This window comes from Arsenicicoccus piscis (genome assembly GCF_022568835.1).
In the GTDB taxonomy this organism is placed as follows: Bacteria; Actinomycetota; Actinomycetes; order Actinomycetales; family Dermatophilaceae; genus Arsenicicoccus; species Arsenicicoccus piscis.
The window spans coordinates 170,417-284,912 of sequence record NZ_JAKZHV010000004.1 but is presented as its reverse complement, the minus strand read 5'-3'; the positions used below and the strand labels follow the sequence as shown (position 1 = coordinate 284,912).

The 114,496-nt window shown below is 72.0% G+C and carries 101 protein-coding genes, 2 tRNA genes and 5 pseudogenes (2 of these 108 cut by a window edge); 43 read left to right on the top strand and 65 right to left on the bottom strand.

Translation table 11 applies throughout. The features are described from left to right. The 5 genes from guaB to MM440_RS10095 all read right to left on the bottom strand — a co-directional run. On the bottom strand, positions 1 to 234 hold the start of the coding sequence (guaB, locus tag MM440_RS10115) for an IMP dehydrogenase (protein ID WP_241444171.1). The gene continues 1,287 nt to the left of window position 1, outside the view; only the first 234 of its 1,521 coding nucleotides appear in the window; the start codon lies at positions 232 to 234; its stop codon lies off the left edge, out of view. A 194-nt stretch (positions 235 to 428) separates the two neighbouring features. Beyond that, positions 429 to 2,054, bottom strand: coding sequence for a hypothetical protein (locus MM440_RS10110; protein WP_241444170.1), 1,626 nt, complete (start codon positions 2,052 to 2,054; stop codon positions 429 to 431). Continuing rightward, the gene (shbA, locus tag MM440_RS10105; RefSeq protein WP_241444169.1) at positions 2,051 to 2,602 is read right to left on the bottom strand and encodes an RNA polymerase sigma factor ShbA; all 552 of its coding nucleotides are present in this window, start codon (positions 2,600 to 2,602) and stop codon (positions 2,051 to 2,053) included. Before shbA ends, MM440_RS10110 begins: the two co-directional genes overlap by 4 nt. Before the next feature lie 244 nt (positions 2,603 to 2,846). Continuing rightward, positions 2,847 to 3,449, bottom strand: coding sequence for a response regulator transcription factor (locus MM440_RS10100; RefSeq protein ID WP_241444168.1), 603 nt, complete (start codon positions 3,447 to 3,449; stop codon positions 2,847 to 2,849). 225 nt (positions 3,450 to 3,674) lie between these two features. Then, positions 3,675 to 4,742, bottom strand: coding sequence for a MerR family transcriptional regulator (locus tag MM440_RS10095; RefSeq protein ID WP_241444167.1), 1,068 nt, complete (start codon positions 4,740 to 4,742; stop codon positions 3,675 to 3,677). A 297-nt stretch (positions 4,743 to 5,039) separates the two neighbouring features. Here MM440_RS10095 and MM440_RS10090 point away from each other — a divergent pair, with 297 nt between their 5' ends. Beyond that, a complete protein-coding gene (locus MM440_RS10090; RefSeq protein WP_241444166.1) occupies positions 5,040 to 5,342 on the top strand; it encodes a WhiB family transcriptional regulator in 303 nt (100 codons plus the stop codon). 230 nt (positions 5,343 to 5,572) lie between these two features. Here MM440_RS10090 and groL read toward each other — a convergent pair whose 3' ends face one another. The 3 genes from groL to MM440_RS10075 form a co-directional block, all read right to left on the bottom strand. Continuing rightward, positions 5,573 to 7,189: a chaperonin GroEL gene (gene groL, locus MM440_RS10085; protein WP_241444165.1), complete on the bottom strand. Its 1,617-nt coding sequence runs from the start codon at positions 7,187 to 7,189 to the stop codon at positions 5,573 to 5,575. Positions 7,190 to 7,191: 2 nt separating this feature from the next. Further along, positions 7,192 to 7,485, bottom strand: coding sequence for a co-chaperone GroES (groES, locus tag MM440_RS10080; RefSeq protein ID WP_241444164.1), 294 nt, complete (start codon positions 7,483 to 7,485; stop codon positions 7,192 to 7,194). Between the two features lie 114 nt (positions 7,486 to 7,599). Next, positions 7,600 to 9,636 carry a helix-turn-helix domain-containing protein gene (locus tag MM440_RS10075; protein ID WP_241444163.1) on the bottom strand — a complete coding sequence of 679 codons (2,037 nt, stop codon included), beginning with the start codon at positions 9,634 to 9,636 and terminating at the stop codon, positions 7,600 to 7,602. A gap of 62 nt (positions 9,637 to 9,698) precedes the next feature. Between MM440_RS10075 and MM440_RS10070 the strand changes: the two genes are divergently transcribed. From MM440_RS10070 to MM440_RS10045, 6 genes are all read left to right on the top strand, one after another. Next, a complete protein-coding gene (locus tag MM440_RS10070; protein ID WP_241444162.1) occupies positions 9,699 to 10,478 on the top strand; it encodes a 3-hydroxybutyrate dehydrogenase in 780 nt (259 codons plus the stop codon). 89 nt (positions 10,479 to 10,567) lie between these two features. Beyond that, the gene (locus MM440_RS10065) at positions 10,568 to 11,947 is read left to right on the top strand and encodes an MFS transporter (RefSeq protein ID WP_241444161.1); all 1,380 of its coding nucleotides are present in this window, start codon (positions 10,568 to 10,570) and stop codon (positions 11,945 to 11,947) included. A gap of 81 nt (positions 11,948 to 12,028) precedes the next feature. After that, on the top strand, positions 12,029 to 13,282 hold the full coding sequence (locus MM440_RS10060; RefSeq protein ID WP_241444160.1) for a class I SAM-dependent methyltransferase: 1,254 nt from the start codon (positions 12,029 to 12,031) through the stop codon (positions 13,280 to 13,282). A gap of 19 nt (positions 13,283 to 13,301) precedes the next feature. Continuing rightward, the gene (locus tag MM440_RS10055) at positions 13,302 to 13,874 is read left to right on the top strand and encodes a GNAT family N-acetyltransferase (protein WP_241444159.1); all 573 of its coding nucleotides are present in this window, start codon (positions 13,302 to 13,304) and stop codon (positions 13,872 to 13,874) included. Between the two features lie 77 nt (positions 13,875 to 13,951). Further along, positions 13,952 to 14,791, top strand: coding sequence for a PfkB family carbohydrate kinase (locus MM440_RS10050; protein ID WP_241444158.1), 840 nt, complete (start codon positions 13,952 to 13,954; stop codon positions 14,789 to 14,791). Between the two features lie 597 nt (positions 14,792 to 15,388). Beyond that, a complete protein-coding gene (locus tag MM440_RS10045) occupies positions 15,389 to 16,435 on the top strand; it encodes a glycoside hydrolase family 3 N-terminal domain-containing protein (RefSeq protein ID WP_241444157.1) in 1,047 nt (348 codons plus the stop codon). Positions 16,436 to 16,585: 150 nt separating this feature from the next. Here the strand turns inward: MM440_RS10045 and tsaD are convergent, their stop codons facing one another. The 8 genes from tsaD to glmS all read right to left on the bottom strand — a co-directional run bounded on the left by tsaD (position 16,586) and on the right by glmS (position 24,627). Further along, positions 16,586 to 17,638, bottom strand: a complete 1,053-nt coding sequence (gene tsaD / locus MM440_RS10040; RefSeq protein ID WP_241444156.1) for a tRNA (adenosine(37)-N6)-threonylcarbamoyltransferase complex transferase subunit TsaD — start codon at positions 17,636 to 17,638, stop codon at positions 16,586 to 16,588. Then, entirely contained in the window at positions 17,628 to 18,098 is a 471-nt protein-coding gene (gene rimI / locus MM440_RS10035) for a ribosomal protein S18-alanine N-acetyltransferase (protein ID WP_241444155.1), read from the bottom strand. Before rimI ends, tsaD begins: the two co-directional genes overlap by 11 nt. Beyond that, entirely contained in the window at positions 18,095 to 18,853 is a 759-nt protein-coding gene (gene tsaB, locus MM440_RS10030) for a tRNA (adenosine(37)-N6)-threonylcarbamoyltransferase complex dimerization subunit type 1 TsaB (RefSeq protein WP_241444154.1), read from the bottom strand. The genes rimI and tsaB overlap by 4 nt, the downstream gene beginning before the upstream one ends. Before the next feature lie 10 nt (positions 18,854 to 18,863). Next, positions 18,864 to 19,349, bottom strand: coding sequence for a tRNA (adenosine(37)-N6)-threonylcarbamoyltransferase complex ATPase subunit type 1 TsaE (gene tsaE / locus MM440_RS10025; protein ID WP_241444153.1), 486 nt, complete (start codon positions 19,347 to 19,349; stop codon positions 18,864 to 18,866). Continuing rightward, complete coding sequence (locus MM440_RS10020; RefSeq protein ID WP_241444152.1) at positions 19,346 to 20,695, bottom strand: alpha/beta fold hydrolase; 1,350 nt, start codon at positions 20,693 to 20,695, stop codon at positions 19,346 to 19,348. The genes tsaE and MM440_RS10020 overlap by 4 nt, the downstream gene beginning before the upstream one ends. Positions 20,696 to 20,755: 60 nt before the next feature. Continuing rightward, a complete protein-coding gene (locus MM440_RS10015) occupies positions 20,756 to 22,327 on the bottom strand; it encodes a bifunctional ADP-dependent NAD(P)H-hydrate dehydratase/NAD(P)H-hydrate epimerase (RefSeq protein ID WP_241444151.1) in 1,572 nt (523 codons plus the stop codon). An 82-nt stretch (positions 22,328 to 22,409) separates the two neighbouring features. Continuing rightward, the gene (locus MM440_RS10010; protein WP_241444150.1) at positions 22,410 to 22,760 is read right to left on the bottom strand and encodes a holo-ACP synthase; all 351 of its coding nucleotides are present in this window, start codon (positions 22,758 to 22,760) and stop codon (positions 22,410 to 22,412) included. A gap of 7 nt (positions 22,761 to 22,767) precedes the next feature. Beyond that, positions 22,768 to 24,627, bottom strand: coding sequence for a glutamine--fructose-6-phosphate transaminase (isomerizing) (glmS, locus tag MM440_RS10005; RefSeq protein ID WP_241444149.1), 1,860 nt, complete (start codon positions 24,625 to 24,627; stop codon positions 22,768 to 22,770). Positions 24,628 to 24,676: 49 nt separating this feature from the next. Here glmS and coaA point away from each other — a divergent pair, with 49 nt between their 5' ends. Further along, positions 24,677 to 25,636 carry a type I pantothenate kinase gene (gene coaA / locus MM440_RS10000; RefSeq protein WP_338155639.1) on the top strand — a complete coding sequence of 320 codons (960 nt, stop codon included), beginning with the start codon at positions 24,677 to 24,679 and terminating at the stop codon, positions 25,634 to 25,636. A 648-nt stretch (positions 25,637 to 26,284) separates the two neighbouring features. Then, positions 26,285 to 27,094, top strand: coding sequence for a hypothetical protein (locus MM440_RS09995; protein ID WP_241444148.1), 810 nt, complete (start codon positions 26,285 to 26,287; stop codon positions 27,092 to 27,094). A gap of 200 nt (positions 27,095 to 27,294) precedes the next feature. Here MM440_RS09995 and MM440_RS09990 read toward each other — a convergent pair whose 3' ends face one another. From MM440_RS09990 to MM440_RS09980, 3 genes are read right to left on the bottom strand one after another with little or no spacing between them, the layout of a single operon-like run. Next, complete coding sequence (locus tag MM440_RS09990; RefSeq protein ID WP_241444147.1) at positions 27,295 to 27,588, bottom strand: FeoC-like transcriptional regulator; 294 nt, start codon at positions 27,586 to 27,588, stop codon at positions 27,295 to 27,297. Beyond that, a complete protein-coding gene (feoB, locus tag MM440_RS09985) occupies positions 27,585 to 29,588 on the bottom strand; it encodes a ferrous iron transport protein B (RefSeq protein WP_241444146.1) in 2,004 nt (667 codons plus the stop codon). The genes MM440_RS09990 and feoB overlap by 4 nt, the downstream gene beginning before the upstream one ends. Then, on the bottom strand, positions 29,585 to 29,878 hold the full coding sequence (locus MM440_RS09980) for a FeoA domain-containing protein (RefSeq protein ID WP_241444145.1): 294 nt from the start codon (positions 29,876 to 29,878) through the stop codon (positions 29,585 to 29,587). Before MM440_RS09980 ends, feoB begins: the two co-directional genes overlap by 4 nt. Positions 29,879 to 30,241: 363 nt before the next feature. Here MM440_RS09980 and MM440_RS09975 point away from each other — a divergent pair, with 363 nt between their 5' ends. Further along, positions 30,242 to 31,522: an Nramp family divalent metal transporter gene (locus tag MM440_RS09975; RefSeq protein ID WP_241444144.1), complete on the top strand. Its 1,281-nt coding sequence runs from the start codon at positions 30,242 to 30,244 to the stop codon at positions 31,520 to 31,522. Between the two features lie 16 nt (positions 31,523 to 31,538). On the opposite strand, the pseudogene MM440_RS09970 reads toward MM440_RS09975, so the two are convergent. Beyond that, positions 31,539 to 32,956: pseudogene (locus tag MM440_RS09970) on the bottom strand (PhoH family protein). Between the two features lie 263 nt (positions 32,957 to 33,219). Beyond that, positions 33,220 to 33,990 (bottom strand): isoprenyl transferase, encoded by a 771-nt coding sequence (locus MM440_RS09965; RefSeq protein ID WP_241444143.1) that lies wholly within the window; start codon positions 33,988 to 33,990, stop codon positions 33,220 to 33,222. Between the two features lie 203 nt (positions 33,991 to 34,193). On the opposite strand from MM440_RS09965, the gene trhA reads away from it, so the two are divergent. Further along, complete coding sequence (trhA, locus tag MM440_RS09960; protein WP_241444142.1) at positions 34,194 to 34,859, top strand: PAQR family membrane homeostasis protein TrhA; 666 nt, start codon at positions 34,194 to 34,196, stop codon at positions 34,857 to 34,859. A gap of 13 nt (positions 34,860 to 34,872) precedes the next feature. Here trhA and MM440_RS09955 read toward each other — a convergent pair whose 3' ends face one another. Together MM440_RS09955 and mca are read right to left on the bottom strand one after the other, a co-directional pair. Beyond that, entirely contained in the window at positions 34,873 to 35,091 is a 219-nt protein-coding gene (locus MM440_RS09955; protein WP_241444141.1) for a hypothetical protein, read from the bottom strand. Continuing rightward, positions 35,088 to 36,131 (bottom strand): mycothiol conjugate amidase Mca, encoded by a 1,044-nt coding sequence (mca, locus tag MM440_RS09950; protein ID WP_241444140.1) that lies wholly within the window; start codon positions 36,129 to 36,131, stop codon positions 35,088 to 35,090. The genes MM440_RS09955 and mca overlap by 4 nt, the downstream gene beginning before the upstream one ends. A 247-nt stretch (positions 36,132 to 36,378) precedes the next feature. Between mca and MM440_RS09945 the strand changes: the two genes are divergently transcribed. After that, complete coding sequence (locus MM440_RS09945) at positions 36,379 to 36,849, top strand: DUF4307 domain-containing protein (protein ID WP_241444139.1); 471 nt, start codon at positions 36,379 to 36,381, stop codon at positions 36,847 to 36,849. 144 nt (positions 36,850 to 36,993) lie between these two features. Continuing rightward, complete coding sequence (greA, locus tag MM440_RS09940; RefSeq protein ID WP_241444138.1) at positions 36,994 to 37,485, top strand: transcription elongation factor GreA; 492 nt, start codon at positions 36,994 to 36,996, stop codon at positions 37,483 to 37,485. A 165-nt stretch (positions 37,486 to 37,650) separates the two neighbouring features. On the opposite strand, the gene MM440_RS09935 is transcribed toward greA, so the two are convergent. Continuing rightward, positions 37,651 to 38,985, bottom strand: a complete 1,335-nt coding sequence (locus MM440_RS09935) for a glutamate mutase L (RefSeq protein ID WP_241444137.1) — start codon at positions 38,983 to 38,985, stop codon at positions 37,651 to 37,653. A gap of 50 nt (positions 38,986 to 39,035) precedes the next feature. Between MM440_RS09935 and MM440_RS09930 the strand changes: the two genes are divergently transcribed. The 3 genes from MM440_RS09930 to MM440_RS09920 all read left to right on the top strand — a co-directional run bounded on the left by MM440_RS09930 (position 39,036) and on the right by MM440_RS09920 (position 41,852). Then, a complete protein-coding gene (locus MM440_RS09930; RefSeq protein WP_241444136.1) occupies positions 39,036 to 40,049 on the top strand; it encodes an acyl-CoA thioesterase in 1,014 nt (337 codons plus the stop codon). 49 nt (positions 40,050 to 40,098) lie between these two features. Further along, entirely contained in the window at positions 40,099 to 40,770 is a 672-nt protein-coding gene (gene msrA / locus MM440_RS09925; RefSeq protein ID WP_241444233.1) for a peptide-methionine (S)-S-oxide reductase MsrA, read from the top strand. 278 nt (positions 40,771 to 41,048) lie between these two features. Then, positions 41,049 to 41,852: a L,D-transpeptidase family protein gene (locus tag MM440_RS09920; protein ID WP_241444135.1), complete on the top strand. Its 804-nt coding sequence runs from the start codon at positions 41,049 to 41,051 to the stop codon at positions 41,850 to 41,852. 47 nt (positions 41,853 to 41,899) lie between these two features. On the opposite strand, the gene MM440_RS09915 is transcribed toward MM440_RS09920, so the two are convergent. From MM440_RS09915 to pgi, 5 genes are all read right to left on the bottom strand, one after another. Beyond that, on the bottom strand, positions 41,900 to 42,706 hold the full coding sequence (locus MM440_RS09915) for a hypothetical protein (RefSeq protein ID WP_241444134.1): 807 nt from the start codon (positions 42,704 to 42,706) through the stop codon (positions 41,900 to 41,902). 300 nt (positions 42,707 to 43,006) lie between these two features. Beyond that, complete coding sequence (locus tag MM440_RS09910; protein ID WP_241444133.1) at positions 43,007 to 43,312, bottom strand: hypothetical protein; 306 nt, start codon at positions 43,310 to 43,312, stop codon at positions 43,007 to 43,009. A gap of 109 nt (positions 43,313 to 43,421) precedes the next feature. Then, on the bottom strand, positions 43,422 to 44,249 hold the full coding sequence (locus MM440_RS09905; RefSeq protein ID WP_241444132.1) for a Bax inhibitor-1/YccA family protein: 828 nt from the start codon (positions 44,247 to 44,249) through the stop codon (positions 43,422 to 43,424). Between the two features lie 354 nt (positions 44,250 to 44,603). Then, positions 44,604 to 44,677: transfer RNA gene (locus MM440_RS09900), tRNA-Leu, on the bottom strand. A gap of 79 nt (positions 44,678 to 44,756) precedes the next feature. Beyond that, entirely contained in the window at positions 44,757 to 46,433 is a 1,677-nt protein-coding gene (gene pgi, locus MM440_RS09895) for a glucose-6-phosphate isomerase (RefSeq protein ID WP_241444131.1), read from the bottom strand. A gap of 187 nt (positions 46,434 to 46,620) precedes the next feature. Between pgi and MM440_RS09890 the strand changes: the two genes are divergently transcribed. Then, positions 46,621 to 47,196, top strand: a complete 576-nt coding sequence (locus tag MM440_RS09890) for a GNAT family N-acetyltransferase (RefSeq protein ID WP_241444130.1) — start codon at positions 46,621 to 46,623, stop codon at positions 47,194 to 47,196. On the opposite strand, the gene MM440_RS09885 is transcribed toward MM440_RS09890, so the two are convergent. The 12 genes and pseudogenes from MM440_RS09885 to MM440_RS09830 all read right to left on the bottom strand — a co-directional run bounded on the left by MM440_RS09885 (position 47,156) and on the right by MM440_RS09830 (position 57,336). Further along, positions 47,156 to 48,130, bottom strand: a complete 975-nt coding sequence (locus MM440_RS09885) for a hypothetical protein (RefSeq protein ID WP_241444129.1) — start codon at positions 48,128 to 48,130, stop codon at positions 47,156 to 47,158. The genes MM440_RS09890 and MM440_RS09885 overlap by 41 nt on opposite strands. After that, entirely contained in the window at positions 48,127 to 48,459 is a 333-nt protein-coding gene (locus MM440_RS09880) for a PadR family transcriptional regulator (protein ID WP_241444128.1), read from the bottom strand. The genes MM440_RS09885 and MM440_RS09880 overlap by 4 nt, the downstream gene beginning before the upstream one ends. Positions 48,460 to 48,589: 130 nt before the next feature. Then, entirely contained in the window at positions 48,590 to 49,366 is a 777-nt protein-coding gene (locus MM440_RS09875; RefSeq protein WP_241444127.1) for an MOSC domain-containing protein, read from the bottom strand. Positions 49,367 to 49,428: 62 nt separating this feature from the next. Then, on the bottom strand, positions 49,429 to 50,517 hold the full coding sequence (locus tag MM440_RS09870; RefSeq protein ID WP_241444126.1) for an alpha/beta hydrolase: 1,089 nt from the start codon (positions 50,515 to 50,517) through the stop codon (positions 49,429 to 49,431). Between the two features lie 196 nt (positions 50,518 to 50,713). Beyond that, entirely contained in the window at positions 50,714 to 51,715 is a 1,002-nt protein-coding gene (locus MM440_RS09865) for a Ppx/GppA phosphatase family protein (RefSeq protein WP_241444125.1), read from the bottom strand. Further along, positions 51,712 to 52,242 carry a DUF501 domain-containing protein gene (locus tag MM440_RS09860; RefSeq protein ID WP_241444124.1) on the bottom strand — a complete coding sequence of 177 codons (531 nt, stop codon included), beginning with the start codon at positions 52,240 to 52,242 and terminating at the stop codon, positions 51,712 to 51,714. The genes MM440_RS09865 and MM440_RS09860 overlap by 4 nt, the downstream gene beginning before the upstream one ends. After that, a complete protein-coding gene (locus MM440_RS09855) occupies positions 52,239 to 53,018 on the bottom strand; it encodes an FtsB family cell division protein (protein WP_241444123.1) in 780 nt (259 codons plus the stop codon). Before MM440_RS09855 ends, MM440_RS09860 begins: the two co-directional genes overlap by 4 nt. A 22-nt stretch (positions 53,019 to 53,040) precedes the next feature. After that, positions 53,041 to 54,322: pseudogene (eno, locus tag MM440_RS09850) on the bottom strand (phosphopyruvate hydratase). Positions 54,323 to 54,426: 104 nt separating this feature from the next. Continuing rightward, positions 54,427 to 55,125, bottom strand: coding sequence for a MazG family protein (locus MM440_RS09845; protein ID WP_241444122.1), 699 nt, complete (start codon positions 55,123 to 55,125; stop codon positions 54,427 to 54,429). Further along, entirely contained in the window at positions 55,122 to 55,682 is a 561-nt protein-coding gene (locus MM440_RS09840; protein ID WP_241444121.1) for a hypothetical protein, read from the bottom strand. Before MM440_RS09840 ends, MM440_RS09845 begins: the two co-directional genes overlap by 4 nt. A gap of 159 nt (positions 55,683 to 55,841) precedes the next feature. Continuing rightward, on the bottom strand, positions 55,842 to 56,309 hold the full coding sequence (locus MM440_RS09835) for a GNAT family N-acetyltransferase (RefSeq protein WP_241444120.1): 468 nt from the start codon (positions 56,307 to 56,309) through the stop codon (positions 55,842 to 55,844). A 133-nt stretch (positions 56,310 to 56,442) separates the two neighbouring features. Next, positions 56,443 to 57,336, bottom strand: coding sequence for a LysR family transcriptional regulator (locus MM440_RS09830; protein ID WP_241444119.1), 894 nt, complete (start codon positions 57,334 to 57,336; stop codon positions 56,443 to 56,445). A gap of 141 nt (positions 57,337 to 57,477) precedes the next feature. Between MM440_RS09830 and MM440_RS09825 the strand changes: the two genes are divergently transcribed. Together MM440_RS09825 and MM440_RS09820 are read left to right on the top strand one after the other, a co-directional pair. After that, entirely contained in the window at positions 57,478 to 58,389 is a 912-nt protein-coding gene (locus tag MM440_RS09825; protein WP_241444232.1) for an EamA family transporter, read from the top strand. A gap of 217 nt (positions 58,390 to 58,606) precedes the next feature. Further along, positions 58,607 to 59,137 (top strand): annotated as a pseudogene (locus tag MM440_RS09820) (glycosyltransferase family 4 protein); the annotation flags it as partial. A gap of 299 nt (positions 59,138 to 59,436) precedes the next feature. Here MM440_RS09820 and mfd read toward each other — a convergent pair. Continuing rightward, positions 59,437 to 63,042 carry a transcription-repair coupling factor gene (mfd, locus tag MM440_RS09815; RefSeq protein ID WP_241444118.1) on the bottom strand — a complete coding sequence of 1,202 codons (3,606 nt, stop codon included), beginning with the start codon at positions 63,040 to 63,042 and terminating at the stop codon, positions 59,437 to 59,439. 345 nt (positions 63,043 to 63,387) lie between these two features. Here mfd and MM440_RS09810 point away from each other — a divergent pair, with 345 nt between their 5' ends. From MM440_RS09810 to MM440_RS09785, 6 genes are read left to right on the top strand one after another with little or no spacing between them, the layout of a single operon-like run. Continuing rightward, positions 63,388 to 63,636, top strand: coding sequence for an acyl carrier protein (locus tag MM440_RS09810; protein WP_241444117.1), 249 nt, complete (start codon positions 63,388 to 63,390; stop codon positions 63,634 to 63,636). Next, on the top strand, positions 63,636 to 64,793 hold the full coding sequence (locus MM440_RS09805; protein ID WP_241444116.1) for an acyl-CoA dehydrogenase family protein: 1,158 nt from the start codon (positions 63,636 to 63,638) through the stop codon (positions 64,791 to 64,793). The genes MM440_RS09810 and MM440_RS09805 overlap by 1 nt, the downstream gene beginning before the upstream one ends. A gap of 3 nt (positions 64,794 to 64,796) precedes the next feature. After that, positions 64,797 to 65,732, top strand: coding sequence for a class-II aminoacyl-tRNA synthetase family protein (locus MM440_RS09800; RefSeq protein WP_241444115.1), 936 nt, complete (start codon positions 64,797 to 64,799; stop codon positions 65,730 to 65,732). 34 nt (positions 65,733 to 65,766) lie between these two features. Then, positions 65,767 to 66,756 carry a DUF1839 family protein gene (locus MM440_RS09795; protein WP_241444114.1) on the top strand — a complete coding sequence of 330 codons (990 nt, stop codon included), beginning with the start codon at positions 65,767 to 65,769 and terminating at the stop codon, positions 66,754 to 66,756. After that, positions 66,756 to 69,236 (top strand): glycosyl hydrolase 2 galactose-binding domain-containing protein, encoded by a 2,481-nt coding sequence (locus tag MM440_RS09790; protein ID WP_241444113.1) that lies wholly within the window; start codon positions 66,756 to 66,758, stop codon positions 69,234 to 69,236. Before MM440_RS09795 ends, MM440_RS09790 begins: the two co-directional genes overlap by 1 nt. Positions 69,237 to 69,238: 2 nt before the next feature. Next, positions 69,239 to 71,158, top strand: a complete 1,920-nt coding sequence (locus MM440_RS09785; protein WP_241444112.1) for a condensation domain-containing protein — start codon at positions 69,239 to 69,241, stop codon at positions 71,156 to 71,158. 15 nt (positions 71,159 to 71,173) lie between these two features. On the opposite strand, the gene pth is transcribed toward MM440_RS09785, so the two are convergent. Further along, positions 71,174 to 71,770, bottom strand: a complete 597-nt coding sequence (gene pth / locus MM440_RS09780; RefSeq protein WP_241444231.1) for an aminoacyl-tRNA hydrolase — start codon at positions 71,768 to 71,770, stop codon at positions 71,174 to 71,176. A gap of 110 nt (positions 71,771 to 71,880) precedes the next feature. Between pth and MM440_RS09775 the strand changes: the two genes are divergently transcribed. Together MM440_RS09775 and MM440_RS09770 are read left to right on the top strand one after the other, a co-directional pair. Further along, a complete protein-coding gene (locus MM440_RS09775; protein WP_241444111.1) occupies positions 71,881 to 73,683 on the top strand; it encodes a hypothetical protein in 1,803 nt (600 codons plus the stop codon). A gap of 70 nt (positions 73,684 to 73,753) precedes the next feature. Continuing rightward, positions 73,754 to 74,365 (top strand): YveK family protein, encoded by a 612-nt coding sequence (locus tag MM440_RS09770; protein ID WP_241444110.1) that lies wholly within the window; start codon positions 73,754 to 73,756, stop codon positions 74,363 to 74,365. A 98-nt stretch (positions 74,366 to 74,463) separates the two neighbouring features. On the opposite strand, the gene MM440_RS17350 is transcribed toward MM440_RS09770, so the two are convergent. Beyond that, on the bottom strand, positions 74,464 to 76,062 hold the full coding sequence (locus tag MM440_RS17350; protein ID WP_241444109.1) for a lipopolysaccharide biosynthesis protein: 1,599 nt from the start codon (positions 76,060 to 76,062) through the stop codon (positions 74,464 to 74,466). A 35-nt stretch (positions 76,063 to 76,097) separates the two neighbouring features. On the opposite strand from MM440_RS17350, the gene MM440_RS09760 reads away from it, so the two are divergent. Continuing rightward, positions 76,098 to 77,147: a glycosyltransferase family 4 protein gene (locus tag MM440_RS09760; RefSeq protein WP_241444108.1), complete on the top strand. Its 1,050-nt coding sequence runs from the start codon at positions 76,098 to 76,100 to the stop codon at positions 77,145 to 77,147. An 11-nt stretch (positions 77,148 to 77,158) separates the two neighbouring features. Here the strand turns inward: MM440_RS09760 and MM440_RS09755 are convergent, their stop codons facing one another. Then, the gene (locus MM440_RS09755) at positions 77,159 to 78,361 is read right to left on the bottom strand and encodes an O-antigen ligase family protein (protein WP_241444107.1); all 1,203 of its coding nucleotides are present in this window, start codon (positions 78,359 to 78,361) and stop codon (positions 77,159 to 77,161) included. 207 nt (positions 78,362 to 78,568) lie between these two features. On the opposite strand from MM440_RS09755, the gene MM440_RS09750 reads away from it, so the two are divergent. After that, positions 78,569 to 79,720 (top strand): glycosyltransferase, encoded by a 1,152-nt coding sequence (locus MM440_RS09750; protein WP_241444106.1) that lies wholly within the window; start codon positions 78,569 to 78,571, stop codon positions 79,718 to 79,720. Continuing rightward, positions 79,717 to 80,685 (top strand): glycosyltransferase family 2 protein, encoded by a 969-nt coding sequence (locus MM440_RS09745; RefSeq protein ID WP_241444105.1) that lies wholly within the window; start codon positions 79,717 to 79,719, stop codon positions 80,683 to 80,685. Before MM440_RS09750 ends, MM440_RS09745 begins: the two co-directional genes overlap by 4 nt. Positions 80,686 to 80,694: 9 nt before the next feature. Here MM440_RS09745 and MM440_RS09740 read toward each other — a convergent pair whose 3' ends face one another. The 4 genes from MM440_RS09740 to MM440_RS17345 are packed head-to-tail and all read right to left on the bottom strand — an operon-like array spanning position 80,695 to position 82,445. Next, positions 80,695 to 81,267 carry a class-II aminoacyl-tRNA synthetase family protein gene (locus MM440_RS09740; RefSeq protein WP_241444104.1) on the bottom strand — a complete coding sequence of 191 codons (573 nt, stop codon included), beginning with the start codon at positions 81,265 to 81,267 and terminating at the stop codon, positions 80,695 to 80,697. Between the two features lie 24 nt (positions 81,268 to 81,291). Then, positions 81,292 to 81,678: a class-II aminoacyl-tRNA synthetase family protein gene (locus MM440_RS09735; protein WP_241444103.1), complete on the bottom strand. Its 387-nt coding sequence runs from the start codon at positions 81,676 to 81,678 to the stop codon at positions 81,292 to 81,294. A 3-nt stretch (positions 81,679 to 81,681) separates the two neighbouring features. Beyond that, positions 81,682 to 81,921 (bottom strand): acyl carrier protein, encoded by a 240-nt coding sequence (locus MM440_RS09730; RefSeq protein ID WP_241444102.1) that lies wholly within the window; start codon positions 81,919 to 81,921, stop codon positions 81,682 to 81,684. Continuing rightward, positions 81,918 to 82,445: a holo-ACP synthase gene (locus MM440_RS17345; RefSeq protein WP_241444101.1), complete on the bottom strand. Its 528-nt coding sequence runs from the start codon at positions 82,443 to 82,445 to the stop codon at positions 81,918 to 81,920. The genes MM440_RS09730 and MM440_RS17345 overlap by 4 nt, the downstream gene beginning before the upstream one ends. A 337-nt stretch (positions 82,446 to 82,782) precedes the next feature. Here MM440_RS17345 and MM440_RS09720 point away from each other — a divergent pair, with 337 nt between their 5' ends. Next, positions 82,783 to 83,451: a 50S ribosomal protein L25/general stress protein Ctc gene (locus MM440_RS09720; protein ID WP_241444100.1), complete on the top strand. Its 669-nt coding sequence runs from the start codon at positions 82,783 to 82,785 to the stop codon at positions 83,449 to 83,451. Between the two features lie 83 nt (positions 83,452 to 83,534). Here MM440_RS09720 and MM440_RS09715 read toward each other — a convergent pair whose 3' ends face one another. From MM440_RS09715 to MM440_RS09700, 4 genes are all read right to left on the bottom strand, one after another. Beyond that, positions 83,535 to 84,512, bottom strand: a complete 978-nt coding sequence (locus MM440_RS09715) for a ribose-phosphate diphosphokinase (protein WP_241444099.1) — start codon at positions 84,510 to 84,512, stop codon at positions 83,535 to 83,537. Positions 84,513 to 84,600: 88 nt separating this feature from the next. Then, positions 84,601 to 85,785 (bottom strand): UDP-N-acetylglucosamine pyrophosphorylase, encoded by a 1,185-nt coding sequence (locus tag MM440_RS09710; protein ID WP_241444098.1) that lies wholly within the window; start codon positions 85,783 to 85,785, stop codon positions 84,601 to 84,603. Between the two features lie 48 nt (positions 85,786 to 85,833). Beyond that, positions 85,834 to 85,915, bottom strand: a tRNA-Gln gene (locus MM440_RS09705). A 71-nt stretch (positions 85,916 to 85,986) separates the two neighbouring features. Beyond that, a complete protein-coding gene (locus MM440_RS09700; RefSeq protein ID WP_241444097.1) occupies positions 85,987 to 86,604 on the bottom strand; it encodes a TetR/AcrR family transcriptional regulator in 618 nt (205 codons plus the stop codon). 222 nt (positions 86,605 to 86,826) lie between these two features. On the opposite strand from MM440_RS09700, the gene MM440_RS09695 reads away from it, so the two are divergent. From MM440_RS09695 to MM440_RS09640, 11 genes and pseudogenes are all read left to right on the top strand, one after another. After that, complete coding sequence (locus MM440_RS09695; protein WP_241444096.1) at positions 86,827 to 87,705, top strand: shikimate dehydrogenase; 879 nt, start codon at positions 86,827 to 86,829, stop codon at positions 87,703 to 87,705. 4 nt (positions 87,706 to 87,709) lie between these two features. Continuing rightward, positions 87,710 to 89,587, top strand: a complete 1,878-nt coding sequence (locus MM440_RS09690) for a bifunctional sugar phosphate isomerase/epimerase/4-hydroxyphenylpyruvate dioxygenase family protein (RefSeq protein ID WP_338155637.1) — start codon at positions 87,710 to 87,712, stop codon at positions 89,585 to 89,587. 41 nt (positions 89,588 to 89,628) lie between these two features. Then, entirely contained in the window at positions 89,629 to 90,456 is an 828-nt protein-coding gene (pcaH, locus tag MM440_RS09685; protein ID WP_420914153.1) for a protocatechuate 3,4-dioxygenase subunit beta, read from the top strand. After that, positions 90,456 to 91,025, top strand: coding sequence for a protocatechuate 3,4-dioxygenase subunit alpha (gene pcaG, locus MM440_RS09680; RefSeq protein ID WP_241444094.1), 570 nt, complete (start codon positions 90,456 to 90,458; stop codon positions 91,023 to 91,025). The genes pcaH and pcaG overlap by 1 nt, the downstream gene beginning before the upstream one ends. 99 nt (positions 91,026 to 91,124) lie before the next feature. Beyond that, positions 91,125 to 92,591 carry a lyase family protein gene (locus MM440_RS09675; protein ID WP_241444093.1) on the top strand — a complete coding sequence of 489 codons (1,467 nt, stop codon included), beginning with the start codon at positions 91,125 to 91,127 and terminating at the stop codon, positions 92,589 to 92,591. Beyond that, a pseudogene (gene pcaDC, locus MM440_RS17705) lies at positions 92,588 to 93,907 on the top strand (bifunctional 3-oxoadipate enol-lactonase/4-carboxymuconolactone decarboxylase PcaDC); the annotation flags it as partial. The gene MM440_RS09675 and the pseudogene pcaDC, both read left to right, overlap by 4 nt. Positions 93,908 to 94,008: 101 nt before the next feature. Then, positions 94,009 to 95,267, top strand: a pseudogene (locus MM440_RS09660) (thiolase family protein). Beyond that, positions 95,267 to 95,974: a 3-oxoacid CoA-transferase subunit A gene (locus MM440_RS09655; protein WP_241444092.1), complete on the top strand. Its 708-nt coding sequence runs from the start codon at positions 95,267 to 95,269 to the stop codon at positions 95,972 to 95,974. The pseudogene MM440_RS09660 and the gene MM440_RS09655 overlap by 1 nt, the downstream one beginning before the upstream one ends. Then, positions 95,971 to 96,612 carry a 3-oxoacid CoA-transferase subunit B gene (locus MM440_RS09650; RefSeq protein WP_241444091.1) on the top strand — a complete coding sequence of 214 codons (642 nt, stop codon included), beginning with the start codon at positions 95,971 to 95,973 and terminating at the stop codon, positions 96,610 to 96,612. Before MM440_RS09655 ends, MM440_RS09650 begins: the two co-directional genes overlap by 4 nt. Before the next feature lie 11 nt (positions 96,613 to 96,623). Beyond that, the gene (locus MM440_RS09645) at positions 96,624 to 97,418 is read left to right on the top strand and encodes an IclR family transcriptional regulator domain-containing protein (protein ID WP_241444090.1); all 795 of its coding nucleotides are present in this window, start codon (positions 96,624 to 96,626) and stop codon (positions 97,416 to 97,418) included. A 97-nt stretch (positions 97,419 to 97,515) separates the two neighbouring features. After that, positions 97,516 to 98,013, top strand: coding sequence for a MarR family winged helix-turn-helix transcriptional regulator (locus tag MM440_RS09640; protein ID WP_241444089.1), 498 nt, complete (start codon positions 97,516 to 97,518; stop codon positions 98,011 to 98,013). Between the two features lie 52 nt (positions 98,014 to 98,065). Here MM440_RS09640 and MM440_RS09635 read toward each other — a convergent pair whose 3' ends face one another. The 11 genes from MM440_RS09635 to MM440_RS09580 form a co-directional block, all read right to left on the bottom strand. Then, positions 98,066 to 99,961: an ABC-F family ATP-binding cassette domain-containing protein gene (locus tag MM440_RS09635; RefSeq protein WP_241444088.1), complete on the bottom strand. Its 1,896-nt coding sequence runs from the start codon at positions 99,959 to 99,961 to the stop codon at positions 98,066 to 98,068. Then, complete coding sequence (locus MM440_RS09630; protein ID WP_241444087.1) at positions 99,961 to 100,908, bottom strand: 4-(cytidine 5'-diphospho)-2-C-methyl-D-erythritol kinase; 948 nt, start codon at positions 100,906 to 100,908, stop codon at positions 99,961 to 99,963. The genes MM440_RS09635 and MM440_RS09630 overlap by 1 nt, the downstream gene beginning before the upstream one ends. 13 nt (positions 100,909 to 100,921) lie before the next feature. After that, positions 100,922 to 101,812, bottom strand: coding sequence for a 16S rRNA (adenine(1518)-N(6)/adenine(1519)-N(6))-dimethyltransferase RsmA (gene rsmA, locus MM440_RS09625; RefSeq protein WP_241444086.1), 891 nt, complete (start codon positions 101,810 to 101,812; stop codon positions 100,922 to 100,924). 173 nt (positions 101,813 to 101,985) lie between these two features. Next, the gene (locus MM440_RS16990; RefSeq protein WP_284284647.1) at positions 101,986 to 103,131 is read right to left on the bottom strand and encodes a resuscitation-promoting factor; all 1,146 of its coding nucleotides are present in this window, start codon (positions 103,129 to 103,131) and stop codon (positions 101,986 to 101,988) included. Between the two features lie 463 nt (positions 103,132 to 103,594). Continuing rightward, positions 103,595 to 104,458 carry a TatD family hydrolase gene (locus tag MM440_RS09610; protein ID WP_241444085.1) on the bottom strand — a complete coding sequence of 288 codons (864 nt, stop codon included), beginning with the start codon at positions 104,456 to 104,458 and terminating at the stop codon, positions 103,595 to 103,597. Continuing rightward, a complete protein-coding gene (metG, locus tag MM440_RS09605) occupies positions 104,455 to 106,311 on the bottom strand; it encodes a methionine--tRNA ligase (protein WP_241444084.1) in 1,857 nt (618 codons plus the stop codon). The genes MM440_RS09610 and metG overlap by 4 nt, the downstream gene beginning before the upstream one ends. A 130-nt stretch (positions 106,312 to 106,441) precedes the next feature. Next, positions 106,442 to 107,188 (bottom strand): succinate dehydrogenase/fumarate reductase iron-sulfur subunit, encoded by a 747-nt coding sequence (locus MM440_RS09600; RefSeq protein WP_241444083.1) that lies wholly within the window; start codon positions 107,186 to 107,188, stop codon positions 106,442 to 106,444. Further along, positions 107,185 to 109,182 (bottom strand): fumarate reductase/succinate dehydrogenase flavoprotein subunit, encoded by a 1,998-nt coding sequence (locus tag MM440_RS09595; RefSeq protein WP_241444082.1) that lies wholly within the window; start codon positions 109,180 to 109,182, stop codon positions 107,185 to 107,187. Before MM440_RS09595 ends, MM440_RS09600 begins: the two co-directional genes overlap by 4 nt. 15 nt (positions 109,183 to 109,197) lie before the next feature. Next, positions 109,198 to 109,944 carry a succinate dehydrogenase cytochrome b subunit gene (locus tag MM440_RS09590; RefSeq protein ID WP_277626525.1) on the bottom strand — a complete coding sequence of 249 codons (747 nt, stop codon included), beginning with the start codon at positions 109,942 to 109,944 and terminating at the stop codon, positions 109,198 to 109,200. Positions 109,945 to 110,075: 131 nt separating this feature from the next. Continuing rightward, positions 110,076 to 110,927: a 16S rRNA (cytidine(1402)-2'-O)-methyltransferase gene (gene rsmI / locus MM440_RS09585; protein WP_241444081.1), complete on the bottom strand. Its 852-nt coding sequence runs from the start codon at positions 110,925 to 110,927 to the stop codon at positions 110,076 to 110,078. Then, positions 110,924 to 111,859 carry a cation diffusion facilitator family transporter gene (locus tag MM440_RS09580; RefSeq protein ID WP_241444080.1) on the bottom strand — a complete coding sequence of 312 codons (936 nt, stop codon included), beginning with the start codon at positions 111,857 to 111,859 and terminating at the stop codon, positions 110,924 to 110,926. The genes rsmI and MM440_RS09580 overlap by 4 nt, the downstream gene beginning before the upstream one ends. 32 nt (positions 111,860 to 111,891) lie before the next feature. On the opposite strand from MM440_RS09580, the gene MM440_RS09575 reads away from it, so the two are divergent. Next, the gene (locus MM440_RS09575) at positions 111,892 to 113,451 is read left to right on the top strand and encodes a dolichyl-phosphate-mannose--protein mannosyltransferase (protein ID WP_241444079.1); all 1,560 of its coding nucleotides are present in this window, start codon (positions 111,892 to 111,894) and stop codon (positions 113,449 to 113,451) included. Here MM440_RS09575 and MM440_RS09570 read toward each other — a convergent pair. Further along, positions 113,435 to 114,496, bottom strand: partial view of a PH domain-containing protein gene (locus MM440_RS09570; protein WP_338155636.1) — the 3' portion only. It continues 426 nt past the right edge of the window; only the last 1,062 of its 1,488 coding nucleotides appear in the window; its start codon lies off the right edge, out of view; it ends in the stop codon at positions 113,435 to 113,437. The two genes, MM440_RS09575 and MM440_RS09570, sit on opposite strands and share 17 nt — an antisense overlap.

The window sequence follows — 114,496 nt, the reverse complement described above, 5'->3', positions numbered from 1 at the left end:
GATGCCGAGGCCACCCTGGCGGGCCATGGCGATCGCCATCCGCGCCTCGGTGACGGTGTCCATCGCCGCCGAGATCAGCGGCATCCGCACCGAGATCCCCCGCGTGAGCCGGGTCGTGGTGTCGACCTCGCTCGGGATGACGTCCGTCTCGCCGGGCAGCAGCAGGACGTCGTCGTAGGTCAGCCCCAGGGGAGCGAACTTGGGAGGGAGAGCCGCAGGTGCCTCGTGCGTCATGGTCCAATCCTACCGGCCCGTAGACCTCCTCCCTGACGGTCCGTGACCGCCTCGGGCGCTCGCCCGGTGCCCTCTCGGGGTGGGCTGCGGGCTCGGCGAGGGGTGGCTGTGACGGGGGCTGCGACGGGTGCTGTGGCGGAGGCTGCGACCTCGTGGATCAGGGCTGACCGGCGCTGGTGTCGGCGGGTGCGCGACTACCGGGAGGCGGTGGTCGACGCTGCCGGTGCGGCGTTCGTGCTGGTGGTGGCCTTGGTCGTGGCCTTGATGCTGGACGTGGCCTTCGTCGTGGGGTTGGTGCTCGCCCGGCCGGCCTTGACCGCGGTGGCGGTCGAGGCCGCGGTGGTGGTCTTGGCGGTGGTCTTGGCGGCGGTGGTCTTGGTGGCCGTGGTCTTGGCGGCGGTGACGCTGGTCGCCTTGGTGGCGGCCGCCGTGCTGCTGGTAGCGGCCTTGGCGGCGGCGGTTGGCGGCGCAGCCGCCGGAGCGGTGGAGCGGCTGGGGGCCTGCGTGGAGAGAGTCCGCGGGGCGGGCGTCTGCGGGCGGGGCGACGCGTCGACCGACCGGTGCGCCGAGGCGGCCTCGCTCGGCGACTGCGCGGGCGCCGGCGGCGTGACGAGCGGGCCGCTGTCGGCGGTGCCGGGCGCCCCGAAGACGGTGGCTGGTGCCGGCTGCAGCACGAGCTGGTCGGTCCCGGGCGGCCCCACCATGAAGCGCGCACTGCTGTCCGTGGGCAGCGTGACGGCCTGGTCGGTGGGGCGCGGCTGGGTCGGGTTGGGGCTGGTCGCACCGAAGCGCACACCCCCGCCGGTCGACGCGAACCCCGTAGGCGCACCGCCCGGCGCGAGCGCGCCCGAGCCGGCAGCACCGGTGCCGGGCTGACCAGGGCGCGAGGCGCTCGCACCAGCACCGGCGGCAGTACCAGCGGCGCCGCTGGAGGCGCTCGACCCCGGGACGGTCTTGGTCGAGGTGGCGGCGCTCTTGGAGGCCGTACCCGAGGCGCCACTGGTACCTCCGGTGCCACTGGAGGCACCGGTGCCACCCACGCGACCGGCGGAGCCGACTCCACCGATCGAGCCGGCACCGGCACCTGAGGTGCTGCCACCACGCCACCGTGCGCGCGACCCCTGGTCCACACCAGCGCCGTCCACACCCGCGCCGCGGGCGAGCTCACCGAGGTCCGCGCCTGAGCGGGGGCCGGTGGCCACCGACCCCGAGAGGTCGTGCAGACGCTCCGACACGGCAGGGTCGGCCCCCGGCCGCTCGGCGAGCGCGGCGGCAGCCTCCCGCAGGAGCTCGCTGGCAGCGGCGAGGTCGCCACGGTCTACGGCCTGCTGGGCGGCGACGAGCGTGGCCGCGACGGTGGGGTCGTCCGGCGTGGCCGCGCCGGTGGTGCGGGGACGCGTCAGGTCGAGCGCGCCGGGGCCGGCCGCGAGCGAGCTGCCGCGCATGAACTCCGAGAAGCGCCCGCTCGCGGCCGCGGCGACGGTGGCGCCACCGACCAGGCTGGCGGCGAGACCGACGGCGACGCCCACCCGCGAGACCTGCACGATAGTGCCGCTGCGCAGGGCGCCGGGCCGCCGGGCACCGACAGCGCGCGCGCCGGCACCCGAGCCGACACGCGACGGACCGACACGCGACGAACCGGCACCCACCCCCACCTCGGGGCTGGGCTCGAGGCCTACGTCGAGGTCGTCGGTCCAGGCACCGAGCAGCTGGGCGAGCGGGTCGGGGTCGTCGATGGGACGCCGGGCCGCGAGATCGTCGAGCAGGAGCTCGTCGTCGCGCAGCCGGTCGAGGGAGGAGATGTCGAGGGGAGGCGTCACGACGCACCCCCCGGGTGGGTGAGGTCACCGGCGTCGACGGCGGCGCGCAGCCGGGCGAGCGCGCGGTGCTGGGCGACCCGCACGGCACCGGCGGTCATGCCGAGCACCCCGGCTGCCTCGTCGGCGCTCATCCCGACGCCGACGCGCAGGGCGAGGACCTCACGCTGCTGCTCGGGCAGGGACTCCAGCAACCGCCAGGTGGCGGTGGTGCGCTCGTCCGCGAGCACGGACGCGAGCGGGTCGTGACCGTCCACGGCGTCGGGGACCTCGTCGGTCGCGACCGGTCCGCGCAGGGCCGAGCGCTGCACGTCCGCCACCTTGCGCGCGGCGATGGCGTAGACGAAGGCCTCGAAGGGCGCGCCTCGGTCGACGTAGCGGGGCAGGGCTTGGAGCACGGCGAGACACACCTCCTGGGCAGCATCGTCGGAGGCGTGGATCCCCGCGGGGAGACCACCGAGTCGGGCACGGCAGTAGCGATAGGCCAAGGGGCGGATGTCCGTCATCAGCTGGTGCACCGCTTGCGCGTCCGAGCGCGCGGCGCGGGCCACCACCCCAGTGGTCAGACCACTATCACTGGGTGACATCGGCGCCGAGGCATGGTTCGTTACCGATGATGGTTCGGTCACGTCGTAGCACCCCCGGCCGGCGATGGTTCGAGGGTCCGGGGCGCACCGGTCCACCTCGAGCTGGTCTGCCCCCACGGTAGCGCGCGGGTCTGAGCGGCCGGCAAGTCCCGCGCACAGATCCCCCGCGCGCGTCGACGATCGGGCCCCGGATGCGACGCAGCGTGAGCTAGCTGATCAGGCCGGAGCGGTAGGCGAGGGCCACGGCGTGCGCGCGGTCGGAGGCGTCGAGCTTGCGGAACAGCCGCCGCGCGTGGGTCTTGATCGTGTCCTCGGTGAGGTAGAGCTCAGCGCCGATCTCGGCGTTGCTCTTGCCCTGGCTCATCCCGCGCAGCACCTCCAGCTCACGGGTCGTGAGGTTGGCGACGACCCCGCCGTGGTGCAGACCGATGGCGCCGCGCGGCATCGCCTCGCCGATGAACGGAGCGAGGGCCACGGCCAGCTCCTCGCGGGTGGAGTCCTTCATCACGTAGCCCTTGGCGCCGTAGGTGAGCGCGCGGGCGATCCCGTCCACGTCCTCGGCCAGCGTCATCATCATGACCTGGGCGTTCGGACGCAGCGCCAGCAGCCGACGGACGGCCTCCAGGCCTCCGATGCCGGGCATCCGCAGGTCGGTCAGCGTGAGCGCAGGCGTCTCGGCCGCGAACTTGGCCAAGAGCTCCTCGCCGGAGGCGGCGCCGGTGACCCGGGTCACCCCCGGGAGGGTGCCGATGCGCCGCATCATCACCTCGCGGGTGAGCGGCGCGTCGTCGCAGACCATCACCGTGGTCATCAAGGCCCTCCAGTCGCTCTCCATCACCTACATTGCGTACCGCAATATTACGCGGAGTAGTCAAACGACGTCACTCATTGCTCCAAGTTTCCCCAGGTGGATGACAAACCTCCTGGCAGACGTCCCGATCCCCCATCGTCGCGGCTGACCTCCCAGACTACGCTGAGTCGTCACGATAGATGACAGATCGGCACGAATCGTCACAACCGGGTGACCGGCGAGCGGCTACCCCTCTCCCGGGACGGCTCGGGACTCGACCGCGCGGACCACGTCCGTGAGCGTGGCCTCCTGCCCGGGCCAGTGCACCCACCCCTCCCCCCAGTAGACCTGGTCGACCCCCATGACCGCCTGGCGGACGCGCGGGGCGAGCTGGCTCGGGAGCGGACCTTCGGCGACGAACACGGCGAGCACGCCGGAGCCCAGCGCCGAGAAGGTCCCCACCGCGGCGGCTACGGTCGCCTCGGTGGGCAGGCTGCGCGACTCGATGCTGCGCTCGCACAGGGCCGCCTCGAGCAGGCGCAGCGCAGCGTGGTCCAGGTGGCCGGGCAGGCACGCGAGATGGACCGGCACCGGGTTGCGCGGGGCCCGGCGGTTGCGCAGCTCTCCCACCGCGGCCCCGACGGCGTGGTCGAGCAGCCCGAGCGCGCGTGGCCGCTGGCTGTCCGGGAGGCCCCAGAGGACGGTGCGCGCCGCCAGCACGTGCTCGTCCCAGGTCCGGGCGGCGCCGATGTCGCGCACGGCCAGACGCAGCAGGGCCGTGGAGCCCTGGGCGTCGCCGTTGCCGATGGTGCGCACCAGCGTGCCGACCGCCGCACTCACCTCCCCACCGGGCCGCGGCCGCGGGGGGTAGGTGGGACGGGGCAGGCCCGGCGCACCAGCGAGGGGCACCCGGTCTACCCCTGGACGGAGCGGGATTACCGTCAGGGCCGGGTCCTCGGCACCCGCGGCGAGAGGGCGCGCCGACCCGCCGGCGGTCGACGAGGACGCGTCGTGCAGCGGGTGCGCGAGGGTCGCGCTCACGAGCTGCTCCTCGGTCGCGTCCAGGGCACGGGCCGCCGCCTGCTTGGACGACAGGCCGGTCTGGGTGAGCATCCGCATGAACTGCAGTCGGGCCACATCGCTCTCGGCGTAGCGCCGGTGCAGACCCGAGCGGTGCCCCGACGGCTCCAACCCGTAGCGCCGAGCCCAGGTCCGCAGGGTCGACGGAGCCACCCCCACCACTTGGGCGACGGCGGCGACGGTCAGGCTGTCGCTCATCGCGGGGACAGACGTCCTCGTCCGGCCGGTAGTCATCGAGCCATTGTGACGCCCGTCGCACGCGCGCGCCACGCCGGGCCGCGGGCGCCGGCCGAGGCCCGCCGTCATCGTCTGGGCCAATCGCGTGAAAAAAGCATTCGGCCGGGGCCTTGTGACTCGTCAAATCCCTAGGTAGGTTGCAGTCAGTCGGGTTAATAGGCCGCTCTCACACCCCCTGAGGGCTGGTCGTATCCCGCCTTCCGTGCTTGCTTCGGCCGCGCATGGTGACCTCGACCCGAACAGTCACCATTCGTCGCCGGGCGTAGGCATCGACGTTGATGCAAGGAGAGCTCAATGGCAGAGATCAGCCGCCTCCCCGGTCCCATGGCTTCGGTGTGGGAGTGGCAGCTGGAGGGCTCCTGTCGGCGGGAGAACCCGGACGTCTTCTTCCACCCGGAGGGCGAGCGTGGCCCCGCGCGGCGCAACCGTGACGGCGCAGCCAAGGCGGTGTGCATCGCCTGCCCCGTCCTGGTCGAGTGTCGCGAGCACGCACTCAAGGTGCGAGAGCCCTACGGCGTGTGGGGCGGGATGACCGAGGACGAGCGCGAGGCGGCCTACGCAGGTCGCGAGGGTTCCTCGCTCGAGGTCGCCAGCTGACCGGTCGCCCCCGCGTGTGGTGGATTGTTGCGCCGCGTGCCACTGGATGATCGCGACAAATCATTACTTTGCGCAATGATCGGTCACAATGTGCAATTAGTGCCCGAGAACTGATCCCGGAGCGAGCCCGCGGATCACCCATGGATCACGATGCGGAAGGCCCCCGATCTTCCTGAGTCTCAGGTAGATCGGGGGCCTTCCCGTGCCGCTGGCAGCGGCTTACGGGTCGATCAGTGACCGTGCCCGTGGCCGTGACCCGCCGCGGGAGCGGGCTCGTCCTCGGGCTTGTCGACGACCAGGGTGTCGGTCGTCAGCACCATCGAGGCGATCGACGCGGCGTTGCGCAGCGCCGAGCGGGTCACCTTCACCGGGTCGATGACCCCAGCCTTGACGAGGTCGATGTACTCCCCCGTCGCGGCGTCGAGGCCGTGGCCCAGCTCGAGGTCGCGCACCTTGGAGACAGCGACGTAGCCCTCCATGCCGGCGTTCTCGGCGATCCAGCGCAGCGGCTCGGCGGCCGCCTTGCGGACGATCGCGGCGCCGGTGGCCTCGTCGCCCTCGAGCGCGAGTTCGTCGAGCGCGGTCGTCGCGTGGACGAGAGCGGAGCCGCCACCGGCGACGATGCCCTCCTCGATCGCGGCGCGCGTCGCAGAGATGGCGTCCTCGATGCGGTGCTTCTTCTCCTTGAGCTCCACCTCGGTGTGCGCGCCGACCTTGATGACGCAGACGCCACCGGCGAGCTTGGCGAGACGCTCCTGGAGCTTCTCGCGGTCCCAGTCGGAGTCGGTGCGCTCGATCTCGGACTTGAGCTCCTTGACCCGGCCCTCGACGGCGTCGCGGTCGCCCGCGCCGTCGATGATCGTCGTCGTGTCCTTGGTGACCACGACGCGGCGGGCCTGACCGAGGTCGTCGAGCCCGGCCTGGTCGAGCTTGAGGCCGACCTCCTCGGCGATGACCGTGCCACCGGTGAGGATGGCGATGTCCTGCATCATCGCCTTGCGGCGGTCACCGAACCCGGGGGCCTTCACCGCGACGACGTTGAACGTGCCGCGGATCTTGTTGACCACCAGGGTCGACAGCGCCTCGCCGTCGACGTCCTCGGCGATGACCAGCAGCGGCTTGCCCGCCTGGACGACCTTCTCCAGGACCGGCAGGACGTCGGCGATGGCCGAGATCTTGCCCTGGTTGAGCAGGATGTAGCAGTCCTCGAGGACAGCCTCCATCCGCTCGGGGTCCGAGACGAAGTAGGGCGAGATGTAGCCCTTGTCGAACTGCATGCCCTCGGTGAACTCCAGCTCGGTGCTGGCGGTCGAGGACTCCTCGACGGTGATGACGCCGTCCTTGCCGACCTTGTCGAACGCGTCGGCGATCAGCTCGCCGACCTCGTCGTTCTGCGCGGACAGGGCGGCGACCTGGGCGATCTCCTCCTTGCCCTCGATCTCGCGGGCGTTCTTGAGGAGGCGGTCGTTGACCGCGGCGACGGCCTTGTCGATGCCGCGCTTGAGCCCGGAGGGGGCGGCGCCGGCCGCGACGTTGCGCAGGCCCTCCTTGACCAGGGCCTGGGCCAGGACGGTCGCGGTGGTCGTGCCGTCACCCGCGACGTCGTTGGTCTTGGTGGCGACCTCCTTGGCCAGCTGGGCCCCGAGGTTCTCGTAGGGGTCCTCCAGCTCGACCTCGCGCGCGATGGTCACGCCGTCGTTGGTGATGGTCGGCGCGCCCCACTTCTTGTCGATGACCACGTTGCGGCCCTTGGGGCCGAGCGTGACCTTGACGGTGTTGGCGAGCGCGTCGACGCCCCGCTCCAGCGACTTGCGTGCCTCGTCGTTGAACTCGAGAGACTTGGCCATGATCAGCCGACGATCGCGAGGATGTCGCGGGCCGAGAGGATGAGGAGCTCCTCGCCGCCGTACTTCACCTCGGTGCCGCCGTACTTGGAGTAGATGACCTTGTCACCGACGGAGACGTCGAGGGGCACGCGGTTGCCCTTGTCATCGATGCGGCCCGGGCCGACGGCGATGACCTCGCCCTCCTGGGGCTTCTCCTTGGCGGTGTCCGGGATGACGAGGCCCGAGGCCGTGGTCTGCTCGGCCTCGACGGCCTTGACGACGATGCGGTCCTCAAGCGGCTTGATGCTAACCGACACGGTTGATCTCCCCTTCGTTTCCCCCGCTGACGGGGAATGGAAAGTAGCTGATGGGTCCCACTGCCCGGCCCGTCGTGCCCGTGCGGGCGTCCGGAGCGGGCGACCCCGCCGCGGTTAGCACTTCAAGGCCGAGAGTGCTAAAGCCAATCTAGGAGCGGCCTGGCACTCGGTCAAGTCGAGTGCCAACGGGTCGTGGCAGCGGTTGTGGGGGGCCTGGCGGGGGTGGTCGTGGGGGGTGCTGGCGGGGGTGGTCCGAGCGCCGGTTGCTCCGGTGCTTCGCGGGGTGGACGGGGCGGCCGGGAGCAGGCGACGCATCCGTAGCGCGAGCTGCACCTCGAGCGCGACCTCGGGTCGGGTCCACCCGGCTCCCAGCAGCGTGGCGACCCGCGCGAGCCGCTGGCCGACGGTGTTGGGGTGGACGTGCAGGCGTCGCGACGCCTCGCGCGGGCTCGCGCCGGCGGCGAAGTAGGCGTCGAGCGTCCCGACCAGGTCGGTGCCGTGCTCGGCGTCGTAGCGCAGCACCGGACCGAGCATGCCGTCGACGAAGGCCCCCACGTCGGGCTGGTCCGCCACGACCAGCCCGGCGAAGCCGAGCCCCTCGGCGGCCCCGTGCTCCCCCGCTCGCCCGAGGGCCTCGAGCGCGATCGCGGTGCGACGGGCCGAGGCGTAGAGCGTGCCGGGCGCCTCCACCCCGCGTCCCGGCCCGGCGGTCCCGATCGTGACCGGCCGCACGCCGCGCACGAGGCGCGCCAGGCGCTCGGCAGCCTTGGCCGCGTCCTCCGCGGGCAGGAGCACCACCACGTCGTCGTCGATGCGGCCGACGAGCCCGCGGTCCCCGACCGCGCCGTCCACGGAACGGGCCAGACCCTGGCCATCAGCAGGGTCTACGGGACGAATGACGGCCAGGCAGAACGGCTCTCGTAGATCGATCCCCTCGGCGAGCGCTCCCTGCCGGCGCCCGGTCGCTCGGCCCCGGCCCTGCACGAGGTCGGTGACCAGGCCGCCGCGCAGGCGACGCCGCCCGTCCGCGGCGTACCGCTCGAAGGTCAGCACCAGGGCCGTGACGACCGCGGCACGCTCTACGGTCCGCCGGTCTGCGTCGTCGAGGGGTCGCGGCCCACCGACCACGAGCGCGCCCAGCAGCTCCGAGGCGGCTGCGACCGGCGCCACCCAGGTGCGCCCGTGCGGCGTCGCCCTGGTGGCGGCCCGCGCAGCCTCGAGGACCGCGTCGGGCTCGACGACGCTCTCGGTGGGAGCCGGGTCGCCGGCCGCGCTCCGGGTCTGGCCGCCGACGTCGACGAGGACGGCCCAGCCGCCGAGCGACTGCACGAGCGCGTCGGTGATGTCGTCCACCCCGCCCCCGCGCAGGACCAGCTCGGTGAAGCGGTCGTGCGCGGCCGCCGCGCGCTCGACCCCCTCCGTGTGCCGCCGCACCGTCTCGTGCGCCTCGGACAGCGCCGCCAGGGCGGCCGCGCTGTCGGTCACCGACCGGGTCTTGACCAGGGCGGCGGCGGCCAGCGCGGCGAACGAGCCGAGCAGCACCACCTCGTCGCGGTCGAACGGTCGCGGGCTGCGGTTCGAGGCGAAGAGCACCCCGACGAACTCTTCGTCGACCAGCAGCGGCGTGCCACAGATCGCCACGATGCCCTCCTCACCGACGGCGTCGTCGATGGCGCGCGTGTGCGTGAACCGGTCGTCGTGGGGGTAGTCCGCCGTCCAGTAGGGCTTGCGGGTCTTCGCCACGAGCCCGCCGAGCCCGTCACCCAGCCGGACCCGCAGCGACTGGAAGGCCGCGGACACCGAGCCGTCGGTCGCCTCCATGTAGGTGTCACCGCGCTCCCGGTCGTAGAGCAGGATGTAGGCCACGTCGGTGCGCAGCAGGGCGCGGGCCCGGCGCACGATGGCGTGCAGCGTCTGCGCCTGGGTGTCGGAGGTGGCCAGGTCGCGCGCCGAGTCCGCGAGGGCGACCAGCGCCTGCTCCCTGCGCCGCAGGGCGTCGATCCGCGTCCGGACCGTCAGGGCCAGGTCCACCAGCTCCGTCGGCGCGTCCACGGCGGACAGCTCGCGGGCCGGGCGGTCCTCGGCCAGCAGGCGCAGCAGGTCGTGCTCAGCACGCGGGTGGCGCGGCTGTGTGGTGGCGTCACTGGTCACGCGCACAATCGTAGCTTCGGGACACATAGGCGCACGGTCTACGGGCACCTAGAGTCACGGTCATGCCACAGACTGAACCCTCCCCGGGCGCACCGCCGCGTCATGCTCTCGTCACCGGCGCCGCGAGCGGGATCGGCGCCGCCACCGTGCACCGGCTCGCGGCCGACGGGCTGCGCGTGACCGCCGTCGATCGGGACGAGGACGGGCTCGCCGCCCTGGTCGGCCAGACGTCGGGCGCGCCGGGGCAGGTGACGCCGCGCGTGGCCGACCTCGCCGACCTCGCCGCGATCGTCGACCTGCCGCACGACGTGGACGTGCTGGTCAACAACGCCGGGATCCAGCACGTCAGCCCGATCGTGGACTTCCCGCTCGACCGGTTCGACCTCATCCTCGACCTGATGCTGCGCTCGCCGTTCCGGCTCGTCCGGCACGTGCTGCCGCACATGTACGAGCGCGGCGAGGGCCGGGTCGTGAACATCTCCAGCGTCCACGGGCTGCGCGCCAGCGCCTTCAAGTCCGCCTACGTCACGGCCAAGCACGGCCTCGAGGGGCTCTCCAAGGTCATCGCCCTGGAGGGTGCCGAGCACGGGGTGACGAGCAACTGCGTCAACCCGGGCTACGTGCGAACTCCGTTGGTGGAGAAGCAGATCGCCGACCAGGCGCGCACGCACGGCATCGCCGAGGAGGAGGTCGTGTCGACGATCATGCTCGCGCCGGCGGCCGTGAAGCGGCTCGTCGAGCCGAGCGAGGTGGCCGAGCTGGTGGCCTTCCTCGTGTCCCCAGCCGCCGCCTCGGTCACCGGTTCGTCCTACCTCATGGACGGAGGCTGGACGGCGCACTGACCCTTCCACGACCTCCGGTCACGTGGGCCGCCCCGCCCACCGCCCTACCCGCCATCGCTTCGAAACTGGTTCACCACCAAGGAGATCCCATGTCCACCAGTCGGGTCAGCACCACCCCACCCAACGACTCGAGAAGGCCCGGCAACATCGTCCGGGTCGTCGGCGCCTCCCTGATGGGCACCACCGTCGAGTGGTACGACTTCTTCCTCTACGGCGTGGCCGCGGCCGCCGTCTTCCCGCACGTCTTCTTCCCCAACGCCACGGACCCGCTGCAGGCGACCCTGCTCAGCTTCGCCACCTACTGGGTCGGCTTCTTCTTCCGCCCGCTCGGCGGCCTGGTGTTCGGCCACTACGGCGACAAGCTGGGGCGCAAGCAGCTGCTCGTGTTCTCGCTGCTGATGATGGGCGTCGCGACCATCGCCATCGGCCTGCTCCCCTCCTACGCCGGGGTCGGGGTGCTCGCGCCGATCCTGCTCACCGTCCTGCGCTGCGTGCAGGGTTTCGCCCTCGGTGGTGAGTGGGGTGGCGCGGTGCTCATCGTCTCCGAGCACGGTGACGCCAGGAGCCGCGGCTTCTGGGCGTCCTGGCCGCAGGCGGGCGCGCCGCTCGGGCAGCTCATCGCCAACGGCCTGCTCGCCGTCATGGCGCTCGTCCAGGACGACGCGGCGTTCCTCGCGTGGGGCTGGCGCATCCCGTTCCTGCTGTCGGCCGTCCTCGTCATCATCGGCCTGTGGGTGCGCCTGCAGGTCGAGGAGTCGCCGGTCTTCAAGGCGGCCCAGCAGCACGCGGCCGAGCGGGCGGCAGCCGCCGGCGCGGCCGAGCCCGTCGCCGCGGCCAAGGAGCGCATGCCGATCCTCGACGTCATCCGCCACTACCCCCGCGAGGTCATCACCGCCATGGCCGCGCGGATGGCCGAGAACGTGTCCTACTACATCTTCACCATCGTCATCACGACCTACGTCACCACCTCGCTGAAGCTGCCGAAGACGTTCGCGCTCAACGCGGTCCTGATCGCGGCGGCCATCCACTTCCTCACGATCCCGGCATGGGGTGGGCTGTCGGACCGGGTCGGTCGCAAGCCGGTCTACCTGCTCGGCGCCGCAGGCGTCGGGGTGTGGTCGTTCGCGTTCATCGCGCTGCTCAACACCAAGAACTTCGCGCTGGCGACGATCGCCGTCATCCTCGGACTGATCTTCCACGGCGCGATGTACGGCCCGCAGTCGGCGTTCTTCTCCGAGCTGTTCGGCACCAAGGTGCGCTACAGCGGCGTGTCCATCGGCTACCAACTGGCCTCCATCTTCGCGGGCGGGCTGGCGCCGATCATCGCCGTCGAGCTGCTCAAGCGGTCGGGCGGCTCCGGCTACCCGATCGCGTGGTACGTGCTCGCCTGCTCGGTCATCACCATCGTCGCGGTCCTCGCCTACCACGAGACCTCCGACCGGGACCTCGCCGCCATCGACCGCAGCTGAACTCGATCGGCCCACCGGTCGGAATATCTGTCGACACATGGGTCGGCACATGGGTCGGACCGCCCCGGGCACAATGGGCCCATGGACCCCCAGACCGTAGAGCAGCTCGCGTCCCCCGAGGGGCGCGAGCTGCTCGCGTCGCTCCCCGACTACGACGAGGGTGCGGTGCTGGGGCTGACGAGCACGCTACGGGCGCAAGGGGTCTCACCCGAGCTGACGGCCGCGCTGCTCACCCAGTCGCGGCTGCGGCACCGGGCGCGAGGCAAGCTGGGTGCTCTCGCGGGTCGGCTGCTGCTGACCGCGGACGGGCTGGAGCAGGCCACCCGGCCGCAGGTCGCCGCGTTGCACGCCGCTCGCCTCACCCACTCCGGTGTAGACCGTGTGCTGGACCTCGGCTGCGGGATCGGTTCGGACGCACTGGCTTTCGCGGACGCCGGCCTGGCGGTCGAGGCGGTGGACGGCGACCCGGTGACCGCCGCCGTCGCCGCGGCCAACCTGAGCGGCGTGCCACGCGCCCACGTGTCGGTGGGGCTGGCCGAGACGGCGCTCGACGGTCGGCCCGCCGACGAGATCGCCCGCACCGCAGCGTGGTTCGACCCGGCGCGCCGCACGCCGGGGATCGCGGACATCCGCGGACGCACCAAGCGCGTCTTCCGCCTCGAGGACATGTCGCCCACGTGGGAGGTGGTGCAGCAGGTCGCCGCCGCGGTGCCGGCAGCCGGTGCCAAGCTCTCCCCGTCGTTCCCCCACCAGGCCGTGCCGCCGGGTGCCGAGGCGCAGTGGGTCTCCGTCGACGGCGAGGTCGTCGAGTGCGTCGTCTGGTGGGGAGCGGCCGTGCGTCGGCCCGGCCGCTGCGCCACGGTGCTGCGCGGCGACCAGGCGTGGACCGTTGCGGAGGAAGATGCCGCGGTGGGCGCGGCCGCTCCACCCACCGAGGTGAGCGATGGGGTCTACCTGCGCGAGGGGGTCTACCTGCACGAGGCGGACAAGGCCGTGGTGCGCGCCGGGCTCGTCGCCGCGCTGGAGCGCGCGGTCGACGGGACCGAGGTGGAGCCAGGGGTCGGCTACGTGCTGACGGCGGGTGAGGGTGCGGTGCCGTGGGCGCGGCGCTACCGGGTGCTGGAGGTGCTGGACGCGGGTCCGAAGGCGCTGCGCCGCTGGGCCCGACGACGCGACGTGGGGGCACTGACCATCAAGAAGCGAGGCGTTCCTGGTGACTCAGAAGCGTTGCGGCGCAAGCTGATCGGCAAGACCGGCGTCGAACGCATCCTGGTGCTGACGCGCCATCACGGCCGGCAGATTGCCCTCGAGGTGGAGGCCTGCGCGTCCGACTGAGGCTGTGCTTGACTGAGTCATGGCCTGGACGACGCACGCCGTGACCGAGGACCGGTTCGACGATCTGGCGGACGTGATCAACCCGAACCGCCGCGCCACGCACTGCTGGTGCCTGTCGCACCGGCTGCGCGCCGCCGACATCGAGGAGCTGGGCCACGGCTCGCGCGAGCAGGCGATGCGCGCGCTGTGCTCGCGCGAGCTGCCGCCGGGAGTCGTGGTCTACCAGGACGGCGTGCCCGTCGGCTGGTGCCACGTCTCGCCGAGGTCGGAGATCCCCCGGCTGGTCGCCTCGAAGCTCATCACGCCGATCGACGAGGTGCCGGTCTGGAGCATCATCTGCGTCGTCGTGCGCGGTGGGCACCGCAAGCAGGGCGTGACGACGCCGCTCATCGAGGGGGCGGTGGCGCACGCGAAGAAGCACGGCGCACCCGCGGTCGAGGCCTACCCCGTCGACCCGGCGGGGCGGATGGACACGACCATGGCGTTCGTCGGGACGCGCTCGATGTTCGAGAAGGTGGGCTTCGAGGTGGTCGGGACGACCGATGCCGTGGCGTCGAAGATGCCGCGTATCGTCATGCGTCGAACGCTGTAGACCCCTCGCCTCGCGCTCGGTGGAAGGCACCGCAGCTCGAGAGCCCGCAACCCCCAGATCCCCGCGAAGGAGCCCCGATGGGCCGCCTGTTCGTCCTCGGCTCGCTCACCGTCGAGACCGTCACCCGGGTGGAGCGCACCCCCCGCCCCGGTGATCTGGTGCTCGCCGACGCCCTGGAGCGGCGCGCCGCCGGCCGTGGCGGCAACCAGGCCGTGGCGGCTGCCACCTCCGGTCTGGCCCCGGTGACCCTGGTGGGTGCGGTGGGCGCGGATGCCGCTGGGGAGGTCTACCGGGAGCGACTGGTGGGGCTGGGCGTGGACGTGCGCGGGGTGGCGACGGTGCCGGAGGCCACCGGGATGGCGCTCGTGACGGTCGACGCCGACGGCGAGCGCGCCGGTGTGCTCGTGCCCGGCGCCAACGCGCTGCTCGGGCCCGAGCACCTCGACGTCCTGGACCAGGCTCAGGCCGGCGACGTACTGCTGGTGTCGCTCGAGGTGCCGCGCCGCTCGGTGGCCATGGCGGTGCGCATGGTAGCGGCCAAGGACGTGCGGGTGATCGTCAACGCGGCGCCCTTCGCCGAGCTGCCGGCCGAGGTGATGGCCGAGGCCGACCCGCTCGTGGTCAACGAGCACGAGGCCCGACAGCTCGCCGACACCGGAGCCCTGCCCGCGTCGCTGCTCGTGACGTTCGGGGCGCACGGCGTCTCCTGGAACGGCGTCGAGCACCCGGCGCACCCGGTCGACCCGGACGAGGTGGTCGATGCCGCCGGCGCCGGTGATGCGTTCTGCGGCGTGCTCGCGGCCGGCCTCGCCGGCGGTCTCCCCCAGGACGAGGCGCTCACTCAGGCCCTCGCCGCCGGCGCCGCCGCGGTGCGACACGTCGGCGCCCAGGCGTCCGGTCTGCTGGCCGAGCTCTGACCCGGCGGCTCGGCGGAGAGAGGCGGCAGTGTGCGCTTCGGACTGATTCACGAGCTTTTGAACGTTCGAAATGGCGGTGCAAGGCTATGGATCCGTCCGAACGGCACGCACCCCGCCCGAACGCCACCCGCGGACCTGCCCCCACAACGACCCAGTAGCCCGTGTGACCGGGCGGCTAGCAGCTCCGCCCGGCAGCAACCCAGTGCATCGGGAGCACGTCGGGAGCGCCGTGGCGGCGGGTTCGGCGGCGAATCAGAGGCACGGGCGCGGGCGGCTGGGCTACCGTCGCACTGTGGCCGCCCCAGCTCTCCCGCCTCGTGCTCGAACCCCGCGTGATCGCACCCCGCGGGCGCTCGCGGGCCGAGCCATCGGGGTGGGCACGGCGTTGGCTGCCGTAGCCCTGGTGGCCACCGGCTGCAGCGTCCAGCCGAGCGAGCCGTCGGGCACCGCCGGCGGGCCTTCGACCAGCCCGGCCGCGCCGACGCCTACCGAGGCCTCGCCCACCACGGGGACGTCCACCACATCGTCCGCCGCCGGCACCCCACCAGCCAGCACCTCGCCAGCGGCCACCTCGCCCGCGGGCACGGCGGCGGGCTCGTGCGAGCAGAAGGTGGTCGAGGCGATGAGTCCCGCGCCGAGCGCGCGGGCCAGCTGCTCATGGTGGCCGAGCCAGCGGGTGGTTCGGGCGGCGCGCTCGACGCGGCGATCCGCAACCAGCACGTCGGCAACGTGTTCTTCCTGGGCGGATGGACCGGGCGCGCCCAGGTGTCGGCGACCGCCAAGCGCCTGGCGGCCGCGGCAGGTCCGAGCACCGGTGAGGTGGGCCTGCTGGTGGCCGCCGACCAGGAGGGCGGCGCGGTCCAGCAGCTCAAGGGCGAGGGTTTCACCCGGATCCCGTCCGCCCGGGTCCAGGCCAACGGCTCGCCGGCCGCGGTGACCCAGACCTTCCGCACCGTCGGCGCCGAGCTGAAGGCCACCGGCGTCAACGTAGACCTCGCGCCGGTCGCGGACGCCGTCCCCGCCTCGCTCGGGAAGGCCAACAAGCCGATCGGCTACTGGGGTCGGGAGTACGCCAGCACGCCCGCGCAGGCAGCACCGTTCGTCGCGGCCGCCACGCGCGGGCTCCGGTCCGCCGGCGTCGCCGCCACGGTCAAGCACTTCCCTGGCCTCGGCCGGATCACCGGCAACACCGACCTCACGACCGAGGGCATCACGGACTCGGTCACGACCGGGTCGGCCGCCGATCTCGCGGCCTTCAAGGCCGGGATCGACGCGGGCGCCCAGCTCGTCATGGTGTCCTCGGCCCGTTATCCCAAGATCGACCCGGACAACCAGGCAGTGTTCTCTCCCAAGGTGATTCAAGGTGCGCTGCGCCAAGGTCTCGGCTACGACGGCGTGGTCACCACCGACGACGTGGCCGCCGTTGCGCTGCAAGGGACTCCGGCGGGGCAGCGAGCCACCCGTTTCGTAGCGTCCGGTGGCGACCTGCTCGTCGTCGGTCAGGTCGGCCTCGCGCGACCCATGGCGTCCGCGCTCGTCGCCAAGGCGGCTGCCGACCCGGCCTTCGCTGCCAAGGTCACCGCCTCGGCCACGCGGATCGTCACGCTGAAGACCACGCTCGGTCTCACCCCCTGCAAGCGCTGAGCCGGCTGGACCAGGTGGGCTGGATCGTTGGGTGGGCTGGATCGGCACACCGGTCACTCAGCGCCGACCGCGACGCTACGCCCGGCGCCCATCCTTCGACGCCCTGAAGCACTGCGACCCGCGACGATCGGCCGCGGCCGCAACGACCGCCTACGCAGACAGTACGGTCGTCACCGGCATGGAGGAGTCGGCCGGGAGGTCCAGCGGCGAGGGCGCACGCCCACGCAGCACCATCTGCGCGCCGAGGGCGGCGACCATCGCGCCGTTGTCGGTGCACAGGCCAGGCCGCGGCACCCGCAGGCGCAGCCCCGCGTCGTCGCACCGCGCCTGAGCCATGGCCCGGAGCCGGGAGTTCGCGGCGACTCCCCCGCCGATGAGCAGGTCGTCGACGCCGTTGTCCTGGCAGGCGAGCACGGCCTTGCGGGTGAGCACGTCGACGACCGCCTCCTGGAAGCTCGCGGCCACGTCGGCGACCGGCACCGACTCGCCGGCTCGCTCCTTGGCCTGCACCCAGCGCGCCACCGCCGTCTTGAGCCCGGAGAACGAGAAGTCGAAGCGGTGCCGCTCCAGGTCCTTGCCCGAGCTCAGCCCCCGCGGGAAGTCGATGGCGATCGAGCTCCCCTCTCGCGCAGCACGATCCACGTGCGGACCGCCGGGGAACGGAAGGCCGAGCACCCGGGCTACCTTGTCGAAGGCCTCGCCCGCGGCGTCGTCGATCGTCGAGCCCAGCGGGCGCACGTCGTCGGTGACGTCCGGGACAAGCAGCAGCGAGGAGTGCCCCCCGGAGACGAGCAGCGCCATGGTCGGCTCGGGCAGCGGACCGTGCTGGACGATATCGACGGCCACGTGCGACGCGAGGTGGTTGACGCCGTAGAGCGGCTTGTCCAGCGCCACGGCCAGGGCCTTGGCGGAGGCCACGCCCACGAGCAGCGCACCGGCGAGGCCCGGCCCCGACGTGACGGCGATGGCGTCCAGGTCGGCGAGGCGCACCCCGGACTGCTCGCACGCGCGCTGGATCGTCGGGACCATCGCGTCGAGGTGGGCGCGCGACGCGACCTCGGGCACCACCCCGCCGAACCGCGCGTGCTCGTCGACGGAGCTCGCGACGGCGTCGACGAGCAGCTCCTCGCCCCGCACGATCCCGACGCCGGTCTCGTCGCAGGACGTCTCGATGCCGAGGACGATCGGTCGGTCAGCAGCCACGGGTGGCCTCTCCTTCTGCGAGGTGCCGACGCATGATGACGGCGTCGACCCCCTCGGGCTGGTAGTAGCGGCGGCGCACCGAGATCACCTCAAAACCGTTGCGTTCGTAGAGCGCTCGCGCACGATCGTTGTCGGCGCGGACCTCCAGCAGGAGGGCTTCGGCGCCCTGGGAGCCCGCTCGGTGCACGAGCTCGTCCAGCAGCACCCGCCCGACTCCGCTGCCCTGGGCGGCGGGGTCGACGGCGATCGTCATGACGTCGGCGACACCGCCGCCGTGGTCCAGCCCGGCGTAGCCGACGACGCGCTCGGGCTCCGACTCGACCACGACGTAGGCGCGACGGGGTCGAGCCGCCAGCTCGGCCCACCAGGTGGGAGCGGTCCACGCGTGCGCGCCGAACGCCGCCTGCTCGAGCTCGACGAGCCGGTCGATGTCGGTCCAGCGCAGGGCGCGAAGGTTCATCGGGCAGCCTTGTCGGCGGCCCTCGCGAGGCGCTCGGCGGTGGTCAGGGCGTCGGGGCGGCGCAGATAGAGCGCGGTGGTGTCGCTCAGGTCCTCGCCGGCGTCCAGTCGCAGCGTGGCGAGCCGACCGAGCGCGGCGGCGCTCACGTCGAGCGGCCCGACCGTCGGCCCGAGCAGGTCGGGATAGAGCTCGGCGCCCCGCCCGACGACCGGGCGACCGGCCCGCACCTCGGCGAGATCCGCAGGCGTGGACACGGCCGGTGCGGTGAGGGCCTCGACGACGCGCTCGTCACCCGTCGCCCGGTAGCTCGCGACGTAGACCTCCTTGCGCCGGGCGTCGGTCGCGACCAGGAACTCCACCGGCTCCGCGGCAGCATCGGCGCCGTCAGCACCAGCGCCAGCGCCGTCAGCACCAGCGCCAGCGCCCCCACCGACCCGCCCGTCGACCACCGCGGCAAAGGCCAGGGCGTCCAGGCTGCACAGGCCATGGAGCGGCAACGACCGGGCCAGCGCGAACACCCGGGCGGTGACGAGCCCGACGCGCAGCCCGGTGAACGGCCCCGGACCGCGGCCGGCGACCACGGCGGTGACGTCCTGCGCCGTGACCCCGGCCTGATCGAGGACGGCCGCGATGCCGGGCGCGACCAGCTCGCCGTGCGCCCTGGCGTCGACGACGGAGGACTCGGCGAGCACCTGGCCCTGGTCGAGAAGGGCGACGGTGATCGCGCTGGTGGAGGTGTCGATGGCGAGCAGCACGGCGTCTACCTTAGGTGAGCAGCGCAGCGAGCTCGCTCGCCGCGTCAGGGTCGGCCCAGCGGGGGCCGACGGGGATGAGCCGGACGGTGCGGGCGTCGTCGCCGGAGAGCTCCACTTCGAGGTGGTCCTGAGACAGCAGCTCGGCGACCCCGTGGCCCCACTCGACGACCGTCACGGACTCCTCGACCGAGGCGTCCAGGTCCAGGTCGTCGAAGTCGAGCGCGCCACCGAGGCGGTACGCGTCGACGTGCACGAGCGGCGGGCCACCGACCAGCGACGGGTGCACCCGAGCGATGACGAAGGTCGGCGAGGTGATCGGGCCGCGCACGCCGAGGCCCGAGGCGAGCCCCTGGGTCAACGTGGTCTTGCCCGCGCCGAGCTCACCGGTCAGCACGACGACGTCACCGGCCCGCAGCAGCTGCCCCAGCCGCGCGCCGAAGGCCTGGGTGTCGTCGACCGTCTCGAGCGGCCGCGGAGAAAGGGTCGGCCCGGTCATGACGTGCCATCGGTGCCGGTCCGACCGCTGCGCCCACGTCGGCTGCCCTGGCTGGTGGGGGGCCCACCCTTGCCGCGGCGCACGGCCCGCTGGCTCGGGGTGGCGTCGGACGGCCGTTTGGGGGCACCCGCCGACGAGTGCCGACGCAGCGGCTGACCGGCACGAGGCAGCCGCTCGACGGCGATGGCGGCGGTGGACTTGCGGCGGTCGGCCCGCGCGTGCTCGGTGCGCACACCGTGCGGGGACGCCGTCTGCTCGCGACCGTGGCGGGCCGCCCGGGCCAGCATGGCGAGCAGCTGGCTGGAGACCAGCTCTGGGTACTCGAGCATGATCAGGTGGCCGGCGTCCTCGACCACGACGTGCTCGGCGCCCGGCAGCGAGCGGACCAGCTCGAGGCTGTGCTTCGGCGGGGTCATCAGGTCGCCGGTGCCGTTGATGACCAGCGTCTCGATGCCGTCGAACTGGGCGAGCCCGGCGTGCTCGTCGTGCGACGACAGCGACTTGAGGAAGCCGTGGATGACCTCGATCGGGGTGCCCATGATGATGCCCGCGGCGTAGCGGACCAGGCTGAGCGGCACCGGCGAGGCGAACGAGTAGTGGTAGGTGAAGAAGTCCTCGGCGTCGCGAGCGACCTTGCGGGCGGTCTCGACCAGGGTCTGACGCCCCGTCAGCGGTGCCAGGGCGAACGGTCCGAGCCGCTGGACGGAGCGCCCGAAGGCGTCCCCGAGTTCTACGCGCAGCTCACCCTCGCCGCCGACGCTCGTGGCGACGAACGCGACCGCGACCACCCGGTCGCGCACGAGCTGGGGGAACTGGCGGGCCAGGCTCATCAGGGACATGCCGCCCATCGAGTGGCCGACGAGCACGATCGGCCCCTCGGGCACGACGGTGTCGATGATCAGCCGCAGGTCCCTGGCGAGCTGCTCGATGCGGTAGGAGTCGCGCATGCCCACGCCGGACAATCCGTGCCCGCGGTGATCGTGGGTGACCACCCGATAACCGGCCGCGGTCAGCGCCCGGCGCACGAAGATCCACGCCTTCATCGACAGGGTGTAGCCGTGCGAGAGCACGATCGTCGGGACCGGCCCGGCCCAGTCGGCCTGCTCCGCCGTCGGCCCGAGGGGCGACGCGGACTGGTCGGCGGCCGGCTCGTCGATCTCGACGTGCAGGACGACCCCGTCGTCGGCGACGACGATCTGCTCCGAGCTCGCAGTCCAGGCGTAGTCCTCCCCGGTCTCGGGAGCAAGCGCTATAGCGCGAGCGGCCACCCCGGCGAGAGCGCCGACGCCGAGCGCCGCCGCACCGACACCGATGCCACCGAGGACCCCCAGGGGGCTCTTCGCCATGTCGCACCCATCCTTTCGTCCCTCGTGAGGCCAACAGTAGATTCTCCCACTGACAGACCCCTACGGACGACGAGTCAGCAGGTGCGCCACCGTCCGGGGGATCTGCTGGGCCACCCGGGTCGCGCGGACGGGGCCGTGCGGATTCGCGTCGTGGCCGGCCACACCGTGCACGAGCGCCGCGAGCGAGCCGGCGTCCAACGGGTCGAGCCCGGCCGCCAGCAGGGCGCCGCAGAGACCGGCGAGCACGTCACCGGAGCCAGCGGTCCCGAGCCAGGCCGGCGCATCGGACTGGGCCCGGACCGGCAGCCCGCTGCGCGGCGGCGGCACGACGTAGGTCGTCGCCCCCTTGAGCAGCACCGTGGCGTGCAGCAGCTCCGCGGCGCGGCGCGCGCTCTGGACCGGCCGGGCCTTGACCTCCTCGATCGTCACCTCACCGTCGAGCCGAGCCAGCAGGGTCGCGAGCTCGCCGGCGTGCGGCGTGAGCAGGGTGCGGGCGCCGGCCTGGGAGCGCGGCCCGTCGAGCAGGCTCAACGCGCCCGCGTCCACCACGCACGGCTCGGCCGAGTCGAGCGCGTCGCGAGCGGCCTGCACCTGGGCGCGGCCGGGCTCGCTGTCGTCGTCGACGTCCAGGCCTGGGCCGACGACGTGCGCCTGCACCCGCCCGGTGCCGTAGACGGCCTCGGGGACGAAGCCGCGCACCTGGTCGGCGGCGTGATCGGGACCCACGTAGCGCACCATGCCCACGCCCGACTCGACCGCCGACAGGGTGCTGAGCACGGCCGCGCCGGTGTACGTCTGGCCGCCGGCGACCACGCCCAGCACGCCCCGGGTGTACTTGTCGTCCTCCGGCCCGGGCATCGGCCACAGGTGCGGCACGTCGTCGAACTCCAGGCTCTGCGCCACCGGCTGCTCGTCGGGGTCCAGCTCGACGCCGATGTCGACGACCGTCAGCAGCCCGCACGAGGCCGCGCCGGCCAGCACGTGCACCGGCTTGGGCGCGATGAAGGTCACCGTCTCGTCCGCGTAGACCTGACTGTCGGGGATGGTCTCGCCGCTCGGGTCCGCGCCGCTCGGGAGGTCGACGGCGACGACGTAGGCCTGCGGGCCGATCGCGTCGACCAGGTCCACCGTCGCGGGGTCGAGGCCGGGTCGGCTGCCGAGGCCGGCGATCCCGTCGAGCACCAGGTCGGCGTCGGCCAGGGCCTGCTCGGCCGGGGCGGCAGCGGAGTCGCCGCCCTGATCGCTCTCTTCGCCCTCTTCGCCGTGCGAGCTGGCGACCAGCACGGTCGCACCGGCCTGGCGCGCGGCCTCCAGGCCCGCGGGGTGGGCGACGTCGGCGACCTGGACGACGGTCAGCTGCAGGTCGCCGTCCCACAGCTCGGCCAGGTGGGCCAGCGCCCACAGGGCGTCACCGCCGTTGTTGCCGCGGCCGACCAGCGCCACCACCCGCGGGGCCCGAGAGGCCTCACCCGGCTGTCCGTCGGACCGCTCGTCGCGCTCCTCCTCCAGGCGGGCGGCGACGACGTCGGCGAGCGCTCGGCTCGCCCGGTCCATCAGCTCCTCGTCCCCGACCTGCTCCATGGCGGCGGCCTCGGCCGCTCGCACCTGCTCGACCGACCATGCGTGGATCACGCCCTAGACGCTACCCCGTCCGGGCACGCACCGAGCAACGACCCCGCCGTCAGCCAGCGGTCAGTCGCCCGTCAGCAACCCGTTAGCCCTCGGCAATCACGAACGCGCTGGCCACGCCGGCGTCGTGGGACAGGGACAGGTGCAGCCGGGCTACGCCGAGCTCGGCCGCACGAGCGGCGACCGACCCCTGGATCTCCCAGTGGGGTCTACCGTGCTCACCGCGCACGACGGTGGCGTCGTGCCAGGCGAGCGTGCCAGGAGCGCCCAGCGCCTTCGCGAGGGCCTCCTTCGCGGCGAACCGGGCCGCCATCGACTGCGGCGCCAGCCCCTGCTCGGACGCCGTGAAGAGGCGTTCGAGCAGTCGCGGCGTGCGCTCGACGGTGGCCCAGAAGCGGTCGATGTCGCAGACGTCGATGCCGACGCCGATGATCACGACCTGCTCACTCGACCGTGACGGACTTCGCGAGGTTGCGGGGCTGGTCGACGTCCAGGCCCTTGGCGGTGGCGAGCTCGCAGGCGAAGACCTGCAGCGGGATGATCGACAGCATCGGCATCATCATCATCGATGTCTTCGGGACCTCGATGACCTCGTCGGCGAACGGACGGACCGCCTCGTCGCCCTCCTCGGTGATGACCAGCGTGCGCGCGCCACGGGCCCGGATCTCCTGGATGTTGGAGACGACCTTCGCGTGCAGGTCGTGGGGCGTGTCGTGCGACGGCATGATGATGAAGACCGGCTGGCCGGGTTCGATCAGCGCGATCGGGCCGTGCTTGAGCTCGCCGGCGGCGAAGCCCTCGGCGTGGATGTAGGCGATCTCCTTGAGCTTGAGGGCACCCTCGAGCGCGATCGGGAACTGCACGTGCCGACCGAGGAAGAGCACCGAGCGCGAGTCGGCCATGAAGCGGGCGATCTCGCGCACACGGTCCATGCCGTCGAGCACCGTCTGGACGTGCGCGGGCACCTCGGAGAGCTCGGTCATGATCGACCGCGCGTCGTCGGCGTAGGTGCCGCCGCGCAGCTGCGAGAGGTAGAGCCCGAGCAGGTAGCAGGCCGCGATCTGGGAGGTGAACGCCTTGGTCGAGGCCACCGCGATCTCCGGGCCCGCGTGCGTGTAGAGCGCACCGTCGGACTCGCGCGGGATGGTCGCGCCGTAGGTGTTGCAGATCGCGATGGTGAGGGCGCCGAGCTCCTTGGCGTGCTTGACCGCCATCAGGGTGTCCATCGTCTCGCCGGACTGGGACATGGAGACGACCAGGGTGTTGGGGCCGATCACCGGGTCGCGGTAGCGGAACTCGTGCGCGAGCTCTACCTCGGTCTGGATGCGGGTCCAGTGCTCGATGGCGTACTTCGCGGTGAGGCCGGAGTAGTAGGCGGTGCCGCAGGCGACGATGATGATCTTGTCGATCGCCTTGAGCCGCTCGGGGTCGATGTTGAGCTCGTCGAGGATCAGCGCGCCGTCGGAGTCGGTGCGGCCGAGCAGCGTGTCGGCGATGGCGTGCGGCTGCTCCAAGATCTCCTTCTCCATGAACGAGCTGTGGCCGCCCTTCTCGGCCTGGGCGGCGTCCCAGGTGACCTCGAAGCGCTTGCCCTGCGCGGGCGTGCCGTCGAACCCGACGACGTCGACCGAGTCCTTGGTGATGGTGACGACCTGGTCCTGGTCGACCTCCATCGCGTCCTTGGTGTAGCCGATGAACGCGGCCACGTCGGAGCCGAGGAAGTTCTCGCCCTCGCCGAGGCCGATGACGAGCGGGCTGTTGCGGCGCGCCGCCACGACCTTGCCGGGCTCGTCCGCGTCCACGGCGAGCAGGGTGAACGCACCCTCGAGGCGGTTGACGAGGTTGATCATCGCCTGGGTGAGGTCACCCGCCTCGTCGTAGGCGCGGGACAGCAGCTGGGCCGCGACCTCGGTGTCGGTCTCGGAGGTGAACTCGACACCCTGCTCGAGCAGCTCCTGCTTCAGCGGGTGGAAGTTCTCGATGATGCCGTTGTGGATCAGCGCCAGCTTGCCGCTGTCGCCACCGCGGTGCGGGTGGGCGTTGGCGTCGGTGGGGCCACCGTGCGTCGCCCACCGGGTGTGCCCGATGCCCGTGCTGGACGCGTCCAGCGGGTGCGCCTCGAGCTCGCCGGCCAGGTTGGCCAGCTTGCCGGCCTTCTTCGCGACCTCGACGTGGTCGTTGCACACCAGCGCGATACCGGCGGAGTCGTAGCCCCGGTACTCAAGCCTGGCGAGGCCTTCCATCACGACTTGCTGGGCCTTGCCATCGACCTGGGACCCTACGTATCCGACGATTCCACACATGGTTCAAGCCTAGCCTGCACGGGGGTCCCAGGTAGGCCAGAATGTCGACGTGAGTCAAGCGACCTCGACGGCCTACGCCTCCCCCTTCATCGAGATGGATCGTGCCGCGTGGTCCCGGCTGCGAGACCGCCACCACATCCCCCTCACCGAGGCCGACCTCGAGCGGATCTCCGGCGTCGGCGCCGAGATCAACCTGCGCGAGGTCGAGGACGTCTACCTCCCCCTGTCCCGGCTGCTCAGCTTCTACGTCGACGCCACCCAGGGACTGCACCAGGTCACCAGCCAGTTCCTGATGGAGGCCACCCCGCGCGGCACGCCGTTCATCATCGGCGTCGCCGGCTCGGTCGCCGTCGGCAAGTCCACCACCGCCCGACTGCTCCGCGAGCTGTTGCGCCGCTGGCCCTCGACCCCTCGCGTCGAGCTGGTCACCACCGACGGCTTCCTGCACCCCAACGCCGAGCTCGAGAAGCGTGGCCTGATGGGCCGCAAGGGTTTCCCCGAGTCCTACGACCGGCGGGCGCTGCTCCGATTCGTCCAGGAGGTGAAGGCCGGGGCACCCGAGGTGCGGGCTCCGGTCTACTCCCACCTGGTCTACGACATCGTGCCGGACGAGTACGTCACGGTCCGCAGCCCCGACGTCCTGATCGTCGAGGGCCTCAACGTCCTGCAGGCCCCCGAGGTCCGCAAGGACGGGCGGCTCGGGCTGGCGGTCTCGGACTTCTTCGACTTCAGCGTCTACGTCGACGCCCGTGAGGACTTCGTCAAGAAGTGGTACGTCGACCGCTTCCTCGTCCTGCGTCAGACCGCCTTCGCCGACCCGAGCTCGTTCTTCCACCGCTTCGCCTCGCTCAGCGACGCCGACGCCGTCCGCCAGGCCCTCGACGTCTGGGACGCCATCAACGGCCCCAACCTGCGCGACAACGTCCTCCCCACCCGCGGTCGCGCCACCTGCGTGCTCACCAAGGGCGAGGACCACGAGGTGCGGCGGATCCTGCTCCGCAAGCTGTAGACCCGTCCGCCTCCTGGGTGGGTCGGTCGGCGCCCGCCCGGCCCCTCATGCCCCTCGTGTCCCACACCCCGGACCCGCCGACGACACCCCGGTGAATCCGCGCACGAACCCGTGACACGCCCACGAACCCGTGACACGCCGCCCCCCCGACCCTGCGCACCCCACGCCAACCTGCGCGGGCTACGGGATCCTGCGCACATTCACACCCACGCAGGCAACAGCCCGGCCGGGCGGGCGCGTTACCGCCACGCCCCACGTCCCCGGGCTCGCCGACCGACACCCTGGCGAATCCGCGCACGAACCCGAGACACGCCCACGAACCCGAGACACGCCGCCCTCCCGACCCTGCGCACCCCACGCCAACCTGCGCGGACTACCGGACACAGCGCACCAGTCGGTCCGTGGTTATCCACAGCCTGCGAAGTTTGACGCCATTTCCCTACGTTTGCGCTCGATGATGGCCCAATGACACATAGACCCACCGAGAACGACTGCGAACTCATGGATGCCTTGGCGCACCGTCATGGCGGTGTCTTTTCCGTCGTCGAGGCCGACCAGGTCGGCTTGGACGACTGGGGGCGGCGAGGACTCGTCCGAAGCGGCCTGCTGCTGCGGCTCCGGCGCGGGTGGCACGCCACGGAGGCAGCCTTGACCGCCGGCTCGGCCCCTGACCCGCCGGAGCTGGAAGTGCCGGAGCCGATCCGGCGGGCCGAAGCTCTGCACCGACTCATGGTCCGCTCCTACCAGGTCGAGTACGCCCGCAGAGCTGTGGTGACGGGTCACTCGGCCCTGCTGATGATGGGGCTGCCCGCGCACGGCGCCCGCCTGGGCCAGGTGAGTCTCGCGCGCACGCGCCCAGGGAGGACCCGGGCTGCCAAGACGCTGCTTCTCGGTCCCCACGACCCGGGCGCTACCGTGTCCGAGGCCGGAGTCGTCGACGCCGCGACCGCCGTGGTCGAGCACGGACTCCGCGCGGGGATGCGGTCAGCGCTGGCATCGTCCGACCAGGCACTCCGGGCAGGTTCGACCGACGTGGCGGCCCTGCGGGAGGCGATCGCGCGTGCCAGGAACCGCACCGGGGTCCCAGCACTGCACGCGCTTCCCAGCCTGGTAGATCCGGTGGCCGAGTCGGTCGGTGAGAGTCTGCTGCGCTTCGACCTGATGATGGCCGGTTTCGCGGTGGAGTCCCAGGTGCGGCTCACCACCCGCAGCGGCGCCCGCCGGGTCGACTTCGTGATCAAGGGGACGCGCGTGATCGTGGAGTTCGACGGGCTGAAGAAGTTCGCCGGCCCTCGCAGCTCCGGTGCCGTCCCAGCGACCTTCGCCCGCGACGCCGAGCTAATCGAGCTGGGCTACCAGGTCGTGCATGTCTTCTGGAACGAGCTGGGCGACATCAAGCTCCTGCAGCGGCGCGTCATGAGCGCACATCGCGCGTCGGCCCGAGCCGTCGGAGCCTGACGGGTCCCGCCGCCGGGCGTCCTCGGAGTCCCGGGCCTGGGGGGTTGACCCGCATGCCACCACGCCGGTCCGTCGGCTTGGGAATCCGCGCACGAACCCGAGACACACCCACGAACCCGTGACACGCCGCCCTCCCGACCCTGCGCGCCCCACGCCGACCTGCGCGGACTACCGGAGCCTGCGCACCGCTCACGAAAGGGCTACCGGCGTGGGATGGAGAGCGCCACGAGGACGGGACCGCTGCGGCGGGGTGACGGGGTGGAGCCGCAACCGGCCTCGCCGGTCTCGGTGCCGGACGCGCAGGAGCCGCAGCCGCCCGTCGGGCAGCCCACCGCGAGGTCGCTGGCCTCGATGCGGCCCAGCCGGACCAGGTGGTCCACGGCGGCGGAGACGGTGTCGCGGGCGAGACCGGTGCCCCGGGCTACCTCGTCGAGCGACGTAGCCCCCTCGCGCAGGGCGGCGAGCACGGCCGAGAGCGGCCCCGGCGTGCTCACCAGAACACCCGCCCGACCTGGAACACGAGCACGGCGAGCGTCCACGCCATGGCGAGCTGGACGGCGATGCCGAACAGGGTCCAGCGCAGACCGATCTCGCGACGCTGGGTGGCGACGGTGGCTACGCACGGGGTGTAGGCCAGCAGGAAGACCATGAAGGCGACCGCTGCGACGGCGCCGTGCCCACCCGACGAACGCTCGAAGTCGGCCCGGACGAGCTCACCCAGACGCCCAGGCTGGTCGGAGGACGACGGCTCGCTCACCGCGAACGTCTGCGCCCACGAGGAGATCACCGCCTCCTTGGCGACGAAGCCGACGACCAGCGCCGACGAGGTGCGCCACTCGCCGAAGCCGGCCGGCTCGAAGACCGGAGCGACGGCCATGGCGGTGGCGGCGTACGCGGAGTCCTCGGCCGGCACGTCACCGAACGAGCCGTGGCCCGGGCCGGCGGGCGTGGCCTGCAGCAGCCAGACGATGGTGACGGTGGCGACGATGATCCCGCCCGCCGTCTGCAGGAAGGTGCGCAGCCGCACCCAGGTCTGGTCGGCCATCAGCCGCAGGTGCGGACGCTGGTATGGCGGCAGGTCGAGGATGAGCGGCTCGTCGCCGACCCGACGCCACAGGGTCGCGCGCAGAGCGAGGCCGAGGAGGATGACGAGGGCGATCGACAGGACGTACATCAAGAACACGACCGTGCCCGCCTGGCGCGGGAAGAAGGTCGTCGCCATCAGCACGTAGACCGTGAGCCGGGCCGAGCACGACGTCAACGGCACCAGCAGGGCCGTCATGATCCGATGGCGGGCGTTCGGCAGGGTGCGGGTGGCACTGATGGCGGGCACGTTGCAGCCGAACCCGACGACGAGCGGCAGGAACGCCCGCCCCGGCAGGCCGATCGAGCGCATCAGCCGGTCGGTGACGACGGCCGCCCGCGCCAGGTAGCCGGAGTCCTCGAGGAGGGCGAGCAGCAGGAACATCAGCGCCATCAGCGGCGCGAAGGTCAGCAGCATCCCGACGCCGGCGATCAACCCGTTGACCACGAAGCCCTCGACGGGCGTGCCGCCGAGCCCGACCAGGCCGAGCAGCCGCCGCGCACCCTCCGACACCGGGCCGGTGAACAAGGTGTCGAGCGCGTCCTGCAGCGGAGCCGCCACGGTGGTCGTCACCTGGAACACCAGCCACATCGCACCCAGGAACACCAGCGGTCCCCACAGCCGCGACGTGACCACGGCGTCGATCCGGTCCGACCAGGTAGACCTCCCGGTCGCCTCCGTGCGCGAGGCGGCCCGCACCGCTTCGTCGACCCAGGCGAACCGCGAGTCGGCGAGCGCCAGGTCGGCGTCCAAGGCGTCGAGATCGGCGCCCATATCAGCGCCCAGGTCCATCTCGGGCAACGGCCGCGGCACGGGGACGGGCTGGTGCAGAGTCTCGGCGACGACCTCGCCGAGGGACGCGCGGCCGGACCGGTGGCGCGGGTCGACGTCGACGGCCGGCGCGCCGAGGTGGGCGCCGAGGGCGTGGGCGTCGACGTGGATGCCGCGCCGGGCGGCGATGTCCGCCATGGTGAGCGCAACCACGACGCGCAGGGCGTGCTCGCGGACCTGCGCCACGAGGTAGAGGCTGCGAGCCAGGTGCGCCGCGTCGACGGTGACGATGACCAGGTCAGGGCGCTCGTCCGGCGGTGCGCCGATCAACAGGTCGCGGGTGAGCTCCTCGTCGGGCGAGGCCGGGTCGAGGCTGTAGGCACCCGGCAGGTCGATCAGGGCGACCTCCGGCACGCGCGCGTCGCCGAGCGCCCACGAGCCACGGCCGACCTCGACACTCGTGCCGGGCCAGTTGCCCATCTGGCGGCGTGCCCCGGTGAGGGCGTTGAACAGGGTGGACTTCCCCACGTTGGGCGACCCGGCGAGCGCCACGACCGGGGCACCGGGCGCCGCCGACCGGCCGCCGGCGTCGCTGTGACAGCTCGGGACAGCCGTGCGGGCAGCCAGCTGATCGGTCATCGGGCCGAGCCCTCGACGTCCGTCAGCTCGACGTCCGCCAGCTCGGCATCCGCCAGCTCGACGATCAACCCGCTCACCGTGGCCCGGTCCAGGGCGATCCGGGACCCGTCGACGGCGACCACTCGCCCGCCGCCGGACGTCCGGGAGCGCGCCTGCACGACAGCGCCCGGACGCAGCCCCAGCTCGGCCAGCCGACGTCGGGGCGCCGCAGCGGCGACCACCTCGACCACCCGCGCGGGGGCACGCAACGGCGCGGAACCCAGCGGGACACGGTCTTCGAGGGAAGGCATGCGATCACGATACGCGCTGAGGTTAGGCAACCCTCAGCGGGGTCGCCCTGGGGACCGCGCCATGAAGGGTGTCGCGCTCAGCCCCACCTCAGGTGCACCCCTGGGCAGCACGAGTCCCGCTGCCGCACCCACCGCGCGAAGAGAGCAAGAACACAGCTCGTAGAACCTGACCGTGCCGCGGCCCGGGTCCACCGGTGCAGCGGTCTGCGCTCGGCACCGCCCAGACGCCGAGTGTTAACCTCAGCACGCTTTCAGCCTGCACCACGAGCGCCGCCAGGCCCCCGCAGCCCCGAGCACACCAACTCCAAGCACGCCAGCCCCAACCCCGAGCCCCCACCCGACAGCCAGCACAAGGGAGTGCCCATGCCGCCCAGCTCAGCCCACCCCGCACCGAGCGACACGTCGGCCGCCGACGGCACCGGCAAGGCCCCAGGCTGGAAGCTCATCGGCCCCGGCCTCGTGGTGGCCGCCACCGGTGTCGGCGCGGCCGACCTTGTGGCCACGCTGATCGCCGGTCAGAAGTACGGCTACGCGCTGCTGTGGTGCGTCCTGCTCGGCTGCGTCATGAAGATCGTGCTGGTCGAAGGCGCGGGCCGCTACTCGCTCGCGACGGGCAACACGATCTACGAGGGCTGGTCGACGCTCGGCCGCTGGACGCACTGGTACTTCGGGCCCTACATCGTGATCTGGGGCTTCGTCTACGGCGCTGCGGCGATGGCGGGCACGGGCCTGCCGCTGCACTCGCTCTTCCCATTCCTCTCGGTGCCGACCTGGGGCATCCTCTCGGGGTTGATCGGTCTGGCCCTGGTGTGGTGGGGGCACTACGCGCTCTTCGAGAAGATCTGCGCCGCCCTGGTCGGCCTGATGTTCATCTCGATGGTGGGCGCCGCCCTGCTGACGCTGCCCAACCTTCCCGACCTGCTGACCGGCCTGGTGCCGACGGTGCCGCCCGGGTCGCTCGTCAACGTGCTCTCGGTCGCCGGCGGCGTCGGCGGCACGATCACGCTGGCGGCCTACGGCTACTGGATCCGCGAGAAGGGCTGGGACTCCCCCCGCCACATGCGCGTCATGCGCCTGGACAACACGGTGGCCTACGTCGTGACCGGCATCTTCGTCGTGGCCACGCTGATCGTCGGCGCCGAGCTGCTGCACAGCGCCAAGATCGCCGTCAGCACCGGCGACAAGGGCCTGCTCGACCTCGGCAACGTGCTCGCGGACCGCTACGGCAGCTGGGCCGGCAAGGTCTTCCTCGTCGGGTTCTGGGCTGCCGCGATGAGCTCGCTCGTCGGCGTCTGGAACGGCGTCTCGATGATGTTCGCGGACTTCGTCGGCCACATCCGCGGCAAGGACAAGGACGACCCGGACAGCCGGATCGGCGGCAAGTGGTACCGCGTCTACATCCTCTGGCTCACCTTCCCGCCGATGGTGATGATGTTCCTCGGCCGGCCGATCTACCTGATCCTCGCCTACGGCGTGCTGGGCGCGTGCTTCATGCCCTTCCTCGCGGTCACGCTGCTGTGGATCCTCAACACCGACCGGGTCCCGCGCCAGTGGCGCAACCGGCTCGGCTCCAACGTGCTGATGGGCCTGTGCGCGCTCGTCTTCGTCGCGCTCGCGGTCACCGAGCTCCAGAAGCTCGTGTAGATCGCGCGCCTCCGGTCTACGCCGGCTCGCCGTCCAGCATCTCGGAGACGAGCGCGGCGATGGGCGAGCGCTCGGAGCGGGTCAGCGTCACGTGCGCGAACAGGTTGTGCCCCTTCAGCGTCTCGATGACGGCCGCGATGCCGTCGTGCCGCCCGACCCGCAGGTTGTCGCGCTGGGCGACGTCGTGGGTGAGCACGACGCGGGAGTTCTGGCCGATGCGCGACAGCACGGTGAGCAGCACGTTGCGCTCCAGCTGCTGGGCCTCGTCGACGATCACGAACGCGTCGTGCAGGGACCGGCCGCGGATGTGGGTGAGCGGGAGCACCTCGATCATGCCGCGGTCGAGCACCTCCTCGACGACCTCGGTCGACACTATGGCGCCCAGGGTGTCGAAGACCGCCTACCCCACGGGTTCATCTTCTCGGCCTCGCTGCCGGGCAGGTAGCCGAGCTCCTGGCCGCCGACGGCGTAGAGCGGCCGGAACACCATCACCTTGCGGTGCTGGCGACGCTCCATGACCGCCTCGAGCCCGGCGCACAGGGCGAGCGCCGACTTGCCGGTGCCGGCGCGGCCGCCGAGCGACACGATGCCCACGTCGGGGTCGAGCAGCAGGTCCAGGGCGATCCGCTGCTCGGCGGACCGGCCGTGCAGCCCGAACGCGTCCCGGTCGCCGCGCACCTGGCGGATCTGGTGGTCCGGCGTGACCCGGCCGAGCCCCGAGCCGCGGGGGCTGTGCAGCACCAGACCGGTGTGCACGGGCAGCTCGGCCACCCCCTCGTGCGGCGTCCGCCCCGACTCGTAGAGCGCGTCGAGCTGCTCGGTGGTGACGTCCAGGTCGACGACGCCGGTCCAGCCGGAGTCGACCCGCCACTCGTGGCGGTACTCCTCGGCGTCCAGGCCGACGGCCGACGCCTTGACCCGCATCGGCAGGTCCTTGGACACCACGCACACGTCGCGTCCGGTCGTGGCCAGGTGCTTGGCGACGGCGAGGATGCGCGTGTCGTTGTCGCCGAGCCGGAAGCCGTCGGGCAGCACCGACGGGTCGGTGTGGTTGAGCTCGACGCGCAGCGTGCCGCCGCCCTCGTTGAGGCTCAGCTCCTCGTCGAGGCGCCCGGCGTTGACCCGCAGGTCGTCGAGCATCCGCAGCGCCGACCGGGCGAAGTACCCGAGCTCGGGGTGGTGCCGCTTGCCCTCGAGCTCGGTGATGACGACGACCGGCAGCACGACCTCGTGCTCGGCGAACCGCAGCAGCGCCTTGGGGTCCGACAGGAGCACCGAGGTGTCGACGACGTAGGTGCGCCGGGGACCCTCCCGCTGCGCCAGCGCCACGGGTTCGACCTGCTCGAGGTGGTCGAGCGGAGCCTCACCGACGTGCTCGGCGCGGGAGTCGTGCGGGTGCGTGCTGGTCTCGACGTGGGTGGTCGTGGGCGTCATAGGCACGGAGGTCTCCCTACCCGCAGCGCTGGCGCTGCGTCTGCTCGCGGGTCTGACCGGGACCGGACCCCATGGGCTGGGGCCGGTGCCGGCCCTCCCGGAGCACGTGTTGCTCCGCCACTGGGCCTCCCGAACGTGGCGCTGGGTGCGCCACGTGCGGCTCACGTTACGTCGCGGGTCCGACATTGACCCGGTAGCCCACCCCGCGCGCCGCGAGTGTTCACCCTGGCGCCGCCCGCTGGTCGCGTTGCGTCGCGCGCGGCTCAGGTGCCGTAGCGGCGGTTGCGCTCGCTGTAGGCGCGCAGCGCGCGCAGGAAGTCGACCCGCCGGAAGTCGGGCCAGTACGCCTCGCAGAAGTAGAACTCTGAGTGGATCGACTGCCACAGCAAGAAGCCGCCGATCCGCTGCTCGCCGGACGTGCGGATCACCAGGTCGGGGTCGGGCTGGCCCTTGGTGTAGAGGTGGTCGGCGATCTGGTCGACGTCGAGGCTCTCGATGATCTCCTCGATCGACTTGCCCTTGTCGGCCTCGGCCCGCAGCAGCTGCTTGACGGCGTCGGCGATCTCGCGGCGCCCGCCGTAGCCGACGGCGATGTTGACGACCAGCCCCGTCACGCCTGCGGTGCGCGCCGCAGCCTCGCGCAGGACGGCCGCCGTGTCGGGCGGCAGCAGCTCCAGGGCACCCACCGGGTTGATCCGCCACCGGTCCTGCTCGGCGAGGGAGCGGACCGCGCCCTCGATGATGCCGAGCAGCGGGCTCAGCTCTGCCGCAGGGCGATTCAGGTTGTCGGTCGACAGCAGCCAGAGCGTGGCGTACTCGATACCGACCTCGTCGCACCACTCCAGCAGGTGCTCGATGCGGTCCGCGCCGGCCTGGTGGCCCTCGGCCGTGCCGGCGCCCTTCGCCTTGGCCCAGCGTCTGTTCCCGTCGAGCATCACCCCGACGTGGCGGGGCAGTCGGTCGGCGTCGAGCTGGGACAGCAGCAACCGCTCGTACGCCGTGTAGAGCGGGTTGTGGATCGTGAGCGGAACCACCGCGCTCCCTTCCGACTGGTCTGCTGCTCGTTGACTGATGGTCTGCTGCTGCCGAACGGCGCTAACGCTACTCCGGACGCCGGGTGAATCGACGACGGCCAGCACGGATCCGCGACACATCCGGGTCACGAACTCTCGACGGCGCCCACCGACTCCCGGCGCACTAGCCAGTAACCTACGGTTGCGTAGGTTATGGTGGAGGCATGTCCGCAGATCTCGTAGCCGCTGTGAAGCCCCACCTTCGGGGCTGGATCCACACCGTCACGGCACCGCTGGCGCTGATCGCCGGCGCGGTCCTCATCTGGGTCGCCCCGAGCGACAAGGCCAAGATCGCCGCGCTGATCTTCGTCCTGACCGCCGTCCAGCTCTTCGGGACGTCCGCGATCTACCACCGCGGGCACTGGAGCCCCCGGGTCCATCAGGTGCTCAAGCGGCTGGACCACGCCAACATCTTCTTGATCATCGCGGGGTCCTACACGCCGTTCGCCGCGCTGCTGCTCGAGGAGGGCACCGCCCGGACGCTGCTGTGGATCGTCTGGGCGGGCGCGCTCGCCGGCATGGCCTTCCGCGTCTTCTGGGTGCACGCGCCGCGCTGGCTCTACACCCCGATGTATGTCGCCCTCGGCTGGGTGGCCGTGTTCTACTTCGCGCCCCTGGCCAAGACCGGTGGCCCGCTCGTGATGACCCTGCTCACCGTCGGCGGGGTGCTCTACACGCTCGGGGCCGTGGTCTACGGGCTGCGCCGACCCGACCCCGCGCCGAAGTGGTTCGGCTTCCACGAGATCTTCCACGTGTTCACGGTGCTCGCGTTCCTCGCGCACTTCACCGCGGTGTCGCTGATCGTCGTCGGCTCACCCGCCCTGGCCTGACGGGCCGCGCCCGCTACGACCGGGGCTGCCGCTGCTCCTCGGTCGTGCCCGCCTCGAGCGCGGCCTGCGCCTCCTCCTCCGCGCGCTGCTGCCAGGCGACGCGACGCAGGTGTCCGTTCATCGAGCGGACCAGGAAGTACAGCGCGATGGCGAGCACGAAGAAGGCCACGAAGGCCGCGAAGCCAGGGCCGATCAGGGAGTACTCGGTGTTGGTAGGTCCTCCGGGATTCACGACGCCTCCTGGGAGTCGGTGGGGCGCTCGGACGTGTCGTCCGAGTCGATGGAGTCGCGGGCAGCGCTGCTGGCGCTGGGGGTGCTGCTGGCGGTGGTGCTGCGCCGGGTGAACACCGCGGCCGGGTCCTCGGCCGGCTCGACCCGACCGTCGTAGGCCACCTCGAGGTCGGTGCGCCGGGCCAGGGCCGAGGCGTCGATGTCCCGCAGACCGGCGAACAGGTCGTCCTCGCCGGGCTCGACCGGCACGTAGGACAGGGCCGCCTCGAAGTCGTCGGTCGGCCAGATCTGCTCCTGGATCGCGAGCGGCACCTTGAACCAGGTGCCCTCGGGGTCGACCTGGGTCGCATGCGCGAGCAGCGCCCGGTCGCGGGTCGGGAAGTACTCGGCGCAAGGCACCCGGGTCGTGATCGTGCGCTCGGGGCGGTCGCGCCAGCGGTCCAGCCAGTCAGCGTAGGGCGACTCGAGCCCGGCCGCGATCATCGCCTCGTGGAACGCCACGATACGGGCGTGCGTGAAGGTCTGGTTGTAGTAGATCTTGAGCGGCTGCCAGTGCTCGCCCGCGTGCGGGAAGCGCTCGGGGTCGCCGGCCGCGTCGAACGCCGCCATGGACACCACGTGACACTGGATGTGGTCCGGGTGGGGGTAGCCGCCGAGCTCGTCGTAGGTCGTCATCACGTGCGGGCGGAACTCGCGCACCACACGCACCAAGGCTTCGGTAGACACCTCGAGCGGCTCCAGCGCGAAGCACCCGTCCGGGAGCGGCGGCAGCGGGTCGCCCTCGGGCAGCCCCGAGTCGACGAAGCCCAGCCACTGGTGCTCGATCCCGAGGATCTCCTTGGCGCGGGCCATCTCCTCGCGACGCACCTGCGGGAGGTTGCGCTGGATGTGCACGTCGTCCTTCAACGCCTCGTTGAGCACGTCGCCGCGCTCGCCCCCGGTGCACGACACGACGAGCACCTCGACCCCCTCGGCGACGTACTTGGCCATCATGGCCGCACCCTTGCTCGACTCGTCGTCGGGGTGAGCGTGCACACACATCAGCCGGAGCGTCTCGCCCACGGAACCACCCATCCTTGCGTCCGTCACCGGGACTTGCCCGGGACCGTGCCGATGTCCTCGTGACATCGGCTGAATCGTCTGTCGACCGTGCGGTCGGTCCGCCCCCACCCGTCGATGGTGTGCCGCCGCGGGGTGCACCCACGGGGCAGGCACCCACACGAGATACGGTGGGAGGGCACTGCCGTTCATTGTGCCCCTGCAGACCCGCCCACGTCGAAAGACCCCCGTGACCACGCCGAGCGCTCCCCCGCCTTCCACGTCGCACCCCTCCGACGAGGAGGGCCTGTCGATCGACGAGCAGGAGGCGCTGGTCGAGGACGCCGAGCGTCGGTCGCTGTTCACCCGCGCCAACCGCAAGTGGTGGGTGATTGGCGGGATCCTGATCGGGGCGTTCGTGGCGCTCTGCATCGTGTGGGGCTACTCGATGGCCAAGGACAACATCGACTACAACACCGTGGGCTACACCATCGACTCGGACTCCCAGGTGACCATCCAGTACCAGGTGGAGCGCCCCGTCGGCCGCGCCGTGACCTGTCAGCTGCGCGCCATGAACGGCGGCTTCCTCACCGTGGGCTCGCTCGACATCACGGTGCCCGCGGACGCACCGGCCCAGGTGCAGTCCAAGGCGGTGCTGCGCACGACCTCCCGCGCCGTGACCGGCACGGTGAAGGTGTGCTCCTACGCCGACGCCGGCTGACCCGCGGGCGAGCGCCCGGCGACGGCTGGGTGGGACGACGAGGTACACTGGTGGTTTATTCGCTGTGCGGGTCCAGATGGTGACGTGAGGTTCACCGCCTGGACCTGCTTGTTTGGTACTGACCACGTCAGCAAGGAGAAGACCGTGACCGAGACGACCGCTTCGGCGAGCTTCCTGACCCAGGAGGCCTACGACCGCCTCAAGGCAGAGCTCGAAGAGCTCTCCGGCCCGGGCCGCACCGACATCGCCAAGCGCATCGAGGCCGCTCGCGAAGAGGGCGATCTGAAGGAGAACGGCGGCTACCACGCCGCCAAGGAGGAGCAGGGCAAGATGGAGGCCCGCATCCGCCAGCTCACCCAGCTGCTCGAGAGTGCCAAGGTGGGCGAGAAGCCGGCGGACGACGGCATCGTCGAGCCCGGCATGGTCGTGACCGTCGACCTGCTCGGCGACGACCTGACCTTCCTGCTCGGCTCCCGCGAGATCGCCGGTGACGCCGACCTCGAGGTCTACTCCGAGAAGTCCCCGCTCGGTGCCGCCATCAACGGCAAGAAGAAGGGCGACTCGGCCTCCTACGAGGCCCCCAACGGCAAGACGATCACGGTGAAGATCAAGGACGCCAAGCCGTACAACGGCTGAGCGACAGCCCGGTGAGGACACGACCGAGCGCCAGCGAGGGAGGCCCGGAGCCGGGCGCGGAGCTCAGCCCGAGAACGCGCTGAGCGACAGGCCAAACAGTGGCAGTCTGCTCGTCAGATGTGACGTGCAGACTGCCACTGTCTTTGCGTGCACCCCGATCGGCGGCTACCCGAGCAGGCCGGCGGCGACGCGGCGGGCGGCGGCCGCGTCCACGTCGGCCAGCAGACCGACGGCCGCCAACCGGTAGTCCCGATCGACCACCGCCCGGGCAGCTCGCGGCAGGCGCCAGCCACCGGCGGTGTCGGACAGCACCGCGCCGAGCACCGCCTCGCCCAACCCGTCCGGTCCGTGCCGCAGCGCACCCCCGGAGCCCACCACGAGCCCCACGTCGGCGAGCGGCCGATCCGGGCGGGCATGTCGCCGCACGGCCACCACCGCGCAGGCGCGGGCGAGCTCCCGGTCGCACGCCCGCTCGTCGGCGGACGCCGGCAGCCGGCCTGGTTCGGCGGCCACCTGCTCCGCCCAGTCAGCCAGCGCCCAGGCACCCACCCCTGGAGCCGCCAGCTCTACGGCCTCGGCCCGGGCCGCGTCGAGGACGGTCGCGGCCGACCAGCGCAGGCCGAGATCACCCTCGACGGTGCGCATCGACCACAGCGGCGCGACGACCTCCTTGCGCAAGGTGGCGTCCTCGCCGCTCGGCTCGATCACGGAGTAGACATCGGTGGTCGCGCCTCCGACGTCGACGACCAGCACGTCGCACCCGGCGACCTCGGCGAGCACCTGCACCCCGCGCAGCACCGCGTCAGGGGTGGCCGCGCGCACCAGCTGCCCGAAGCGCCGGCCCCGCGACAGCCCCTTGCCACCGATGACGTGCTGCACGAACGCCTCGCGGATGGCTTCGCGGGCGGGCTCCGCGGCGATCACCCCGATGCGGGGCAGCACGTTCGCCACCACCTGGTAGACCCTGCCGGTCGCCGCGAGCGCCTCCCCCACCTGCCGCGCTGCGTGGGCGTTGCCGGCGACGACCACCGGGGCCGTGATGCGTGCCCGAGCCAGAGCAAAGGCGTTGTGCAGCAACACTTCTGAGTTGCTGCCGTCCGTGCCGCCGACCAGCAGCACGATGTCGGGACGGGTTGCCCGAAGCTCTCGGACGCCGGCCGGGTCGAGGGGGCCACCGGTCACCGAGACGACCTTGGCGCCCGAGCAGAGACCGACCCGGCGGCCCGCCTCGGCGGTCACCAGCGGCTCGTGCCCGACCACCGCCAGCCGCAGCCCGCCCCCGGCGCTCGAGCACACCAGCGGGTCCGCGATCGACGTGTCCCCAGAGGCGCCGCCACCCGCGGCACCCGCCGACGCCACCACCGCGTCGAGCCCCTCGAGCACGTCGGTGGCCGACGTGGTCGGCTCGCTGACGCAGGCGAGGACGGCGCCGGTGGACGGGTCGACGAGGACGCCCTTGGTCCAGGTCGAGCCGACGTCGACGGCGAGCACCCGTTGCACGCAGGCGAGACTACAAGTCGCGTGCCGGCCGGGCGCTCTACGATCGGCGCATGCCCGGGACCCAGCGCAGCGTGACCTTGCGGTTCATGGCCGCGCCGACCGACGGCAACGTCCGCGGCCGGGTGGGCGGCGGCAAGATGCTGGAGTGGATCGACAAGGCCGGCTACGCGTGCGCGGCGGGGTGGTCGGGGACCTACTGCGTGACCGCGTACGTCGGCAACATCCACTTCACCCGCCCGGTCGAGGTGGGCGACATCGTCGAGGTCGAGGCCCGGGTGGTGCACACCGGCCGCACGTCGATGCACGTCGTGTGCACCGTCTCCAGCGGCGACCCGCGCGACGGTGAGCTGACGCCGAGCACCCAGTGCCTGCTGATCTTCGTGTCGGTGGGCGAGGACGGTCGCCCCATCCCGGTGGCACCCTGGTCGCCCCAGGACGACTGGGAGCGCACCGAGCAGGAGCGCGCGATCCGGCTGATGGGGGTGCGCCAGGACATCGAGGCCGACATGGAGCGCCAGCACTACACGGACGCCACCGAGTCGTGCCGCGAGACGCTGCGGTTCATGGCGGCGCCGACCGACGTCAACTGGGGCGGCAAGGTCCACGGCGGCATCGTGATGCGCTGGATCGACGAGGCCGCCTCCCTGGTCGCCTCGCGCTGGCACGGCGGTCCGTCGGTCGCGGTCTACGCCGGCGGGGTGCGGTTCTACCGGCCGTTGCTGATCGGGCACCTGGTCGAGGTCGAGGCGCGGCTGATCTACACGGGCCACTCGTCGATGCACATCTCAGTGCACGTGCGCTCCGGCGACCCCAAGACCGGCGAGATGGCCGCCACCACGCACTGCACGATGGTGCTCGTGGCCCTCGACGACGACTGGCACAAGGTCCACGTCCGCTCCTGGAACCCCCGGCTCGAGGAGGACCTCGCCCTGCAGGAGCACGCGAAGAAGCAGATCGACATCCGTGAGAGCCTGCGGCGCCCCTTGCCGGTAGCCCGTCCGCACGCCGACGGGGAGTCCCCCACCTCTGCGCCGGCGGAATCCTCGACCGCCTCGAGGCGTTGACGAGGGCGTGAACCTCGACCAGATCTTCGGCCTCCGCCCCACCCCGCGCATGGTGAGCCGTGAGGAGGCACTGCCCGGTCAGTCCCACCCCGTCCCGGTCGCCGAGCGACACCTGGTGCTCGACGCGCCGCTCGCCGGGCCGTTCCCCGAGGGGAGCGAGACGCTCTACCTCGCCGGTGGGTGCTTCTGGGGGCTGGAGCGGATCATGTGGAAGGTCCCCGGCGTGATCTCGACCGCCGTGGGCTACACGGGCGGCTACACCCCGAACCCGACCTACGAGCAGACCTGCACCGGCCGGACCGGGCACACCGAGAGTGTCCAGGTGGTCTACGACCCGCAGCAGGTGAGCGCCGAGCGGCTGATCGCCACCCTGTTCGAGAACCACGACCCCACGACGGCCAACCGCCAGGGCAACGACGTCGGCACGCAGTACCGCTCGGCGATCTACTGGACCACGGACGCCCAGGGCGAGGCGGCTCGCCGGACCCGCGACGCCTTCCAGCAGGTGCTCGACGACCGCAACCTCGGCACCATCACCACCGAGCTGCGCCCGATGTCCGAGGCCGGGCCGTTCTACTACGCCGAGGACTACCACCAGCAGTACCTCGCCAAGAACCCGGGTGGCTACTGCAACCATGGCCCCAACGGCCTGACCTGCCCCGTCGGCATCGTCCGGCAGGACGAGCTGCCCGCCCAGACCGACGTCGAGCCGCCCCGGTAGCCGAGGGGTTGCGCTCGGCCGCTGAGCCGAGTCTGGACTCCCGCCGAGTCGCCGCCCGGGGCTGGACCCCTTCGAGACTGCAGATGTCGGACACGACACGCCGATGTGGCGTCCGACATCTGCAGTCTCGATGCCTGGGGGCTGGGGTGTGGCGGGCGGCCCTGGTCCGTGACCGTTCGGAGCCATTGAGGGCAACAACTAGTCACAGTATGTAGCCATTTGCGCGATCAGCCGGTTACGCTACGTGAGTCTTTGTCACTCTACGTAGAGGATTTGCCGTGGCTTCCCCCGCCCACCGCACCAGCTCGACGTCCACCGTCACGTTCAGCAGCTCCCCACCCGTCACGCCCTTCAAGGCCCAGACCGACGGGGTCCACCAGGCCCCACAGCCCAGCACCCGCCGCGGCCGGGCAACGGTCGGCCTCGCCCTGGCCGCGACACTGGTGCCGGCGGCCACCGTCGCAGCGGCGCCCAGCGCCCAGGCCGCGCCGAGCCGGTACGCCCCGGGCACGAGCATCTCGGCCAGCCAGTCCCAGCAGGTGCTGGTCGCCGACCGGACCTCGGGCACCCGCGGCACGTGGGCGCGCTACGAGTGGCGCGGCAACGCGACCGGCTGGGTGCGCGTCAACGGGACCTCGGCCGCCGTGTTCGGCAAGGGCGGCGTGGTGTCCGGCACGATCCGCAAGCAGGGCACCAACACGACGCCCGCGGGCACGTACTCGCTGAAGTACGCGTTCGGCGCGGGCAACCCGGGCACGAAGATGGGCTACCGCACCATCGGCGGCTGCTCGTACTGGGTGCAGTCGAACGAGCCCGACTACAACCGCTGGCGGGAGAGCTGCGCCACGCCGCCGCGCTCGGGCGAGCGGCTCGCGAGCTACGTCGGGCGGCTCTACCGGCAGGCCGTGGTCATCGGCTACAACTACGACCGGCCGGTCTACGGGAAGGGCTCGGGCATCTTCTTGCACTACGCGACGTCCTACACCGGCGGCTGCGTGGGCCTGACCAGCATGACCGAGCTGACCCGCACGGTGCAGTGGCTCGACCCGGGCAAGAACCCGCTGATCGTCATCAAGGCGTAGCCCGCGCACCTCGCCCTCTGCGGCAGGTCCGACTCCCGGCTGGGCGACTACGGCTGGGTGACGACGTCGGAGGCGGGCGGGGCGGTGATCGACACCGGCTGACCCCAGCGCGAGATCGCGTAGGTCACGGTTGACCCGCCCTGCCCGGACTCCATGCGACGCAACAGCTTCGAGCCGTCCAGCCAGACCAGCGAGCTCGTGGTCGAGGTGGTGGCGGCCGAGGTCGGGGCAGGCGAGCTCGGGTCGTTCGCCGCGCCGGTGGTGGGGTTGACCCGCGTGACGAGGGCGTACTTGTCCAGGCTCTCCCCGCCCACCGACTCGGTGCCGAGGGACTCGACCGAGACGAGGTTGGCCTTGAGCTGCTCCAGCGAGGTGTCGAGCGAGAGCGCCCCGAGCGCCTTGACCTGCTCGGCCACCGGGCCGGTCGCGGTCCGTGGGTCGATCTTGAGGTAGCGCTCGTCGCCCTGGGTCCCGCCGAGGTAGAACACTCCCCCCACGAGAAGCAGACGCACCGGGTTGCCCCCGGCCGGCGTGAGCCGTAGGTCCATCGCGTTGGTCGCGAGGTCCGCGTCGGCGGTGAACGACACCCGGGCCGAGCCCGTGCTGTCCCCCTGCAGGTGGTAGGTCTTGGCCTGCTGCATGGCCGCGATCATCGCGTCGACGAAGGCGTCCTTCTCCACCATCGACGAGCGGGAGCAGCCCGCCGCCGAGACGGTGAGCAGCACGGCGAGCAGGGCCGCGAGCAGGGGGGTGAGTGGTGGCGTGCATGGCGCAGGGCGCAAGGCAGTGAGCCGGCGCCGCGGGTCGAGGGTCGAGACGCCGCGCGGCACGACCGCGCGCGGCCCAAGCTGCACGCGCGGCCCGCGTGACCCGCGCGGCACGACCGCGCGCTCCACGTCCGGCGTGGCTCGCCGCCACATACGCCCACCCCTCGCCCTGTCGTCCACCCCAACGCCCACCACGTCGTGCTGTGTCTTGCCGTCCGTGCCTTCCGTGCCGTCCAGCCCACCCAGTCCAGTCCCACCCAGTCCAGTCCCACGCGGTCCAGTCCCGCCACGCCCCACCGCGTGCGTCGCGAGCCCGAAGGCTCGTCCCCGAAATGACCGATATGCGAAGGAACCTAGCGCACCCGCCTGGGTCGCGTCCGCCGAAGGCTACGCCTGCGTCAGCTTCGACCGCAGCGTCGACAGCCGCTGCGCCAGCCCGGCCTGCTCCACCCCCGCCTCGGTCGCGTCGAAGCAGGTGACGAGCAGCTGGTCGAGCAGCACGGCGGGCCCGAGATCGGGCAGCTCGCGAACCGGCCGCCCCTGTCGAGCCGCCGTCTCGTCGGCGAGCTCCTGGGCCAGCCGGCGCAGGCCGGGAGCGGCAGCCAGGGCACGGTCTACGGGCAGGTCGCGCCAGCGGCGCGCGACCCGGTCGAGCTCGGTGCGCACGAGGTCGTGCGGCTCGGCGGCGGGCATGGCCCCAGCCTAGCCAGCCCGCACACGCGACGAGGGGCCGTCCGGTCGGACGGCCCCTCGCGACTGCGTGGTGCAGGTGGTGCCTGTGGTGCTTGTGGTGTGACTGACGTCAGTCGCGCGTGATGGCGATGAGACGCAGGATCTCGATGTAGAGCCACACCAGGGTGACGATGAGCCCGTGGGCCAGCAACCAGGAGTACTTCTCGGGAGCGCCGGCGCGCACGGCCCGGTCGATCGAGTCGAAGTCCATCGCCAGCGAGAACGCGGCCAGACCGATCGCGAACAGCGAGATGAGCGGGCCGATGCCGGTGCCGAAGGCGCCCCAGCCGCCGCCGAAGCCGGCGAACGCGAAGCCGAGGTTGATCAGCGCGAAGATGAAGTAGCCGAGGATGGCCATCCCCATCATCCGGCGGAACTTGTTGGTGACCTTGATGAAGCCCAGCTTGTAGCCGGCGAACATCGCGAGGAAGACCGAGATCGTCGCGACCACGGCGGTCGGCACGGCGCCGTCCCAGCGGGCCTCGAAGAACTGGCTGACGGCACCGACGAACGCACCCTCGAGCACCGCGTAGAGCACGATGAGCGGGACGCTCACGACCTTCTTGAACGCGATGACGAAGCCGAGCGCCAGGGTGCCGAACATGCCACCCATCCACAGCGCGAGGCCGGTGCTGCCGGTGGCGTCGCCCGCGGAGACGAACCATGCGGCGGCGGCCGTGACGAGCACGATCGCGAACAGGCCGAGGGCCTTCATCACGACGTCGTCCATGGTGAGCCGGCGGCTCTGGACGTTGGTGGCGGACGGCTGGGAGTACAGGTCCTGCAGCTGGGCGGCGGACAGGTCCTGCGGGCCGGCGGCGTTGCCACGACGGTCGAAGCCGGCGTAGCCGCGGGCGGCCTCCTTGTCGAGGCGGTTGAAGATCGGGTTCTGGGCCATGGTGCCCCTTCTGGAAGAGCGGTGGTGGTCGCACAGACGCGACGCGTCGTTCACGAGGGTAGACGCCAGCAGCGCTGGGTTTGTTCCCCTCCTTGGGACCCAGCGCATCATTGTTATCTGAAAGATCTCTGAGGCGGACACGCCGTGGCTGGGGTCGCGGTGGTCGACGCCCGGGAGGTGTGCAGACGCGAAGGAAACCGAGAGGTGCGCAGGAACGCGTGAGACGCTGGGGTCCGGGAAGGCTGCGCCTCACCGTTTCGTGCGCATGTCACGGGTTCGTGCGCGGATTCGGCCCGCCCGTGACGTCCCTGTCGACTCCTCGGTGGACTCCGCGGTGGTCAACGGGCCGGCGGGTGCCCCCGACGGGACTCGAACCCGCACTCGAGCGCTTTTAAGGCGCCTGCCTCTGCCGATTGGGCTACGGGGGCCCGGTCAGCATACTGACCAGACCCCCGTAGACCGTGCTCAGCGGCCCCAGCCGGGCCTCGCCCGACCCGAACCGCCAGGTCAGCCCCGGTGCGCCCGGTAGTACTCGATCAGCCCCCGCGTGGAGGGGTCCTGCTTGGCGAGCGCGTCGGCGTCGCCCTCGATGGCGGGGCCGACGGCGATGGCGAGCTTCTTGCCGAGCTCGACGCCCCACTGGTCGAACGAGTCGATGCCCCAGACGACGCCCTGGGTGAAGGTGATGTGCTCGTAGAGCGCGATCAGCTGGCCGAGGACCGACGGGGTGAGCGACGGCGCCATGATCGACGTGGACGGGCGGTTGCCGGGGAACACTCGCGCCGACACCAGCGACTCGTCGGTGCCCTCGGCGCGGACCTCGTCGGCGGTCTTGCCGAACGCGAGCGCCGCCGTCTGGGCAAAGAAGTTGGCGAGGAACAGCTCGTGCACGTCCTGCGCGCCGTCCTTCAGCGGGTGCGCGGGGTTGGCGAACGCAATGAAGTCGGTCGGCACGATGCGGGTGCCCTGGTGGATGAGCTGGTAGAACGCGTGCTGGCCGTTGGTGCCCGGCTCGCCCCAGAAGACCTCGCCGGTCTCGGTGGTGACCGGGCTGCCGTCCCAGCGGACGCTCTTGCCGTTGGACTCCATGGTCAGCTGCTGCAGGTAGGCCGGGAAGCGGTGCAGATACTGCGAGTAGGGCAGCACGGCGTGGGTGTGCGCGCCGAGGAAGTTGACGTCCCACACGTTGAGCAGCCCCATGAGGGCGGGCACGTTGCGCTCGAGCGGCGTGGTGCGGAAGTGCTCGTCCATGGCGTGCATGCCGGCGAGGAACTCCGCGAACCGCTCCGGCCCGATGGCGACCGCGACGCTGGTGCCGACGGCGGAGCCTACGGAGTAGCGACCGCCCACCCAGTCCCAGAAGCCGAACGTGTTGGCCGGGTCGATGCCGAACTCCGCGACCTTCTCCAGCGCCGTCGACACCGCGACGAAGTGCTTGGAGATCGCCTTCAGCTGCGCCTCGGCGTCACCCTCGGGGACGGCCGCGGCCGCGACCAGCCCGTCCAGCAGCCAGCTCTTCGCGAGCCGGGCGTTGGTGAGGGTCTCCAGCGTCGTGAACGTCTTGGACACGACGATGAACAGCGTCTCCTCGGGGTCGAGGTAGGCGGTCTTCTCGAACAGGTCGGTCGGATCGATGTTGGAGATGAAGCGCAGCTCCAGCCCCTCCTGGCCGTACGGCCGCAGGGCTTCGTAGACCATGACCGGTCCGAGGTCGGAGCCGCCGATGCCGATGTTGACGACCGCACGGATCCGCTTGCCGGTCACGCCGCGCCACTCGCCCGAGCGCACCCGCTCCGCGAACGCGTAGATCTTGTCGAGCTCGGCGTGCACGTCCGGGACGACGTCGTGGCCATCGACCTCGATGTGCTGGTCGGGCGTCGCGCGCAGGGCCGTGTGCAGGACGGCGCGGCCCTCGGTGACGTTGATCTTCTCGCCGGCGAACATCGCGGCGCGGCGGCCCTCGAGGTCGACCGCGCGACCGAGCGCGACCAGGTCGGCGACGATCTTGTCGTCGATGAGGTTCTTGGACAGGTCCACGTGCAGGTCGGCGGCGTCGAAGCTCAGCCGCTCGGCCCGCTCCGGGTCGTCGGCGAACCAGCCGCGCAGGTCCGGCTCGAGCTGGTCGTAGTCCTGCTGCAGGTCCGCCCAGGCGGTGGTCGTGGTGGGGTCGACGGGCGCGGTCATGGCGAGCGTTCCTCCGCAGGTGAGCGAGTCGGGGGTCGAGTCTGTCGCGGACGGCGCGACGCGTCGTCAGGAGGCGGCGACGGCTCGGCCCGATTCAACCACCCAGGCGCCGACGAGGCCAGACAGGTCACGGTGTGGACCGGAAAACCCGCTGACCAGCCGCCCTGCGCGACCTAGGGTGGCGGCCATGGCCCGGACCGATGACCTTTCCGACGACCCGTCCACCCGCCTCTCCCCTGGTGCTGCTGGGGCTGCCGGGATCGCCAGGGCCGCGCTGCCCGCCACCCGACGCGCGGTGGCCGCCGACATCCCCGACCTGGTGGAGCTGCGGCGGCTGATGTTCGAGGCGATGGGCTCGGCCGGCCACGCCGACCCCGGCTGGCAGCGAGCCGCCGCCCAGTGGTTCGAGCGCGCGCTCGGCGAGCCCGAGGTCTACGGGATCTTCGTGAGCGTGGACCAGGGCGGGCCGGACGGCCGCGAGCGGGTGTGCGCGAGCGTCGTTGGCCAGGTGCGCGACGCGCCGCCGGCCCCCGGCAACCCCGGCGGCGGGGACGGGCTGGTGCAGAGCGTGTGCACCTACCCGTGGGCCCGTAGGCAGGGGCACGCCCGCGCGGTGTTCGCGACGGTGATCGGCTGGTTCGAGACCGGGACGCCGATCCGGCGCCTCGAGCTGATGGCCACCGTGGACGGCCGACCGCTCTACGAGCAGTGGGGCTTCGAGGTCACCGCGTTCCCGGCGATGCGGCTGACGTTGCCCCGCTGACCGCAGGCTGGGGAGCCGCCGGGCTCGAGGTGGGCGCCGCACCCGGCGTCCAGGCGTCCTGGCCACGGATCGCCTTGGGATAGACGTTCTGGTGGTGCACGCCCACCGTGTCGACCCGGACCAGCTCGTCGACGCCGTCCTGGTCCATCTGGTCGACCGGCTGACCCATGGCGTCGAAGACGCGCAAGTTGGACAGGCGCTTCCCGTCCTGGTCGTAGAGATAGAGGTTGCTGAGGTCGTAGCTCCCGGACATCGAGCTGTATGCGGGGGCCGGCCCTGCGTCGGCAGGGGCTACCTGCGCGCCGGCGAGCGACTGCGACGCGGAGATCGCGACGAGCAGCCAGGCCACGACGAGCCCGGCGACGACGTTCGCGATCCGGACCAGCAGCGTGCGAGTCGAGTCCACCGGCCCGCGCAGGCCCCAGCGCACGCTGACGACGGCAGCTACGGTGCCGACCCAGAAGCCAGGACCCGGCGGCACCATCGAGCGGAGCCCGCCGAACGGCGCGGCGAGAATCAGCGCGGTGATGGCGTAGCCCCGCACGACCCACCACGCCGGGCGCAGCGTGAGGAGGAAGCGCGCCGTCTCGTCGACCCACCCCTGCTCGGCCCGCAGTCGGTCCCAGCTGCGCCGGAGGTCGGCCAGCGGGTCGCGCGCCCCCAGCTCGCGCGACCCGGTGGCGGCCGGGATCCCCGCAGCGGCCCGCAGGTCGGCGGCGTAGACCTCGGGCTCGCCGAGGCGTGCGGTCAGCGGGTCGCCAGCCCCAGGGCCCATCTCGGCGCGCATCTCGGCGAGATCGGCCTCCATGCCGAGCGTGAGGTCGTCGACCACGTCGCTGGGCAGGTCAGCGAGCGCCGCACGCACCCGCTCTACGTAGTGCTGGACCTCGCGCTGCCCGTTCGCCTCGGGGAGCACCGTCGTCGGCTCGTTCATGCCACCTTCTCCGCTTCGGTCAACAGGTCGTCCATGGTCGAGGAGAAGTCGCGCCAGGTCTTGCCCTGCCGCTCCAGGATCGCTCGACCCTCCTTGGTGATGCCGTAGTACTTGCGGTGCGGTCCCTCGTCGCTCGGCACGACGTAGGACGTCAGCGCGCCCGCGGCGAACAGCCGCCGGAGCGTCCCGTAGACACTGGCCTCCCCCACGTCGCGCAGCCCGGCCTCGCGCAGTCGCCGCACCACGTCGTAGCCGTAGCCGTCCTCGCGGGCGACCACCGCCAGGACGGCCAGGTCGAGCACCCCCTTGACCAGCTGGGTCGTCTCCATCGCTCCCCTCTCGCGGCCGGGCTCCCGACCTGCTCTCACGATAGACGCGGTACTGTGCGTTGCGCAATACCTCGCACACCGCGAGAGCGGGCGGGTGGCGCGAGTCCCGGTGCCGCCGCTGGCCGGGGGCTCAGCGGACGGTAGACACCTCGTCGCCGGGGCGGACGGTGCCCGCCTCGACCACCTCGGCGTCGACGCCGAAGAGCGGCCCTTCCGGGCTGGGCCGATACCGAGCGAGTAGGTCCAATAGGCGCGAGTTTCGTTGTCCATCAACGGGATTCAGGTCGATCACAGCGCAGCGAGGCATGACCGAGCCGACGCGCAGCACACTGTCGCCGACCCGCAGGAGCTGCCCGCACCAGGTGTCCTCGACGTACGCCTGGTCGGTGTGCACCACCACCGTCGCTCGGAAGCGGGCCGGGTCGACACCCCAGTCGCCAGAGCCGACCCCCGAGCCGCCAGCACCGACCCCACGGCCATCCGGCCCAGGCGCCACCCGCGCAGCGAGATCGCGCAGCGAGGCGGTGCCGACCAGGCTCACCCCACGCCCCCACACCACGGCAGCCGGGTCCGGCCGGGCGAGCCGGACCGACGCGGCCGACACACCGGCGGCGGAAGCCAGCCGCGCCGGCAACGACGGATGCCGGACCACCTCGACGGGGGCGCTACGGCTCCAGTAGTCGGCGACCAGCCGCTCCCCCGTCGGCTCGACCTGGGCCAGGTCCGCGGCCGTGACGACGACCCGCAGCAGCCCGGGGTGGGCGACGGTGCGCAGCACCTGGCCGGCGTCGTCGATCAGGCAGAGCGACCGGTCACCCACGGCTCCGGCGGCGGACAGCCGGACGGCCGGGCGCGCGAGGTGCCGGGTGCCCTTGACGGCCGCGAAGCCCACCGAGACGACGTGCATGCCCCCATCCTGCCGGGTCGCCTCACGGCGTCACGCCACCTCTCACGGCGTCACGCCACGCCTCACCGCGCCACGTCGAGCGCCCCCACGAGCCCGTCGAAGTCGCGCGCCAGCGCGGTGGCGGCGGTCGACCACGAGTGGTCGCCCGAGATCACGGCCCCGGTGTGCGCGATCCCGTGCGCCGACAGGGCCCCCGAGAGGGCTTGGGAGGAGCGGCGGACGATGCCTTCGTAGCCTCCGGCGTCGCCGCAGTAGAGCGCGACTCGGCGCAGCGAGGCCAGGCTGCCGGCCTGCGCGACCGGGTTGCGCCAGGCGAGGTCGGCGGGGTCCTCGTTGCCCGGCGTGGTGCCGAAAATGGCGCCGGCGTTCTCACCGTCGGCCTGCGGCTCGGAGTACATCTCGGGGCGCCAGGTCAGGTCGGACAGGTCGACCGCCCCGGAATAGCTCGACATCGCGGCGACCAGCCACGGCCGGTGCGCGGCATAGATGGCCGCGCCGTACCCGCCCATCGAGAACCCAGCCACACCGCGAGCGCCCGCCCACGGCAGCGTGCGCAGGTTGGCGTCGACGGCCTCGATCAGGTGGCCGAGGTGGAAGCGCTCCCAGTTGCTCACGCCGGCGGTCGAGTGCGTGTGGTCGGTGTACCACCCGCCCCTGCCCCCATCGGGCATGACCACGATCACGTCGTGGCCGGCGCTCACGGCGCGCGCGTCCCCGAGCTGGTGCCAGTCCATCGAGCTCCCGGAGGAGCCGTGCAGGAGGTAGACCACGGGGTAGCGCTTCGTGCTGGTCCAGTAGCCCTCGGGCACCAGCACGGCGATCTCGGCGCCTCGGTGGAGCTCCGAGGACCACATCCCCGCGCGGTAGAGCCGGTCGTCGACCTTCGTGGACCAGGTCAGGCCCCAGCCGGACGCGGCGGCTGCGGGCGGAAGCGTCGGGAGGGCGGCCGGCAGGGCGACGGACGCACCGACGGCAGCCGCGCCGCCGAGGAGACGCCGGCGACTGAGGGTCAGCCGATTCAGGATCGTGCGGCGCAGGTGCCGCCGGGACCGGATCGCCCGGCGCAGGCTCGACGGGGACAGGCTCGGTCGGGATACGCTCGCGCCCGACACGCTCGGACGGGACAGCAGCTCAGACGGGGACAGCGGCATGGGGAGGACACCTCGGGTGGGCTCGGCGGCAAGCAGACGCGGGGGCAAGCGGACTCGGGGGGGGGCAAACATACTGAGGGGGAAGCGAATTCAGCCAGCTCAGAGGTGAGACGAGCTGGGGGCGAGCGGGTCGGGCTACCGGCAAACCATCCAGCGAAGCGACGGCGGGGCTGGCCGGCAGCGCCAGTGAAGCGTCTCAGTCCTGAGGGTTCGCTGAGTCCGCGAGCGACCAGGCGATGCCGTCCAGGATGTCGTGCTCGCTCGACACCAGCCGCACGTCCGGTGACGCGGCGACGACGCGCTCGACGATGCGCGCCCAGACCAGGGCGCCGGCACCGATGACGTCCGCGCGGCCGGGGTGCATGAAGGGCAGCGCGGCGCGGTCGTCGCGGGTGCGGTCCAGCAGGTCGGCCGCGGCGGCCAGGGTGTCGGCGACCGACGGGCTCGCCAGGTGGATCCGCTCCGGGTCGTAGACCGTGAGGCCGAGCGTGTGCGCCGTGAGCGTGGTGACCGTGCCGGCCAGGCCGACCAGCGTCGCGATCCCCGTGAAGCCCACCTCGGCCTCGGCCCGATCGAGCGCCCGGTCGACGTCGGCGAGGGCGGCCGCCCGCTCGGCGGCCGTCGGCGGGTCGCCGGCGAGGTGTCGCTCGTGGAAGCGGACGCACCCGACGTCGACGGACAGGGCGGTCTCGGCGTGATCGGTGCCGCGCACGAATTCCGTTGAGCCACCGCCGAGGTCGACGACGAGATACGGCCCGGCGAAGCCTGCGGCGGCCAGCTCGCCGGCTCCGCCGCGGAAGGACAGTGCGGCCTCCTCGGCGCCCGAGATCACCTCGGGCCGCACGTCGTAGTCGCCGAACGCCTCCCGCACCAACGCGACGAAGTCGGCCGCGTTGCGCGCGTCCCGCGAGGCCGACGTGGCGACGAAGCGCACCGCCTCGACACCGGCGTCCCGGCACTCACGGGCGTACTCCCGGGCCCAGACGGACGCCCGCTCCAGGGCAGCGGCGGAGATCACGCCGGTGCGGTCGACCCCCTCGCCGAGGCGCACGACCTCCATGCGGCGCACGACGTCGGAGAGCACGCCGGCCCGCGGGTCGACGTCGGCGATCAGCAGCCGGATGGAGTTGGTGCCGCAGTCGATGGCACCGACACGCACGGCACCGACGCCCACGGCGCCCGGAACAGCAGCGCTCACTGCCGCTCCCACACCCCGTCGACGCAGGTGACGCACGGGCCGGGCGCCCACCACGAGCCGAGCGCCTCGAGCACCTCGTCGCCGAGCGGGTTGACGCCGTGCCCGGCCGCGAGCGAGTGAGCGGCGAGCACGTGCAGGCACTTGACGCGGGTGGGCATCCCCCCGGCGGAGATGCCGTCGATCTCGGGGACGTCGCCGAGCAGCGCGCGGGAGGCGAGGTAGTGCTCGTGCGCCCGCTGGTAGGCGGCGGCCAGCTCGGGGTCGGCGGCGATCCGCTCGGTCATGTCCTTCATCAGCCCGGAGGCCTCGAGGGTCGAGATGGCGCCGGTCAGCCGCGGGCAGGTGGCGTAGAAGGTCGTCGGGAACGGCGTGCCGTCGGGCAGTCGCGGCTCGGTGGCGACGACGTCGGGCAGACCGCACGGGCAGCGCTGGGCGACGGAGTACATGCCGCGACCGGGTCGCCCCAGCTGCGCCTCGACAGCGGCGGCGTCCTCGTCCGAGACCCCGCGGATGCGGAACGGGCTCACCGTGCGCCCGCCGACGTCGGAGCAGAGGTGGGCTGCTGGGCAGCGTCGGCCTTAGTGGGCGCCGGAGTGGGCGCGGAGGTCGGCCCCGAGGTGGGCGCGGGCGTGACGGTCGGCACGGCCCCGAGCCGGTCGGCGCGGTCGAGGGTGCCCCACAGCTGGGTGTACCACGGAGCGGACCGGTCGCCGAGGTCTACGCCGACGACCCGGGCCCGGGTGCCACCGGTGGACGGGGCGGCCGGCTCCAGAACCGAGTAGACCGTCTCGCCGGGCTTGGCGAGGTGCAGCCGCTCGCGGGCCTGCTGCTCGACGTAGCGCGGGTCGTTCCACCGGGCGCGCTGCTCGGCGAGGGCGTCGACCTCGGCCTGCTGCTTGACGATCTCGGACTGCAGTGCCGCGATCTCGTTGCGCTGGGCGACGTACCGCCGGGTCGTCGGCGCCAGCATGACCGCGAGGAGCACGAGGATGGCCGCGAGCGCGATGACCCGCCGCGAGATCGGCAAGGTGGCGCGGGGGGCTACCGAGCTGGACCCGGAGCCCGATCCCGAGCCAGCACCAGCGCGCGACCCCGTGCCGGCGCTCGCAGCACCGGCAGCACTTGTGGACCGGGCCGGCCCGGCCGACGGTCGACGCGTGACCGCGGGACGGCGGGCCCCGGTGCTCGCGGGTCGGGGCTTGGGTGCAGGCGAGGTCGCCCGGTCGCTGCGCGGGCCTGCAGACGACGAGGAGGTGCGCCGCGACGAGCGCGACGCACCTCCTCGGGTCGGGTCAGAAGCCATACCGCAAGGGTACGGCCTCGCCTCAGGCGGAAGCCTGCGTGAAACGCGGGAAGGCCGAGGCGCCGGCGTAGACCGCGGCGTCGTCGAGCTCCTCCTCGATGCGCAGCAGCTGGTTGTACTTCGCGACGCGCTCGGAGCGGGCCGGGGCGCCGGTCTTGATCTGGCCGCAGTTGGTGGCGACGGCGAGGTCGGCGATGGTGACGTCCTCGGTCTCACCGGAGCGGTGGGACATCATGCACTTGTAGCCGTTGAACTGGGCCAGGGTGACCGCGTCCAGGGTCTCGGTCAGCGAGCCGATCTGGTTGACCTTCACGAGCAGCGCGTTGGCGGTGCCGGTATCGATGCCGCGCTTGAGCCGCTCGGGGTTGGTGACGAACAGGTCGTCGCCGACGAGCTTGGCCGAGCTTGTCGGTGATGGCCTTCCAACCGTCCCAGTCGTCCTCGTTCAGCGGGTCCTCGATCGAGACGAGCGGGTACTTGTCGACCAGACCGGCGTAGTAGTCGATCATCTCGTCGGAGGACTTGGTGCCGCCCTCGAACGCGTAGGACCCGTTGTCGAAGAACTCCGACGCGGCGACGTCGAGCGCGAGGCCGATGTCCTTGCCGGGCTCGTAGCCGGCGGCCTTGATCGCCTCGAGGATGAGGTCGAGCGCGGCGGCGTTGGACTCGAGGTTGGGCGCGAAGCCACCCTCGTCGCCGAGACCGGTGGCGAGGCCACGGTCGTGCAGCACCTTCTTGAGCGAGTGGTAGACCTCGGCACCCCAGCGCAGCGCCTCCTTGAAGGACGGTGCGCCGATCGGGGCGATCATGAACTCCTGGATGTCGACGTTGGAGTCGGCGTGGGAGCCACCGTTGAGGATGTTCATCATCGGGACGGGCAGGACGTGCGCGTTGGGGCCGCCCACGTACTTGAACAGGTGCAGGCCGGCGGACTCGGCCGCGGCCTTGGCGACGGCGAGCGAGACGCCGAGGATCGCGTTGGCGCCGAGGGCGGCCTTGTTGTCGGTGCCGTCGAGGGACAGCATCTCCTGGTCGATGATGCGCTGGTCGCTGGCCTCGTAGCCGAGGACGCGGGGGGCGATCTCGTCGAGGACCGCGTTGACGGCGTCCTCGACGCCCTTGCCGAGGTAACGGCCCTTGTCGCCGTCGCGCCGCTCGACCGCCTCGAACGCGCCGGTGGAGGCACCGGACGGGACTGCGGCGCGTGCGATGGTGCCGTCCTCGAGGGCGACCTCGACCTCCACGGTCGGGTTGCCGCGCGAGTCGAGGATCTCGCGGGCGCCTACTGCCTCAATGCTGGCCACTAGAACTCTCCTGGTGGATAGGTGTCAGGCCGCGGTGGCCGTGACGGGCGGACTGTGAACCGGTTCGAGCCTATCGGGTCGGAGACCCGACGTCCGTCCGGGGGCTAGCGAGCGGACCGATCGGCTCGCTCCGCGATCTCGCGGGTCGCCGAGCGCAGCAGCTGCTCGGCGTCCAGGCCCTGCTCGGTGCACGCGCGGACCGCGGCGAGCAGGGCTGCTGCAGGGTCTACAGCAGGGTCCGTTGCGGGCTCCGCGGCGGGATCTGCAGCAAGGCCCGCGGCACGGTCTACGGCAGGCGTGGGCGAACCCGGCCACAGGTCGAGCCGGTCGCGCCGCCGCAGCCGGGTGTAGAGCTTGGTGGCGGTCGCGAGGGCCGGCAAGGAGGCGGGGACCCCGTCGAGGATGCCGGCGCGCTCGGGCTTCTCGGCCGCCTTGATGGCCTCCCAGCTGACCTCGACGTCGGCCGCGCCGGAGACCGTGGCGTCGGCGAAGACGTGCGGGTGGCGGCGCTTCAGCTTGGCGATCAGCCCGGCAGCGACGTCGTCGATGTCGAACGCGTCGGCCGGGTCCTCCTGCCCGACGCGGGCGTGGAAGACGACCTGCAGGAGCACGTCGCCGAGCTCTTCGCGCAGGTGCTCGCGGTCGCCGGAGTCGATGGCCTCGGCCAGCTCGTGCGCCTCCTCGACCACGTAGGGCGCGAGCGAGGCGTGCGTCTGCTCTGCGTCCCAGGGGCAGCCGCCGGGCGAGCGGAGCCGGTCCATCACCTGGACCAGCTCGAGAAGGGTGCTCCCCCGCTCGGTCAAGGGGCCGTGGTCGGGGCCGGGGTGGCGCCACCCTCCGGGGCGGGCGCCGGGGCCGTGGTGGGGTTGGCGGTCGGCTTGAGCCAGTTGCGCGACTCGGGCACGAGCGGCGAGCCGTTGGAGTCGAACGCGCCCGGGTCGAAGGTGCCGTAGCGCGGGTTGACGCTGATCGAGGCGTCCTTCATCTGCTGCACCAGGCTGCGCTGGGCGTTGGCGTCGAGGTTGCGGATGGCGACGACCGTGCGCACGTAGTCGAGCGCCTCGGGCGACGGGTCGGTGAGCTTCGGCAGGTAGCTCTTGGCCATGTCGGCGGACACGCCCTTGCCGAGCTTGGCGGCCTCGGGCAGTGCGAACTGACCGATGACCAGCCCGGTCACCACCTCCGACGGCGAGAAGGACTGGCCGTCCTGGGTGCCCTGGCTCAGCTCGGCGGCGGCCTTCTGGACGGCCTGGTCGGAGATGACGTGGTCGTTGACCACTGCCGCCGCACCGGCCTGCGCCGCCGTGCCGCACCCGCTGATCCCGAGCAGCGCCGCGGCGCCCAGCACCGTCGCACCCATCACCCTCGGGGCGCCGACTCGGCGCACCGTTGCCCTACGAACCACGATCGTCCTCCGACCTTGCTGCTGCTGCCCTCTGCGGCATCGTCGCGGTCAGCCTACGCGGTCCCCCCGGTCGTCACGAGCGAGGCCCGCTCGGACGGCGATCATCCGGTGGGACTACAGGTGGCGACGCATGATGAGGTCGGTGGTGCGGTACCCGCGAGACGAGTACAGGGCGATGGCACGCTCGTTCCCGCCGAAGACGTGCAGGCTCAGCTCGGTGTAGCCCTGCGCTCGCGCCCACTGCTCTGCCGCGGCGAGCAGGGCACGGCCTGTGCCCCGTCCTTGTGCTTGTGGATCGACGGCGATGTCGTAGAGGAACGCCAGCTGTGGCTCGCTGCGGTGTGGCCCGATCCAGACGTCGCCGGCGTCGACGTCGCCGATGCTGGCGTGCAGGACGGTGTGTCCAGGGAGGAGTCTGCCGTCAGGAAACATGGCTGCCGTCTCGGCTCGCACCTGGCTCTGGGCGATGTCGGCCGGCACGCCGCCCAGGGCTGCCTTCTGCTCGGCATATCGGTTCTCCACCGCGGTGATGAACGCGGAGAGCCGGGCGGGCGCGAGGGGTCGGATGGTCAGCTCGGCCATGCTGGGCGTCCTTCACGAGTCGGGTCGGTCATCGTGTGGCTGAGGGTGATCCTCCTCGCCCGGCCGCGTGGCCGAGAAGTTGAAGCACTGGGACAGCACGTTGTGGACGTGCACCTCGCAGGTCGCCCACGGCTCACCCCAGGGCGCGGCCGATCTCGCGCAGCTCGCCCAGCACAGTGCGCACCACCTGCTGGGCGGCCCGGTCGCGCCGGGCGAGGGCGACGATGTCGCGGATGGCCCGGACGCCGACGAGCGGTCGGGTCACCACGCCGTCGCGTGGACGGGTCGTGTAGCGCGGCAGGATCGCGAGCCCCGCGCCGGCCGCCACCAGGGCCTCGACGACGTGGTTGTCCCGCACCCGTTGCACCCGCTGGACGGTCGTGCCGGTCGCGTGCTCCACGGCGACAAGAATCGTGTCGAACGGGTATCCCGCCGGCACGCCGACCCACGGCTCCCCCGCCACGTCGCGCGGGTGCAGCCGCTCGCGGTTGGCAAGCGGGTGGTCTACGCGAAGCGCGACGTCGAGCGGCTCGCGCGCCAGCACGACCCGCACCAGGTCGGCCTGACGGTCGGTCCGCGGGGTCGAGAGGGTGTGCCCGATGACGATGTCATGGTTCATCACGCGCGTGTCGAACTCCGCCTCGGCGACGTCGAAGTCGTCGAGCTCGATCCGGACGTCGGTCCCCCTCAGTCGCGAGTAGAGCTGTGGCACAAAGACTTCCGCTGCACTCGGCAGGGCTCCGAGGCGCACCAGACCCCGTGGCGCGTCGCGTAGAGCGTCCAGCTCGGCCTGCAGGTTGGCCAGCGCGAGCGCGACGTCGGCCGCGCCGTCGGCGAGCAGCCGCCCGGCCGCCGTGAGCCGCAGCCGGCGACCGTCGGGCACGACGAGGGTGACCCCGAGCTCGCGCTCCGCGGACCGCAGCTGCTGGGACACGGCCGACGGCGTCCGATGCGTCGCGGCGGCGACGGCGGTGACGGTGCCGCGGTCGGCGAGGTCGCGCAGCAGCTCGAGGTGGCGAACGTCCATGTAGGCAGACTAAAGCTTTGCTTCACAACTATGCGATTGTGCTACGCGAACCAAACCGCCACCGTAGACCTCGTGCCAGCTCTCGTCTCCACCCCCAGCCCCAGCGTCGGCCCGACGGCCGGGCCCCGTCCCAGCACGGCCCTGCCGCCCACGCACCGCCTGCTCGCCGCCCTCGTGGCGGTGCTGTGGGGCGTGAACTTCCTCGCGATCCACGCGTCGCTCGAGCAGTTCCCGCCGCTGTTCCTGGTCGCGCTGCGGTTCACCCTGCTCGCCGTGCCGACGATGCTGCTCGTGCAGCGCCCGCAGGTGCCGACGCGCTGGCTCGTGGGCTACGGCCTGGGGTTCGGGGTGCTGCAGTTCGCCTTCCTCTACACGGGCATGGCGGCGGGCCTGCCGGCGGGCGTCGCGTCGCTGGTGCTGCAGGCGTCGGGTCCGTTCACCCTGGTGCTCGGCGCGCTGCTGCTCCACGAGAGCGTGCACCCGCGGCAGTGGCTCGGGGTCGCCGTCGCCGCGGTCGGGATGATCATGGTCGGCCTGTCGCGGGCGGGTGCCGCTCAGCTGCTCCCCTACGTGCTGGTGCTGCTGGGGGCGCTCGGCTGGGCGCTCGGCAACCTCTCGAGCCGGCTGGCGGCGCCGCCGAACCCGCTCCACCTCACCTTGTGGATGTCGGTCGTCGTGCCCGTGCCGATGCTGCTGCTGTCGCTCGCCGTCGAGGGTCCGGCGGCCATCACCCACTCGCTCGCCACGTCGCTCTCGCCGGCCGCCATCCCAGCCTGGCTCGGCCTCGCCTACACGGTGCTGCTCGGCACCGTGGCCGGATCGGGCATCTGGACCTGGCTGCTCGCCCGGCACCCCGCGGGCGTCGTCGCGCCGTTCTCCATGCTCGTGCCGGTCGTCGGCATCGCCACCGCGGCCCTCGCCCTCGGCGAGATCCCCACCCCGCTCGAGCTGGTGGGCGGCGTCGTGGTGATCACCGGCGTCCTGGTGGGTGCGAGCCGGGGCCGTCTTCCTCGTGTCGGCCGGGCACCGAGCGCCACGGGACGGCACCGCTGAGTCACCCATTTAGGGGATAAAAGGATTGGCACTGAGTGATTTGCTGGCGCCATGCCGTCACTATACGTCGCCAAATGAGGCGAAAGAGCCATATCTGGCCCGATGAGGGATGAAACCGGACGAAAGCCGTGCCGAATGTGGCGCGGGCCATCATCATTGACTAGTCATCGCTCACCCGGCTGCCGGCCAGCCCTCGCCCTCTCCCCCTGAAGGTCCCATGGCTACGATCCTCCACGTCACCGAGGCGCTTGGCGGAGGACTGCTCACCTCCGTCAGCACGCTTGCGCAGGCCCAGGCCGCGGATGGGCATCGCGTGGTCCTCCTGCACACCCGTCGCCCCGACACCCCGCCGGCTTCCGACCTCGACTCCGAGTGGTTCCCGTCCTGCGAGCGCATCGAGATCGAGCGTTCGGAGTCCAGACCCGCCATGCTCGCGCGGCTCGCCGCGCAGGTGCTCCGCACGGCGCGGTCGACCAAGGCCGACGCCGTCCACGTCCACAGCGCGCTGGCCGGCGTCTCCGCCCGGGCGATCTACCCGCTGCTGCGGCGCGGGTCCCGCGTGTTCTACACCCCGCACGGCTTCTCGTTCGTCCTTACCGACTACCCCGTCGTCCTGCAGCGGGCGGCCTTCGCGGTCGAGTACCTCGCGGCGCGCTCCTGCGACGGCATGATCTGCGTGTCCCCCTCGGAGGCGGCGCTCGCCAGCACCCGCCTGCGCACCCGCAACGTCTCGGTGCTGGAGAACACCGTGGACGCCGACACCCTCCCCACCTGGCGTGGCCACCCCGGCCGACGCCCCGTCGTCGGCACGGTGGGCCGAGATACCAACCGTGCCGGAGAACCCGGGCGAAGTGTTCCAGGGACAAGGCGGCTTTCCTCGCGGTCTCGGCAGTCGGTGGATGCAGGCTCGAGGGCTTCAGCCGCTCGGGCGACCCTTCCAGGCTACCAATCCAGGCCCCAGTCGGACGGCCCTGAACTAGTTGTCACCATCGGTGCCCGTGGGGCTACGGAATGCTCCGTACCACCTCCGGCGCGACCTGCAACCGACTACGTCGAGGCGACATTCGCGGCGGCCGCGATGTCGTCCAGCAGCACCGCCTGGATCAGATCGCTGGCCCACCGCAGCATGGCGACGTCGCGCAGCGGCTTGCCGCCGACGCGGGCCGTCATGGGGGCGGGCACGAGCACGACGTGCTGCGCGTCCTTGATCAGGGTGCCGGGATAGAGGCGCATCAGGCGCATCTGCTGGCTGTCGCGCAGCTCGTGGATCGGGCCGAACCGCACGACCTTGCCCTGCAGCGCCACGTCGTGGATCGACGCGCGGCGGGCGACGATGCGCAGCCGCGCGACCTCGACGAGGTTCTGCACCGGCTCGGGGAGCGCGCCGTAGCGGTCCTCGAGCTCGGCGACGATCTCGGCCAGCCCGGCCTCGTCCTCGACGACGGCGAGCTTCTTGTAGGCCTCGAGGCGCAGCCGCTCCCCCGGCACGTAGTCGTGCGGCAGGTGGGCGTCGACGGGCAGCTCGATCTTGATCTCGGCGGCCTGCTCGGTGCCTCCGTCGCCGCGGAAGTCGGCGACCGCCTCACCGACCATCCGCACGTAGAGGTCGAAGCCGACTCCCGCGATGTGCCCGGACTGCTCGCCGCCGAGCAGGTTGCCGGCGCCGCGGATCTCCAGGTCCTTCATCGCGACCTGCATGCCGGCGCCGAGGTCGGTGTGGCTGGCGATGGTCTGCAACCGGTCCAGGGCCGTCTCGGTGAGCGGCTTCTCCGGCGGGTAGAGGAAGTAGGCGTAGGCCCGCTCCCGGCCACGCCCCACCCGACCGCGCAGCTGGTGCAGCTGGGACAGGCCGAGCATGTCGGCCCGCTCGACGATGAGGGTGTTGGCGTTGGAGATGTCCAGGCCGGTCTCGACGATCGTGGTGCACACCAGCACGTCGAAGCGCTTCTCCCAGAAGTCCAGGACGACCTGCTCGAGGCGGTTCTCACCCATCTGGCCGTGGGCCGTCTCGATGCGCGCCTCGGGCACCAGCTCGCGCAGCCGCGAGGCGGCCCGCTCGATCGAGGACACCTTGTTGTGCACGAGGAAGACCTGCCCCTCACGCATCAGCTCGCGCCGGATCGCCGCGACGACCTGCCGCTCGTCGTAGGCGCCGACATAGGTCAGGACCGGGTGGCGCTCCTCGGGCGGCGTTGCGAGAGTAGACATCTCGCGGATGCCTGTGACCGCCATCTCGAGCGTGCGCGGGATCGGTGTCGCCGACATGGCGAGCACGTCGACCGCCGTGCGCATGGCCTTCAGCTGCTCCTTGTGCTCGACGCCGAAGCGCTGCTCCTCGTCGATCACGACCAGCCCGAGGTCCTTGAAGCGCACCTCCTTGGACAGCAGGCGGTGCGTCCCGATGACGAGGTCCACCGACCCGTCGGCGAGCCCCGCGATGACCGCCTTGGCCTCCTTGTCGGTCTGGAAGCGCGACAGCGCCTTCACCGTCACCGGGAACTGCGCGTAGCGCTCCCCGAACGTCTGCAGGTGCTGCTGGACCAGCAACGTGGTGGGCACCAGGACGGCGACCTGCTTGCCGTCCTGGATCGCCTTGAACGCGGCGCGGACCGCGATCTCGGTCTTGCCGTAGCCGACGTCACCGCAGATGAGCCGGTCCATCGGGACGGCCTTCTCCATGTCGGCCTTGACCTCGTCGATCGACGAGAGCTGGTCGGCGGTCTCGACGTAGCTGAACGCGTCCTCGAGCTCCCGCTGCCAGGGCGTGTCCGGCGGGAAGGGGTGCCCGGCCGTCGCCATGCGCGCGGAGTAGAGCCGGATCAGCTCGCCGGCGATCTGCTTGACGAACTTGCGGGCTCGGCTCTTGGTCTTCTGCCAGTCCGAGCCGCCCATCTTGGACAGCGTCGGCTGCTCGCCACCGACGTAGCGGGTGACCTGGTCGAGCTGGTCGGACGGCACGAAGAGCTGGTCGCCGGGCTGGCCGCGCCGCGACGAGGCGTACTCGAGCACGAGGTACTCGCGGGTCGCCCCACCGACCGTGCGCTGCATCATCTCGACGAACCGGCCCACGCCGTGCTGCTCGTGCACGACGAAGTCGCCGGGCTTGAGCTGGAGCGGGTCGACGGTGTTGCGGCGCTTCGACGGCATCCGTCGCATGTCACGCGTCGAGCCCCGACCGACGGCGGTGCCCGTCAGGTCTTGCTCGGTGACGACGACGAGATCGACTCCGGGGCAAGCGAATCCGCTGCCGAGCGCCCCCGTGGTGATGGACACCAGCCCCGGCTCCAGCGCCTGCGCGGCGTCGTCGGACATGAGCCGCGCCGCCACCTCGGCCTCGCCGAGCAGCTCGACCAGGCGCTTGGCCAGACCGGGGCCCTCGGTGACGATCACGACGCGCTGGCGCTCGTGGGTCCACCGGCGCAGGTCGGCGAGCGCCTGCTCGCGGTCGCCGCGGTAGGTCGGCACCTCGGTCACCGGCAGGGTGACCCCGACGACGTCGTCGTCGCCGAGCTCTGGTGCGAGAGAGCCGAGCTCGGCGTCGATGGCGAACGGCGTGAAGGTCCACCAGGCCATCGACCGGGTCAGCGCGTGGTCGCGCACCTCCGGCAGCGTCCAGTAGGAGCCGCTGCCGAGGACCGCCCGCAGGTCGACCGGGGCAGCGCTGCCGGCGACGGCGCCACCCCAGGACGCCTCGAGGAACTCCTCGCTCGTGGCCACCAGGTCGCGCGCCCGGATGCGGACCCGCTCGGGGTCGCACACGACGACGCGCGACCCCCGCGGCAGCACGTCGAGCAACGACTCCATGCCGTCGACGAGGACCGGGCCGAGGGACTCCATGCCCTCGACGGCGATGCCCTCGGCGACCTTGCCGAGCAGGTCCGCCACGCCCGGCAGCTGCGGCATCAGGTCGCGGGCCCGCTCGCGCACCGCATCGGTCAGCAGGATCTCGCGGCACGGCGGCGCCCAGAGGCCGTGCTCGGCGACCTCGAGGCTGCGCTGGTCGGCCACCCGGAACCAGCGGATCTCCTCGATCGTGTCGCCCCAGAAGTCCAGCCGCAGCGGGTGCTCCTCGGTCGGCGGGAAGACGTCGAGGATCCCGCCGCGCACCGCGAAGTCGCCGCGCCGCTCGACGAGATCCGTGCGGGTGTAGGCCGCGTCGACGAGCCGCGCCACCACGTCGTCGAGGGACACCTCGTCGCCGGCCTGCAGGGCCACCGGGGCGAGGTCGCCGAGCCCCTGGGCGATCGGCTGCAGCAGCGCGCGGATGCTGACGACCAGCACCCGCACCGGCCCGTAGACCGGGTCGCCGGCCACCGGGTGGGCGAGCCGGCGCAGCACGGCCAGGCGCTGCCCGACGGTGTCGCTGCGCGGGCTGAGCCGCTCGTGCGGGAGGGTCTCCCAGCTCGGGAAGCCCGCGACCTGCTCGGCGGGCATCATGGCGCGCAGGCTGGACACGAGGTCCTCGGCCTCGCGCCCGGTCGCCGTGACGACGAGCAGCGGCTCGTCCTGACGATGCTCCATCGCGGCCAGCAGCACCGGCCGGGCGCCGTTGACCAGCGCCACGTCGACCGCGTCGGCCTGGTCCATCCGCGACAGCAGGCGGGCGGTGGCGCCGTCCTGCTCGAGCGCAGGCACCAAGGCGGCAAGGGACACGGGCTACTCCAGGGGCGTGGGGGGATGCCAGGCCAGCCTACGTCTCCGGCGAGGCACCTCGAACCCGCCGATCACGTTACGCCGTTCGAGGGAAACGCAGCAATGGCCGTGTGACAGAATGTGCTCATGCCTGAGCATCTCGCTACTCCGACCCGCCGTCGGTGTGAACGGGATACCCACCGCAAGATTGATTTCAGGTCAGGTAATAGGCTTCTCAGACACGGGGGAGGAGCACGTCGAGACCGGCCCGTCGCACGTCGGGACGACCGGCTGCTCGGCCGGCACGCCTCACGCGCGACGACCCCGCTGCAGCCATCCATCGACAGCCAGGCGGAGCTCCTTCACATGTCCGACACCCTTGCGACCATTCGCACCGTCCTCGCCGAGCAGGGCCGCCTGTCCGTCGACGCCCAGACCGTCTCCGAGACGGCCGACCTCTACGCCGCCGGCCTGACCTCGCACGCCACCATCAACGTCGTGCTGGGCCTCGAGAACGCCTTCGACATCGAGCTGCCGGACGAGCTGTTGGTCAAGTCCACCTTCGAGACCATCGCCGCCATCTCGGCCGCGGTCGAGTCCGAGCTGGGCGCCTGATGGCGCGCGTCACCAAGGACACCCTGGTCGCCGAGGCCAAGCGGATCGGTCAGGAGGTCGCCGCCCAGCACGCCAAGGACGTCGACCGCGAGGGTCGCTTCCCCGTCGAGGCGTTCGACGCGCTCAAGGAGGCCGGCCTGCTCTCCGCGTGGATCCCCGAGGAGGACGGCGGCGCCGGTGCCACGATCCTCGAGATCGGCCGCGCCACCGAGGAGCTCGGCAAGCACTGCGCCTCGACCGCCATGATCTTCGCGATGCACCAGATCCAGGTGGCCTGCCTGGTCTACCACGGCACCTCCGACTACATGGCCGGGCTGCGCAAGCGGGTCGCCGACGAGCAGCTGCTGCTCGCCTCGGCCACGACCGAGATCGGCATCGGCGGCGACGTCCGCCGCTCGACCTGCGCGGTCGAGGACCACGGCGACGGCACCTTCGTGCTGGTCAAGAACGCCCCGGTCATCTCCTACGCCGAGGCCGCCGACATCATCCTCGTGACGGCCCGCAAGTCCCCCGACGCCGCACCGAGCGACCAGGTCCTGGTCCTGTGCGAGAAGGCCGACCTCACCCTCGAGCCGACCAGCACCTGGGACACCATGGGGTTCCGGGGCACCTGCTCCCCCGGCTTCATCCTCACCGCGAGGTCGACCACCGACCACATCATCCCGCACGAGTACGCCGACATCTCGGCGCGCACCATGCTGCCGGTCTCGCACACCCTGTGGGCGCACAGCTGGCTGGGCATCGCCACGAGCGCCACCTCGCTGGCCCGCCAGTTCGTCCGCCAGGCCGCCCGCCGCTCCGGCAGCACCCCGCCCGGTGCGCTGCGGCTCGCCGAGCTCGAGGTCGTGCTGACCTCCTTCCAGGACCGCGTGCACGGCGCCGCCCAGCGCTACGCCGAGCTGGACCCCAACGACCCCGCGGCCACGGCCATGGGGCGGGCGATCTACTTCAACACCCTCAAGGTGTTCGCCTCCACGACCGTCGTGGACGTGGTCGCCCGCGCGCTGCTGGTCGTCGGCATCCAGGGCTACCGGCTGGACAGCCCGCTGACCCTCGACCGCCACCTGCGCGACGCCTACGGCGCGCAGCTGATGGTCAACAACGACCGCATCCTGACCAACACGGCCGCGCTCGCGTCCGTCTACCGGGGAGACTGATCCATGGAGCGTGAAGCCGCGCAGGCCGAGCTGCGCGCCCGCCTGATCGAGGCGGGTCACCTGTACCCCCAGCCCTACCAGGGGCTGTGGGCCTTCGGCGGCGACTTCGAGGCGGTCCTCGCCGGGGTCGAGCGCCAGGTCCACCTGATGGAGCCGCTCCAGGGCGTGCGCCAGATGACCTTCCCGCCGTTCCTCGGTGAGCGCGAGTTCGTCGCGACCGGCTACATGAACTCCTTCCCCCAGCTGATCGGCTCGGTCGACGTGTTCACCGGTGACAACCGCGAGCACCGCAAGATGGTCGCGGCCAAGGACGCCGGTGAGGACTGGACGACCTACCTCACGCCCGCGCACCTGGACCTCGTGTCGGCCCCGTGCCACGCGACCTACCCGATGCACGCCGGCACGACGCTCGAGGAGCCGGTCAAGTACGAAGTCTCCTCGCGCTGCTTCCGGCACGAGCCGTCGGACGACCCGATGCGCCTGGTCAGCTTCCGGATGCGCGAGAAGGTCTGCTTCGGCACCCCCGAGGCGGCCGTCGAGCACCGCGAGCTGGGCATGCGGGTCGGCCCCGAGCTGCTGCGCTCGATGGGGCTGACGATCGAGGTCGAGCCCGCCAACGACCCGTTCTTCGGTCGCGCCGCGCAGATCTTCGCCCAGGGCCAGCTCGACGCCGGCCTGAAGTACGAGTTCGTCTGCAAGGTCTACGGCGACGAGAACTCCGGCACCGCGCTCGGGTCCTCGAACTACCACAACGACCACTTCGGGCTGGACTTCGACGTGCACGTCCCGGGCGGCGGCCTCGCGCACTCCTCGTGCATCGGCTTCGGGCTCGAGCGCGTCACGGTGGCGCTGTTCGCCACGCACGGCATGGACGTGTCCACCTGGCCGGCCGACGTGCGCGCCGTCCTGGGCCTGTCCTCGGACGAGCAGTCCGCGTAGTCCTCCGCACTCGCGAAAGAGGTTGGCAGCACAGATGTTCGACCAGCTGGACGTCCCGTCCTACACGCAGAGCCCTCTCCACGGAGGGGCCCGGACGTGGACCGAGACCAACTGCTACATCGACATCTGGATCGAGCTCGTCCACCTCCTCGGCCTGGCCGCTGAGCCGGCAGGGGTCTGCGCGTTCAGCGCGGACTCCCTGCCGGGCCAGTGGTCGTTCCTGAAGTACCAGCCCGAGGACCTGCGGGCGCTCTACGGCATCGAGGTCGCCGAGTTCAACCCGTGGAAGGACATGGAGGAGCACGTCCTCGAGATGATGGCCGCCGGCCACCTCATCACCCTCGAGACCGACTCCTGGTATCTCCCCGACACCGCCGGCGTTGCCTACCAGCTCGACCACGTCAAGTCCTCGATCATGCCGCTGCGCATCGACCCCGCCGCGCGCCGGCTCACCTACCTGCACAACGCGGGGCTCTATCAGCTCGAGGGCGTCGACTACGACGGCGTCTTCTCGAAGCCGGGCACCAGCAACGTCGCCCCCCAGCCCTACGTCGAGCTGGTCCGCGTAGACCGGCTGGACCGGGACGTCGAGACCTTGCCTCGGCGCACGGTCGCCCTCGCCCGCGAGCACCTGGCGCGGCGTCCCGCCGACAACCCCGTGGCCCGGTTCGCCGACCAGGTGCGCACCATCGCGCCCACCCTGCCCGAGCGCGGGTTCGACTACTTCCACAAGTTCTCGTTCGCCTACACCCGCCAGCTGGGGCTCACCGCGCAGAACGCCGCCGACGCGTGCCGCTGGCTGGCGTCCCAGACCATCGACCCCGATGTGCTGACGGACCAGCAGCGCAGCGAGCTGGCCAGTGCCGCAACGTCGTTCGACGTCGTGTCCCAGGAGATGAAGAACCTGCAGTTCGCGCTCGCGCGGGTCACGGGTGGCCGCAAGAAGGACATCGAGCCCGCCCTCACCCTGGTCACCGACCAGTGGGACGAGGCCGTGCGACGCGTCGTGGGCGCCCTCTGCTGATGCGTTGGGAGTGCCTGCGGGTCGAGCCCGGCACCATCACCAGCCCGACGCAGCTGCCCGCAGACGGCTGGCGACCCGTCGACTTCCCCGGTGCCGTCGGTGTGACCGACGCCGACTCGTCCGACTGGTGGCTGCGGACGACCATCACGCTCGACCCCCGATCGGCATCACTGCCGACGCTGCGGTTCGACGGACTGTCCACCTACGCAACGGTTTTCGTCGACGACACCGAGGTCGTCCGCAGCGCCAACGCGTTCCGGCGGGGTGAGGTGGCGCTGGGCTCGCTCGCCCCTGGCGGCGGCGACGGTCGCGAGCACCGGCTGTCGGTGCGCCTCGAGGCGCTCGGCTCGGTGCCGGTCCCCCGCAAGCCCCGCGCCCGCTGGCGCTCGTCGCTCATCCCCGACTCTTCGCTGCGCTGGCGACGCACCCCCGACCTCGGGCGGATCCCGAGCTGGCGCGGCGCCACCCCGCCCGTGGGGGTGCTCGGCGAGCTGACCCTCGGTGCAGCACGTCCCACCCTCGGGATCGTCCGGGCCGACCTGCAGGACGACGGCAGCGGCGTGGTGGACGTCGAGCTCGGCTGTCTCGCTGACGTGCCCACCCGGGTCGCGCTGCGTAGGGCCGACTCCACACAACCCATCGTCGAGGATGAGATCGACTGGCAGCCAGGAGATCCCGCGCTCACTGGTCGGGTGCGTCTCGAGGTGACGGACGTCGAGCGGTGGTGGCCGCACACGCACGGCACGCCGAGCACCTACCTGCTCGAGGTCCGCTGCGCCGACGAGGTCGTGGAGCACCGCGTCATCGGCTTCAGCACCGTCGTCGCCGACCGCACCGACGGGCGCTTCGGGCTGGTCGTCAACGACGTCCCCGTCTTCGTCCGCGGCGCCTGCTGGGTGCCGACCGACCCCGTGCACTGGACCGTCGACGCGGCCACGGCGCGCACCGACCTCGCTCGCCTGGCGGCTGCCGGCTTCAACCTGGTGCGCATCACCGGCACCAATCGATACGAACCGGCGGCGGTCTGGGACGCAGCGGCCGAGCTCGGTCTGCTCGTCTGGCAGGACGTCATGCTCAGCACGTTCGACCCGCCAGAGGACCCGGCCTGGCTCGCGGACTTCGAGGCCGAGGTCGTCGACCAGCTCACCCGGCTCACCGGTCGCCCCAACCTGGCCGTGGTCGCCGGTGGCACCGAGACCGAGCAGCAGCCGACGCTGATGGGCCTCTCCCCCGACCGCTATGTCATGACGGCCGTCCATGAGCTGCTCCCTCGCGTCTGCGCCACCGTGGTGCCCGCAGCCGTGCACGTCACGTCCAGCCCCTCGGGCGGCCCGCTGCCGGTGAGCATCGACCACGGGGTCAGCCACTACTTCGGGGTGGGCGCCTACCTGCGGCCGCTCGACGACGCCCGCTCCGCCCGCGTGTCGTTCGCGTCCGAGGCCCTGGCCTTCGCGATCCCGCCGTCACGGGCGCAGGTCGTCGCCGACTTCGGGCCCGGCCCGAGCACCGGTCGGGGCACGGCCTGGCGCGACGGCATCCCCAGCGACCGCGGCGTCGACTGGGACTTCGAGGACGTCACCGACCACTACGTCACCGACGTGTTTGGCCTGCGTCGCGCCGACGTCGACACCGACCGATGGCTCGACCTGCAACGAGCGGCCTTGGCGCACACCATGACTCGCGCCATGGAGGCCTGGCGGTCCAGCGACACCGTCACCCAGGGCGCCGTCATCTTGTCCCACCGCGACCTGACGGCCGGCCCCGGCTGGGGCCTGCTCGACCACCGCGGCGGCGCCAAGGCACCCCTGCTCGCCCTCGGCGAGGTGCTGCGTCCGCTCGCCGTCCTCGCCGTCGACCGCGGCCTGGATGGGCTGCTCCTGGACGTGGTCAACGACGGCGACCAGCCGGTCTACGGGACGTTGGCGGTGGAGGTGTTCGCCACCGGGGCCCGGCCGGTGCTGGACGCCCGCACCGAGCTGAGCGTGCCGCCCCACGGGCACCAGGCGCTGCCCGTCGAGCCGCTGCTGGGCGGCTTCCGCGACCTCACCTATGCCTGGCGCTTCGGCGAGCGCACCTACCGCGCCCTGCGCGCCACGGTCACCGACCTCACGGGTGAGGTGCTCGTCGATCGCACCGTCCTGCTCGGCCCGCCCGTCGCCACCGCGGGCCGTCCCGACGAGGCCGCGTCACCGCTGCAGGCCTCGGCCCGCCGCGACGGCGACGACGTGGTGGTCACGGTCTCGGCCGCGCAGGTGATGGAGTTCCTCCACCTGGACCTGCCGACCGGCTACGCTCCCGACCGGGGCTGGTTCCACCTCGCCCCCGGTCAGCAGGCCGAGATCCGCTGCACCCCCGCCCCTCGCGCCGACGTCCCGCCCCACGACCCAGCCGACAACCCCGCCGAGACCGTCCCCGTCGCTCTCCCTCCCGTGACGGTGCGCCGCCTGGGCGGCGAACCCCTCGACTGCAAGGTGCTCTGATCATGGTCCCCCCGCCCTCGGGCGCTCCCCCCGCCACCACGGTGCGGCCGTCGAGCTCGACCACGAGCAGGACCGCCGGCAGCACGAAGCGCTTCGCGGTGCTGCCGTCCCAGCACGGGATGGTCGAGGGCTACCGGATCGATCCCAACGGCTCGGCGTTCACCGTGGCGCTGCGCACGCAGCTGCTGGGCCTGGTCGACCGGGAGCTGCTGCGTGCGGCCACCCGGCGCGCGCTCGCCGAGTCCGACTGCACCCGAGTGCGATTCGACGTCGACGACGAGCCGATGACCCAGCACCTCGGCGCGGAGATCGAGCCCTACATCGTGGACCTCACCGCCGCGCCCGACCCGAGCGAGGCCGTCCGTCGCTGGTGCCGCGAGCGCACGGACCTGCCCTTCGACCTGCGCAGCGACGACCCGCTGATGGAGTTCGCCGTGCTGGCCGTCGGGCCGCAGGAGACCTGGTACTACCAGCGCGCGCACCACAGCGTCGTGGACGGCTACGGCGCGCAGATCCTGCGCACCCGAGCGCTCGAGATCTACGGCGAGCTGATCGGCGGGGCGCCCGCAGCGCCGGCGCAGACGAGCAGCATCGTGGAGCTGGTCGAGCAGGAGCAGCACGAGAGCTCCGAGAGCGAGCAGTTCTGGGTCGACTACCTCGCGGGCGTGCCCGAGCGGATGTCGCCGACCGAGAGCCAGGCGCTGATCCGGTCGCACGCCCACGAGCACAGCGCCCGCGTGTCGGCTCAGGCGCGCACGGCGCTCGGCGACACGCTGCGCAATCGGGTGTGGAGCTACCCCGTGATCGCCGCCGTCAGTGCCTACGTCGCGGCCGCCTGCGAGCAGCACGAGGCCGTCATCGGCGCGCCGGTCGTCGCCCGGGACACCCCGCTCGAGCGGCGCGTCGCCACGATGATGATGTGCGTGCTGCCGCTGCGCCTCGCCGTCGAGCCGGGCGGCGACCTCGCCGCCGCCACCCGCCGGGCGGCCAAGGAGATGCGAGCCGTGCGGCCGCACAACCGGGCCCGCCCGGAGCACCTGCTCTCCGTCGTGCCCGTCGCCTGGCGCACCGGTCGGATCCACGGCCCGACCGTCAACGTCATCCCGTTCGAGGAGGAGCTCGTCAGCGAGGGGCTGGAGCTGCACACCGAGCCGGTGCGCCGCGGCCCGGCCTTCGACCTGCTGATCACCGTCGTGCCCACCAACGACGCCGGCCTGCGCGTCGAGGTGAGCGCCAACCCCTCGCACTACACCGACGACGAGACCCGGTGGCACACGCAGCGGATCGCCGAGCTCCTCGAGCGGCTCGCCGCCCAGCCCGGCGTGGCCCTCGACGAGGTCGAGCTACGCATGGCGGCGGAGATCGAGGCCGCCGAGCGGCTGGCCGTCGAGGAGGTGGTCGATCGGTCCGACGCGGGGCCCGTCGAGTGGTCCGGCCAACGGTCCGGCGAGCACGGCCACGGTCCCTCAGGTGACCGGCCGGTCTACGGCGAAGTGCTGAGCGTGGCGCAGGTGCGCTGCCCGGACCTGGCCGACGACGTGCCGCGGGGCCTGGCCGTGCTCGACCTGCTGGGCCGACCGGCGCGCTTCGGCATGGTCGGCCGGGTGCACGTGGTGAGCGGCGGCTCCCTGCACGAGACCGAGCTGCTGGCCCAGGTGCTCCCGGACGGCCTGCGCTACCGCGGCCCGGCCGACCAGCGCCGGCTCGTGGCGGGCGCCTACGTCGAGGCCGACGGGGTCGCGGCCGAGGTCCGGCACGCGGCCGGGGTGCACGCCGCGTCGGCCCGCTGGGACGCCCGGAACCTGCGCATCGACGTCACCCCCGAGCACGGCGTGGACCCCGTCGAGCTGGCAGCGCGCGTCAAGACCATCGCCCCGCGCGGCAGCCGCGCCCGGGTCACGGTCGGCGAGCCCTACGGGTGAGGCCCCGCCGGGGTCTCAGCGCGGCGCGTGGAAGCGCTGCTGGGCCGGCTCGAGGCCGGTGAGCACGAGGGCCTCGACCGCGTCGGCGGCCTCGTCGAGGAGCAGCGGCAGCGAGCGCCGCTCGGTGGTGGAGAAGTCCTTGAGCACGAAGTCTGCGGGGTCCTGACGGCCGGGCGGCCGACCGATGCCGACCCGCACCCGCAGGTAGTCCTTGGTGCCGAGGGCCGAGCTGATCGAGCGGAGCCCGTTGTGCCCGCCCTCGCCACCGCCTCGTTTGAGCCGGACGGTGTCGGCGTCGATGTCCAGCTCGTCGTGGACGACGACCAGACGGTCGGGCGGGATCTTCGCGAACGCCATGAGCGCCTTGACCGGACCGCCGGACTCGTTCATGTAGGACAGGGGGACGGCCAGCGTGAGCCGATCGCCCCCGACCGCCACGATCCCGGACGGGCCGAGCCGGACGTCGGCGGTCAGCATGCGCGTCTTGTGCTTGGTCAACGTGGCGCCCCCACGGCGGGCCAGCTCGTCGACGACCATGGCACCCACGTTGTGCCGGTTGCCCGCGTAGCGCGGTCCGGGGTTGCCGAGTCCGACGACGAGCCAGGGGTCCATGGGGGTCAGCATCTCATCGTTTGCCGGAGCGAGAAGTGGCTGGTCCGTATACTCGAGGGGGTGCCCGGATCGGGCAGTCACAGCGTTCGACGGGGTGGGATCAGGTGGGTGTGAGCCAGCAGCAGGTTGCCGAGCACGAGGCGACCGCCGCCCCTGGCGCCGGCCCGGATCCGGCAGGCCCGACCCGCTCGGTCACCCACTCCTGGACCCGGGCGCACGACCGTGAGCTGATGACCCACGTGCACCGTCCGGCCTCGGGTCGGGCCGACGCCGTCGTGGTGCTGTGCGACGGGCTGGCCCGCGACCAGGTGCTCGGGTTCCGCAGCTACCGCATGCTGGCCGACCAGCTCGCCGAGTCCGGTGCCCTCGCCGTGCGTTTCGCCTGGTCCGACACGGCCGACTCGGGCGCTCCGGCTCCGGACGACGACCGCGACAGCCTGACCCGCTGGGTCGAGGACCTCGACGCCGTCGTCGCCCTGGCCGCCTCGCTCGCGCCCGGCGTCCCCGTCGTCCTGGTCGGGCTGCGTGCCTCGGGGCTGATCGCCACCCGCTATGCCGTAGAGCACCCGGGCGCCGTCGACCAGATCCTCCTGTGGGAGCCGGTCGGGTCGGGGCGGACCTGGCTGCGCACCCAGGAGACCTTGCACAAGATCAGCTTCGAGTACCGCATGCGGCAGGCGCGCCCGCCCCTGCCCGAGGGCGCGGTCGAGGTGCCGGGTCGGCTCTTCCCGGCCGCCGACGTGGCGGCCCTGCGCGCCGCCAGGATCGTCGACCCGAAGCCGACGCGCGTCGACGTGGTCATCCGTCCGGACCATCCCGGCGACCGGGTGCTGGACCGCTTCCTCGACGGCGCAGCCTCGGTGACGCGGGTGGCCGGTCAGGCCGAGGCCCTCGACACCCCCACCCTGATGGCCCGGGTCTCGCTGGAGACGCTGGCGACGCTCGTCGCGCTGGTGCAGCGCGGCGCCGAGCCGGTGGCGATCGAGACCTTCGCGCCGCGCACCGACGCGGTCGTGGCCCTGTTGCCCCACCGCGGCCGGCCGACGCCGGTCCACGAGCGCCTGACCGAGGTCTACGGCATGCACGCGGTGGTCACCGACGCGATCGGTGCGCCGACCCGCGCCGTGCTGACGATCCCGGGCTCGGGCGAGCCGATGGACGGCCCGACGGGACTGTGGACCCGGTTCGCGCGGGTCGCGGCGGGGCGCGGCGTGACCACGCTGCGGGTCGACCGGCACGGCGCGGGCGAGATGAGCGACCCGGCCGACCTCACCGACCCGTGGCCCTACCACGGCCCCGCCGTCGACGACCTCGCGACCGCGTACGACTGGCTGCGCTCGCGCACGGGGCTGCGGCCGGTGCCGATCGGCATGTGCTCGGGCGCCTGGATCGCGACCCAGGTGGCGCTGCGCACCGACGTCGACACGGTCATCGCCGTCAACCAGGTCGCGTGGGACGTCGCCGCCCTCCCCGAGGGCAACCCGGTCCCCAAGATCGTCGACCCGTCCATGGCCGAGAGCGAGCTGCTCCCCGACTCGGCCAAGGTCAGCACCCGCGACCGGGTCAGGATCGCGATCCGGCACGCCCTCAAGGCCTACGCCCCGCAGCCGGTGTGGCGCGCGCTCGCCGAGCGTGGCCAGGTGCAGATGCCGGCGCCGCTCTACGACCGGGTGACTGCGCGCGGCACCGCCATCCACCAGCTGCTGTCCGGCGCCGACCTGGACTACGTCAACGTCCAGCAGATGACCCCGACGGTGCGCCGGCTGGTCGGACGCGGTCGGCGCCTGACCATCACGCGGCGACCTGAGCTCGACCACTCGCTCCTGTCCGACGCGGCGCGGCGCAGCACCGTGACCTATCTGCTTGCCATGCTGGGCCGTGAGCCGGCGGGCACCGGCACCCCGGTCTCGTGATCGAGCCGTCCCCCGACTCCCGCGCCCGTCAGCCGTTGCCCCCGTCGTCCGTCGCCTCGTGAGGATCTCCATGCCAGCCAGCCCCACCCCCCGCCGCACGACGATCGCGCGAGCCGTGACCGTTGCCTGCCTCGTGGGCGGCCTGCTGCTGGGCCTGCTCGTCGCCGGTGCCGTCGCCAGCACGTCCAAGCCGACCTACTCGGCGACGACCAACTTCGCGGTGCTCCCCGGCACCCGGTCGACCGGCGAGAATCTCGGGCAGGTCGCCTTCCTCACGCCGGTCTTCGCCGCGCAGGCCAACGACCCCAACACCGCGGCCGAGGTCAAGAAGGACCTGGGTGGCCGGGCGCCGGCCACCTCGGTGCCCCAGACCTACCCGGACAGCCAGCTGCTCTTCACCATCAGCTCCACCGGCGACGATCCCGAGCTGGTCTTCAAGACGGCGCAGGCGTTCGAGAGGGTCATGCTCGCACGCGCCGCCGCGGGCCAACCGGTCGGGTCGGAGCAGGCGCGGCTGGCCATCGTCGCGCACGCCCAGGAGCCGACCGCGTCGCAGAGCCTGTCGCCCAAGGTGCTCTACGCCGCCGGTGGGCTGGCCGGCCTGCTGGTCGGCGCTGCGCTCGCCCTGGGGCTCGCGCGTCGCCGCGAGGGCGACCAGCACACCCCCGGCCACGCCGGCTGACGGGCCTCCCGCGCCGTGGCCCAACACAGTGGCAGTCTGCTGGTTACATCTGACGTGCAGACCGCCACCATCTCGCCGAAGCCGAGGAGACCCGCCCGTCAGCCTCGGCGACGGCCCTCGTAGGACACGAACGACTCCAGCACCCGGCGCCCCCGCGCGGGCAGCCGGGAGACGACGGCGCTGACCATCGCGAGGTGATCGCCCGTGAGCGGCCGGATGATCGTCCAGGTCAGGCCCACGCAGATCAGACCGCCGACGCCGCCGACCAGCAGCACGACGAGCTCGTGGCTGCCCACGACCAGGGTGAGCAGCGCACCGGGGAGGGCTGCGGCCACGATCGTGAGCACGACCTTGGTCCAGACCTCGGCCCCCACGGCGGGGACCTCCAGCCGTCGACGCGCCTGGTGCATGAGGCTCGCGGTGCCGGCGAGGATGCCGAGGCCGCCCGCGACGGCCGCGCCGTAGGACGCGAACGGCCAGATGAGCGCCACGTCGGCGACGACGGTCACGGTGGCGGCCACCAGCTGGGCGCGGACCGCCGCGCGCGGCACGCCCGACCCCAGCAGCGAGGCCGACGCGAGCGAGCCGATCGGCCCGAAGAGCACCGGGGCGATGGTGGCGATGAGCAGCAGGTGGGCCGACTTCTCGTACTCGTGGCCGTAGGCCAGCAGCACGAGCGCCCCGCCGCACCCGAGCAGCAGCCCGGCTGCAGGAGCGCTGAGCATCAGCAGCAGTCGCTGCGCCGAGTGGTAGCCCGTCCGCACCCGGGCGTGGTCACCGCTCGCGATGAGCCGTGAGACGACCGGGAGGGCTACCGAGACGAGCGCCGCCGGCACCTGCGCGACGGCGATGGCAGCAGCGAAAGCGACTGAGTAGAAGGCGATCTCGGTGGGTCGATCGTGGTGAAACAGCGCGAGGAAGACGAACTCGCTGCGCCGCGCGACGATCGTGTCGAGCAGCACCACGACGCCGCTGATCGTCGCGAAGCGCAGGGCCGCGTGCGACGCCTCACGCAGCATCGGGCGATCGGGCTGCACCTCCCCGGGTCCGGTCTCGCCAGCCCTCGGGAGGTGTCGCAGGAACGCGGACATCGTGAGCACCGCGGAGGCGACCATCCCCGCCGCTTGGACGGCGACGAACTCGGCGACCCCGCCACCGGTGAGCAGCACGAAGACGCAACCGAAGGCCGCTACCAGCTGGCACGACACACCGATGCCGGACGGGGTGCGGAACTCGTGCAGGCCGTTGAGCCCCTGCGCGACGACGGCGTGGGTGGTCACCATCGCACCGGCGACCGCCGCCGCCACCCACGCGTAGGCCCACTCGGTGTACTGCAGCTGCCCGATCCCCCAGACGGTGACGAAGGACAGCACGGCCGGGATGGCGGTGCTGCGGACGGCCCAGTGGCCGAAGGCGCGGACCAGCGCCGGCCGCCCCTCACCGACGTAGCGACTCACGGCCTGCTCGACCGCGGAGGGCAGCCCCAGCCCGAAGATCGTGCCCACGGTCATGGCGATGAACATCAGATAACTCTGCACGCCCTGCTCGGTCGGCCCCAGCGTGCGGGCGACCAGGACGGACAGCGCGAGGGTCATCACCTGGGGCAGCAGGTATGCCCCGACGTTCCAGATGGCGCCGAGCCCGATGGTGCGCGCCGATGAACTGCCTTGGCTGGGCTGGACTTCCGGGGCGCTCACTGGTCGGTCTGCCTCTCCGCGCCATACTGGGCGCCATGCGAGTGCTGCAGGTGATCAAGGATCTGGACGAGGGTGGGGCCCAGGTGGTGGTGCGCCACCTGGTGGAGGAGCTGACCGCCGCCGGTCACGAGGTGGCGGTGGCGGCGATGCCGGGACGGCTGTCGCCGGACTTCACCGTCCCGCAGTACGGCCTGCCGATGACGGGGGCGGACCCGCGACTGCTCCCCGAGGGGGTGCGAGCGCTGCGGACCGCGATCAGCGACTTCCGCCCCGACGTGGTGCACGCGCACAACCCGGGCACGATGCCGGTCACGTCGCTCGCCACCGGACGCGGTCGGCTGGTCCCGGCGCTCGCGACCCTGCACGGTAGCCCGGCCGAGCAGTACCGCGCGAATGCCCGGCTCGCCACGGTGGCAGGCCTCCTCACGGTCGCCTGCGGACCCGCCGTCGCGCAGCAGATGGCCGATGCGGGCGCACCCGTGAGCGCCACGGTGATCAACGGGGTCCAGGTCCGCCCCCAACGCACCCGGACGCAGACTCGGGCCGACCTCGGCATCGACGAGGACGAGTTCGTGGTCCTGCAGGTGGGGCGGCTGGTGCACCAGAAGCACCCGGAGCTCGCAGTGCAGGCGTTTGCTCGATCCGGCGTGCCGGGTTTCCTCCTGCTCGCAGGCGCCGGGGACCTCGACGCAGCGGTCCGGGAGGTCGCCCGCCAGGAGCGCGTCGCCGACCGGGTGCGCCTGCTCGGACCCCGCCCGGACGCTGCTGACCTGATGGCGGCAGCGGATGTCGTGCAGCTCAGTTCGCGCTTCGAGGGCCTGCCCCTGGTGCTCCTGGAGGCGATGAGCTTGGGAGCCGTCGTCGTGGGAGTGCGCGCCCCCGGGGTCACCGAGCTCATCCGCGACGGCGCGGACGGCCTGCTGCCGGAGCGTTCGGTCGACGGCCTCGCCAACGCTCTCCACCGCCTGCACGGCGACACGACGTTGCGTGAGCGCCTCGCGACCGGCGCGAAGAAGCGGTCGGCCGAGTTCACCGCAGCACGGATGGCCTCCGACTACGCCGATCTCTACGCGCAGCTGGCCTGATCGCCCTGCCCTCACCGAGGCACCGCGGCAGGCTCGCGCGCCGTCGACGACCGGCGTAGCCGCGGCAACACTGGGGAGGATCCGGCGTTGGCGAGCGCCAGCACGAGCCACATCGTGGGGTTGAACAGCTGCGTCGTGAAGAGCGAGCAGATCAGCCCGGCCGCGAGGGCCGCGAGCACCGGGGAGGCGGCCCGGCCGCCGATGACCGCGCGACCCCCGCTGGAATGCGCGTTGCGTCGGGCGTTGCGGAACGCCGTGTAGACACCACCGCCGAGCAGGGCCAGCCCCACGACGCCCGTGCCGTACAGCGCCTCCACCACCGTGTTGTGCGCCACGTGGACGACGAAGGCACCAGGTGGGATCGACTCGGCCCTGAGGATGTACGGCGCGATGGACTGCGGCCCTACTCCTGCGAGGGGATGGTCCAACCCGAGGTTGGCCCCGATGCCCCAGGCATCCAGCCGGCTCGAGACGTTCTCGCCGGCTACGTGCCCCTTGACCTTGGCACCGGACTGGAACTTCGGCAGCCAGACCGGGACGGTCATTACTGCGAGGACGGCCGCTAGGCCGGCACCCTTGAGCAGTGACCACCGGGCGTAGACGTTGACGAAGGCGATGATGGCCAGGCCAAGCGCAAGGCCCGCCGTCGAGCCGCGCGACAGCGAGCCGGCGACAGCGAGTGCCAGCACCAGCCCGCACACGCCGCAGACCCGGCGCATCCAGGGGCTCACCCCCCGAGACGCCCAGATGCCGATCGCGATCACACCGCCTGTAGCCGTGTAGAAGCCGGTGTCGTTGACGTCCTGGCCGGGGATCTGGACGGTCGGGACGGCACCTGACGCCAGGTTGTAGATCCCCCACAGACCCGCGATCGTCGAGCCCACCACGTAGCCGACCAGGGCCGCCTGCACGCGCCCTGCGTTGCAGATCAGCTGGGCCAGGGCGAAGACGACGATGGTCCATCCCACGACCGTCACCATCGTCTCTTTGGCGAGTGTGGGCCAGGGCGAGGCCGCGACGGCCAGCACGTACCAGAGACCGAACGCCATCAGCAGCAGCTCGCTCAGGCCGAGCCGCGGTCGAGCCCAGCGCGACAGGGCGTCCCACGCCGCGATGCCGATGACCGCACCGACCATGAGCTTGGGCAGCGAACCACCACGCAACGCGCCGCTTGCGGGGAAGAACGCGAAGAAGATGACCAGACAGCCGCGCATGAGCGGCTCGAGGAGACGCGGAGACCGCGACTGGACAGCGCCTACCAACCCGGCTCCTCGACTCGTCAGATCCCCGGGACCAGGGTACCGACTCGGCACACCCCGCCGAGGTCACTCGGTCAACCTCTGGCCCCCTCATCCACCTGGCGGCGTGCGTTGACGTCAACTCCGGGGACGCCGTCGTCCAGTCGTGGTAAACACGTCGTCGTGCCTTCCTCCCTCGACCCTCGCCCCCTGCGCGTCGTCCACCTCACCGGCGGTGACCTCGGCGGTGCCGAGAAGCAGCTGATCACCCTCCTCACCCGCGCCACCGAACGCACCGACGAGGAGCGCTCGGCCGCCGGCCGGCCCGTCGAGCACCGGGTCGTCATCACCCGTCCCGGGCCACTCGTCGATCAGTTCCGCAGCCTGGTCCCGACCGTCGTGCTCGACAAGAAGCGCAAGGTGGACCCCGACTTCCTGCGCGGGTTCCGCGACGCCGTCGTGGCCGCGGACGCCGACGTGGTGCACACCTGGGCCTTCACCCCGAACCAGTGGGGACCGTTGGTGGCCAAGTCGATTCGTCCGGCACCGAAGGTGGTGCTGGCCGAGGTCGGCCTGGAGGAGTGGAAGTCCCGGGCCAGTCGGCTCGGGGACCAGCTGTCCTACCGCTGCGCCGACGCGGTCGTCGGGTGCGTCGAGGAGGTCACCCGCGTGGCGGTCGCGCGGGGCGCCGACGCGGCCCGGACGGACACGGTCTACCTCGGGGTGGACGCGGGCCCACGACCGGAGCGGAACCCCACCCCCGGTCACGTGCTGCTGCTCGGGCGGGTCGACTGGCGCAAGGGCCACCGCACCCTGCTCGAGGCCTGGCGCACGGTCGTGGCGGCGCACCCCGAGGCACGACTCACGATGGCCGGGCCGGCGCAGGCCCCGGACGAGCTCGCGCTCAAGGCCGAGCTGGAGGCCGTCATCGCGGCCGACCCCGAGCTCACCCGCACGGTGACGATGCTCGGTCGCGTCGACCCCGGCCCCTACCTCGCGGACACTGCGGTGCTCGCCATGCCCTCGACCAGCGAAGGACTCCCGAACGTCCTGCTCGAGGCCTACTCGGCCGCCGTGCCCGTCGTCGCCTCGGCGGTCGGCGGCATCCCGGACGTCATGGTCGACGGCGAGAACGGCTGGCTGGTCCCCTCCAAGGACCCCGTAGCCCTGGCCGCAGCCCTCGTCGACGCGCTGGACGACCCCGCCGAGGCCCGCCGACGGGGCTACGCCGGACGCGACACGGTCGAGCCGCTCACGGTCGACGCGAGTCTCACCGCGTGGGAGGACATCTACCGCAGGCTCGTGCCGGACCAGACGAAGCAGGAGCGAGCATGACGCGTCTCGTGTCGGTCGTGGTGCCGGCCTACAACCGCGAGCGCACCCTCGGTGCGACCCTGTCGAGCATCCTCACCCAGACCTACCCGCACGTCGAGGCCGTGGTCGTCGACGACGGCTCGAGCGACCGCACGGTCGCCATCGCGCGCAGCTACGACCCCGAGCGCGTCCGCGTGGTCGAGCAGGTCAACGCCGGGCCCGCCGCCGCCCGCAACGCCGCCGTCGCGGCGGCCCGCGGCGAGCTGATCGCCACCTGCGACTCCGACGACATCCTGCTGCCCAACCACGTCACCCAGGCCGTCGAGACGTTGGACTCGGCGCCGTTCCCGCGCTTCGCGGTGGCGTGCAACGCGTTCATCAGCGGCCCGGCCGGCCTCGACACCGGCCGCACCCTGCGCCACGGCAAGGACCCGGGGCTCGCCGACCAGCGGCTGGCCATGCTGCAGGCCAACTGGGCCAGCTATCTGATGCTGGCGCCGCGGCGGCTGTTCGAGGAGACCGGCGGCTACGACCCCGCCATGCGCTCCAGCGAGGACTGGGACCTGTGGGTGCGCGCCCTGTTCGGCGGCTGGAGCATCGTGCGCCAGCCGACCCCCACCGCGCTCTACGCGTGGACGCCGGACAGCCTGAGCACCGACCGCGCCACCATGACGGCGACCGAGGACCTGGTCGTGCGGCGGGCGCTGGAGCGCTTCGGCCCGCAGATGGCGCTGCGCGAACGCGCCTACTGCGAGCGGCGACTCGCCGAAGGATCGCCGATGGACCTGGCCAACCGCGCCGACCGGGCGCTGGAGTCCGGTGACCGCGTGACCGGCGCCGCGCTGCTGCGCCAGGCCAGCTCGCTCAACCCACGCGAGACCAAGCTCGCCGCCAAGGCGCGCGTCAGCCGGCTGCCCGGAGGCCCGCACCTGCTCGCCTGGCACGCTCGTCGCAGCGCCGCCACGAGGCTCAAGGACGGCCGCTGACGCCGTCGCTCAGGCCAGGTCCAGCAGCTCGCGCACGTCGATCGGCCAGGAGCCCACGGACATGCCGTGGGTCTGCAGCAGTGCGACGGCGACGCGCTCGAGGCCGAAGCCCATGCACATGCTGTGCGCCGGCTCACCGCTGGCGAGGGTGAGCCCGAAGTCGTGGCAGAAGTGGCCGCCGTGCTTGTTGCCGGAGCCGAGCGCCACCCGCTCGCAGTCGGGGCCGTAGGCGTCGTAGGTCAGCTCGATCTTGGCCGACGTGGCCTGCTGCCCGCTGCCCATCAGCTGCCCGGCACGCCCGAAGAACGGGTCCGAGGCCACCTCGGCGCGCGGGTCCAGACCGAGGACGGTGAGCAGGTCGAACGCGGTCTGCACGCAGCGGTCCCGGGTGCGCGACGCGTGCGCCTCGTCGCCGAAGACCACGTGCTCCATCTGGCGGAAGGTCACCGCGCGGAACGGGTCCTTGGACGGCTCGTGCCGGAACGCGAAGCCGCCTGGTCCGCCCACGCCGTAGGCCTGACCGTCCACCTGCTGCCCCCGCAGCATCGCGTAGAGCGGGTGGCAGCACGCGGACACCATCATCAGGCCCGCGGAGGTCAGCTGGTCCTACCACCGCTCGCCCCGGTCGCGCGCGGCGAGCAGCGCCCGGTGATCGCGGTCGTCACCGGTGAAGACGCTCACGCCACCGATCAGTTGGGGGAAGGAGCTGACGTAGCCGGTGGACTCGAACGCCGCCATGGGCACGAGCGGCCCGAAGGAGACGTACTCGGCGTCCAGGTAGGCGAACCGGTCTCGCATGGCCGCCGTGAACCCGGCGACGACGGCCTCGAAGGCCGCGCTGCGTCCCCACACCCCGTCGACGCCGAGCGGGCGCACGTGGCCGGCGGCGACGAGCTCGTCCAGCAGCACCTGCTGGCCGAGCTCGCGTCTGTCTCGGCCGTCGCGGCTGTCTCGAGCCGTGGGTCCTGACTGCGCCGCTCCCCCCGCGGTCATCGGTCAGGCCAGCGAGTCGACCGCGTCGGTGATCGAGCGCAGCGAGGTGAAGGTCGACTTGGTGAGGAGCTCGGCGGGGAACTCGAGGTCGAACTCGTCCTCGAGCGTCATCATCACGCTGACGCTCTTGTGGGAGGTCATGCCTGCCTCGAACAGGTCCTGGTCCTCGGTCAGCTCCGCGGCCGGGACGCTGAGCCCGGCCTGGCTCTCGACGATGGTCCGGACGGTGTCGATGGTGCTCATGCAGGGGTGCCCTTCTGGATGGTGTGCAGGGTGGGGTGGTGCGGTGCGTGCGTCTGGTGCAGGTCGTGCGGGTCGTGCCGTCGGGAGGACGAGTCACGGGAACGGGTAGACCTCGTGGCGACGGCCAGGACCGTCACGGTGTGGCACGTCTCAGCGGGGAGGGCCTCGCCGGCCGTGGCCACGGTGACACGCTCGACCCCGAGCGCGGCAGCCAGCTCGGCCGGGCGGCCGTGCAGGCGGACCGACCCGTCGGCGCGGTCCACCTCGATGGCGGGCCAGGGCCAGCTGTCGTCGGGGACCGGTGCCAGCGTCTTGGTGACGGCCTCCTTGGCCGCCCAGTGCCACGCGATCAGCCGCGCCGGCTCGGGGGACCCGACGAGGGCGACGGCCTCGCTGGGGGCGAGCACCCGGTCTACGTAGCGACGGCCGAAGCGGGCGAGGGACGCGGCGACGTCGCTGGTGTCGGCGGTGTCGATACCGATGCCGAGCACCACCTCACCCCCGAGCGCAGGGCGAAGCCCCACCGTCGATCCGTGTGCCACGATCGTGCTGTCCCCTCGCTGTGGCGTGACCCGGGGGCGAGTGCTACGCCCTGGGCCTTCTCCGCAAAAGTCTACGGTCTGGGGCCCGACGATGCTCCTTGTTGGCTCCTTCTGGCGATTTCTCTGCAGCGCGGCGCGCCCGGTATCGTGGATCACCTGCCTCGGCGAGGGATGCCGGAGGTCGAGCGCCGCGGCGCTCGCCCCCGTCCGTGATCGACGCGGTGGTGCGCTCGATGTGCCCGCCGACCTACCGTGTCCCGCGCTGAGGCCCGATCCACCACCGCACCGACAGCTATCGAGCTTTTCGAGGAGACTGCACATGTCCGACGAGATCCGGATCAAGGCGACCGCCCGCACCGAGTTCGGCAAGGGCGCCGCCCGCCGCATCCGCCGCGCCCACGAGATCCCCGCCGTGATGTACGGCCACGGCGCTGCCCCGGTCCACATCACCCTGCCCGGTCACGACACGATGATGGCGCTCAAGAACGCGAACGCGCTGCTGACCATCGAGATCGACGGCGAGGACCAGCTGGCCCTCGCCAAGGACGTCCAGCGCGACCCGATCAAGCCGGTCATCGACCACGTCGACCTCGTCGTCGTCCGCCGCGGCGAGAAGGTCACCGTCGACGTCCCCGTCCAGGTCACCGGTGAGGCCGCCCCCGAGACCGTCGTGCAGGTCGAGAACAACACCCTGCAGGTCGAGGCCGAGGCCACCCGCATCCCCGAGTCGTTCGAGGTCTCGATCGAGGGCCTGACGGCGGGCACCCAGATCCTGGCCAAGGACGTCACCCTCCCGGCCGGCGCCACCCTCGCCGCCGACGAGGAGCTGCTCATCGTCAACATCACCCAGGCGATCTCCGCCGAGGCCCTCGACGCCGAGCTGGCTGAGGCCGAGGAGGAGGCCGGCATCGAGAAGGACGAGTCCGAGGACGCGGCTGCCGAGTCCGGCGACGAAACCCCCGCTGCCGAAGGCGACGACAAGGAGTGACCCTCCCCCTGGCGTGACCACCCGCAGCACCCGAAGGGCTCCCACCGAGATCGGTGGGAGCCCTTCGTGCGTGTCGGGGAGGTCTACTCCTCGTCGAACAGCGAGGTGACCGAGCCGTCCTCGAAGACCTCGCGGATGGCGTCGCCGATGAGCGGGGCGATCGACAGCTCGGTGAGCTTGGCGAAGCGCTTGTCCTCGGGGATGGGCAGCGTGTTGGTGACGACGACCTCCTGGGCGACGGAGTCGCGCAGCCGCTCGACCGCCGAGCCGGAGAGGATGGCGTGGGTGGCGACGATGACGACGCCGGACGCGCCCTCGTTCATCAGCGCGTCCGCGGCCTGGCAGATCGTGCCGCCGGAGTCGATCATGTCGTCGACGAGGATGCAGAGCCGGTCCTTGACCTCGCCGACCACGCGGTTGGCGACGGACTTGTTGGCCTGGTGCACGTCGCGGGTCTTGTGGATGAAGGCCAGCGGCGTGCCGCCGAGCCGGGCGGCCCACTTCTCGGCGACCTTGATCCGGCCGGCGTCCGGCGAGACGACGCAGAGGTTCTCCTCGTCGTACTTCGCGTTGATGTACTCGGTGAGGATCGGGATGGCCTGCAGGTGGTCGACGGGACCGTCGAAGAAGCCCGCGATCTGCTCGGTGTGCAGGTCGACGGCGATGAGCCGGTCGGCGCCGGCGGCCTTGAACATGTCGGCGAGCAGCCGGGCGGTGATCGGCTCGCGGCCGAGGGACTTCTTGTCCTGGCGGGCGTAGCCGTAGAACGGCACCACCGTCGTGATCCGCTTGGCCGAGGCGCGCTTGGCGGCGTCGATCATGATCAGGTGCTCCATGATCCACTCGTTGATCGGCGCGGTGTGGCTCTGGATGACGAACGCGTCGGAGCCGCGCACCGACTCCTGGAAGCGCACGTAGGTCTCGGAGTTGGCGAACGTCCGGAAGTCCGTCGGCACGATCTGGGTGCCCAGCTGGTAGGCGACCTCCTCGGCCAGCGCGATGTGTGCGCGGCCACTGAAGATCATCAGGTTCTTCTCGTTGCTGCGCTTGACGCCGGTCATCCAGAAGGCTCCTCGGGCGGTGGGGGCTGGCCGATCGGACGCGCCGTCAGCCACCGGGTCGGGCGGTCGCCCGGCGACAGTCTAACCGTCAGGCCAGCTCGGGGATGATCCCCTCGGCCGCTGCGACGCGACCGTCCACGACGGCCTGCAGCCACGCGGTGCCCGCCTGCGCCTGCTCGTTGTCCAGTCCGCGCACGGCCTCGAGGTAGGTGACCGACCCGGCCGCCTGCTCCAGGTGCTCGGCGATCGGCAGCGGGGGCAGCGCCTCGACCTCGGGACCGAAGACCGCCACCAGCTCCTCGACGCGGGTGCGCATCGGCTCGTGCGCCGGGTTGTCGGCGCTGAGCTTGCGAGCGAGCTTGCGCAGCCTGGTGATTCGCTCGCTGCGTGCCGCTGCGATGGCTACCAGCGCCCCCTCGTAGACCGCCTCGCCCAGCTCCTGCGCGGCGAAGAACGGACGCCGGGCCTGTCGATACCACTGCTCCAGCGCGTCCAGGTGGGCGAGGTAGGACACGTTGCGCGCCACCAGCGGGTAGAGCCGGGCGTAGGTGTCGGGCGTGAACGGGCGGTTGAGGTTGCCGGGGGCGGCGACGACCCGCAGCGTGTCCTCGTCGTCGATGTCGCGCCGCAGGACCGAGCCCGCCCCGACGACCGAGCCGTAGCCGACGGTCACCGGGCCGACGGCCCCACCCTGGCCGCCGAGGAAGATCGGGTGCTCGCGCAGCATCACGCCGCGCGGCACGTCGCCGAAGCGCGAGGGCGTCGTCTTGTCCCCCGCCGGCGTGAAGTTGAAGTGGATGTAGGACGAGCCGACCTCGCTGTGGTCGCTGCGGCTCGTGCCGCCCGCCATGAAGGCGTCGCAGAAGTTGATCAGCGAGCCCAGGGTGACGAACGGGAAGAGGATGGTCTGCTTCAGCCCGACCGTGTGGGCACCGCTCGCCTCCTCCTCGAGGATGCTGCCCTCCCGCACGTGGTGCCCGAGGCCGAGCGAGGCTCCCGCGAGGAAGACGGACTTCGCCGCGTAGCCGCCCTTGAGCTCTACGGACGGACCCAGCTGGCAGCTCTCGACGGTCACCGGACCCTCGCGGCCGATCCGCACCCCCGCCGACAGCACGGTCGAGGCGCCGCGGACCCGGCAGCCGGGGTGGATGACGACGCCGTCGCCGCTGATCCGGTCGAGGTCGACCTCGGGCGCGATCTCGACCGTGGCGGGCAGGGCCATCGTGACGCCCTTGGCGAGCAGCGCCTCGACCCGGTCCTCGTTGGTGCTCATCGCCGCTCCCTTGCCTGCCGTGTGGTGCTGGTGCTGGTGACTGCTGGGTGGCTCCCCGGGTTGGAATCGAACCAACGTCGCTAATCCTGATTCAAAGTCAGGCGGGCCCTGCCAGCAGACCAACCGGGGATCGCGGTCGGACGGGCCGAGCGCGGCGAGGCAGCCCGGACCGACCGGGCCGACAACGGGACCAGGGTAGTGCTACTTCTTGGGCCGGGTGCGCAGCGTCGGCTTCGGCTCGGCGTGCGCCAGACCGTTCCAGGCGAGGTTGACCAGGTGCGCGGCGACCTGCTCGCGGCTGAAGCCCCGGCGCTTGCGGCTCTCCAGCCACCACTGGCCGGTCATCGCGACCATGCCGACGAGCATCTGGGCATACATCGGGGCGGCCTTGGCGTCGAGCTTGCGCGAGTGGAACTCCGACACCACCAGGTGCTCGACCTGGCTCGCCGTGTCGGAGAGCAGGCTCGCGAACGACCCGGTCGCCTGGCCCGGCGGCGAGTCGCGCACCAGGATCCGGAAGCCGTCGGTGCTGCTGTCGATGTAGTCGAGCAGCGCCAGCGCCGCCCCCTCGAGCAGGTCGCGCGGCCCGGTGTCGGTAGCGGTCAGGGCGGTGGTCACCGCACCGAGGAGGCTGCCGATCTCGCGGTCCACGACGACCGCGTAGAGCCCCTCCTTGCCCCCGAAGTGCTCGTAGACCACCGGCTTGCTCACCTTGGCGGACGCCGCGATCTCCTCGACCGACGTGCCCTCAAAACCCTTGTCGGCAAACAGCTTTCGTCCCACGTCGATGAGCTGCTCGCGACGCTCCGGCCCGGTCATCCGGCCCCGGCGCCGCTCCCTGGAGTCTCTCGCAGCGCCCCGGGCCGACTCTCTGGCGGAGTCCCTGGCGGAGTGTTCTGCCGACGCGCTCTGCTCGCTGCTCACCCGGCCATCGTCGCACGTGGCGCGATCGCCGCGTGTTCGCTCTACGAACTCTTGTGCTCTAGGTGAACACATCGTAGAGTGAGGAGCACCCACCCGACCAGCCAGCGGAGGCCTTTGGTGAGCACCTCGACGCAGTCCTATCTCGCCGGTCTGATCGGTGACGGGGTGATCCCGTCGCTGACCCCGCCGATGCACGAGGCCGAGGCCGAGGCCCAGGGGCTGCGCTGCGTCTACCGGCCCGTCGACCTCTCCATCATCGGCCGCCCGGGCGCCGACGTGGGCGACCTGGTGCGCGCCGGACGCGATCTGGGGTTCAACGGCTTCAACATCACCTACCCGTGCAAGCAGCTGGTGCTGGCGCACCTCGACGAGATCGCCCCCGCCGCCGCGCAGCTCGGCGCCGTCAACACGGTCGTCGTCACGGGCGAGGAGCGCCGCCTGGTCGGGCACAACACCGACGCCGCCGGATTCGGTCGCGGCCTGGCCGAGGCGCTGCCGGACGCCGACCTCACCGACGTGGTCCAGGTGGGCACGGGCGGCGCGGGCTCCGCGGTCGCCTACGCGCTGCTGGAGCGCGGCGTGCAGCGACTGCACCTGATCGACCTCGACCTCGACCGCGCCGCCGAGCGCGCCACCGCGATGGGCGCGCTCTTCCCCGACCGCACCGTCGACGCCGCCACCCCCGACGCGCTGCCCGCCCTGCTCGCCGCCGCCACCGGCGTCGTCAACTGCACGCCGCTCGGCATGCACAACCACCCGGGCGCCCCCTTCGACCTCACCCTGCTGCGCCCGCAGCACTGGGTCGCCGACGTGATCTACCGGCCGATGAACACCCCGCTGATCGAGGCCGCACAGGCCCTCGGCTGCGCGGTGATGGACGGTGGGCACATGGCCGTCGCGCAGGCCGTCGAGTCGTTCACGCTGATGACCGGTCGACCCGCCGACCCCGACCGGGTGCGCGCGACGTTCCTGCAGCTGATCGCCGAGGGGCGCTGACCTGATGACCGCGCTGCGCACGTCGATCGCCACCGTCTGCCTGTCCGGCACGTTGGACGAGAAGCTCCAGGCTTGTGCCGCAGCAGGATTCGACGGCGTCGAGATCTTCGAGCCGGACCTGGTGGTGTCGCCGCTCACCCCGGCCCAGGTGCGCGACCGCTGCGCCGAGCTGGGACTCACCATCGACCTCTACCAGCCGTTGCGCGACCTCGACGGCGTGAGCGAGGACCTCTTCGCCGCCAACCTGCGGCGCGCCGAGGCGAAGTTCGCCCTCATGCGCGAGCTCGGCGCGACGCTCGTGCTGGTCTGCACCAACGTGGCCACGGCGACCGTCGACGACGACCAGGTGTGCGCCGACCAGCTGCGCCGCCTCGGCGACCTCGCCGACCGCTACGACGTGTCCATCGCCTACGAGGCCCTGGCGTGGGGTCGCTACGTCAACGACTTCGAGCACGCAGCCCGGATCGTCGCCCTGGCGGACCACCCCCGCGTCGGCACCTGCCTCGACTCCTTCCACATCCTGTCGCGGCGCTGGGACCCCTCCGGGATCGAGTCGCTGCCGACCCGGTCGATCTTCTTCGTGCAGCTCGCCGACGCCCCCGACCTCGACATGGACGTGCTGTCCTGGAGCCGGCACCACCGCCTCTTCCCCGGTCAGGGGTCCTGGGACCTGGCCGAGTTCGTCGTGCACCTGTTCAAGGCCGGCTACGCCGGGCCGCTGTCGCTGGAGATCTTCAACGACACCTTCCGGCAGAGCGACGTGCAGCGCACCGCCGTCGACGCGCACCGCTCGCTGGTGTGGCTGGCCGACCGCGCCGCGCGGCGGATGGAGGCCGAGGGGCTCTCGGCGCCCGTCGACGTGCCCGCGCTGCCGCCGGTCGACGACCCCAGCGCCATCAGCTTCGTCGAGGTGCGCAGCCCCTCCGTCGAGCACATCGAGTCCCTGCTGCGCGCCATGGGATTCACCGACCACGGTCGGCACCGGTCCAAGCCCGCCGTCAGCCTGTGGACGCTCGACGACGCGCGCGTGGTGCTGAACCAGGTCGACGGCTCTGTGGGCGACGAGCACATCGCCTCCATCGGGTTCACCGTGGCCGACCCCGCCGCGTCGGCGGCGCGAGCCGAGGCCCTGCAGGCCGTGCCGGTGGCTCGCGAGACCGGAGCGGGCGACGAGGAGCTGCGCGCGGTGACCGCCCCCGACGGCACCGAGGTCTTCTTCGTGGGGACCGACAGCCAGGGCGTCAGCGCGTGGGTGGACGAGTTCTCCTCTCCCGCAAGGTCGTCCGGCGAGATCCACGTCGACCACGTCAACCTGGCCCAGCCGTGGCAGCACTTCGACGAGGCCGTCCTCTTCCTCGGCAGCGTGCTGTCCCTCACCCCGCGCCCCAGCGTCGACGTGGCCAGCCCGCTCGGGCTGGTCCGCAGCCAGGTCATGGACTCCGACGACCACGCGATCCGGCTGGCGCTCAACGTCGTCCCGCCGATCAGCGCCCAGGGCGCCGACCCCGGTCAGCACTTCGCGCAGCACGTCGCCTTCCACTGCAACGACATCGTGGCGTTCGCCCGGGCCGCTCGGGACCGCGGCCTGTCGTTCCTCGCGATCCCCGAAAACTACTACGCCGACCTCGCCGCCCGCTTCGACCTGTCGACGGAGGAGCTCGAGACCCTGCGCAGCCTCGACCTGCTCTACGACCGCGACGACAGCGGCGAGTTCGTGCACTTCTACACCGAGACGGTCGGCTCGATCTTCCTCGAGGTCGTCGAACGTCGCGGCGGCTACGACGGATTCGGCGCCCCGAACGCCCCCGTGCGTCTCGCCACCCAGCACGCCCGGCGCCTCGCGCGCGGGCTGCCCCCTCGACCGGCAGCGCCCTGCTGCTGAGCACTCCCCCATCCCCATCCACCGAGAGGAGCCACACCGTGGTGGACGAGACCTTCGACGACGCCAGGGTCATCACGTCGTCAGACTCGGCGCAGAGCACCCAGGCCGAGATCAACGAGCAGATGGCCGGCATCACCCGCGACTACGAGGCCGCGGGCGCCGAGGAGACGCAGCCGCGGATCGACTACGCGCCCTACCGCAGCTCGATCCTGCGCCACCCGACGAAGGCGCCCCGACCGGTCGACCCCGAGTCGATCGAGCTGTGGTCGCCCGCGTTCGGTCAGCGCGACGTGCACACCCTCGAGAGCGACCTCACCATCCAGCACAAGGGTGAGCCGCTCGGCGAGCGGATCATCCTGCGCGGCAAGATCGTCGACGGCGACGGCCGTCCCGTCGCCGGTCAGCTGCTGGAGATCTGGCAGGCCAACTCGGCCGGCCGCTACGTGCACAAGCGCGACCAGCACCCCGCACCGCTCGACCCGAACTTCACCGGCGTCGGCCGCGCCATCACCGGCGCCGACGGCAGCTACGAGTTCACGACGATCAAGCCCGGCCCCTACCCGTGGAAGAACCACTTCAACGCCTGGCGCCCGGCGCACATCCACTTCTCGCTGTTCGGCACGCAGTTCACCCAGCGGATGATCACCCAGATGTACTTCCCGGGCGACCCGCTCTTCGCGCTGGACCCGATCTACCAGGCGATCGTCGACCCCGCCGCGCGCCAGCGACTGGTCGCGACCTACGACCACGACATCACCAGCCACGAGTGGGCCACCGGCTACTCCTTCGACCTCGTGCTCACCGGCACCCACCGCACCCCGTTCGAGACCGACACCACCGCCGGACAGTCCCCGGAAGGAGCCCACTGATGACCAAGCTTGTGGCCACGCCCGGCCAGACCATCGGCCCGTTCTACGGCTTCGCGCTGCCGTTCGAGCGCGGCGAGCAGCTCGTGCCCGTCGGGTCCCCCGGCTCCGTGCGGCTGCACGGCACGGTCTACGACGGCAACGGTGACCCGATCCCCGACTGCCTGCTCGAGATCTGGCAGGCCGCCGCCGACGGGACCGTCCCCGACGCGCACGGCTCGCTGATCCGGGACGGCTACACCTTCACCGGCTTCGGTCGCACGGCGGTCGACAACGTGGGCGGCTTCAGCTTCACCACCGTGGAGCCGGGTCCGCGCCCCGACGGCGGCGCCCGCTTCATCTCGGTCGTGGTGTTTGCGCGCGGTCTGCTCAACAAGCTGCACACCCGGGTCTACCTGCCCGAGGACGTCGCGGACGCCGACGCGGTCGCCGCCGACGCGCTGCTGTCGTCGCTGCCCGAAAACGAGCGGGGGACGCTGATCGCCACCCGCGAGGACGACGGGGCGCTGCGCTGGGACCTGCGCCTGCAGGGTGAGGGCGAGACCGTCTTCCTCACCTACCCCGAGCGGTAGCCCACGCGGCCTCGTAGACCGCGCCGCCTCACCCCTGTAGAACGCGCTGCCTTGCCCGCGCTGCCGTCCGCCAACACCCTTCTCCCGCAAAGGAACTCCGTGAACCAGCCCGTCTCGCAGCCCGACGACGCCGACCTCGGCCTGCTCGCCCCCGTGTGGGCGGGCACCGCCGTCGCCCGGCGGACCTCGGACCGCGCGCTGGCCCAGGATCTGCTGGACGTCGAGCGCACCTGGCTGCAGGTGTGCTCGACGGCCGGGCTGGTGGACCTGGGGGCGGAGGGTGTTGGCGGTCGTGGCGATGCTGGTGGCGATGGTGCTGATGGTGCTGGTGGCGCTGGTGGCGCGGCGGGGGCGGGGTCGCCGTGGGACGCGTCGGCCTACGACCTGGTCTCGATCGCACAGCGGTCGGCCGGCGGCGGCAACCCGCTGATCCCGCTGCTCGGCGACCTGCGGTCCGCCCTGCGCGCGGCCGGGCTGGACGCCGCGTCCCGTGGCGTCCACCTCGGCGCGACCAGCCAGGACATCATCGACACGGCGCTGATGGTGATGGCGCACGAGGTCGTCGAGCTGCTGCTCGCGGACCTCGACCGCGCCCTCGCCGCGCTGGCGACCCTGGCCGAGCGGCACCGCGACACCCCCTGCATCGCCCGGTCCCTCGGCCAGCACGCCCTGCCCACGACGTTCGGCCTGCGGGTCGCGCAGTGGCGGGCCGGGCTGCTCGCCGCGACCCACGGTCTACGCCGGGTCGGGGGTTCGCTGCCGCTCCAGTGGGGCGGGGCCGCGGGCACCCTGGCCGGCCTCGAGCTGCGCACCGCGCCGGCGGGGCTGGACGCGTTCGCGCTGAGCGACGACCTGGCGCAGCGACTCGGCCTCGCGGCGTCGCTGCCTTGGCACACCCGCCGCCAGACCGTCACCGGGCTCGGCTTCGCGCTGGCCGACGTCGTCGCGGCGGCCGGCAAGATCGCCACCGACATCGCGTTCGCCACCCGGCCCGAGGTCGGCGAGCTGGTCGAGCCCTCCGCCCCCGGCCGCGGCGGCTCGTCGGCGATGCCGCACAAGCGCAACCCGGTGCTGTCCATCATGATCCGCAGCGCCGCCCTCGACGCCCCCGCACAGGTCGCCACCCTGCTGACCGCCGCGGGCCTCGCCGACCACGAGCGCCCAGACGGCGCGTGGCACGCCGAGTGGCCCAGCCTGCGCGCGCTGCTGCGCCTGGCCGGCGGGGTCACCCCCAAGCTCGCCGAGCTGTGCAGCGGGCTCGCCGTCGACGAGACCGCCCTGCGCCGCAACCTCGAGCACTCGGGCGCGGCCGTCGTCACCGAGCGCATCATGGCGGTCGTCGCGCCGCTCGTCCCCGCCACCGAGGGCCGCACCGGCAAGGCCGCCGTGCAGGCCGCGGTCGACGAGTCGCTCAGCGGCGGCACCGACCTGGCCACCGCCCTGCGCGCCCTGGTGCCGGCGTCGGCGCTCGACGACGCCGCACTCGACGACCTGCTCCAGCCCACGCGCTACCTCGGCCTCGCACCTCAGCTCACCGATCGCCTTCTCTCGCAGGAGAACTCATGACCCTCACCCTCGTCGGCACCGCGCTGACGCCACCGTCCCCGGACAAGCCGCTGCTCGTCGTCGGCCCCTCGCTCGGCACCGCCGTCGACGTGCTCTGGGAGCGCACGGTGCCCCTGCTGGCTCCCCACTTCCAGATCGTCGGCTGGGACCTCCCGGGTCACGGCCGCACCCCGTTCGACGGGGCGGCGTTCACCGTCGCCGACCTCGCCGACGCCGTGGCAAACCTCGTCGCGACCCTGCGCTCCGGTGCCGATGCCGGCCCCAACACCGGCGCCGTTGCCGACGCTGCCGCGCCCGTGTTCTACGCCGGGGTGTCACTGGGTGGGGCCACGGGGCTGCAGCTGGCGCTGGACCACCCGGGCCTGTTCACCGGGCTCGCCGTGATCTGCTCCGGGGCCGCGCTCGGCACGCCCGACGCCTGGCGCGAGCGCGCCGAGACGGTGCGCGCCCAGGGCACGCCCGTCATGGTCGAGGGGTCCGCAAAGCGTTGGTTCGCACCGGGATTCATCGAGCAGCAGCCCGACATCAGCGGCCGCCTGCTGATGACCCTGCAGCGCACCGACCGGTTCGGCTACGCCGCCTGCTGCGAGGCGCTCGCCGGCTTCGACGTGCTGGACCAGGTCCACCGCATCACCGACCCGGTCGTCCTCGTCAACGGCACCGACGACCAGGTCGCCCCGCCGCGCCTCGCCGACGACATCACCGAGCGGTGTGCCAGCGCCCGCTCGATCGCCCTCGGCGGAGTCGGTCACCTCGCCCCCGCCGAGGACCCGCAGGGCACCGCCTCCGCAGTGCTGTCGCTCGCCGAGCACGCGGGCGCCGTCTTGACCCAGCCTGAGGATGGTTCCGCCACCGAGCACGATGGCGGCTCCGCCACCGGCCACGAGGGCGCCCGAGGGACCGTGCCCGCCGCGAGCCTGGGCGGCGCCGACATGTCGCTCACGGCGCAGCAGACCTACGACGCCGGCATCGGGGTGCGCCGCGAGGTGCTCGGCGACGCCCACGTCGACCGCGCGAACGCCGCCATCGACGAGTTCAGCGCCGACTTCCAGAACCTCATCACCCGCTACGCCTGGGGCACCATCTGGACCCGCCCTGGCCTGGACCGGGTCACCCGGTCCGCCATCACGCTCACCGCCCTGATCGCACACGGGCACTGGGAGGAGCTGGCCATGCACGTGCGGGCCGCCCTCAACAACGGCATGACCCGCGGCCAGATCAAGGAGGTCATGCTGCAGTCCGCGATCTACTGCTCCGTCCCCTCCGCCAACGCCGCCTTCAAGGTCGCCCAGCGGGTCTTCGCCGAGGTCGACGCCCAGGGCGACACCGCCGCCCACCCAGCCGCCACCGCCACCTCCCCCATCGACGCCACCACCACCGACGCCACCACCACTGACGCCACCCGCAAGGAGCCCTCGTGACCGACGCCTACGTCTACGACGCCGTCCGCACCCCGTTCGGGAGGTTCGGCGGAGCCCTCGCCGGCGTGCGACCGGACGACCTCGCCGCCCACGTGGTGCGCACGATGGTCGAGCGCGCCCCCGGGCTCGACCCGGAGCGCATCGACGAGGTGATCTTCGGCAACGCCAACGGCGCGGGCGAGGAAAACCGTTGTGTCGCAAGGATGGCCACGCTGCTCGCTGGCCTGCCGGTCGACATCCCGGGCACCACGGTCAACCGACTGTGCGGCTCCAGCCTCGACGCGGCGATCATCGCGTCCCGCCAGATCGCCGTCGACGAGGCCGACGTGATCCTCGTCGGTGGCGTCGAGTCGATGACCCGGGCGCCCTGGGTGCTCCCCAAGACCACCAAGCCGTTCCCCGCGCACGACCTGACGATGGCCAACACCGCCCTCGGCTGGCGCCTGGTCAACAAGGCGATGCCGAAGGAGTGGACGGTCAGCCTCGGCGAGGCCACCGAGCAGCTGCGCGAGCGCTACGGCATCTCCCGCGAGCGTCAGGACGAGTTCGCCGCGCACTCCCACCAGCTGGCCGAAAAGGCTTGGGACGCAGGGTTCTACGACGACCTCGTGGTGCCCGTCCCGGGCACCGACCTCACGCGCGACGAGGGCATCCGCCCGGGCTCCACCGCCGAGAAGCTCGCCACGCTCAACCCCGTCTTCCGCACCCCCGAGCAGGGCGGCACCGTCACCGCGGGCAACGCGAGCCCGCTGTCCGACGGCGCGTCCGCGCTGTGGCTCGGCAGCGAGTCCGCCAGCGAGACACTGGGACTCGCGCCGATCGCGCGCATCGCCGGCCGCGCGGCGGCCGCCAACGAGCCGCAGTTCTTCGGCTACGCACCGGTCGAGGCCGCCAACCGGGCGCCGCTCGTGCGGGCATCGGCTGGGGCGACGTCGGAGCCGTAGAGCTCAACGAGGCCTTCGCGGCGCAGTCCCTCGCGTGCCTGGACGCCTGGGACGTCGACCCGGCCGTGGTCAACGCCTGGGGCGGCGCCATCGCCGTCGGTCACCCCCTCGGCGCCTCGGGCGGCCGCGTCCTCGGCACGCTGGCGCGCCGGCTGCAGGCGAGCAGCGAGCGCTGGGGCGTCGCGGCCATCTGCATCGGCGTCGGCCAGGGCCTCGCCGTCGTCCTCGAGAACGTCTCTGCCGCAAGCGAAGACGCCGCGCCCTCCCCCAGCGACGACGTCGCACCCTCCACCAGCGACAAGGAGTCCTGATGCCCAAGCACTTCCTCGACGACGTGGACGAGGCCGTCGCCTGCGTCCGCGACGGCGACACCGTCCTCATCGGCGGATTCGGCAAGGCCGGCCAGCCGGTCGAGCTCATCGAGGCGCTCCTGCGCACCGACGTCAAGGACCTCACCGTCGTCAACAACAACGCCGGCAACGGCGACGAGGGGCTCGCGCTGCTCATCGCCGAGGGGCACGTCCAGAAGATGATCTGCTCGTTCCCCCGCCAGTCCGACTCGTGGCACTTCGACAAGGCCTACCGCGAGGGGCGCGTGCAGCTGGAGGTCGTCCCGCAGGGGTCGCTCGCCGAGCGAATTCGCGCCGGGGGCGCGGGGATCGGCGGGTTCTTCACCCCCACCGGCTACGGCACCCCGCTGGCCGAGGGCAAGGAGACGCGCGTCATCGACGGCCGCGGCTACGTGCTCGAGACGCCGATCCGTGGCGACGTGGCGCTCATCAAGGCGCTGCGCGCCGACCGCGCCGGCAACCTGGTCTACCGCAAGACCGCACGCAACTTCGGACCGATCATGGCGACGGCCGCAGCGCACACCGTCGCGCAGGTCCACGACGTCGTGCCGCTGGGGGGCCTGGATCCCGAAAACATCGCCACCCCAGGCATCTTCGTCCAGACCATCGTCACCGTGGGCGGCCCCGTCGCCCCCGAGACCACCCCCGAGCACGAGGAGGAGCAGTGAGCGGCACGCTGGACCGTCAGGCGCTGGCAGCGCTGATCGCCAAGGACATCGCGCCCGGGTCCTACGTCAACCTTGGCATCGGGCAGCCGACCCTCGTGTCGGACTACCTCACCGCCGACCAGGACGTCACCCTGCACACCGAGAACGGCCTGCTCGGCATGGGCCCGGCCGCCCAGGGCGACGAGATCGACGAGGACCTCATCAACGCCGGCAAGATCCCGGTGACCGAGGTCCCCGGCGCCTCGTTCTTCCACCACGCCGACTCGTTCGCGATGATGCGCGGCGGCCACCTCGACGTGTGCGTCATGGGCGCCTTCCAGGTGTCCGCCACCGGTGACCTCGCCAACTGGCACACCGGCGCCCCCGACGCCATCCCGGCCGTCGGCGGCGCCATGGACCTCGCGGTCGGCGCCAAGGAGACCTGGGTGATGATGAACCTCTTCACCAAGACCGGCGAGGCCAAGATCGTCCCCGAGTGCACCTATCCGCTCACCGGCCCCGGGTGCGTCAGCAGGGTCTACACCGAGTGCGCCGTGTTCCTCATCGACGACCAGGGCGTGACCGTGCGCGAGACCTTCGGCACCACCGTCGAGGAGCTGGCCGAGCGCATGTCCGTCCCGCTGCGGAGCCTCGACTAGGGTCGGACTCGATGGCAGCGCAAGGGATTCCGACGACCCCCGAGCCCGGCGACGGCTACGTCCAGTCGCTGGCCCGGGGGCTCGCCGTCCTGCGCGCCTTCGACAGCGAGCACCCCGAGCTGTCACTGTCGGACGTCGGGCGACGCACCGGGCTGACCCGCGCGACCGCCCGCCGGCTCCTGCTCACCCTGGTCGAGCTGGGCTACGTGCGCTTCGACGGCAAGCTCTTCTCGCTCGCTCCGGCCGTGCTGGAGCTCGGCTACGCCTACCTGTCGAGCCAGCGGCTGCCCGAGCTGGCCCGTCCCCGGCTCGAGGACCTCTCCGCGCGACTGCTCGAGTCCACCTCGCTCGCCGTCCTCGACGGGACCGACATCGTCTACGTCGCACGGGTCGCCCGACGGCGGATCATGACCGTGGACATCCACGTCGGCACCCGGTTCCCGGCCTACGCGACGTCGATGGGTCGTGTCCTGCTCGCCGGGCTCACCCCCGCCGAGCTGGACGACTACTTCCGCACCGCCGCGCTGTCCGCGCTCACCGTGCAGACCATCCACGACGAGAGTGCCCTGCGCGAGCTGCTCGACCAGGTGCGGCGCGACGGCTACGTCATCGTCGACCAGGAGCTGGAGCCCGGGCTGCGCTCGATGGCGGCGCCCGTCGTCGACGCCGCCGGCCGCACCGTCGCCGCCGTCAACGTGTCGACCAACGTCGCCGACCCCGCCGCGGGCGACCTGATCAACTCGCTCGCTGCCCTGCGCGCGACCGCAGCCGCCCTCTCCACCGACCTGCGCGTCGCCGGCCACTGACGCGGCCCCGGCGCCAGAGCGCCGAGCGATCGTCGCAACCGGCCCCACTGAGATATCTCGACGTTCAGATACTTTTGGGCGCGGCTATAGTGAGCCCATGACTGGAGCCACGGACGACGTCGACGACATCGTCGCGGCCTGGCGCCGGGAGCGGCCCGACCTCGACCTCGGCCCGCTGGAGGTGCTCTCTCGGGTCTCCCGGCTCGCTCGCCACCTGGACCTCACCCGCGGCGAGACGTTCGCCGAGCACCAGCTCGAGGGCTACGAGTTCGACGTGCTCGTGGCGCTGCGGCGCGCAGGGACGCCCTACCAGCTCTCCCCCGGGCGCCTCGTCCAGCAGACCCTCGTCACCTCCGGCACCATGACCAACCGGGTCGACCGGCTCGCCGCACGCGGCCTCGTGACCCGAAGCCCCGACCCCGACGACCGGCGCGGCGTCATCGTCACGCTCACCGAGGCGGGCAAGGAGGTCGTCGACGCGGCCTTCAGCGAGCTGCTCGACCGGGAGCGGCGGCTGCTCGCCGGGCTGTCCGCCCGCGAGCGCGACCAGCTGGCGCGCCTGCTGCGCTCGCTGCTGCTGCCCTTCGAGGCCTGAGCAAGCGCCGGACCCGGGTTGTGCCGACCCGGCGCGCGGCCCTGGCGCTCGATCAGCCGGCGACCTCGGCCGCTTCCAGCCAGGCCAGCTCGAGCGTCTCGCGCTCGTCGACGATCTCGCGCAGCTCGCGATTGAGCTCCAGGACCGCCTGGTGATCGGTGGCATGCTCGGCCATCTGTCGGTGCACGGTCTCCTCGCGCGTGGCGAGGCGGGCCAGCGCCCGGTCGATCCGGGCTACCTCCTTGCGGGCCTCGCGGACCTGCGCGGACGTCGGCCCGGCTGCGGAGGCCGCACCGGAGCCGGGAGCCGCGGAGCCGGCAGCGGACGTCGCGCCGGACGCACCGCCCGACCCACCCGTAGAACCCCCGCGGGCACTACCGGCAACACCGCCGCTCGCGCGGGACGCCTGCTGCTCGGACCACAGGGCGAGGTACTGCTCGACACCGCCGGGCAGGTCGCGGATCGCGCCGTCACCGAGAAGGGCCACCTGCCGGTCGCACATGCGCTCAAGCAGGTAGCGGTCGTGCGAGACGACGAGCAGCGTGCCGGCCCAGCCGTCGAGGACGTCCTCGAGGGAGGTGAGGGTCTCGATGTCGAGGTCGTTGGTGGGCTCGTCGAGCAGCAGCACATTGGGCTCGTCGAGCAGCAGCCGGACCAGCTGGAGCCGACGGCGCTCACCACCGGAGAGCGACCCGACCAGCGTCTGCTGACGGGCTCCGGTGAAGCCGAGCCGCTGCGCGAGCTGAGAGGCGCTGATCTCCTTGCCGCCGAGCTGGGTGAACTGCCGGACGTCCTCGAGCGCCTCGATGACGCGACGGCCGGCGAGCTGCTCGAGCTCGCGCACCTCCTGGCTGAGGAACGCCAGCCGCACGGTCTTGCCGACCTTGCGCCGCCCGCCGACGAGGGTCAGCTCGCCCGCGATGGCCCGCAGCAGCGTGGACTTCCCGGCGCCGTTGACGCCCACGATGCCGATCCGGTCACCCGGGGCGAGCCGCCAGGTGACATCACGCAGGATCTCGCGAGGCGTGTCCGAGGCGACGCCGAGGGTGAGCGAGGCGCGCTCGAGATCGATGACGTCCTTGCCGAGCCGAGTCGTGGCGAAGCGCATCAGCTCGACGTCGTCGCGCGCGGGCGGCTCCTCCTCGATGAGCGCGTTGGCCGCGTCGATCCGAAAGCGCGGCTTGGACGTGCGCGCGGGCGGGCCGCGACGCAGCCAGGCGAGCTCCTTGCGCAGCAGGTTGTTGCGCCGCTCCTCGGTGACCGCCGCGATCCGCGCGCGCTCGGCCTTGGCGAGCACGTAGGCGGCGTAGCCCCCGTCGAACGCGTTGACCTGCCCGCCCTGGACCTCCCAGGTGGTCGTGGCGACAGCGTCGAGGAACCAGCGGTCGTGGGTGATCGTGACGAGCGCGCTGTCGGGTCGGGTGCGCCGGCGGGTGAGGTGGTCGGCGAGCCAGGCCACGCCCTCGACGTCGAGGTGGTTGGTGGGCTCGTCCAGCAGCAGCAGGTCGGGGTCGTCGACGAGCAGCCGGGCGAGGGCGAGCCGGCGCCGCTCGCCGCCGGACATCGGACCGACGACGCTCTCCCAGCCGCCGACCGCTCCCGCGTCGAGGCCGCCGAGCAGCCCGTCGACGACGTCGCGGATCCGGGCGTCACCGGCCCACTCGTGCTCGGCGCGGTCGCCGAGGACGGCCTCGCGGACAGTCGCGGCGGGGTCGAGGGTGTCCTGCTGGGTGAGCATGCCGACGGTCAGCCCGCTCGGGTGGGTGACCCGACCCGAGTCGACCGGCACGGCCCGCGCCAGCACGCGCAGCAGGGAGGTCTTGCCGCCACCGTTGCGGCCGACCATGCCGATGCGCTCGCCGGTGAGGACGCCGAGCGAGAGGTCGTCGAGGACCTTCGTGGTGCCGAGCGTGAGGGTGACCCGCTCGACCGAGACGACGTTGGCCACTAGCTGTCTCGCGCCGGGCTGAAAAGGCGGGCACCCGCGACGGGGCCGTGCGCGCGACGGGCGTCGGCGGCGACCCCGGAGGCGGTCAGCGCAACGGCGAGGTCCAGGGCGTGCTCGTGGTCGGAGGCGAGGAACGCAATCGTCGGCCCCGACCCGGACACGACCTGGCCGAGCGCGCCGCACTCGTGCCCGATCTCGAGCGTCTCGCGCAGCGACGGCTGCAACGACAGCGCCGCGTCGGTGAGGTCGTTGCGCAGTGCCGCGCCGAGCCGCGCGGCGTCGCCCGAGCGCACGGCGGCCAGCAGGTCGACGTCGCTCTGGCCGAGCTCGGGATCGCTCGCCCCCGGGCCGTGGTGCTCGGCGCGCAGGCGGTCGCACTCGGCGAAGACCGCCGGCGTCGAGAGCCCCTCGGCGCTGAACGCGAACACCCAGTGGTAGGTCCCCCGGGCCAGCACCGGCGCGAGCTTCTCACCACGCCCGGTGCCCACCGCCGTGCCCCCGAGGATCGAGAACGGCACGTCGCTGCCCAGCTCGGCCCCGACCGCGCACAGCTCCTCCTTGCTGAGCCCGAGGCCCCAGAGGGCGTCGCACGCCACGAGGGTGGCGGCCGCGTCGGCCGAGCCGCCGGCCATCCCGCCGGCCACGGGGATGTCCTTGCGGATCGCGATGGTGACGGCACGGTCTACGTCGTGCAGGGTGGCGAGGCGACGGGCCGCCTTGACGACGAGGTTGTCCTCGCCGAGCGGCACCTCGTCGGCCTGGCGACCCTCGACCACGCAGGAGAACTCGTCCGCGGCCGTCACGGTCACGTCGTCGTAGAGCCCCACGGCCTGGAAGACCGTCGACAGCTCGTGGTAGCCGTCCGGGCGCAGGGGGCCGACCGCGAGCTCGAGATTGACCTTGGCCGCGGCCCGAGCAGTCACCTGCTGCACGATCGACACTGACATGTGCCCAACCTAGTCATGTTCGGGGGCCCGTGTGGGATGCCGCGTCCGCGATGCGAGCGAACGCCTCGACGTCGATGGCCTCGCCGCGCGCCTGCGGGTCGACCCCGGCGCGACGCAGGATCTCCTCGGCGCGCGGGGCGGAGCCGGCCCACCCCGCCAGCGCGGCGCGCAGGGTCTTGCGGCGCTGCAGGAAGGCCGCGTCGATCGCGGCGAACACCTGCTCGCGGGGGGCCTCGGTGACCGGCGGCTCGTGGCGCACCAGCTCGACCAGCCCGGAGTCGACGTTGGGCGCGGGCCAGAACACGTGTCGCCCGACGGTGCCCGCGAGGCGCACGTCGGCGTGCCAGGCCGCCTTCACCGACGGCACGCCGTAGACCTTGCTGCCGGGCTGGGCGGCCAACCGCTCGGCCACCTCCAGCTGCACCATCACGAGCACCCGCTCGATGCTCGGGAAGCGCTCGAGGAAGGACAGGACGACGGGCACCGACACGTTGTAGGGCAGGTTGGCCACGAGGGCCGTCGGCGGTGGCCCCGGCAGCTCCCGGACGGCGAGCGCGTCGGCGTGGACGACCTCGAGGCGGTCGGCGAGGGTCGGGGCCTGCTCGGCCACCGTCTGCGGGAGCGCGCCCGCGAGCACGGGGTCTACCTCGACCGCGACGACGCGACGCACGGCCGGCAGCAGGGCCAGCGTCAGCGACCCGAGGCCCGGCCCGACCTCCACGACCACGTCGTCCGGGCCCACCTGCGCGAGGCGCACGATGCGGCGCACCGTGTTGGCGTCGACGACGAAGTTCTGGCCCCAGTTCTTGGTCGGACGCACCCCGAGCCGGTCGGCGAGCTCGCGCACCCGCGCGGCACCCAGCAGCGTCGCGGCGCTGTCGACCGGGGACTCGGGCTCGGGCATGGGCTCCACCCTAGGGGATCGGGCAGGGTGGGCGTCTGCGGGTGAAATGCACGACACAGGCCGGACGACCCCCTGGTCCGTCCGGCCTGTGTGGTGCGGCGCTTCGCCGGGCCCCCTCCTGCGCCCGGCGAGTCGCGGTGACTCAGCTCGTCAGCTCAACTGACTCATTCGGCTCAGGCGCAGGCCCAGGGCGAGGTGCCGCGCGTGGACGCGACGTTGTTGGCGACGGCGATCTGCTGCTCGCGGGTCGCGAGGTCGGGGCGCGAGGCGTAGGCCAGGCCGCCACCGGAACGCCAGGTGCCGAGGTCGAACTGCAGGCCGCCGTAGTAGCCGTTGCCGGTGTTGATGCTCCAGTTGCCGGTCGACTCGCACTGGGCGATGCGGTCCCACATGCCGGAGTTGGCAGTCGAGCCGGCCTTCCCGCTGTTGCGGCTGGACGAGCCGGCGGACGCGGTGGTGGCGCTGGCCTTGGGGGCGGCCTTGGTGCCGACGCTCACGACCTGGGCGACCGGGGCGGTGGTGACGACGCTCTGGGTGGCCTGCTTGGCCGTGCTCTTGCCGTTGACGAAGGTCTCGACGTAGGTCACCGACTTGGCGCCCGCCTTGCCGGCGGTGACGACCTTGCGGGTGCCCTGCGCGAGAGAGGCGTCCTTCTTCTCGGTGACCGAGAAGGCGACCGGCTCGGTGACGGTGGCCGTCTTCTTCGCAACGCGGTTCACGGTGACGGCGAGGCCGTCCTTGAGCGCGGTGGTCGAGGCGGGGGCGACGGTGTCGAGGGCGCCGAGGGTGACCTTCTGCGCGGCGAGCAGGTCGGCGACGGTCGCGTCGGTCGAGGAGATCTTGGCGGGCTTGCCGGCGACGTTGAGGACGACGTCCTTCGGGGTGACCGCGGTGACGGCGAGGCCCTGACGGCCGAGCGACATCGAGCGCGACGCCGAGAGCTTGGCGTCGGTGAGGCCCTGCCGCAGACCGACCTGAGCCAGCGCGGAGTCCAGCGTGGTGGCGGTGGTCCAGTAGGTCTTCTTCTGACCGTCCACCGTGACCGCGAGCTGGCGGCCGTACTTCACGACCACGTCCTGGCCGTCGGCGATCTCGGTGTCGAGCGCCGGGGCGACGACGTCGTGAGCGCCGACGGTGACGCCCTCCTTCTTCAGCAGGTCGCCGACGGTGCCGCCGAAGGCCGAGGTCTGGGAGGTCTTCCCGTCGACGGTGAGGGTCACGTCCTTGTCGACCGACACGAGGACAGCGCCCACGGCGCCGGCGGCGAGGCCGGTGGCGACGACGGTCTGCAGGACACGGGTGGTGGTGCGAGAGGTCACGATGCTCCAGGGTTCGTAGTACCGGGTCACCTGCGTGCCGCGCCCCCAGGCGGTCCCGCCCTGGCGAGGACGGCGTGCGAAGCCTCCTGTGTCAGTCCTTGTGAAGCCGAGCACAAGCCCGGCCAGGCACAGGTGTCCTCAGCTCATGACTGAGACCGGTGGGTCTGGGGTCAAGGGTCCTCCGGCGGCGTCGTCGCCTCGCCCGGCCGGACCCTGCACGGCTGCCGCGGGAATCCCGGCTGCCTCATCCAGAGTCGCGCGCAGCCCCGCCGGGGTCAACCGGTCAGCCTTGTCAAAACGCTCAGGACAGGTCAAATCAGGCCGAAACCTGTGTGGCAAATGGCTGAATTCGCATCCACGGAGAGTAGCCGCTGAGCACAATTTCTGCAGCGGCCTGCGTTGTGGGTCAGATCACGTCGAAATGACGCGAACCGCGGACCGTCTACTGGTAGGTAACCCCCGGCTACCAGGGCCCGTAGAGCTCCTCGCTGGTGGCGGAGATCGCCTGGCAGAGGGTGGGCACGTCGACGCCGAGCACGGCCGCCATCCGGCGGACGGTAAGGGGGACGAGGTAGGGCGCGTTGGTGGCGCCGCGGAAGGGGTGGGGCGTGAGGTAGGGCGCATCGGTCTCGACGAGCACCCGGTCCAGCGGCACGACGGCCAGCGCCTCGCGCAGCTCGTGGGCCGAGGAGAAGGTCACGGTGCCGGCGAAGGACAGGTAGTAGCCGCGCTCGACGCACTCGCGCGCCATCGCCACGTCCCCGGAGAAGCAGTGCAGCACCGTGCGCTCGGGCGCGCCCTCCTCGGCGAGGATGCGCAGCACGTCGTCGTGGGCGTCGCGGTCGTGGATCTGCAGCGCCAGCCCGGTGCGCTTGGCCAGGTCGATGTGCCAGCGGAAGGCGTCCTGCTGCACGGCGTGCTGCTCGGGAGCGGTGCGGAAGTAGTCGAGGCCGGTCTCCCCCACGACCCGGATGCGGGGGTGCGCGACCAGCTCCGCAATCTCGGCGAGGGCGTCGTCGAGGCGGCCGGCCGCGGCGAGCGGCGGCACGTCGTTGGGGTGGATGGCGACCCCGCCGAGCAGGCGCGGGTGCTCGTCGACCGCCGCGGCGGTGAAGCGTGCGGCGGGCAGGTCACAGCCGATCTGGATCACCCGGTCCACCCCGACCGCGGCGGCGGCGCGCAGGGCCTCGGCGACGTCCGGACGGGGGCCGCCGTCACGGGCTACGTCGAGGTGGGCGTGGTTGTCGACGACCGGGACGGGCAGCGACTCCGGCGCCGCCGGCGGACCGGCGTGCCCGCTCCCTGCCCCAGAAGCCTTGCGGCTCATGCGGATTCGCCGGCCAGACGCGCGATCTCGTCGTCCACGACGCTCGGGTCGAGCTTGGTGAACACGGGCGTCGGCTTCGCGACCGGAGCCCCGACGGCGACCGGCCGACGCTCCCACGCAGGGGTCGGGGTGTAGTCGCCGGTGATGATCGGGTAGACCCGCAGCTCGTCGTCCGCGATGGACGGGTCGGCGGGCACCTGGGTGATCGGGCCGAGGTCGGTGACGTGCTCGATCCGCGGCATCGGCATGAACTCGCCCTCCCCGCCGAAGGTCGTCCAGACCCGGTTGGAGGCGTGCGGGAGGAACGGCGCCAGCAGCGTGTTGCAGTCGAGCACGCACTGGGCGAGCACGTGCAGGACGGTGCCGAGGCGCTCGCGCTGGTCCTCGCCCTTGAGCTTGAACGGCTCGGTGTCGGAGACGTACTTGTTGACCTCGCCGACGATCCGCATGGCCTCGCCGATGCCGGCCTTCTGCCGGTGGTGGGCGATCAGGTCACCGACCGCGTCGAAGCCCTCGGCGACGGTGGCGAGCACCGCCTCGTCGACCGGCTCGAGCGGGCCCGCGGCCGGGATCTCGCCGAAGCTCTTGGCGATCATGCTGGCCGTGCGGTTGACCAGGTTGCCCCACCCGGCGACCAGCTCGGAGTTGGTGCGCTGCACGAACTCGGCCCAGGTGAAGTCGCTGTCCTGGTTCTCCGGGCCGGCGGCGCAGATGAAGTAGCGCAGCGCGTCGGCCTGGTAGCGGGCCAGCATGTCGCCGACGTAGATCACCACGCCGCGGCTCGAGGAGAACTGCTTGCCCTCCATGGTCATGAACTCGCTCGCGACGACCTCGGTGGGCAGGTCCAGCTCACCGAGCGCGCCGGGCTCGCCGCCGAGCGCGCCCTGGCCGCCGTAGGCCAGCAGCTCGGCCGGCCAGATCTGGGAGTGGAAGGTGATGTTGTCCTTGCCCTGGAAGTAGTAGGACACGGCCGCCGGGTCGTTCCACCACTCGCGCCAGCGGTCCTCGTCACCGATCCGGCGGGCCCACTCGATCGAGGCCGACAGGTAGCCAATGACGGCGTCGAACCAGACGTAGAGCCGCTTGGTCGGCTGCTCGCGCCAGCCGTCGATCGGTACCGGGATGCCCCAGTCGATGTCGCGGGTCATGGCGCGCGGGCGCACGTCCTTGAGCAGGTTCTGGCTGAACTTGATGACGTTCGGGCGCCACAGGCCCGTCTCGGCGCGGCCGTCGAGCCACTGGGCCAGCGCGTCGGCGAGGGCGGGCAGGTCGAGCAGCAGGTGCTGGGTCTCGATGAATTCCGGCGTCTCGCCGTTGATCTTGGACCGCGGGTCGATCAGGTCGACCGGGTCGAGCTGGTTGCCGCAGTTGTCGCACTGGTCGCCCCGCGCGTCGGGGAAGCCACAGATCGGGCAGGTCCCCTCGATGTAGCGGTCCGGCAGCGTGCGCCCCGTCGACGGGCTGATCGCCCCCTGCGTGGTCTGCTCGATCATGTAGCCGTTGGCGTAGCAGACCCGGAACATCTCCTGGACGACCGAGTAGTGGTTGAGCGTCGTGGTGCGCGTGAACAGGTCGTAGGACAGGCCCAGGTCGACCAGGTCACCGACGATGACGGCGTTGTTCTTGTCGGCCAGCTCGCGCGCGCTGACGCCCGCCTTGTCGGCCGCGACGAGGATCGGCGTGCCGTGCTCGTCGGTGCCGCTCACCATCAGCACGTCGTGCCCCGCCATGCGCATGTAGCGGCTGAACACGTCCGACGGGACGCCGAAGCCGGCGACGTGACCGATGTGACGCGGGCCGTTGGCATACGGCCACGCGACGGCGGACAGGACCTTGCGCGGGGCGGAACTCATGCTGGTGATTCTAGTGGTCGCACGCACGACGGCCGCGCCCGCCCAGGTGGGGCGGCCGCGGCCGTTCGGTTGATCGCGAGGCTGTCGTCAGTCTGAGCTCTACCGGACTGACTCCGCGCTCGCGGTGCCTTCAGTCCTTGACCTTGGAGCGGGCCTTCCGATAGTCCGCGTTCAGCTGCGAGATCACGTCGAGCGGGATCTCCTTCGGGCAGGCGGCGGCGCACTCGCCGATGTTGGTGCACCCGCCGAAGCCCTCGGCGTCGTGCGCCTTGACCATGTCGATGACGCGCGACCAGCGCTCCGGCTGACCCTGCGGGAGCTCACCGAGGTGAGTGACCTTCGCTCCCATGAAGAGCATGCCGGCGGCGTTGGGGCAAGCCGCGACGCAGGCGCCGCACCCGATGCAGGTAGCGGCCTCGAACGCGCGGTCGGCCTGCGGCTTCGGCACCGGCACCGAGTGGGCCTCGGGGGCCGAGCCGGTGTTGACGCTGATGAAGCCGCCCGCCTGGATGATGCGGTCGAACGCGGTGCGGTCGACGACCAGGTCGCGCAGGACCGGGAACGCGTCGGCGCGCCACGGCTCTACGGTGATGGTGTCGCCGTCGCGGAAGGACCGCATGTGCAGCTGGCAGGTCGTGGTGACCTCCGGACCGTGCGGCTGGCCGTTGATGACCATGCCGCAGGTGCCGCAGATGCCCTCGCGACAGTCGCTGTCGAAGGCGATCGGCTCCTGACCGTCGTCCTGGAGGTTCTCGTTGAGCACGTCGAGCATCTCCAGGAAGGACATGTCCGGCGTGACGTCGTCGAGCTGATAGGTCTCCATGTGACCCGGCGCGCTGGGGCCTGCCTGGCGGTGGACGTTGAGAGTGATCCTCACTTGTAACTCCGTTGCTTCAGCTCGATGAACTCGTAGACCAGGGGTTCCTTGTGCAGGGTCGGCGCACCGTCGTCGCCGCCGAACTCCCACGCCGCGACGTAGGCGTACTCGTCGTCGTGGCGCAGCGCCTCGCCGTCCTCGGTCTGGGACTCCTCGCGGAAGTGACCGCCGCAGGACTCGCGTCGGTGCAGCGCGTCGATGCACATCAGCTCGCCGAGCTCGATCAGGTCGGCGACGCGGCCGGCCTTCTCGAGGCTCTGGTTGAGCTCGTCGGCACCACCGAGCACGCGCACGTTGGTCCAGAACTCCTGCTTGACGTTCCGGATCAGGCCGATCGCCTTCTTCAGCCCCTCCTCGGTGCGGGACATCCCGCAGTACTCCCACATGATGGCGCCGAGCTCCTTGTGGATGGAGTCCACGGTGCGGGTGCCGTTGCAGGTGAGGAAGTGGTTGATCCGGTCGCGGACCGAGCGCTCGGCGTCGGCGACGGCCGGGTCCTCGGAGGTGACCTTCGGGTACGGCCCGCTCGCGAGGTAGTCGCGGATCGTGTTGGGGAGCACGAAGTAGCCGTCCGACAGGCCCTGCATCAGCGCCGAGGCGCCAAGGCGGTTGGCGCCGTGGTCGGAGAAGTTGGCCTCACCGGTCACGAACAGGCCGGGGATGTTGGACGACAGGTCGTAGTCGACCCACAGCCCACCCATCGTGTAGTGCACGGCCGGGTAGATGCGCATCGGCGTCTCGTACGGGTTCTCACCCGTGATCCGCAGATACATGTCGAACAGGTTGCCGTACTTGGCCTTCACCGTGTCCAGACCCATGCGGTCGATGGCCTCGGCGAAGTCCAGGTAGACCCCGCGGCGCACCTGACGCTCGACACCGTCCGGGCCCATCTCGGCGATGGCCGGGCCGACTCCGCGGCCCTCGTCGCACATGTTCTTGGCCTGGCGGGAGGCGATGTCACGCGGCACCAGGTTGCCGAACGAGGGGTAGATCCGCTCCAGGTAGTAGTCGCGGTCCTCCTCGGGGATCTGGCGCGGGTCCTTGTCGCAGTCCTCGGCGCGCTTGGGCACCCAGATGCGGCCGTCGTTGCGCAGCGACTCGCTCATCAGGGTGAGCTTGGACTGCTTGTCACCGTGCTGCGGGATGCAGGTCGGGTGGATCTGGGTGTAGCACGGGTTGCCGAACAGGGCGCCCTTGCGGTGGGCCCGCCAGGTCGCCGTGACGTTGCAGCCCATCGCGTTGGTCGACAGGAAGAACACGTTGCCGTAGCCACCGGAGGCCAGCACGACCGCGTCGGCGAGGTGGGTCTCGATCTCACCGGTCAGCATGTCGCGGGCGATGATGCCGCGAGCTCGACCGTCGACCATGACCAGCTCGAGCATCTCGTGCCGGGTGAACATCTCGACGGCGCCGGAGGCCACCTGCCGCTCGAGCGCCTGGTAGGCGCCGATCAGCAGCTGCTGCCCCGTCTGGCCGCGGGCGTAGAACGTGCGGGACACCTGCACGCCACCGAACGAGCGGTTGTCGAGCAGTCCGCCGTACTCGCGGGCGAAGGGCACACCCTGGGCCACGCACTGGTCGATGATGTTGCACGACACCTCGGCCAGGCGGTAGACGTTGGACTCGCGCGAGCGGTAGTCACCACCCTTGACCGTGTCGTAGAAGAGCCGGTAGACCGAGTCGCCGTCCTCCTTGTAGTTCTTCGCGGCGTTGATGCCACCCTGGGCGGCGATCGAGTGCGCGCGGCGCGGAGAGTCCTGGTAGCAGAAGGACTTCACGTGGTAGCCCGCCTCGCCGAGCGTGGCGGCAGCAGCGCCACCGGCAAGGCCGGTGCCGACGATGATGACGCTCAGCTTGCGGCGGTTGGCCGGGTTGACCAGTTTGGCCTCGAACTTGCGGCGGGTCCACCGGGTCTCGATGGGACCGCTCGGGGCCTTCGGGTCCTGGATCGGCTCACCCTCGCGGTAGAGCCCGTGGATCAGGTTGTCACTCATGGGATTCCGTATTCCTTACTTCCCGACCAGGCCGAAGAGGATCGCGAGCGGCGGCACGATGAAACCGATGCTGACGATGGCGGCGATGGCGATGCCGGCGAGGTTCCACGCGCGGGCCTTGGCCGGCGTGCCGGTCAGGCCGAGCGTCTGCCCGGCGCTCCAGACGCCGTGGCGCAGGTGCATGGCGAGGGCGAACATCGCCAGTGCATAGATCAGCACGACCCACCAGACCTGGAACGACGAGACCACCAGCGGGTAGGGGTTCGCGATCGTCTCGTGCGTCGTCGGGTCCACGACCGTGTCGGGGAACTGCCCGCTGCCCACGTTGAACTTCAGGATCGTGAACTGCAGCAGGTGGAAGACGATGAACGCCAGCAGGGCGACGCCGCCCCAGCGCATCATCTTCGACGCGAACGTGGCACGGACCGTGCGCTTGACGACGTAGCGGGTCGAGCGCGCCTTGTTGGCCCGGGACCACAGCGGCAGCGCCAGGCCGACGTGCACGAAGAGGGCAGCGAGCAGCAGCAGCCGGAACAGCCACAGGAAGCCCTCGTAGGGAAGGATCGGCTCGCCGAGGATCCGCAGGTGGTGCGCATAGCCGTTGAAGGCCTCCGCGCCCCACAGGATCTTGAGGTTGCCGTACATGTGCATGAGGACGTAGAACACGAACAGCAGACCGGCCAGCGCCATCGAGTACTTGTAGGCCAGGGTCGTGCCGTTCGTGCTGATCTCCTCGCGGAAACAGTCGAAGTAGCCACGCATGCAACCTACCGCGTGCCTCTGACACTCGCCGACGCAGGGCGCGCCCTACGGACGAAAATGTCCGTCCAGGGGTTCCCGCGCGGCCGTCAGGTGACCAACCTCACATTCTGACCGCCGCCGGCGCGCGCGGGCTAGCGGCGCCGCAGCGCCCCGTCGTAGAGCTCCCGCTTGGGCAGGCCGGTGGCTGCGGCGACCGCGGCGCACGCGTCCTTGAGCCGCTCGCCCGCGTCGACCCGGGCGATCACCTGGTCGATCGCCGCCTCGGGGTCGGCGGCGACCGGCTGGGCGCCGGCGACGACCAGGGTGATCTCGCCACGGACCTCGCCGGCCGACCACTCGACCAGGTCCGCGAGGGTGCCGCGGACCACCTCTTCGTAGGTCTTGGTGAGCTCGCGGCAGCAGGCGGCGGGACGGTCTACGCCGAAGGCCTCGGCCATGGCGGCGAGGGTGTCGTCGACCCGGTGCGGCGCCTCGAAGAAGACCATCGTGCGCCGTTCGTCCGCCAGGGCCGCGAGCGCCCGGGCTCGCTCGCCGGCCTTGCGGGGCAGGAAGCCCTCGAAGCAGAACCGGTCGACCGGCAGCCCCGAGACCGCGAGCGCCATGAGCACGGCCGACGGACCGGGCACGCAGGTGACCCGCACGCCGGCGTCGACCGCTGCGGTGACCAGGCGGTAGCCGGGGTCGGAGACCGAGGGCATGCCGGCATCCGTGGCCACCACGACCCGGTCCCCCGCGACCAGGCGCTCGAGCAGCTCAGGGGTGCGGGAGGCCTCGTTGTGCTCGTGATAGCTGACGACCCGTCCGCGAGAGGTCACGCCGAGCGCGGTGGTGAGCCGGTGCAGCCGCCGGGTGTCCTCGGCAGCGATCACGTCGGCCCCCTCGAGCTCGGCGCCGAGCCGCGGGGAGGCGTCGGCCGGGTCGCCGATGGGCGTGGCGGCGAGCACGAGCACGCCTCGACCAGCCGCGCCGGCGGACGCCGTCATCGGGGGCCGTCGAAGGGGATGCGCGAGACGGGGACCTCGGCGGGCAGGTCCTCGTAGGCGCGGGGGTCCTCCCGGGGCTCGACGTGGATGATCACCTGCAGCTCCTCGACCTCGGCGCGCAGCGCCTCCTCGACCTCCTCGGCGAGGTCGTGCGCCTGGGTGACCGACCACGCTCCGGGCACCAGCAGGTGCGCCTGGGCGAAGCGCTGGTGGCCGGACTCGCGGGTCCGCAGCTCGTGGAAGTGCACGTCGGCGGTGACGAAGCGCTCGAGGACGGCGGCGATCTGGGCGTTCTCGGCCGCCGGCAGCGAGCCGTCCATCAGCCCGGAGAACGACTCGGCCAGCAGCTTCCACCCGGTCCAGATGATGTTGAGGCCGACCAGGAAGGCGATGACGGGGTCGAGCCGGTCGATGCCGGTGAGCGCCACGACGAGGACGCCGACGACGACACCGACCGAGGTCCACACGTCGGTCATCAGGTGCTTGCCGTCGGCGACCAGGGTCATCGAGCGGTGCGCCCGGCCGGCGCGCAGCAGCACGAACGCCACCGCGGCGTTGATCACCGAGGCCCCGACGGACACGACCAGACCGATGCCGACGTTCTCCAGCGGCTGGGGGTGCAGGAACCGGTCTACGGAGGTCCAGAGGATGACGATCGCGGCGACGAAGATCATCTGCCCCTCGGCCGCCGCCGAGAAGTACTCCGCCTTGGTGTGGCCGAACTGGTGGCTGCGGTCGGCGGGGCGCGCCGCCACCGTCAGCGCGTAGAGCGCGATGATCGCGGCTGCGAGGTTGACCAGGGACTCAGCCGCGTCGGAGAGCAGACCGACCGACCCGGTGATCCGCCAGGCGGTGACCTTCAGCGCGATCGTGACCAGCGCCGCAGCGATGGACAGCCAGGCGAACTTGGTCAGATTGGCACGTGAGCTCACGGGTCCAGTCTGTCACCGGTTCGCCCCCTACGATGGCTCGCGTGACCGACCTCGAGGAGCGCCTGCTCGGCCGACGCCCGACCGACACCCGACGTGCCTGGGTCATCTTCTCGGTCATCGCGGCCATCGGCGGGTCCCTGCGGATGTGGCGGCTCGGGGTCCCGCACTCACTCGTGTTCGACGAGACGTACTACGTCAAGGACGCCCTCGCCCTGTGGCGATCCGGCGTCGAGCTGACGGTGAAGCCCGCGATCGAGAAGAAGGTCAACGAGCTCTTCACCACCGGGCACACGGACATCTTCACCGACCAGGGGTCGTTCGTCGTCCACCCGCCGTTCGGCAAGTGGGTCATCGCGCTCGGCGAGCAGACCTTCGGGATCGACCAGTCGTTCGGGTGGCGCTTCAGCGTGGCCGTGATGGGCACGCTCTCCATCCTGCTGATGGGCTTCGTCGCCCGCCGCCTGTTCGGCTCCACCCTGCTCGGGGCGGTGGCCGCGGTGCTGCTCGCCTTCGAGGGACACCACTTCGTGCAGTCGCGCACCTCGCTGCTGGACATGGGCGTGATGTTCTGGACGTTCGCCGCCTTCTGCGCCCTGGTCGTAGACCGTGACCGCACCCGCGCGCGCCTGGCCCGTCGCCTGGCCGCGCAGGACGCGCAGAACGCGGGACGGCTCGGCGTCTCGATGGGTTGGCGGCCGTGGCGGCTGGTCGCGGCGGTCGCGCTGGCCCTGGCGATCGGCACGAAGTGGTCGGGCGGGTTCTACTTCGCCGCCTTCGGGGTGCTGACGATCCTCTGGGACCTCGGGGCGCGCCGCGCGATCGGCGAGCGACGACCCGTGCTCACCACCCTCGTGCGCGACGCCATCCCTACGGCGATCTGGATGTCCGTGGTGGTCGTCGGGGTCTACCTCGCGACCTGGACGGGCTGGTTCCGCAGCTCCAACGGCTACGACCGCAACTGGGCCGACAGCCACGCCGCCGCCCCCGACTGGGGGTGGGTGCCGGACGCGCTGCGCTCGCTGTGGCACCACCACGTCGAGATGTACAACTCGGCGCGCGGCATCACCTCCAAGCACGACTACATGTCGAACCCGTGGAGCTGGCTGGTGCAGGGCCGGCCGACCTCGTTCTTCTGGGAGGCGCCCAAGCGGGGCGAGCAGGGCTGCACCGTCGACTCGTGCGCCCGCGCGATCACCTCGCTCGGCTCGCCGACGCTGTGGTGGTTCGCCACCGGCGCCCTCGTGGTGCTCCTCGTCGCGTGGGCGCTGCGGCGCGACTGGCGGGCCGGGGCGATCCTGCTCGGGGTCGCCGCGGGCTACCTGCCGTGGTTCGCCTACCAGGACCGCACGATCTTCACGTTCTACGCGATCGTGTTCCTGCCCTACCTCGTGCTGGCCGCGACCTACGTGCTGGGGATGATCATCGGCCGACCGTCCGCGTCGGCGCACCGGCGCCGGGTCGGGCTGACGGTCGTGGGGGCGTTCGTGGCCCTGCACGTCGTCGTGTTCTTCTTCTTCTTGCCGGTGTGGTCGGCGCAGGTGATCCCGTACGTCGAGTGGACCTACCGGATGTGGTTCAACTCGTGGATCTGACCGATCTGCCGTCGAGCTGCCCGGGGTCCTGCGGTCCGCTGCGCGGCGAGGCGGCGAGGAACGGCTCGATCGCCTCCGGCGTGCCGGCGAGCGCGATCCCCCACGCCTGCTCGACGGGCACGTCCGTCACGAGGTAGACCCCGTCGCCGGCTGCGGTGGTCGCCGCCAGGGTCGCGAGCCCGGCCCGACGCTGGAAGAACGACTGCTGCACCGTCCAGCCGATGATCCCGCGGGTCTCGAGCACGGTCGTGTTGCGCTGCAGCGCACCGGCCCGGGTGACCAGCTCGTCGTCCACCAGCGCGTGCCCGAGCGCGGCGTAGCGCGCCGGCGCCAGCCACACCGACGCCAGCAGCGGGATCGCCGCCGGCACGAGCAGCCACCACGGCCAGCCCCAGAGCAGCACTGCCACGAGGAACGGCGCGAGGACGACCGCACCCGCGAGCAGAGCCCGGGTCCAGCGCCGCCGCAGCGCGCGCGGGCCGTGCTGGACGAGCGGTGTGCCGAGCGGTGCGGCCGTGCCGAGGACGTCGTCGGCGAGCCGCGCCACCACCGCGCGATCGGCTGGCGGGAGCAGGGTGGAGCCGCCGCCCTCGCCCTTGAGCCCGGTCGACACGGCGTCCAGGCTGGCGCCGCCGAGGGCGCGCACCAGCACGGCCTCCCCCATCGTCACGCCGCGCAGCCGCGCCTCCTCGATGGTGGTGGCCCTCGTGGTCAGCAGCCCGCGCGTCACCCGGATCGTGCCCGCACCGTGCCGCACGACCCGCAGCCCCCAGTAGTTGAGGACGTACGTGATCATCGCGAGCACCGCCAGCACGACCAGCACGACGACCAGCGCCACCGCCACGATGACCAGCACCGCCGTGTGCTCCGCGACGTCCTCGGCCCACTGCCAGACCGCGAGGCCCGACCGGTTGAGGAACGGCTGGGCGAAACCGAAGATCGCCAGGCCCGTCAGCAGCCCGCTGGTCGTGAACGGTGCGTACCGCACCCAGGCCGGGTCGAACCGCGCGAGCTCGACCTCGGGTTCTGGCGATGGGTCGAGGTC

Coding starts and splice junctions, on each gene's coding strand:
- MM440_RS10095 (WP_241444167.1), bottom strand. CDS start 4,742: ATGACTACCGGCCGGACGAGGACGTCTGTCCCCGCGATGAGCGACAGC.
- MM440_RS09805 (WP_241444116.1), top strand. CDS start 63,636: ATGGCGCGCGTCACCAAGGACACCCTGGTCGCCGAGGCCAAGCGGATC.
- MM440_RS09855 (WP_241444123.1), bottom strand. CDS start 53,018: ATGGCTTCTGACCCGACCCGAGGAGGTGCGTCGCGCTCGTCGCGGCGC.
- MM440_RS09870 (WP_241444126.1), bottom strand. CDS start 50,517: ATGCCGCTGTCCCCGTCTGAGCTGCTGTCCCGTCCGAGCGTGTCGGGC.
- MM440_RS09810 (WP_241444117.1), top strand. CDS start 63,388: ATGTCCGACACCCTTGCGACCATTCGCACCGTCCTCGCCGAGCAGGGC.
- feoB (WP_241444146.1), bottom strand. CDS start 29,588: ATGACCGATCAGCTGGCTGCCCGCACGGCTGTCCCGAGCTGTCACAGC.
- MM440_RS09890 (WP_241444130.1), top strand. CDS start 46,621: ATGGCCCGGACCGATGACCTTTCCGACGACCCGTCCACCCGCCTCTCC.
- glmS (WP_241444149.1), bottom strand. CDS start 24,627: ATGTGTGGAATCGTCGGATACGTAGGGTCCCAGGTCGATGGCAAGGCC.
- MM440_RS10100 (WP_241444168.1), bottom strand. CDS start 3,449: ATGACCACGGTGATGGTCTGCGACGACGCGCCGCTCACCCGCGAGGTG.
- rimI (WP_241444155.1), bottom strand. CDS start 18,098: ATGAACCTTCGCGCCCTGCGCTGGACCGACATCGACCGGCTCGTCGAG.
- pcaG (WP_241444094.1), top strand. CDS start 90,456: ATGACCAAGCTTGTGGCCACGCCCGGCCAGACCATCGGCCCGTTCTAC.
- metG (WP_241444084.1), bottom strand. CDS start 106,311: ATGAGTTCCGCCCCGCGCAAGGTCCTGTCCGCCGTCGCGTGGCCGTAT.
- groL (WP_241444165.1), bottom strand. CDS start 7,189: ATGGCCAAGTCTCTCGAGTTCAACGACGAGGCACGCAAGTCGCTGGAG.
- MM440_RS10070 (WP_241444162.1), top strand. CDS start 9,699: ATGCCACAGACTGAACCCTCCCCGGGCGCACCGCCGCGTCATGCTCTC.
- MM440_RS10060 (WP_241444160.1), top strand. CDS start 12,029: ATGGACCCCCAGACCGTAGAGCAGCTCGCGTCCCCCGAGGGGCGCGAG.
- MM440_RS09910 (WP_241444133.1), bottom strand. CDS start 43,312: ATGCCCGCCGCCGAGCCGCACGACCTCGTGCGCACCGAGCTCGACCGG.
- MM440_RS09720 (WP_241444100.1), top strand. CDS start 82,783: ATGTCCGACGAGATCCGGATCAAGGCGACCGCCCGCACCGAGTTCGGC.
- MM440_RS09795 (WP_241444114.1), top strand. CDS start 65,767: ATGTTCGACCAGCTGGACGTCCCGTCCTACACGCAGAGCCCTCTCCAC.
- MM440_RS10065 (WP_241444161.1), top strand. CDS start 10,568: ATGTCCACCAGTCGGGTCAGCACCACCCCACCCAACGACTCGAGAAGG.
- mca (WP_241444140.1), bottom strand. CDS start 36,131: ATGTGTGTGCACGCTCACCCCGACGACGAGTCGAGCAAGGGTGCGGCC.
- msrA (WP_241444233.1), top strand. CDS start 40,099: ATGGTGAGCCGTGAGGAGGCACTGCCCGGTCAGTCCCACCCCGTCCCG.
- MM440_RS09640 (WP_241444089.1), top strand. CDS start 97,516: ATGACTGGAGCCACGGACGACGTCGACGACATCGTCGCGGCCTGGCGC.
- MM440_RS09800 (WP_241444115.1), top strand. CDS start 64,797: ATGGAGCGTGAAGCCGCGCAGGCCGAGCTGCGCGCCCGCCTGATCGAG.
- MM440_RS09980 (WP_241444145.1), bottom strand. CDS start 29,878: ATGCCTTCCCTCGAAGACCGTGTCCCGCTGGGTTCCGCGCCGTTGCGT.
- MM440_RS09760 (WP_241444108.1), top strand. CDS start 76,098: ATGCGAGTGCTGCAGGTGATCAAGGATCTGGACGAGGGTGGGGCCCAG.
- MM440_RS09590 (WP_277626525.1), bottom strand. CDS start 109,944: ATGCGTGGCTACTTCGACTGTTTCCGCGAGGAGATCAGCACGAACGGC.
- MM440_RS09755 (WP_241444107.1), bottom strand. CDS start 78,361: ATGCGCGGCTGTCTGGTCATCTTCTTCGCGTTCTTCCCCGCAAGCGGC.
- MM440_RS09840 (WP_241444121.1), bottom strand. CDS start 55,682: ATGGGTGCGACGGTGCTGGGCGCCGCGGCGCTGCTCGGGATCAGCGGG.
- MM440_RS09905 (WP_241444132.1), bottom strand. CDS start 44,249: ATGGCCCAGAACCCGATCTTCAACCGCCTCGACAAGGAGGCCGCCCGC.
- pth (WP_241444231.1), bottom strand. CDS start 71,770: ATGGACCCCTGGCTCGTCGTCGGACTCGGCAACCCCGGACCGCGCTAC.
- MM440_RS09745 (WP_241444105.1), top strand. CDS start 79,717: ATGACGCGTCTCGTGTCGGTCGTGGTGCCGGCCTACAACCGCGAGCGC.
- MM440_RS09975 (WP_241444144.1), top strand. CDS start 30,242: ATGCCGCCCAGCTCAGCCCACCCCGCACCGAGCGACACGTCGGCCGCC.
- MM440_RS09930 (WP_241444136.1), top strand. CDS start 39,036: ATGCCCGGGACCCAGCGCAGCGTGACCTTGCGGTTCATGGCCGCGCCG.
- MM440_RS10020 (WP_241444152.1), bottom strand. CDS start 20,695: ATGGCGAAGAGCCCCCTGGGGGTCCTCGGTGGCATCGGTGTCGGTGCG.
- MM440_RS09710 (WP_241444098.1), bottom strand. CDS start 85,785: ATGAGCACCAACGAGGACCGGGTCGAGGCGCTGCTCGCCAAGGGCGTC.
- MM440_RS09700 (WP_241444097.1), bottom strand. CDS start 86,604: ATGACCGGGCCGGAGCGTCGCGAGCAGCTCATCGACGTGGGACGAAAG.
- MM440_RS09610 (WP_241444085.1), bottom strand. CDS start 104,458: ATGAGCCGCAAGGCTTCTGGGGCAGGGAGCGGGCACGCCGGTCCGCCG.
- MM440_RS09835 (WP_241444120.1), bottom strand. CDS start 56,309: ATGGCCGAGCTGACCATCCGACCCCTCGCGCCCGCCCGGCTCTCCGCG.
- MM440_RS10090 (WP_241444166.1), top strand. CDS start 5,040: ATGGCAGAGATCAGCCGCCTCCCCGGTCCCATGGCTTCGGTGTGGGAG.
- MM440_RS09575 (WP_241444079.1), top strand. CDS start 111,892: ATGGCTCGCGTGACCGACCTCGAGGAGCGCCTGCTCGGCCGACGCCCG.
- pgi (WP_241444131.1), bottom strand. CDS start 46,433: ATGACCGCGCCCGTCGACCCCACCACGACCACCGCCTGGGCGGACCTG.
- tsaE (WP_241444153.1), bottom strand. CDS start 19,349: ATGACCGGGCCGACCCTTTCTCCGCGGCCGCTCGAGACGGTCGACGAC.
- MM440_RS09630 (WP_241444087.1), bottom strand. CDS start 100,908: ATGTCAGTGTCGATCGTGCAGCAGGTGACTGCTCGGGCCGCGGCCAAG.
- MM440_RS09875 (WP_241444127.1), bottom strand. CDS start 49,366: ATGCACGTCGTCTCGGTGGGCTTCGCGGCCGTCAAGGGCACCCGGCAC.
- rsmA (WP_241444086.1), bottom strand. CDS start 101,812: ATGCCCGAGCCCGAGTCCCCGGTCGACAGCGCCGCGACGCTGCTGGGT.
- MM440_RS09770 (WP_241444110.1), top strand. CDS start 73,754: ATGCCAGCCAGCCCCACCCCCCGCCGCACGACGATCGCGCGAGCCGTG.
- MM440_RS09690 (WP_338155637.1), top strand. CDS start 87,710: ATGACCGCGCTGCGCACGTCGATCGCCACCGTCTGCCTGTCCGGCACG.
- MM440_RS09885 (WP_241444129.1), bottom strand. CDS start 48,130: ATGAACGAGCCGACGACGGTGCTCCCCGAGGCGAACGGGCAGCGCGAG.
- MM440_RS09655 (WP_241444092.1), top strand. CDS start 95,267: ATGCCCAAGCACTTCCTCGACGACGTGGACGAGGCCGTCGCCTGCGTC.
- trhA (WP_241444142.1), top strand. CDS start 34,194: ATGTCCGCAGATCTCGTAGCCGCTGTGAAGCCCCACCTTCGGGGCTGG.
- MM440_RS09715 (WP_241444099.1), bottom strand. CDS start 84,512: ATGACCGGCGTCAAGCGCAGCAACGAGAAGAACCTGATGATCTTCAGT.
- rsmI (WP_241444081.1), bottom strand. CDS start 110,927: ATGACGGCGTCCGCCGGCGCGGCTGGTCGAGGCGTGCTCGTGCTCGCC.
- MM440_RS10055 (WP_241444159.1), top strand. CDS start 13,302: ATGGCCTGGACGACGCACGCCGTGACCGAGGACCGGTTCGACGATCTG.
- MM440_RS09740 (WP_241444104.1), bottom strand. CDS start 81,267: ATGATGGTGTCCGCGTGCTGCCACCCGCTCTACGCGATGCTGCGGGGG.
- MM440_RS09730 (WP_241444102.1), bottom strand. CDS start 81,921: ATGAGCACCATCGACACCGTCCGGACCATCGTCGAGAGCCAGGCCGGG.
- MM440_RS10050 (WP_241444158.1), top strand. CDS start 13,952: ATGGGCCGCCTGTTCGTCCTCGGCTCGCTCACCGTCGAGACCGTCACC.
- MM440_RS09880 (WP_241444128.1), bottom strand. CDS start 48,459: ATGGAGACGACCCAGCTGGTCAAGGGGGTGCTCGACCTGGCCGTCCTG.
- MM440_RS09785 (WP_241444112.1), top strand. CDS start 69,239: ATGGTCCCCCCGCCCTCGGGCGCTCCCCCCGCCACCACGGTGCGGCCG.
- MM440_RS09735 (WP_241444103.1), bottom strand. CDS start 81,678: ATGACCGCGGGGGGAGCGGCGCAGTCAGGACCCACGGCTCGAGACAGC.
- MM440_RS09790 (WP_241444113.1), top strand. CDS start 66,756: ATGCGTTGGGAGTGCCTGCGGGTCGAGCCCGGCACCATCACCAGCCCG.
- MM440_RS09645 (WP_241444090.1), top strand. CDS start 96,624: ATGGCAGCGCAAGGGATTCCGACGACCCCCGAGCCCGGCGACGGCTAC.
- MM440_RS09830 (WP_241444119.1), bottom strand. CDS start 57,336: ATGGACGTTCGCCACCTCGAGCTGCTGCGCGACCTCGCCGACCGCGGC.
- MM440_RS09595 (WP_241444082.1), bottom strand. CDS start 109,182: ATGAGTGACAACCTGATCCACGGGCTCTACCGCGAGGGTGAGCCGATC.